This is a genomic window from Acinetobacter sp. YH12120 (genome assembly GCF_013418795.1).
GTDB lineage: Bacteria > Pseudomonadota > Gammaproteobacteria > Pseudomonadales > Moraxellaceae > Acinetobacter > Acinetobacter towneri.
Map to the genome: position 1 here is coordinate 346,029 of NZ_VPBI01000001.1, position 107,562 is coordinate 453,590.

The window sequence follows — 107,562 nt, forward strand, 5'->3', positions numbered from 1 at the left end:
CGTTTGGCGCTTGCAAAACCAAACTGTATTGTGATGCATCCTGGTCCAATGAACCGTGGTGTCGAAATTGATTCAAGCATTGCCGATGGGCCTCAATCGGTGATTTTAAATCAAGTAACCAACGGTATTGCGGTACGTATGGCGGTATTGGCCTTGGCGATGCAAGGTCAATTGCAAGAACAAGGTTTGATTGACGCGATTGCGGTATAAGGAAAAAGTCATGGCGATTGTAAAAATTGAAAATGTACGTGTGCTTGACCCAATCCAGCAAATTGACCGCGTACAAACGGTATATCTTGAAAATGGCAAGTTGGTTGCAGAAAGTGCAGATATTAGCGAAAGCATAGATGCCCAAGGTCAATGGCTCATGCCAACTATGGTCGATTTATGCGCACGTTTACGTGAACCTGGTCAGCAACAACATGGCACGCTCAAATCTGAAGGCAAGGCCGCACGTGAAAACGGAATTCTGCACTTATTTACGCCACCCGATTCTAAACCAATCGTGCAAGACAACGGTGCACTCATTCATGGTTTGGTCGAAAAAGCCATGTTGGATGGTGGCATTTATTTAGAAGTGATTGGTGCACAAACTCAAGGTTTAAACGGCAAGCAGCCTGCCAATATGGCGGGACTGAAAAAAGGCGGCTGTAGTGCAGTGTCCAATGCCAATGCACCTTTTGAAGATGATGATGTCGTGATTCGCACACTGGAATATGCTGCAGGTTTGGACATGACCGTGGTGTTCTATGCCGAAGAACCGCAAATTGCTAAAGATGGCTGTGTGCATGAAGGTTTTATTGCATCGCGTCAGGGCTTGCCTATGATTCCAACTTTGGCAGAAACCGTAGCGATTGCCAAATATTTGCTGATGATTGAAGCCACAGGTGTACGTGCGCATTTTGGCTTATTGTCTTGTGGTGCATCAGTTGAATTGATTCAACAAGCTAAAGCCAAAGGTTTACCTGTCACTTGTGATGTTGCGATGCATCAACTGCATTTAACCGATCAAATTATTGATGGTTTTAACTCGTTAGCGCATGTACGTCCGCCACTGCGCTCAGAGCAAGACAAAGCATTACTGCGTCAAGGTGTAAAAGATGGTGTGATTGATGCGATTTGTACTCATCATGAGCCGTTAAATAGCTCTGCAAAAATGGCACCATTTGCAGATACTTTGTCAGGTTTTACTGCATTTGATACTTATATTCCATTTGGGATTCAACTGATTCAGGAAGGTCTGTTCAGTCCATTGGAATGGGTAGAAAAAGTGACACTTGCACCTGCGCGTGTGGCAAAAATGCAAAGTCGTTGGGAACAGGAAGCGGGTTGGGTCTTGGTTGATCCAGAAGTGGAATGGACACTGAACAAAGAAACGATTGTGTCACAAGGCAAAAATACGCCTTTGATTAATCAAGTTGTAAAAGGCAAAGCAGTACGCGTCTTTACTGCTTAATATGCTTTGATTGATATTTGATTTTCAAGTTTAAATAAAAGTCAGCTTCGGCTGGCTTTTTTATTGAATTTTAACAATCCCCAAATAGAAAATCGAAGAAGAGACTCTACATTCCGTTGACTCAAATTTCACAACAAAATCAAAACACCACAATTTATTACATTTGTTTAAATTTTAAGCATATACACTAAAAAACAACTTGAAAACAAAGACAAAAAAGAGGGCATATATATGCAAACAGATTTTATAGACTTGCTCAAACAAAGTGTGTCATCCATTGTATTGGAAGGGGAAACCCAGCATTTGCTTGAAAAAAATCAGGCATTAAATAGTTTTTATCCCATTTTATTGTCTATTTTAAATTCACGACCTGAACTGATTGACAATCTGCTGCGACAACTGAATCCACGTGTGGGCGATGTATTTGGTTCAAATCTATCTTTAAAACAGCAGTTTTTAGATTTGGTCAGCGGCACAGCACCGCAAACCGAAATTGAAAACACCCTGAATCGTTCAATTGCACCAAGTTTAAACTTTTTGGAAAATCAGGCAGGTTCATCTGACCCAGTTGCAATTCAGCATTTACTGCAAAACAATTTAGATTCAATTCAGGCGGCTTTACCGCAGTGGGCAACAGCATTATTGGCTGCTTTGGGGGTAAATAATGCTGCGGGCCAAACCGTACATCAAGCACCTGAAGTCATTGTGACTGAGCCAGTAGAAGAACGCCGTTCGTGGTTATTGCCAATTTTAGCTTTAATTATTTTAATTGGTTTATTGGCATTTTTATTCCGTGCATGTAGTGACCGCAACCAAGCGCCTGCAACCACACAGACCCAAGTGGCAGCAAATCAGGCTGCAATGTTGCAAGTCAGTACAGGCAGTGATGGTAATTTGGTGACCTGTCAAATTTTGCTGAATAATCCAAGCTATATGGAAATTCTGCAGAATGAAGTGAAGCAAATTTTCAATCATCCAACAGGTTGTGGTGCAGAAAATTTTGCCAACTATCATTCGGAATTTATTGATCAGGACGTGATTCCAAGCGTTTTAAAAATGCTGAAAGGTGTACCGAATGTCAATTTAAACTGGGTGGGTAATCAACTGTCTATTCAAGCCGCGAACCCTGCCGATGCAGAGCGTTTAGCCAGTCAAATTCGTCCATTGGCTAAAAACATGACTGTAGTGACTCAGCAACCTGCAGAAACTACAGTAACCGATGTGAATCAGGCTGTAACCAGCAGTATTAGCAATGCCGAGCAGGCTTTGGCTGCAATTAATCCTGACAATATTCAAGCTTTGGATATTGCGACGGCACTCAATATGCAAATCATTAATTTTGATTCTGCATCGACTGAAATTCCAGCAGCCAATAAGTCTATTTTAGATCAGGCTGCGGTATTGATGCAGCGCGCGCCACAAGTGCAATTAACCGTGAAAGGGCATACCGATGCCGTAGGTGATGCCAATGCCAACAAAACTTTGTCACAACAACGTGCGCAAGCAGTGGTCGATTATTTAGTATCACGTGGTGTAAATCCGGGTCAATTGCAAGCCATTGGTTTTGGTTCAGAGCAGCCGATTGCGGCAAATGCAACGCCAGAAGGTCAATTTAAAAACCGCCGTATTGAGTTTGAAGTCTTGAATGTAGATACAGGCACAGTGCGTAGTGTGGAAGATGCAGGCGTGGTAGAGCAAAAGACGCCTCAATCTTAAACAGGTTTATTTTCTTGTAAGATTAAACTTGTATTGAGCCTTCACTTTGCAAAGTGAAGGCTTTTTTTATTGCAGATCAGTGCCGAAGTATCGTGCAAATATCGAAATTGAAAGTAATTTTTGGATGCTCTTTGGTTTGAGGAATAGTTTTATAAATTAGTGATTTGTTGAGTAGATTGAATAAGTTGAGTGGGAAAGTATGAAAGTCAAAACAAACCCTCTCCCTTGTATTAGGTTTTAAAGCAGTGCATCAAAACTTGCAAAGGAGAGGGGGAGTTAACTTGAGATAAATTCATCAAGCTGCGACTTTTTGCAAGGCAACACCTGTGACTTTTTGAATTTCATCAAAACTGACATCGGGTGCAAGTTCAATCAACTTTACGCCTTGTGGAGTAATATCAAGCACGCCTAAGTCGGTAATGATACGATGCACCACTGCTTTACCCGTAAGTGGTAAACTGCACTGCGATACAATTTTAGGTGTACCATCTTTGGCACAATGTTCCATCAACACCACAACTTTTTGTACGCCTGCGACCAAATCCATTGCACCGCCCATGCCTTTAACTTTCTTGCCGGGAATCATCCAATTGGCAAGATCGCCTTGTTCAGAAACTTCCATTGCCCCTAAAATGGCGATATTGACATGCCCGCCACGAATCATGGCAAAGGAATCTGCGCTGGAGAAAAATGCCGCACCTTTACGTGCAGTCACAGTTTGTTTGCCTGCATTGATCAGGTCGGCATCTACAGTGTCGGCAGTCGGAAATTCACCAATGCCAAGTAAGCCATTTTCAGACTGCAACCAAACATTGATATGTTCAGGAATATAATTGGCGACCAGTGTGGGTAAGCCAATGCCTAGATTGACATAAAAACCATCTTCTAATTCTTGTGCAGCGCGCTGCGCCATTTGATTACGCGTCCAAGCCATGTCTTAAGCCTCCGCCTTTAAAGTCATTTGTTCAATCCGTTTTTCTGGGTTTGCATTGAGGACAATGCGGTTCACATAAATACCGGGTAAGTGGATTTCGTCTGGGTCTAAATCGCCAATTTCAACAATCTGTTCAACTTCGGCAATGGTGATTTTGCCTGCCATGGCACAGACAGGATTAAAGTTTTGTGCTGTTTTACGGAAAACAAGATTGCCCGCTTTATCTGCTTTGTAGGCTTTGACCAAAGCGACATCTGCGGTCAAAGATTCTTCTAAAATATAATCTTTGCCATTAAATTCACGGACTTCTTTTCCTTCGGCAATAACAGTGCCTACACCTGTTGGGGTGAAAAATGCAGGAATACCCGCACCGCCTGCGCGTAATTTTTCTGCCAGTGTGCCTTGCGGGGTAAGTTCAACTTCCAGTTCACCGCTTAAAAACTGGCGTTCAAATTCTTTATTTTCGCCGACATAAGATGAAATCATTTTTTTAATTTGTTTGGTTTCAAGCAATAAGCCTAAACCAAAACCATCGACGCCAGCGTTATTAGAAATACAAGTCAGTTGTTTGACGCCTGTATCTTTTAACGCAGCAATCAAGGCTTCAGGAATACCGCATAAACCAAAACCGCCCACCGCCAAGGTATGCCCATCTTGAACCACGCCATTTAATGCAGCTTGTGCGCTGTCATATACTTTATTGGACATTTGTCACCTCTATTTATTCTCTGCACGGCATTCACTTGCCATGTTGTGTTGTTGTCATCCTTATTGCTTATGTTCCAATGCTATTGAGGATGAAATGGGTTTTAAGCACAAACCTTTTGCCAGTAGGCATTGGCATAGTGAGATGGATTATCACGCTGTAAGATATTGCTGATGTTGCGACTGGCTTGCATCAGCGGCTCTAACCGCACACCTGTTTCAAAACCCATCTTGGACAGTAAATAGTACAAGTCTTCGGTAGACACATTGCCCGATGCACCTTTGGCATACGGACAGCCACCCAAACCAGCAATGGATGAATCAAATACACGAATGCCTTGTAAGAGCGATTGATAAATATTGGCAATCGCCATGCCGTAAGTATTGTGAAAATGACCTGCTAAAACTTTGGCATCGACCTCTGCCAAACATGCATCCCAGACTTTTTGCACACGGTCAGGGGTTGCTGTACCAATGGTTTCACCCAAAGACACTTCATAGCAGCCCATGTCCAATAATTGCTGTGTGACTTTTGCGACTTGTTTCGGGTCAATTGCGCCTTCATAAGGACAGTCCACCATACAAGATACATAACCACGCACGCGAATGTTGTGCGCTTTGGCTTGACGCATGACATCGCTAAATTTTTCCAAACTTTCTTCAATTGAACAGTTGATATTTTTTCGGGTAAAGCTTTCAGAAGCGGCGGTAAACACGGCAACTTCTTTGCAACCCACCGCCAAAGCCGACTCAAAACCTTTTGAGTTTGGGGTCAGTAAACTGAATTGAATGTTTGGGTTTTGTGGCAGGCTGGCAAACAGCACATCGCTGTCTGCCATTTGCGGTACCCATTTGGCCGATACGCAAGAACCGACCTCAATGCTGCTTAAACCTGTTTGCATTAAATCCAAAATCAGGTTTTTACGGTCTGCCAAAGTGAGTGGCGTTTTCTCATTTTGCAGACCATCTCGTGGGCCAACCTCTACAATTTTGACAAATTCAGTCATGCAACTTCCTCCGTCAAGGCTTCAAATTCAACCAGTTCATCGCCTGCTTTGACCTGATCGCCCGCTTGGAAGTACGAACTTGCCACAATGCCATCGAAAGGCGCACGAATTGAATATTCAATTTTCATGGCTTCCAGTGTCATCAGTACATCATCTTTTTTCACACGGGCATTGGCTGCCACCAAAACTTGGGTGATTACACCCGGCATTGGTGCAGTCAGATTGTTGGCATTGTCTTGTTGATCATCGCTGTTAAAGTTTGCTTGTACATAGCTAAACACATGACGCTGACCGTTTTGGAACAGGGTGATGCCTTGCGCATGTTGGTTAAATGCTATTTTTTGTTGCTGACCATTGATACAAACCTGTAGACGATGTGCATCCAAAAGCTCGCCTTGAACGCTCAGCGTTTGCCCATTGTAGTGAGCCTCAAAACCAGAAGTGCATGGTTTTAACTGGATTTTGAGTGTTTGGTCATTGCACTGTAATTGCACTGTGTGGGCGCTTTGCTGATTTAAGCGCCAGAAGTGGTCTTTTTGCCAAACCGCGTTGTTTGCCGCTTTGTTGTTTTGAATACGAGAAAGTACATCAATTAACGCAGCTGCAACGACAGTTTCTGTAGCGACTTCAGGTTTTGCGTTAAGTAAAAATGCTTCCTCACGTTGAATAAGCCCTGTATCCAAATTGGCATGTTTAAAGGAATCACACAGCACCAAACGATCCAAGAATGCAATGTTGTTGCCTAAACCATCGACGTGGAACTGACCTAAAGCATGGTGCATTTGCGTTAATGCTGCTTCACGGTTTTTACCCCAAACAATCAGTTTGGCAATCATTGGGTCGTAGTAGGTGCTGATTTCATCACCTTCGACAATCCCGCTATCGACACGTACGGCATCATTTTGCTCTGGATAATGCAGATAGCTGATTTGACCAATGGCAGGAATAAAGCCTTTTTCTGGTTCTTCGGCATACACACGCGCTTCAAGGGCATGACCATGAATTTGCAATTCATGTTGCTGTTTTGGCAATGGCTCACCAAAAGCAACTCGCAATTGCCACTCAACCAAGTCTTGCCCTGTAATCATTTCTGTGACGGGGTGTTCGACCTGCAAGCGGGTATTCATTTCCATGAAATAAGCAGTACCGTCTTGCTCGACAATAAACTCTACCGTACCTGCGCCCACGTAATTTACAGCACGTGCGGCATCAATTGCGGCTTGGCGCATAGTTTCGAGTTTATCTTCTGGCATTTTTGGTGCAGGTGCTTCTTCAAGCACTTTTTGGTGGCGACGTTGTACCGAGCAATCACGTTCAAACAAATGCACGTAGTTGCCGTGAGTATCGCCAAAAACCTGTACTTCAATATGACGTGGTTGAATCACATAGCGTTCAATCAGCACATCTTCATTACCAAAGCTAGAACGTGCTTCACTTTTACATGAAGCGAGTGAGCTGAGAAAGTCTTCACTGCGTTCTACTAAACGCATGCCTTTACCGCCACCGCCTGCACTGGCTTTAATGAGCACAGGATAACCAATGCTGTCGGCTTGTTGCTTTAAAAATGCCGCATCTTGATTGCTGCCGTGGTAGCCCGGAGTTAGTGGCACACCTGCTTTTTCCATCAAGGCTTTAGAGGTTGCTTTTAGACCCATCGCCAAAATGGCTTCAACTGGCGGGCCAATAAAAACAATATTGTTGTCTTTACAGGCAAGTGCGAATTGGTCATTTTCAGATAAGAAACCATAACCCGGGTGAATCGCTTGTGCACCTGTGCTTTTGGCTGCCTGAATAATACGTTCAACTTGCAAATAACTTTGTGCCGCAGGTGATTCACCAATATAAATGGCTTCGTCTGCCAGTTTAACGTGTTGCGATTGCGCATCGGCATCTGAATACACCGCGACAGTCGCAATCCCAAGTTTTTTTGCGGTACGAATTACACGGCAGGCAATTTCACCACGGTTAGCAATTAAAATCTTTTCAAACATCGTGCGATCCTTCTTTTATTCTGCTGTGGTCTTGATCCAAGCCGGGCTTTGTTTATTTAAAAAAGCATTTAAGCCATTTTTCGCCTCAGTTCCTTGGCGAACATGCGCAATATGCTGTGCAGTTTGTTGGAGTAAATCTTCGGTCAAAACTTGATGATTGACCATCTGAATCAGTTGTTTAGAAGCATGTTGTGCTTCTGGGCCACCAAGCAATAAGGCTTGCACAATTTCATCAATTTTGTTGTCTAAGTCTTCGGCTGAAGTGACTTCATGTGCCAAACCAATCTGCTGTGCTTGTTCTGCAGAAATACGTTCTGCGGTTAAAAAGTAACGAGATGCCTGACGTGCGCCAATTGCACGAATGACATAAGGGCTAATGGTAGATGGTGCTAAACCTAAACGTACTTCAGAGGTCGCAAACTTGGCATCGGTGCTGGCAACGCAAATATCACAGGCAGCTGCCAAACCCATACCACCACCAAAGGCAATACCATGCACACGGGCAATAGTCGGTTGTTTTAACGTCGCTAAACTTTGCAGCATTTTTGCCAGTTTTAGGGCATCGGCTTGATTTTCTGCTGTAGAAGCTTGACCTGCCTGTTTCATCCAGTTCAAATCTGCACCTGCAGAAAAGCTTTTGCCGCGTCCTGCCAAAATCACCACTCGAATATCATCACGGCTATTCAGTGCCTGAAAGCAGGCGTGTAATTCTTCAATTACCTCTGTATTGAAAGCGTTATGCAATTCCGCACGATTAATCCAAACCGTAGCCACTTGGTTGTTCTGTTCGAGCTGTAAAAACTGATAATCCATTTTGTCACCTCTTACATGCGGAACACGCCAAATTTGGTCGGTTGGATGGGTGCATTGAGGGCAGCGGCTAAACTTAATGCCAAAACTTCACGCGACTGTGCTGGATCAATCACACCATCATCCCATAAGCGTGCAGACGCATAATATGGATGACCCTGACGTTCGTATTGTTCACGAATTGGCTGTTTGAACTGATCTTCTTCTTCTGCAGACCAGCTACCACCTTTGGCTTCAATCTGATCACGCTTTAAGGTAGACAATACGCTCGATGCTTGTTCGCCACCCATCACTGAAATACGTGAGTTTGGCCATGTCCACATAAAACGTGGTGAATAAGCACGACCACACATCCCGTAGTTACCTGCACCAAAAGAACCGCCAATCACCAAAGTCAGTTTAGGCACATTGGCTGTGGCAACCGCCATCACCAGTTTGGCACCATTTTTGGCAATGCCTTCATTTTCATATTGGCGTCCAACCATGAAGCCTGTGATATTTTGAATAAATAACAGGGGAATGTTGCGTTGGGTGCATAGTTCAATAAAGTGTGCGCCTTTTTGTGCCGACTCGGAAAATAAAATACCGTTGTTGGCAATAATCCCGACAGGCATACCATATAGTTTGGCAAAACCTGTAATTAATGTGGTGCCAAAGCGCGCTTTAAATTCATCAAAACGTGAACCATCGACAATACGGGCAATCACTTCACGTACATCAAACGGTTTACGCGCGTCAGTCGGAACAATGCCATACAGTTCAGAGGCATCGAATAATGGTGCTTCTATATGCTCAGGCTGCGGGTTTGGCTTTTTATTTAAATTGGCAACGATGTTGCGGGCAATTGCCAAGGCATGTTCATCATTTTCTGCCAAATGATCGGCTACACCTGAAAGGCGAGTGTGTACATCGCCACCACCCAAGTCTTCGCTGCTAACCACTTCACCTGTTGCGGCTTTAACCAGCGGTGGGCCGCCCAAGAAAATTGTCCCCTGATTACGCACAATGATGGTTTCATCTGACATGGCAGGGACATACGCACCGCCTGCGGTACAACTTCCCATCACAACGGCAATTTGGGCAATGCCCATGCTCGACATACGCGCTTGGTTATAGAAAATGCGTCCGAAATGATCACGGTCTGGAAAGACTTCATCTTGTAGCGGCAAATATGCACCGCCAGAATCGACCAAATAAATACAAGTCAGGTGATTCTGTTCGGCAATTTCCTGTGCGCGTAAATGCTTTTTCACAGTCAGTGGATAGTACGTTCCACCTTTTACTGTGGCATCGTTGGCAATGATCATGCAGGTCACGCCATTCACTTGACCGACACCCGCCACTACACCCGCAGCAGGGACATCATCCTGATAGACCTGATAAGCGGCCAACTGACCAATTTCAATAAATGCAGTACCCGGATCGATCAGGTGGTCAATCCGTTCACGTGGCAGTAATTTGCCACGGTCTAAATGTTTTTGGCGTGCAGTTTCGCCACCACCCAAAGCAATTTTTTGGACTTTTTCTCTGAGGTCATCGACTAGGCTTTGCATCGCAGCTTGGTTGTTTTTAAACTCGTCGCTGCGAATATTAATTTTGCTCTGTAATTGATTCATGCCAACATCCTTGTCTATTCTTGTGATTTATTTTTAGGCAGTTTCGTTAAACAATTCACGGCCAATCAACATACGGCGAATTTCTGAAGTACCCGCACCAATTTCATAGAGTTTGGCATCACGCCATAAACGTCCTGCAGAGAACTCATTGATATAGCCATTACCGCCCAAGGTTTGAATGGTTTCACCTGCCATCCATGTGGCTTTTTCGGCAGCGTATAAAATGGCACTGGCTGCATCTTTACGTAAACTACGGCTGTGTTCAGCTTTGTCACATTCTGCGCCAACGGCATAGACCAGTGCTTTACATGCCAACCAAGTCGAATACATATCGGCAATTTTGCCTTGCATAAGCTGGAATTCACCCAATGCCTGACCAAACTGTTTACGCTCATGAATATAAGGAATCACGGTATCCATGCAGGCATCCATAATGCCTAGCGGCCCTGCACTTAAAACTGCACGTTCATAGTCCAGTCCACTCATTAGTACTTTTGTACCATTGCCCACACCGCCCAAGACGTTTTCTTTTGGTACTTCAACATTGTCAAAGAACAATGGATAGGTATTTGAGCCGCGCATCCCGAGTTTGTCTAAATGGCTGCCGTGGCTAAAACCTGACATGGTTTTTTCAATTAAGAAAGCAGTCATACCTTTGGCGCCTGCCTGTAAGTCAGTTTTGGCATACACCACCAAAACATCGGCATCACCGCCATTGGTAATCCACATTTTTGAGCCGTTGAGCAAGTAATGATCGCCTTTATCTTCAGCTTTCAGTTTCATGCTAACCACGTCTGAGCCTGCATTTGGTTCAGACATTGCCAAAGCGCCGACGTAATCGCCTGAAATCAGTTTTGGTAAATAGCGTTGCTTCTGTTCTTCTGTCCCATTTCGCTTAATTTGGTTCACACATAGGTTAGAATGAGCACCGTAAGACAAACCAATGGATGCTGATGCACGAGAAATTTCTTGCATGGCAATGATGTGAGCTAAATAGCCTAAGTTAGTGCCGCCGTATTCTTCACTCACGGTTAAGCCAAGTAAGCCCATATCGCCAAATTTTTTCCAAAGCTGGGCAGGGAATTCGTTATCACGATCAACCTGTTGAGCAATGGGTGCAATTTCCTTTGCACAAAAAGCAGCGATTGAATCGCGCAGGGCGATTAAGGTTTCATCTAAGCCGAAGTCTAAGCTTTGTAAAATCATGTGTTCATCCATCCTGTGGTTATATTTGTTGTTCCTAAAACAAGCATTGTTGTTGTGCTTAGGTTCTAACATACATCGAAAATTTAAAAAAGTGAACTAAAATTCACAAAATGATTTACAATTCATTTTATCTGGTTGAGAATAAGATATGAGTTATAAAAGATCATCATTGATGCAGGAACGTATGGAACAAAATCGCATGGCGATTTTAGATTCTGCTCGTGAACTTATTGCTCATGGGGGCTTTAAAGAAGCGTCTATCCAAGCCATTGCAGAACGCGCAGGCGTATCTACAGGTTTGGTGTATCGCTACTTTGAAAATAAAAGTCAGATTTTGATTGAAGTTTTATCGGATGCGATTCGTCGTGAGGTCGAAATTTTGGACCACATTGCGAAGTCAGATTTAAGTGCAAAACAAAAATTGCAAAAATCTGTCACCACTTTTGTGAAGCGTGCGATGAACAGCCCTCAATTGGCGTATTCGTTAATGTTCGAGCCTGTAGACCCAGAAATGGAACATGAGCGTTTTCGCAGTAAACAACTGATCAAACAGAGCATCAAGGAAATTTTGGCTGAAGGAAAAGTCAATGGTGAGTTTGATTTTGAAGATTTGAACACTGCTGCTTTAGGTGTGGTTGGCTCCATGACCTTTGTAGTGATTGAACCTTTAAACCCGTCTCGCAATGTGATGTTTGATCAAAATTATAAAGATTACTTTGTCAAACAAATTGCCGACTTTTGTGTAAATGCAGTGCGAAAACAGCAGGGAGGGTAGTAAAAACAACGCACAAAACAGGCAAAAAGTAATCGTCGTCATAATGGAAAACAGAATTACAAAGAATCAAGGAGATCGATTCAATGACACAAGTACGGTTAAGTTATGCCTATGGCACCAGTAATCAGCCTTTGTTAGGCATGACCATTGGTGAAAAGTTTGATCAGGCTTGCCAGCAATATGCAGATCAGGATGCTTTGGTAAGCGTGCATCAAAATGTGCGTCTGACCTATAAGCAACTACAGCAACAGGTCAATGCCTTTGCCTGTAGTTTGTTAAAACTCGGTTTTAAAAAAGGTGACCGCCTTGCCATTTGGTCTCCGAATTGTGTGGAATGGACGATCACTCAATTCGCAGCCTTTAAGGCAGGGGTGATTTTGGTGAATTTAAACCCAGCCTATAAAAGCAATGAACTGGAATTTGTGCTCAACAAAGTTTCCTGTAAAGGTTTGGTAATTGCATCGCAGTTTAAAAGTACCAACTATCAGGACATCTTAACGAAAATTGCCCCAGAGCTGTGTCAGGCAGACAATAAAGTCCTCAACGCCAAGCGTTTACCGCATTTAAAGCATGTGATTAAAATTGATGATCAAGCACATACAGGAATGCATCGTTTTCAGGATTTATTGACAGCTCCAACCACACACATGCTGAAAAAACTGCAACACATTGCTAGTGAGTTGCAGTTCGATGAAACCATTAATATTCAATTTACCTCAGGCACGACGGGCAATCCGAAAGGCACTATGCTGACCCACAACAACATTTTAAATAATGGTTACTTTGTAGGAGAAGCAATTCATTTAAGTCCACAAGACCGTGTTTGTATTTCCGTGCCGCTGTTTCACTGCTTTGGTATGGTGATGGGCAATTTAGCTTGTATCACACATGGTTCAACCATGGTCTATCCATCGGCAGTGTTTAACCCGCTCGATACCTTAAAAGCCATTCAGCAAGAAAAATGTACAGCTGCTTACGGCGTACCGACCATGTTTATTGCCATTTTAGAGCATGAACAGTTTGATGAATTTGATTTATCTAGCTTGCGTACAGGCATTATGGCAGGCAGTCCGTGTCCGCAAGAAATTATGCAACGCGTCATCGACCGTATGCACATGGCGCAAATCACCATTTGTTATGGCATGACCGAAACAGCGCCTGTGAGCGCACAAAGTTCGACTGAAGATTCGGTGGAACGTCGAGTCAGTACGGTGGGGCGTGTACATCCACATCTGGAAGTAAAAATTGTCGATGAAGAAGGCAAAGTCGTGCCGCGCGGACAGTTAGGAGAATTGTGTGTGCGTGGTTATTCAGTCATGCTGGGTTACTGGGATGAACATGACAAAACCCAAGAAGTCATTGATGTTGCACGTTGGATGCACACAGGCGACATTGCAGAAATGGATGATGAAGGCTTTGTAAAAATCAAAGGTCGCATTAAAGATGTGGTGATTCGTGGCGGTGAAAACCTGTTCCCGAAAGAAATTGAAGATTTCTTATATACTCACGATGCGGTCTGCGATGTGCAAGTAATTGGCGTGCCAGATCATCGTTATGGTGAAGAACTATGTGCCTGTATTATTTTGCATGAACACCATGAATGTACCGAAGAGGCAATTCGCCAATACTGTGCAGAACACATTTCACACAATAAAGTCCCACGTTATGTGCGCTTCTTTAGTGAATTTCCAATGACCGCTTCAGGCAAGGCACAGAAATTTAAATTACGTGAATTTATGCGTGAAGAATTAAATTTAAAGGAAATTGCTTAAGGCATTATTTCAGCTATTTACTGCCGCAAGATCGACCTTTTAATTTTGTCAGCACACACCCTTTATTTCTCACGCAGAGATAAAGGGATACTCTATACAGGAATAATCACACTAAAAATATATCGCATGCTCGGCTTAATAAAAGATGGCACAAGTTTAAGCATGATGCGTGATAATCAAGGATGAAAATAATGACCGTACGCAATGATTGGACTCGAGAAGAAATTCAGCAGTTATATGAACAACCTTTTCTGGATTTAGTCTTTGAAGCACAGCGTGTGCATCGCCAACATTTTGCTGCCAATACCGTACAAGTCAGTACCTTATTGTCTATTAAAACAGGCAAATGCCCTGAGGACTGCAAATATTGCTCGCAATCTGCGCATTATGATTCACAGCTTGAAGCTGAAAAACGTATTGCAGTTGATAAAGTCATTCAGGAAGCCAAAGAAGCTTTAGCATCAGGTTCTTCACGTTTTTGTATGGGCGCTGCTTGGCGTAATCCGCATGAACGCGATATGCCCTATGTTCTGGAAATGGTGCGTGAAGTCAAAGCTCTGGGCTTAGAAACTTGCATGACTTTAGGGATGTTAAACCAATCGCAGGCAGAACGCTTAAAAGATGCAGGCTTAGATTATTACAACCATAACCTAGACACATCGCGTGAGTATTATCCTAATGTGATTAGTACCCGCTGTTTTGATGATCGCTTAAACACTTTGGATATTGTGCGTCAAACAGGTATGAAAGTATGTAGTGGCGGTATTGTCGGTTTAGGTGAAGATACCCAAGACCGTATTGGTTTATTACATGAATTAGCGACTTTACCGTTACATCCTGAATCTGTGCCGATCAATATGTTAGTACCGATTAAAGGCACACCACTGGCTGAAGTAGAAAAACTGGATGTGATTGAGTGGATTCGTACCATTGCAGTTGCACGTATTATCATGCCAAACAGCTATATTCGTTTATCTGCAGGGCGTGAATCGTTATCCGATTCAGATCAGGCGTTGGCATTTATGGCAGGTGCGAACTCGTTATTCTCAGGTGAAAAGCTTTTGACCACACCAAACGCAGGCGAAGGCAAAGACAAACAATTGTTCCAAAAATTAGGCTTAGTGCCTGAACGTGCCAAGCCAACCGTTTCGGAATTGTCGGTAGATGCAATGGCTGTGGCTTAAGCAGATCTTGAAAAAGACTCAGATATTTAATGTCAGTAAATTAAAGAAGAATCATGTGATATGGCAAAAGATTTTCACAGTGCAACTGTGGTTGCAGGCTATGACAGTCATATTCGGAAACTCATTCCCGGATATGAATTGGTACATCAACACATCAATGCAATTTTAAGTAGTCATTTGCCCGAAACAGCACAAGTTTTAGTGGTGGGGTGTGGCACAGGCTATGAGTTGCAGTATTTACTGCAGCAACATCCACAGTGGCAATTTACGGCCATCGACCCATCTTTAAGCATGTTACAGCAGGCAGAAAAAAACATTCAGTCTGTGGCAGGGCATGAGCGAGTACGTTTTATACAGGCAGATACCCACCAATTTGCCCAACAAGCGCAGGTTGAAAATTTGCAGTTTGATGCGGCATTGGCGATTTTGGTGGCGCATTTTGTGCCAGTCGCAGAAAAAACATTATTTTTTCAAGATATTTACCAAACATTAAAACCTACAGCGATTTTATTAAGCTATGATCTGATGCAGCAGACTGAAAATATAGAACTGCGCTGGATGCAGAATTTGGCTTTGGATTGTGGTTTAACTACGACTCAAGCGGAAAAAATGCTTGCACGACTGGCCGATGATTTTCATTTAATTACGGCAGATGCGCAGGCAGCATTGCTTACTCAAGTGGGTTTTCGTCAGTGTAAAACATATTGTCAACTTATGAATTATTATGGTTTTTTTGCAGAGAAATAGTTGATCAATAACATTATTTAGTCAGTAATCTTTGTAGTAAAAGTATCCGCACAAGAAAAGTTAGATCAGGGAAAGAGACAAAATGTCAGCATATTACACTTTACTCAAACGTGAACAACATGCCGATGGTGGCTGTACTGCGCACTATCGTTGCAACATTCATGCACAAGGCGCGTGGAATCCGCATGAACAACACATGGCACCTGCAACGGGTATTTTGTGTGCAGAACTTGAGCAATTTATGCCGCGTGATGATATGCGAATTGGTCGGGTCGGTTTAGATATTTTTGGCTTAATTGCCTTTGGTGAATTTAGTATCACCACCCGTATGATTCGACCGGGTAAAACCATTGAGCTGATTGAAGCGGAAATGTGTGCTGAAGGAAAAACCTGTATTGTGGCGCGTGCATGGAAAATGAAAACCTCAGATACACGCGCAATTGCAGGATTGGAAGATTTACCGATAGAAAACCCTGAATATTTGCCCGATTGGGATGGCATGCGTTGTTGGCCGGGCGGCTATATTCAAAGCATTGAAACCCGTGCGCATTTAGATCGTCGTGCAGGTAAGGGCATCGTTTGGTTAAGAAACCAATTGGATATGGTTGAAAATCAAAACACATCCAGTTTTGTGCGTTTATTGGGGATGGTGGATACCGCCAATGGCGTAGTGCCACGCTTAGACCCGAATGCGGGCTGGGGTTTTCCAAATTTAGATTTGCAAATGCATTTACACCGTTTACCGCAAGGCGAATGGCTAGGCTTGGAAGTAACACAACAATATGGTGAAGATGGAATTGGCTTAACGAGTGCAGTTTTGCATGATACTCAAGGGCCATTTGGACGTAGTGAGCAGATTTTAACTTTGCGTCAATTCTAAATCTATTCGATATCAAACAAAAAACATCAGGACGAATTGCTTCGTCCTTTTTTTATTGGCATGCTGTGTGCAGATTATTTCATCTTATTTTATCTGAAAATATTATGCGAATTAGTTTGATTGGTGCAGGGCGCGTTGCACATCATTTGGCTCATGTTTTAAACGCACAGCATCAAATTGTGCAAATTTATAGCCGTAGTCTGGACAAGGCGCAGCATTTGGCTGCGCAGGTTGGCGCAGAAGCGATTGCTGAAGTAGAAAAACTTCATTCAGATCTAGATTTAGTGATTATTGCAGTGAGTGATCAGGGCATTGCACAGGTGATTCAGGAAGTTCATCGTGATTTAAATCATGTGTTGATTGTGCATACCTCAGGCAGTACTAAATTAGATGTATTGCAACAGCATCATGTACGTTCAGGGGTATTTTATCCCTTGCAAACCTTTAGTTTAGAGCGTGAAATTGATTGGTCAGAAACGCCTTTATTTATAGAAGCTGCATTTGCTGAAGATCAGCAGCTTTTAATGACTTTGGCAAATAGCCTAAGCAAAAGGGTTTATGCCTATACTTCAGCACAGCGTTTGAGTTTGCATTTGGCTGCGGTATTTGCCTGTAATTTTAGTAATTATTGTTATGACATGGCTAAGCAAGTGGTCGATGCTCAGCAAGTAGATTTTAGTTTGCTGTATCCTCTTATTTTGGAAACTGCGCATAAAGCAACCCAAAATGATCCGCGTCAAATGCAAACAGGGCCTGCCATGCGGGGCGATCACAATATTTTAAAAATGCATCAGGACTTATTGGCAGTAGGGCAGCAACATGAACTTGCCAAAGTTTATGCGATGATGAGCCAACAGATTTTAAAGCGGCATCAATCTTAGCCATTTGATGAGATAAAACGAGTTCACATAAAAAATGCTTCCCAGTGGAAGCATTCTTTTCTAGCAGAAATTAGTTAATTTTCTTGAAGATAAAATCATTAATCTTATGACCTGCTTCAATTCCGCGACGTTCAAACTTAGTTTGTGGACGCCATTCAGGACGAGGGTAGCTATTGCCTTTGCCCGCCAAGTTTTCTAAACGTGGACGGTTGTCTAATACATCTAGCATCCATTCTGCATATGGTTCCCAGTCGGTTGCTGCATGGAACGTACCGCCTAACACTAATTTTTGCTCTACCAACTCCATGCGTTCATGAGCAACAAAACGGCGTTTGAAGTGACGTTTTTTCTGCCATGGGTCTGGGAAATATAACTGTACCGTATCAATGCTATTGTCTGGCATTTCACGTAGCACTTGAATTGCATCGGCATCTAAGACACGTAAGTTGCTTAAACCTGCTGTACCTGCTTCATAAACGCACTGTGCAATCCCTGGAATATGGACTTCAATCCCGACAAAGTTACGTTCAGGGTTAGCTTGCGCCATAAGTACCAAAGAACGACCCATCCCGAAACCAATTTCTACAGTGAGCGGGCGTTCAGGGTGTTCAAAATGCTGACGTAAATCACCAACAGGATATTCCAAAATTAAGTCGCCGTATTGTTCCAGGGCGCTACGTTGTGACGTATTCAATGGTGAAGAACGGCGCATGAACGTTACAATTTCACGATGCTCGTTGAGGTTGTCCAGCTCGACAACGTGCTGGTCTAATTGATCGTTCGACATAATTTTGGCAAATCTAATAAATTCGAATGCGGTATTTTAAGTCCTGAGCCATTGAAGTCAAATTTTTTCGCTGTTTTTCGCAGCGCCGTGCAAGATTGCGATACATCTGCATCTTTTGAGCATAAAAAATGCTGAATCATTAAGATTCAGCATTGGGTCTTTTATGGTGTTCTAATATTTGGCAGCAATTACGAATTGGGACTGTATTGATCAATTAAGGTGTGACTAGCCTCATTTAATCCAATAATATGCACTTGAATTTGTTGCGCTTTAAATTTGTTCACCACGCTATTCAGTATATTTACAGAGGTAATATCCCAAATATGCGCATGCGTTAAGTCGATGGTGACATTGCTAATGTCTTCTGAAAAATCAAAAAACTGATAAAACTTTTCAGAACTGCTAAAGAAAATTTGTCCAGAAATCACATATTGGCGGGTATGTTCGCCCAATAAAAATGAGCTGACTTTAACTTCACTTTCCAATTTATTCACCAAAAATAAAGCAGAAAGCAGTACGCCAACAAAGACACCTAAAGCAAGGTTATGGGTAGCTAACACCACAATGACCACGGTTAACATGACTATATTGCTTTGTTTCGGATGCTTTTTAAAATTACGGATGGAATCCCAGTTAAAAGTCGTGAATGACACCATAATCATAATCGCAACCAAGGCTGCTATAGGAATATATGCCAACCAATCTTTGAGAAAAACCACCAAGCACAGCAAAAATACGCCTGCTGTAAGTGTAGATAGCCGTGTACGCGCCCCAGAACTGACGTTGATAATAGATTGCCCAATCATGGCACAGCCTGCCATACCGCCCATAAAGCCACTCACAATATTGGCATAACCCTGACCACGACATTCCTGATGCCGATCTGCTTCTGTGCCTGTGGCTTCATTGACAATCGTAGTGGTCATCATGGTTTCGAGTAAACCGACTGTGGCTAAGGTCATGGCATAAGGAAAAATAATAAATAAAGTTTCAAAATTCAGTGGAATGTCAGGCACTAGAAAAAAAGGCAGCGTGTCGGGAAATTGTCCCAAATCGCTTACGGTACGCATATCTGCACCAAGTAATAAAGCAACCACACTCAGCACAATAATGCAGACCAAAGGCGAGGGAATGCTTTTACCAATTTTAGGAATGTATGGAAACAGATAGACTACCGCTAAACCTAATCCTACAAATAAATAGCCTAAGCCATCCATTTTCGATAATTCAGGCAGTTGCGCCACAAAAATTAAAATCGCCAAGGCATTTACAAAGCCATAAACTACCGATTGCGAAACAAAACGCATCAGTTTGGCAACTTTAAAATAGCCTGCTATAACCTGAATCAGCCCTGTGAGTACTGTTGCAGCCAATAAATATTGCAAACCATGTTCTTTGACGAGGGTAATCATCAGTAATGCCATAGCGCCTGTCGCGGCAGAAATCATGGCAGTACGCCCACCAAAAAAAGCAATCGTGACCGCAATACAGAACGATGCATATAAGCCGACTTGCGGATCGACGCCTGCTATAGCCGAAAAGGCAATTGATTCAGGAATTAATGCCAAACCCACCACTAAACCTGCCAAAACATCAGTGCGGATATTGGAAAACCATTCTTCTTTTTTCAGGCTAATCACAATCTCAATTTCATGAAACTTTAAAGGGCTGTATGTTAAAACATCTAGAGATAAAAAAGCAGGCAAAACAGACTTGAAAAAGCCTGTCTTTTGCAGGATAGTCAAAGCGTAAGGGCTTTTTAAGACATTTACGCTTTTTTGCAATTTATAGGTTCAATCACTTGCAAGTTTGTGACAAGCGATTTACAACAGAGATAGTTATATAACAAGGATCAAATATGAAGCTTTATTATTCACCTGGCGCATGCTCTTTGGCAGCACATATTATTTTAAATGAAGTGAATGTCGATTTTGATATTGAGCGTGTAGATTTAAAAACCCATAAAACAGAAAAGGGTGCCGATTATTATGAAATTAACCCTAAAGGTTATGTACCTGCTTTAGAAATTAACCCAGGTTTAATTTTGACGGAAAACGTAGCGCTATTGCCATTTTTAGCGCAGCAAGACCCTAAACAGGATTTAATTCCGCCATCTGGTTTAGGTCGTGCTAAAGTATTGGAATGGTTGGGTTATTTAAACTCTGAATTACATGACGCTTACTCAGTATTTTTTGGCGCGCCTTTAGATGCAGAAGCCAAAGAAAAAGCCTATGCAGAAATTGATCGCTTGTTGACTTATATTGATCAAGCGATTGCATCATCAGACCATGAATATTTGGTGGATGATAACTTTGGTCCAGCCGATGCGTATTTGTTTGTTATCACTAATTGGTCAAACTATATTGAGCATGATTTAACTCCGTATAGCCATGTGGTTGAAATCCGTAATAAAGTTGCTGCGCGTCAGTCGGTACAAATTGCTATGCGTGATGAAGGCTTGATTCCTTAATCGGCTTTTACTTGCCAGAATCAGATAATAAAAAAGACGTTGAGTTAACACTTAACGTCTTTTTATTTGAGTTGTCGGACTTGGAAAAGATCCTAATGATTATTTAAAGAAATAACCCGTTTCAGGTGAGCTGGCATTCGCCATACGCTTACGTGGCATACGTCCTGCCAAATAAGCTTCACGTCCTGCTTCTACTGCTTTACGCATCGCAGATGCCATTAGCACTGGGTTTTGTGCTGCTGCAATTGCAGTATTCATCAGCACACCATCGCAACCTAATTCCATTGCAATCGCAGCATCACTGGCAGTACCCACACCTGCATCTACCAATACAGGTACTTTGGCATTTTCTTTAATAATCGAAATGGTATGCGGGTTAAGAATACCTAAGCCTGAACCAATTAAACTACCTAATGGCATAATTGCCACGCAGCCCATACTTTCCAATTCTTGCGCCACAATCGGGTCATCGGAAGTGTAGACCATGATCTCAAAACCATCGTCAATTAGCGTGCGCGCAGCTTTTAAAGTTTCGGTGATATTTGGGTAGAGGGTTTTTTCATCGCCCAAAACTTCTAGTTTGACGAGGTTGTGACCATCTAGCAATTCACGCGCCAACATGCAGGTGCGCACGGCACTGTTGGCATCAAAACAGCCTGCTGTATTTGGCAAAATGGTGTATTTTTCTGGTGGAATTACGGAAAGTAAGTTTGGCTGATCTGGATGTTGCCCAATGTTTACACGACGAATGGCAACCGTAACAATTTCTGCGCCACTGGCTTGAATCGCCAAATCTGTTTCGGTTAAATCTTTGTATTTGCCCGTACCCACCAATAAACGTGAATTAAAGGTACGTGAACCGATTTTAAAGGTATCTTGCATGGGTGCTCCGAGTTTAGCCGCCACCAACGGCATGAATAATTTCAATGCGGTCTTGATCGCAAATAGGGGTTTCGGCAAGTTTGCTTTTGGCAATAATTTTTTCGTTTTGCTCCACAGCAAAACGTTTGCCTTCTAAATCTAATGCCTGAATCAGTTGTAACAGGGTCGTGTGAGTGGTCTGTTGTGCTTCGCCATTCAGATAAATTTGCATGACCGAGAATCCATCTTCAAAATTACAAAATATAATTGAGCTTTATTTGGCATATTTCATGGCTTGCCACGCTAAGCTTAGCCAGCCTGCAATCATGAGTGCTCCACCAATTGGGGTAATCATGCCCAAGCCACGGGCTAAATCCAATGCCATGATATACAGTGAACCGCAGAAAAATAAAATACCCAGTTGAATCAGAATAAAACTGGCTTTAATAGGAAGTTGTGGAATTACTTTGGCCAATATGCCCAATGCTAAAAGTCCAAGGGCATGATAGAAAAAATAATCTGTTGCAGTTTGCCACCAAAGCAATTGCGCTTCAGTTGCACGGGCCTTTAAGCCATGTGCACCAAATGCACCGAGCATGACTGCTATAGCTAAATTCAGGGCAGAAATTGCAATCCACATACGCAAATTGACCTATTTAATTTTGCGCTTAACCTTAGCACATTTTTAGGGGCGGGAAAATCTGAGATTTGCCTGCCTGTATGTAGCTGTACCAATTAAAGACAATAAAAAAGGGCAGTTTGCCCAATTTTATTTTTCGATGTGTCTGCATCAATTTGGAGAATGTCAGTTTAGTTTGATGACATCGCCACTTTAATTTTTTCCATGGCATTTTTTTCGAGCTGACGAATACGTTCTGCCGAAACATTATATTCTGCTGCCAATTCATGCAGGGTCGATTTATCATCATCTAACCAGCGACGCTGCAAAATATTACGTGAACGATCATCCAACTGCTCCATAGCTTCATGTAGGGCAGAAGTGCTTTGTTCTTCGTAGTCTTCGTTTTCGACTAAACGTGCAGGGTCGTAACGGTTATCTTCCAAATACAATGCAGGTGCAACATAAGTTGAACCTTCATCGTCATCATCGCCTTGTGCTTCAAAAGCCGCATCATAAGCGGTTAAACGACCTTCCATTTCCAAGACTTGTTCTGCAGTCACATTTAAGTCATTGGCAATAGATTGTGCTTCTTCGAGCGTCAGTTTTTTGCTAGATTTTTTGAGGCTACGCAAATTAAAGAACAATTTACGCTGCGCCTTGGTGGTGGCAATTTTAACAATACGCCAGTTACGAATCACATATTCGTGAATTTCAGCTTTAATCCAGTGCACGGCAAATGACACCAAACGCACGCCCATATTCGGGTCAAAGCGTTTCACGGCTTTCATTAAGCCCAAGTTGCCTTCCTGAATTAAATCGCCCTGCGGTAAACCATAGCCCGCATAACTTCGTGCAATATGCACCACAAAACGTAAATGCGACATGACCAACATTTTGGCCGCGTCTAAATCTTGATCGTAATAATAACGCTCGGCTAACTCTTTTTCTTGTTCAGCCGTTAAAATAGGAATTTGGTTAACAGTACTAATATAAGCCCCGAGGTTTACCCCTGGTGCAGATAATGACAGGGGCATCAACTGATTGCTGCTGTCACTCATGAGATCTCCTTATAGGATTAGGTAGGTAAAATAACCGATGTCTTTATCTTAATGCCAATATTCTACTTAAATAAGTAAAATTGGTGTAGATATGTAAATCTTTATAGCAATAAGCGGCGAATATTAAGTCATTAAAACAAATGAACAATCAAACAGATACGCTTATTACGATGCTTTTGGCTTGGCAACATCAATCACATAATGAAACTCTGTTGCCGAAATCTGACTTGCTTCACAGCTATATTGATGTAACTGACAATAACGCGCCACATCTTGCTGGCTGTGCGGATCAGATGACTTCAATAAAAACCGTGCAGAATCTGAATGTTTAAGGGCACGTTTCAGCATCAATAAAGGCATAGGACAAGGTTGTCCCATGGCATCAATCACTATGATAGGTTGTTCAGCATCACACAGCATTGAAGTAAAAATTCGCCTTAAAAAACAGAATGATCATACTAGCAAATTCGCTCACAAATCCCAAATAAATTTCATCTGAAGCATCGGGGCTATTCATTGCGCGGCTTACTGCGCATAAGGGCAAGAGAATTGGCTTATTTTGCGAGATATTTGCAATAAAATTTATAGATCAAAATTGTGCTAAGTCACTTAACAGAAATAAAAATTTTCTATTTGTTCAACTCGTTTCAAACTGAACAAGATAAATCAAAAAAAATCTATTAATTGTCATAAAGCCGTGTTAAGCTCGATGCGTATTTAGGATTTTAGATAGACAATCGTTGTTTGTCGCCCTATTACAAATGGATGTAACCGGGATTTTGTTAATAGTTATACAGAATGATTACAAGCTTAGAAATAAAAATATTTTTAAACTTTGTTTGCTCTGCTGTTTGCAACACCGGGTGGTCCTTCTTTTTAATCAATGAGGATTAACTTATGACAGCTCGTGAACAAGGCGTAGTTAAATGGTTCAACGACACTAAAGGCTTTGGCTTTATCCAACGCAATGGCGGCGACGATGTATTCGTTCACTTCCGTGCGATCCAAGGTGACGGCCACCGTTCACTTCGTGACGGCCAACGTGTTGAATTCAGCGTAGTAAAAGGCCAAAAAGGCTTCCAAGCTGAAGAAGTACAGCCATTAGACTAATCACTCGATTATTCTAAAAAAACGCTCCAATCCTGATTGGGGCGTTTTTTATTTGTATTTCTGTTTATAATAGGTCAGTTTTTTGTCTGTATAAGTTCGAGCACATATTTATGTCATCTGGTTTTGAAACCTTAAATTTACATCCGCAATTGAAACAGGCTATTGATGCTTTGGGTTTCAAGGAAATGACGCCAATTCAGCAAAAGGTTTTAAAATTTACTTTGGCTGGACATGATGCCATTGGTCGTGCGCAAACAGGTACAGGAAAAACTGCTGCCTTTTTAATTAGTGTGATCAACGATTTATTGAATAACCCAATTCAAGGACAGCGTTATCGTGGTGAACCACGTGCATTGGTTTTAGCGCCTACGCGTGAATTGGCTTTGCAAATCGAAAGTGATGCAAAAGACTTAACCAAATTTACCGACTTAAATGTGGTGACTTTGTTGGGTGGTGTAGATTTTGATAAGCAAAAGTCACAACTCAATAAAAACTTTGTCGATATTATTGTTGCGACACCAGGGCGCTTGATTGATTTTGTAGAACAAAAAGAAGTTTGGCTAGATCAGATTGAGTTTTTAGTGATTGATGAAGCAGACCGCTTGCTGGATATGGGCTTTATTCCATCGGTAAAACGTATTGTGCGTTATTCACCGCGTAAGGAACAGCGTCAGACGTTAATGTTCTCGGCAACTTTTAGTTATGATGTGTTGAACTTGGCTCAACAGTGGTTATTTGAACCTGTTACAGTCGAAATTGAACCTGAAAAGAAAACCAATGCCGATGTTGAGCAACGGGTATATATGGTTGCCAAAACCGATAAATACAAATTGCTTGAAGAAATTTTACGTGATGAGCCGATTGAAAAAGTCATGATTTTTGCCAATCGGCGTGATCAGGTGCGTAAGCTTTATGATCATTTAAAGCGTGATGGCTATAAAGTGGTGATGTTGTCAGGTGAAATTGCCCAAGACAAACGCTTAAAAATGCTGGATCAGTTTAAAAATGGCAAACATAACATCATGATTGCAACAGACGTTGCAGGGCGTGGTATTCATGTCGATGGTGTTTCGCATGTGGTGAATTTCACTTTGCCTGAACAGTCAGATGATTATGTGCACCGTATTGGTCGTACAGGTCGTGCAGGTACACGTGGTGTGAGTATTAGCTTCTTGTCGGAAGATGATGCGTTCTATTTACCAGAAATTGAAAAAGCCATTGGTCAAAAATTGCCATTAACACGTTTAGATGGTTATTGCTAATTACTCATTTAAGCTATTTTTTAGTTTAAATCCTGCTGTTCTTAGTTTAAAAGTCGCTCTCAGTGGAGCGACTTTTTTGTATTTGCTTCTTATGTCGTGCTGTAATAATTTACTTTGCCTGACATCTAAAGGTCAGCACAGTTTGATAATCATCATCACGGGCAATATCAGTATTACGTCCCGCAATTGTACCTAAAACAGTTGCTGCCGCCTGAATCATTTGTCCCGTTTGCTCATCGACTACACCTTTGAGTGCGCCGTTATAAGATGTTTTTTCATCAACCAAGACTGGAGCGGCACGAGTACCACAGGTTTTATTGGCAGCTGTAATTGCATTATTTTTGGCAATAATATTACTTTTACCTAAACCTGTGACTTCATATAGGTTGTTTTCTTTTTGAATGGCAAGAGAATTATTTGGCGTGGTGGCACATGCGGTTAAAAGTGCAAAAACGGCAAGGCTAGAAAAGGCGACTATTTTTTTCATATCTACCTCGGGGCTAAAACGCTGTAGCGCGTATTGTTTGTTGATGATATTTCAATTCAAATGTGTAGAGATTGAAAATAACAATTTGATCTAGTTGAACATAATCTGGATGGTTTTAGATGTAGACACTGTATAGGCTGTGTTGATAATTCGTCATTCATTTATACACATCAAACCCAATCCATAATGTATTTTCATGCTCTTAAACTATAGATGAATGCGTCAAAGCATCATTGTTTAGATGTGCTGAGCAGGTTCATCTTAAAAGTGCAGACATATAGACCCTAATCAGAATCTTGCAAATAAGCATACGGAAATAGCGCAATTTTTTGAGTTTATGCTAATCTTAACCGAGCTTTTTGAAATAGTTATATAAGTCAATGACGGATACAGCGGTAGAAATCGTTCATCAAAATATTCATCAACGTCAGTCTACGGGGCAGTTAGTTGAACCTGCACCAAATACTGAGCAGCTAGAAATGGCTTTTCAGGCAGCTTTAACCGCACCAGATCATCATCGTTTAAAACCTACGCGCTTTGTGGTGATTACTGCCGAGCAACGTGCAGCATTTGGTGAGTTACTTTCTCAAGCCTTGGCAGACATGGGCGAAACCGATGCGGTTCAGTTGGAGCGAGTGAAACAGCATCCATTTCGTGCGCCACTTTTAGTGTTGGCGTTAACGCAATTTCAGGATCATCCAAAAGTGCCACGTTTTGAGCAGACTTTAAGTACAGGCGCTGCGGTACAGAACTTTTTACTGTCTTTGCAGGCGCAGGGCTTTGCCAGTATGTGGCGTAGTGGGGCAGTCGTTGAGTCGAACTTGCTGAAACAAGCTTTAAACTTAAATGCAGATGATTTAATTTCAGGCATTATTTATGTGGGAACAGCGGCTAAAGCCATTCCTGCACGCGCTGAGTTGAATACGCAAGCTTATGTTCGTTATTGGAACGCATAAGTCTTTATTTTTTAGGATATAACAATAATGTCAGAATTAAATTTTACCGATTTGGTTGAACCTGTTGCAGTAGATCGAAAAACTGCGTTACGTATTACAGTATTGGGTGGTGGCAGTTTTGGCACAGCAATGGCCAATACAGCAGTACGTAATGGCTGCGACACGATGATTTGGATTCGTGATGAAGCGACTGCCAAAGAAATTAATGAAACGCATATTAATCGACGTTATTTGCCAGATTTTCAGTTGGAGCAGGGTTTAAGAGCCGTTTCAGATTTGGAAACTGCAGTTCGTGACCGTGACATTATTTTAGTGGCTATTCCAAGTCATTCTTTCCGTGATGTGTTGCGCCAAATTAAACCTTTTATTAGCGCACAAGCAGTGGTGTCTTTAACCAAGGGTATTGAAGCCAAAACCTTTAGTTTTATGAGCGATATTATCCGTGAAGAATTGCCAGAAGTGCCGTATGGTGTATTGTCTGGCCCAAACCTTGCTAAAGAAATTGTGGCGGGGCAGCCTGCAGGTACGGTCATTGCCAGTCATTCTGAATTGGTGCGTTATGCAGTGCAGCAAGCTTTACACAGTGCATTATTCCGTGTTTTTGCCAGCGATGATGTGAATGGTGTGGAATTAGGCGGTGCGCTAAAAAATATTTATGCTGTGGCAATGGGCATGGCAGCCGCTTATAACGTGGGTGAAAATACTAAGAGTATGATTTTAACCCGCGCTTTGGCAGAAATGAGTCGTTTTGCGGTTAAGCTTGGTGCAAATCCATTGACCTTCTTAGGGTTGTCTGGTGTCGGTGACTTATTTGCAACGTGTAGCAGTCCATTGAGTCGTAACTATCAAGTGGGTTATGCATTGGGCAAAGGCAAAACTTTGGAACAAGCCACAGAAGAATTGGGGCAAACAGCCGAAGGGATTAATACCATCGTGCAAGTGCGGGCGCGCTCGAATGAATTAGATGTGTATATGCCAATCACTTGTGCGCTTTATGAAGTGATTTTTGAAGGTGCGCCGCCTATGAATATTGCACTGTCTTTAATGAAAAATGGACATCGCAGTGATGTGGAATTTGTCTTGCCGCATCATCAAGTTTAGTTTTACATCCATAAAACTGCGCCACAGTAGGTAAAAACTTGCGTGGAATATGACAGTTTAGTGAACTGAATTGTCATATTCTCAGGTTATACTGAGCGCATAATTTGAGTTAAATTGACACAACTTAATGTGTATCATCCTATAAGGAAATTCTATGCAACTGACTCTTGTTCGTCATGGTGAAGCCGCTCCTGCGATTATGGGCAATGATCATCAGCGTCCATTGACTGAGCGTGGTCATATACAAGCACAAGAAACGGCAGATTATTTAAAAAATATCATTCAGCCCGATGTGTTTGTAGTCAGTCCTTTACTGCGTGCACAAGAAACTTTGGCACATTTGCAGCAATATTTTAAAGATGTGCCTGTGGTGGTCTGCAATACCATTAAACCTGAAGATGATGCAAAAGTTGCTGTGGAATGGTTGTCACAATTGCCGTATGAGTCAATTGCAGTGGTGTGTCACATGAATGTAGTGGCGCACATGGCAGAGATTTTGACTTCAGAATCATTCCATCCCTATCATTTGGCAGAAGCACGGATTTATGAGCAGGCAGTAATTGCTGCGGGGCTTTCAACCCAAATCAAAAGTTTTATTCCAAACGCATAAAATAAATGTATAAAGTTAAATATAATTCAACGGTAGAACGATAATAATGCTGTATTTATGGATGCCAGAAGCCAATGGGGTTTGGCAATGGTCAAATGGGGAACACTGGACACAGGCAGATAATCTTGATGCCTTGATTCAGGCATTGCAATCTTTTCAAGGAAAAGATGCTGTGGTGTTTTTCCCAAGCCGTGATGTGCAAATCATGCAACAAACTTTGCCTAAAGCTCAATATAAACAATTGGGTACCGATGGCGTGAAGTATTTATTAGAAGAATATACCGTATTGCCAATTGATGCGATGCAGGTGGTTCATCATTTTCAGCCACCTGAGCAAATAACCGTGCTGGGAGTTGCCAAGCATAGTATTGAAACCTATTTGCATGTATTAAGTTTGTTGCCAGTTAAAATCAGTGCATTGTTACCTGATTTTTTAATTTTGCCGCAACCTGAACCAGGGCAAACGGTGATTGGAAATATTTGCGGACGCTTGTTGGTACGTGAAAGTGAATTTTTAGGTTATTCAGTTGATGATCTGGCACTTTATCTAGATTATCAAACTGCAGAACGAAACTATAAAATCACCAACTTTAGTGCAGAACAAATGCAAAGTATTGAAGCATTTGCAACACAAGAACAATTAGAAAGCTTTCATTATGTAGTACCTGCATTAGTGAAAGCCAAACAGCATCCATTCAATATGCTGCCAAAATCCAAGCAAGACACGGGTGTTTCAGGTTATTGGAAAGCCTGTGCAGCAGTATTTCTTGGGATTTTAATTGTACAGTTTAGCTATGATGCACTGCGTTGGAGCAAACTTAAAAAAGTAGCAGATCAAACAGCGGTTCAAGCCATAGAACAATATCAATATTGGTTTGGTGCAAATAGTCGTATTACCGAACAAAATATTCAAAGCCAGTTTGAAAGTCAGGTACGCATGAGTAAAAATGCAGATACTCAAGCGCTGCAATTGCTCAGTCGTGTTGGCCCTGTGTTGATGCAAAATCAAATTGTGGCCAATCGTGTGAGTTTTGATGCCAATATGTTGAACATGGAATTGAATGCCAACTCGGCAGCGACCTTACAAGCGCTCACTCAGCAATTGAATCAGCAGGGTTTTAAGGTCGAGCTGGGTAATATTCAGCCGAGCGCGTCAGGTGCAGTAGGATTGGTGAAAATACAATAATGAAAGCCATGGAAAAAATGTCAACTTGGTTCGATCAACGTATTGAACTGATACAAGATTATCTAGATCGTTTAAATACACGTGAACGTGTTTTGGTGGTATTTACCACAATCTTTGTGATCGTTGCTGCTGTGGGTTCTGCGTTGTGGTATATGCATGCCGCAGCCGAAAAACAGCAAAAACGGGTAAATGACCTTAAAGATTTGGTGGTGGTGATGCAAAGTCATGCAGTCACCATGAAACCTGCCAATGATGCACAACTCAGTGCAGCCGATAAAATTCAGCGTGTGGCTCAGCAACAGGGTTTATCGGTTGCTTCGCAGCAAAGTGGTGACAAGATGCTACTGGTGGCGAGTCATGCCAATTATGCTGTGTTGGCAAATTTTTTAACCCAATTGGCGCAAATGGGTTTAAGTATCGAAAAAATGGAATTAATTTCTGAAGCAGGGCAGATTAAATTAACAGCGACAGTCCAGTAAAGGTTAAAAATAAAGTCCGAAACTCGGAAAATAAACCCATGTCAAGCATAGCGTTTTGACTGGGCTAAGCCTATAATATGGCGACTTAGAAAGCAGTAGACTTTTGCAGATATGTTGTATTCTCTAGCCCGCCCGTTGTTATTTTCTTTAGCACCAGAGCGTGCACATGAGCTGACACTATCACTATTGAAATCGAGCCATAAAATGGGCTTGATGCGTCAAAAGACTGTAGCGAAACCTGTGACTTGTATGGGAATTGAATTCCCTAATCCAGTAGGTTTGGCAGCAGGTCTAGACAAAAATGGTGCATATATTGATGCCTTGGCTGGTTTAGGCTTTGGGTTTATTGAAATTGGCACCATTACGCCACGTCCTCAAGCGGGCAATCCGCATCCACGTTTATTCCGTATTCCACAGGCCAAAGCCATTATTAACCGTATGGGTTTTAATAATGATGGGGTCGATCAGCTGATTGAAAACGTCAAAGCGGCAAAATTTAAAGGTATTTTAGGGATTAATATTGGTAAAAATGCCGATACGCCTGTTGAAAATGCGGTAGATGATTATCTGATTTGTCTAGAAAAAGTCTATAACTATGCCTCTTATATTACTGTAAATATTTCATCACCCAATACCAAAAATTTGCGCAGTTTGCAAAGTGGTGATGCGCTGACTGAATTATTGCAAACCCTCAAACAGCGTCAGTTGGAGTTGGCAGAAGAACATCAACATTATGTGCCGTTGGTCTTAAAAGTTGCTCCAGATTTAGACCCTGAAGATATTCAGTTTATTGCCAAGCAATTATTGCAATTCAAAATTGATGGCCTGATTGTGACCAATACCACTTTGTCGCGTGAAGGCGTAGAAAACTTGCTGCATGGCGATGAAGCTGGTGGTTTATCGGGCGCGCCTGTGTTTGAAAAAAGTACTGCATGTTTGGCAGCATTTTCAGCAGCACTGAAAGGTGAAATTCCTTTAATTGGTGTCGGTGGCATTTTGTCGGGCGAACAAGCGGTTGCCAAAAAAAATGCAGGTGCAAGCTTGGTTCAGGTGTATAGTGGTTTAATCTATGCAGGTCCTGAGTTGGTTCAAGATTGTGTGAACGCCTTATAACTTATGAATACCATTGATATCGTTATTCTGATTCTCTTGCTTATTGGAGGGTTGAACGGTTTGCGACAAGGATTTATTAAAGCCTTTGCGAACTTGGTAGGATGGATTTTTGCCCTAATTGTTGCGGCAAAATATGCAGTTGTCCTAGCACCTTCGATGACAGCACTCAGTAGCGATCCTGTGGTACAAAAAATTGCAGCCTTTGCATTTATTGTCTTGGTAATTGTGGTACTGACCTGGATTGTAACCGCTGTTCTAAATGGTGTTTTAAAGAGCTTGAAGCTTGGCCCATTAAATCGTTTGGCAGGCGGTGCATTTGGTACCTTGAAAGGCTTACTCATTGTCCTTATTACCATTCAAGGCATTGGTCCTTGGGTCGAAAGCTCGCCTTATTGGAAACAGTCTAAATTTGTACAAACTTTATTGCCGTATGCACCGTGGGCAACAGAACTGTCCAAAGACGCTGCCAATGAGGCTTTACAGCACATCAAGTCGAAAGATGCTGCGCCATCTTCCGACATCGCATCTGACGCAAAAGAAAACCGCTCTGGCGCAGATGGCTCAACGAATAATCCTTTTTATTAATCCCTAGCTGGTCTGCGAGGTTGCTATGTGTGGAGTTGTTGGTATAGCTGGTAAATCACCTGTTAACCAAATGTTGTTTGATGCATTAACGATGTTACAACATCGTGGACAGGATGCAGCTGGGATCGTAACTTGCCACAATGGACGTTTGTTCTTGCGTAAAGATAACGGTATGGTGCGTGATGTATTCCATACGCGTCACATGCGTGCGTTGCAAGGTAATTATGGTATTGGGCACGTGCGTTATCCAACTGCAGGTTCATCTAGCAGTGCCGAAGCGCAGCCATTTTATGTGAACTCGCCGTACGGGATTACTTTGGCACACAATGGTAATTTGACCAATGCCGAAGAAATTCACGAAGATCTGTTTAAAACAGATTTACGTCACATGAACACCGATTCTGACTCAGAAGTGTTATTGAACGTATTTGCACATGAATTGCAAAAACGTGGCAAATTAAACCCAACTTCAGAAGATATTTTTCATGTGATCAGCCGTGTGCATGAGCGTTGTAAGGGTGCTTATGGCGTTGTTGCTATGATTACAGGTCAAGGCTTGGTTGGCTTCCGTGATCCAAATGGTATCCGTCCATTGATTTACGGTTCACGTGAAACTGAACAGGGCATGGAATATATTATTGCATCAGAATCTGTGGCAATTACTGCACTTGGCTTTAAAGTTGAACGTGATATTGCGCCGGGTGAAGCGATCTTTATTAATGACGCAGGTGAATTGTTTACCCAGCAATGTGCAGCTAAACCTGAATATCGCCCATGTATTTTTGAATATGTATATTTTGCTCGTCCAGATGCGACCATTGATGGTATTTCAGTGTACAAAGCGCGTTTGAAAATGGGCGAAAAACTGGCGCATAAAATTACCCAAGAGTGGGGCGAGCAGCACGATATTGATGTCGTTATTCCAATTCCAGATACATCGCGTACTTCAGCTTTAGAATTGGCAAATACTTTAGGGGTTAAATTCCGTGAAGGTTTTATGAAAAACCGCTATATCGGACGTACCTTTATTATGCCAGGTCAGCAATTGCGTAAAAAATCAGTACGCCAAAAACTGAACCCTGTAGAGCTTGAGTTTAAAGGCAAAAATGTACTGTTGGTGGATGACTCGATTGTCCGTGGTACGACCTGTAACGAAATTATTCAAATGGCACGTGATGCTGGGGCGAAAAAAGTATTCTTTGCTTCTGCAGCGCCAATGGTGAAATATCCAAACGTGTATGGTATTGATATGCCAGCCAAAGATGAATTAATCGCGTCTAACCGTAATGTCGAAGAAATTCGTGAAATTATTGGTGCAGACCGTTTAATTTTCCAAGATTTAGAAGATTTAAAACAAGCCGTTCGTACCCATAAAGTACCGCATTTAACTGAATTCGATTGTTCAGTATTTGATGGCGTGTATGTAGCTGGCGGAATTGACGAAGCTTATCTGAATGATCTTGAGCAAAAGCGCAACGACTTGGCTAAAAAAGGCAAAGATGGTTATATTGATGTCAATATTGATGCCGCGTCAGTAGACTTAACTGGTGTAAAAGAGAGTTAATTTTTTTTCTGATCAGCTCAGTGAGAAAAGCGGGAAATTCCCGCTTTTTTCATTTATGATGGTGGCTCAAATACAATGTAATTCAGGATGTTTACATTGAGGTCTGTGAGTAGTTACTTGATTAAAAACAAAAATATGATTTGGTCTGCAATTTTATGTTTGGTTGCAGTCGCTTTGACCCTGTTTATCTTAAACACGGTTTTGGGTCTGTTGGTCTATTATGTCGATTCAAGCCAATCCATCTATTGGCACAGTCTAAGCCCATACTGGATTACGGTCTTGGTGCTGATTATGACAGTATCCGTCATTTTGGAATTTTACGTTTTTCGCTCAGGTGGTCATTCTTTGGCAAAACAATTGGGTGCGCGTCGTTTAACCCAGTTCGAAAGTACCCCAGAAGAAAGTACCGCACTTAAACTGACCGAACAATTGGCCGATACCTTTCAAATCCCAGCGCCTACTGTATATGTATTGCCCGATGAAATTGGGGTAAATGCCCTCACTGCAGGCTTTAGTCATAAAGATATTGTGATTATTTTGACTTGGGGTGCTTTGCAAAACTTGGATGAGCAAGAGCTTTATGGACTACTCAGCCATGAGTTTAACCATATTTTAAGTGGTGAAACCATTGATAATACCAAGCTTAAAATCCTCTACAGTAGCCTAACCACGTTTAGTAAGTGGGGCAGTAGCATCGCCAAACTTGGCTTTGGACAACATCGTGATGCACCGCCACATAAGTTAGCGACTTTTTTTGTTGCTGTAGGTGGTGGTATCTGGTTGTTTGGTAGCTTGGGCGTGTTGATTACCCGCTTAATTAAATATATTAGTCTAAGCGGACGTACCTTTAAAAATGATTTAAAAACCAAACGTTTGATTCAAAATAATGCCAATATTCAAACTTTGCTGCGAATTTATGTGCATCATGCAGGGTCGCAAATTCATAGTGAATATTCAGAATCTATTTCCCACATGTGCTTTGCTAACTCGCTCAGTCCGCAAAGCTGGATGAATATTCATCCAAGTATTGAAGCCCGTATTTTTGAGCTTGATCCAACCTTGGTGCAAGACTTACAACTCGAAAATTTGAAGCGTTTACGCAATCAGCCTTTGTTTAGCCTATTTCGCTCGTTAGAAGAAATGAATGCTGAATATTATGCGCCGTGGAGCTCGCCGCAACCTTTGCCTTTGCTGCGCTTGTCGCCGATTAGCTTTGCAATTAATGATGCAATTAAGCCACTCAAGCCTGAAATTCGCAATAACATGCCGCGTCCAGAGCTAATTCAGCGTGCCTTACAAACGGCAACGGGTTCGCGTGAGGTGATTGTCGCTATTTTGATGATTCGCCAATATCGTGAATTTATTCCTGCTGAAGCAGAAGTGAGTCGTGCAATTGTAGATGCTTTATTACATTTGGATGGGCGAGTACATATCTCGATTTTCCATGAAGCGTGTAAAAATATTGGTGGTATGCCGCTGAGTATCGCACGGCAGTTTCTAACCAAATTGGCAAAAATCATTCAGGAAGATGGCGAGATTGGTTTGTTGGATGCCTTGCTGCTTGAACGTATTAAGTTTGAATTGAACTTGCTGCCTTTACATACACCTGCAGCGTTACACGAAGTTAAACCGCAAATTGTACGTTTAATCGATGCTTTATTGCATGTGCAGCAAATTAATAGTGTTAATCAGTTAGATGTACGTGAACGTATTTTAGAACGTGTTTTAACTGCAGATGAATTGATTGATTATGAAGAAATTTCAGATGAACCGATTGATTTATCAGAAATTTTAAATGATATGGCAGGTTTGCTGCTGCGTGATCGACTGATGGTGTTAGGCATTGCTGAAATTTGTTTGTGGAATGACCGTATTATCACCCAAGATGAATTGGATGTTTTGGAGTTGCTCTATTGGCGTTTAGGTTTTAAAACCGAAGAAATTGTCGAGCAAATGCAAAAACAAAACAGTTTGATGATTGTGTGACACTGATTGACTAGGTGTGTTTAAAGCAGATTTTGAAAAAATACGAATAGGTCAGATTGGGTGAAAGAAAGCACAGCATTGTGCAGCCTTTCTAGGTAGAATAGGTGCTATCTTGCATGTTGTTCTGTGATAAATACGTGCAGCGAAAAATTAGATGGGTGATGATAAACATGATGGGGCATCAGCGTGACATTTTAGCCAGTTTGGGAATCGATATTTGGGTTTCCAGAATGGCTGTGTCTCAAACTTTGCCACAATCATCGGTTTGGCGCGACCAAGCTGCACCTGAAATACACAGCGAAATTATTGTTCCTGCTGCAGTACCTCAACAATTAAAACAACAACAGCCGATTATTCACGAAAAGCCTAAGCAAGAACCATCTCCGCAACATACGACAGTTGAAGCGGCCGCGCCAGAAGTTGTTCCTGAAGCGCGTGTCATGCTGCAAATTGAAGCATTTAGTATTGAAGCTTTGCAGTTGCCACATTGTGTCATTTTGGTAGAAAGCACTACCTTGAGTCAGGAACAGCAACAATTGTGGCGTAATATTCAACATGCGCTACAGGCCGAATATCACGTATTGCAATGGCCTTTTGCTTTAGAAGTATTACAAGACGGCATCGGGGTAGAAAATTATGTGCAAGGTTTTGTTGATGTCTTGAGCACAGATAAAAACATGCTGATTTTAGGTCAATTACCACATTTTAAATCTGAACAATGTTTGCATTTAGCCAGCTTGCAAGAGATGTTAGATCAACCGCTGTTGAAAAAAAGTCTGTGGGATGCGATACAAATCACATCGTTACAGCCTAAAGCCTAAGTCAATTCAGATATTTAAAACTCTACATATACAAGCAATTGTAGACACGAAACAGGGATAATCATGCGTAAAAAAGTGGTAGTGTTTAGTCAAATTGATGCAGAAATTTTAAGTAAGCTAGAGCAAGATTATCAGGTGGTGCAGGTCAGCCCGAAGTTGGGTGACGTGAATCAACAGTTGCTTGAGCATGTGCAAGATGCGGATGGCATGATTGGTGCAGGGCGCTTGCTTAATCAAAGCAACTTGCATACTGCGACTAAACTCAAAGTGATTTCGAGTGTAAGTGTCGGTTACGACAACTATGATGTAGATTATTTAACTCAACAAAAGATTAGTCTTTGCCATACACCGCATGTCTTGACTGAAACCACAGCAGATTTAGCCTTTACTTTATTGATGAGTGCAGCACGACAAGTGCCATATTTAGATCGGTGGACTAAACAAGGGCAATGGAAACGTACCGTGGGTGCAGCACAGTTTGGACAGGATATTTATGGTAAAACCATTGGTATTGTAGGTTTGGGGCATATTGGTGCGGCTATCGCACGGCGTGCATTTCATGGTTTTAATATGAATGTGGTGTACCACAATCGTCGTGAAAAAATGGAAGTGGCGAAGGCATTTAATGCAGAATATTTAAGTCTGGATGAATTGCTGCAACAGTCTGATTTTGTTGTACTGGCAGTCGATTTAAATGCAGACTCTAAAGCCTTAATTGGTCAGCGTGAACTTGATTTAATGCCGTCTCATGCAATTTTGGTCAATATTTCGCGTGGTTCAGTCATTGATGAGCAAGCACTTATTCAGACCTTACAAGCAGGCAAAATTTTTGCCGCAGCTTTGGATGTCTATGACAAAGAACCACTGCAAGAATCACCATTATTTGAGTTAGATAATGTCGTGACTTTGCCGCACATTGGTTCAGCAACTGCAGCAACTCGTCGACAAATGGCAAACTTAGCCTATAAAAATTTAGTTGATGCGCTGGAAGGACGTCGCCCGCAATATGTTGTTAATCCTGCTTGTTATACGTCTTAAAGTTAAAGATGATTTGGTAAAAATTGATAACACATCATTGCAAATGCGTTCATTTTTCAATGTTATAGTGAATCATTATGCAAAATATGTATTTGAGATCATCCATTGAAACATCTATTACTGATCTGCGGTTTGAGTTTTGCCAGTATTGCGACAACCCAAAGTGCCAATCTAACCACCACACCACAATTTAATGTGCCTGAAATAGGCAGTGGTGTGGGATTAATTGATCAGCAAAAAGAACGCAGTATTGGTGAAAAAGTCTATCGGGAAGTGCAGCGTAAAATGCCTGTCACGCAAAACCCGTGGTTGGAAGATCAATTAATCAATACGTTTTCGCATCTACTCAGCCAAACTCAATTGGGGCAACCCATTGGGCTACTCATTATCAATGATCCACAAATTAATGCTTTTGCTGTGCCGGGTGGTTTATTTGCGTTAAACACAGGTCTTATTAATTCTGCCCGTAATATGGATGAAGTTGCGGGCGTGATGGCGCATGAAATTGCGCATGTGTCGCAACGTCATTACAGTCGCTCTCAAGAGGCATTTAAAGGACAGAGTTTGTTGGCACTCGCTGGGGTTGTGGTTGGGGCATTGGTTGCCTCACAAGCCGATGGTGATGCAGGCGCAGCGGTGATGATGGGTTCTCAAGCCGCTTTAATGGATCAGCAATTGACTTATAGCCGTAATCAGGAACGTGAAGCAGACCGTATTGGCATGCAATATATGTATAGCGCAGGCTATAACCCACAAAGCATGGCAGACTTTTTTGAGGTGATGCACCGTACTACGAGTCGAGTGAGCTTCTTACCTGACTTTTGGTTTACCCATCCCTTAACCACAGAGCGGATGAGTGAGGCGCGTTTACGTGCCAATCAATTGCCACCAGTGCCAACCTCGCTGCGTGATGAAGACTTTGAGATTTTAAAGTTATATAGTTTGGTGGTTTCGCAGCAGGCGACAGAACAGCAGCTTAAAGCATTTGCAACCCGTAACCATTTTGCGGCGAATTTGGCTTTGGCTTATTTTTATAGCCAGCAAGGCGATTTTGTTTTGGCGCAACAAAGTATAGATCAGGCCAAAAGTCACAATCGTTTACATAATTTATTGACACTTATTCAAACTGACATTTATTTAGGGCAAAATAAAATTGATTTAGCGCTCAAAACAATTGGTTCACCTGCGCGAATTATGCCTGAAAATCGTGCGCTGAATTATAAATGGGCCGAGGTTTTGATTCGTCAAAATCAAACTACGCAAGCAGAAAGTATTTTGAAGGATTTCTTGCAAAAAAATCCACGTGATTTATCGGCATGGAATTTAATGCAGCAAGCGGCAAATGTAGACCGAAGCTCTGCATTACGCACGGTAAATGTGTTACGGTATCGTGCAGAAGTACAGTATTGGTCAGGTTGGGAAGAAGAGGCAATTAAATCATTACTGCACGCGCAGCGTTTAGCCAAAGACAATCAGGCGATGTCGGCAAATATAAAAAACCGTGTGACTGAAATGCAAAGAGAACGACAGTTAAAAATATAAGTCGGGCGTACATACGGTGGCATAACAATAAAGAAAGGGAGTTTAAGAATGATTGAGGGACAATGTTTATGTGGTGCGGTGTATTACCGTTACCATGCCGAAATTGAAAAAACAATATTATGTTTTTGCCAGCATTGCCGTCGTGCGCAAGGCGGTATTATGGGATGGAATAGTCCAGTGGCACGCGAACATTTTGAAGTGGTGCGTGGCTTAAAATATCTAAAAGAATATTTTCATAGTCCCAATAAAGCACGGGTATTTTGTCAGGAGTGTGGCAGCCCGATTTATTCTTATCGGCTAGATTTACCCGATATTATTCGCTTACGCTTAGGGACAGTGACTCAAGGCAAAGTTCCCGAACCATGTGAGCAAGCATTTGCGCAATACAAACCCAACTTTTTGGCAATTGAGTCGTGTGAATAGTTATTCACCGAATATACAATGCTAAAATAGAACTTGAGTTGAAACGACCCTGACTTGAAAATGAAAAAATATATTTATTTATGCCTTACTTTGGGGATGACCTTGCAAAATGTCTATGCTGCGAGTGCAGAGCAGTATGTGTTGGCTGTTGAAGAAATTAATGCGCAATATAAACAAGATACCCGACAGTTTTTACGAGGCTTAAACCCACAACAGCAGGGTTTTAATCCGCAGCAACAGCAGCAGTTTTGCGGCATTGTTAGTCGTTATGTTGATCGTTTATATCAGGCAGCAGATGAAAACCGTGCCTATTTGGATCGTCGTTATCAGAATATTAATAAACAGGACGTGATTCAGCAGGTCAGCACATCTAAAGAAATGCAATTACTGAAAAAATATCAAGTGAACTGCGATTTAAAGTAAAAAGTTAAAGCAGAAGTGTCTAAGGGTGAATAGATAATCTATCTCATCCTAGGTTTAGCATTTTACTTAATAGCATTAGATAGAAAGATTAAAGCGGGCTTAATCTGACATTTAAATCAGTGTTCGGAGAAGCACAAATTTGGGGTGAGCTAATTAGCTTAATTTGGCTTTAATTTTGGCAGATACTTGAGCAGGATCGGCGCGCCCGGCTATGAGCGGACGCAGAGAGTTCATCACCTTACCCATATCTTTCATGCTAGTAGCTTGTTGCGCTTCAATGGTTTGCGCAATCATGGAATCAAGTTCTTCCTCAGTCATAGCTTCTGGTAGAAACTGAGATAACACCTCAATTTCGGCTTGTTCCTTACTAGCTAAATCTTCTCGGCCAGCGCCTTCAAAGGCTTTAACCGATTCTTTACGTTGTTTAATTTGCTTTTCAATGACCGCAAGAACCTGAGCATCGTCAAGCTCTTTGCGCTCATCGACTTCGATTTGCTTAATTGCCGCCTGTAGACTACGAATTACCGTTAACTTATGCATTTCTTTGGCGCGCATTGTCGCTTTCAAAACGTCAGTAATTTGGTTTTTCAAAGTCGTCATCATTTAATCCAGACAGGCAATCACAAATTAATTAGTAAAGGCGAGTAGTACGTACTGATTCACGCGCCAATTTCTTTTGGTAGCGTTTAACAGCAGCAGCTTTTTTGCGCTTACGTTCTTGAGTTGGTTTTTCGTAGAATTCACGCTTACGTACGTCAGCTAAAACACCTGCTTTTTCGCAAGAACGTTTGAAACGACGGATAGCTACGTCTACTGGTTCGCCTTCTTTCAATTTAACTTGTGGCATGAAGAATCCTCATTAAGTTATGGATAAGATCTGGGCGAAATTGCCCACGATCACAAGTGAAGGTCAGTATTTTACTCATTTACATCTCATATCACAAGTCTATAATAGGTTTCGCAATAGAATTGATACAGGTTATAGGCAATTTAATGATCGTTTTAGGCTTAGAAACATCTTGTGATGAAACAGGACTTGCACTGTATGACAGCGAGTTAGGTTTGCGCGGGCAAGTACTGTATAGCCAAATTAAATTGCATGCAGAGTATGGTGGTGTGGTACCCGAACTGGCTTCACGTGACCATGTGCGCAAACTTATTCCTTTAATCAATCAATTGCTTGAGCAGAGCCAAGTCAAAAAATCTGAAATTGATGCAGTGGCTTATACCCGTGGGCCGGGGCTAATGGGCGCACTCATGACAGGCGCATTATTTGGACGAACTTTAGCTTTTGCCTTAAATAAACCTGCAATTGGGGTGCATCACATGGAAGGGCACATGCTTGCACCATTATTGTCTGCGACACCGCCAGAATTTCCGTTTGTCGCTTTATTGGTTTCGGGTGGACATACACAGCTCATGGCAGCTTATGGCATTGGCCAATATGAATTGTTAGGCGAGTCGATTGATGATGCTGCAGGCGAGGCTTTTGACAAAGTTGCCAAAATGATGGGTTTACCGTATCCGGGTGGGCCAAATATCGCCAAACTAGCTGAACAAGGCGATGCCAAAGCTTTTGAATTTCCACGTCCAATGTTGCACCAAGGCTTAGAATTTTCATTTAGCGGTTTAAAAACTGCGGTTTCAGTACAAATGAAAAAGTTAGGTGATGAAAACCGTGATGCCGATATTGCGGCAAGTTTCCAAGAAGCGATTGTTGATACTTTGGTGAAAAAATCGGTAAAAGCTTTAAAACAAACAGGTTTAAAACGCTTGGTGATCGCGGGTGGGGTGAGTGCAAATACTCGGTTACGTGAGCGTTTAGAAGCAGATTTAGCTAAAATTCGTGCAACGGTTTATTATGCAGAACCTGCATTGTGCACCGACAATGGTGCAATGATTGCTTTTGCGGGCTATCAGCGTTTAAAAGCAGGGCAGCAAGATGGTTTATCGGTTACGACTACACCACGTTGGCCGATGACGGAGCTTACCAATCCAACTGCGGGTTAAGTTGTTCGTAGCATAAAATCAATCAGAGGCAATAATCTGCCTCTGACTTTATATGCTAAATTTTTACATTAATATTAGAAACGAATACTTAAGACTTAGCGAACTGCGTCCATTAAACCTTTGGTAAGATCTTTCATCATGCCTTGCATCACAGCATTCCCTGCATTTGTACAGTTTTCTAATTTTTTACCTTCTAGTGATTTACCTTGATTGGCCATTTCTTCGCACTTCTGCAAAACTTTTTTAGCTTCATCTAAGTTCTCGGCATAATACTCTTGCGTTTTCACTTGTGTACATGCTGTAAGCGTTGTAATTAAACTTACTGTAATTAACAAATTTTTAAATTTAAACATTATTTTTTAACCGTTGTTTGTTTTAAAGAGATTGCATCTTAAGCGAATAATGGGTTCATAAAATAATACAATGGACTAAAGTTGATCTTATTAAGTAAAATTAAATAATTGCAATATAAATATTTTTAATTTTTTTGAAGTTTTATAGTCATATTCTATCCCAAACTTTATTTCACGTATTGGTTTCAAATAGAACTGCTTTATTTTTTTTGTGCACTCATCCTACAATTTATAGAAATCCATAAAGTAGCTGACAGCAGTATTTAAATCTGTGAATCCTGTCCAATTGTTGTGTTTTCAACTTTAAACTATGATTTTTGGTAGATATTTAATATAAAACTAATTGAGATAAACATGCGATTTAAAAATACATTTTGCATTATTTGTGTGATGGGGATGATGGTATTGACCGCTTGCGAGGGCGCTGAGTCAATACAGCAAAATATAAATAGTACAGAAAATCAGCCGAGTTCAGTGACAGCCCAACAGGTCGAAGTACCGACTCGTTTGACTACTGTAGCAACTCATCCTTCGGCTATCACACCTGAAGCGACAGTACCGCAAGAAGTATATGTAGGAGAGCCGACTGTGGCAGAAATGCAGGCGCATGGCGAAGAATTTTATAAAGACACATTGGCACGGATTGCTGCAGAACAAGGTCAGTAGTCGCTCAGTCATTTAGCGCGTTTAAATAGAGTGGGTTGCTGACTATCTTCTATATGCAAACAACCCATTAAAATATTTAAAGTGCTTTAAGTTGCTGCGAGCCAATCCAGTGTTTAGAAAATTGATAGGCAGCACGCCCTGAACGCTGTCCACGTGCCTGACACCATCTTAATGCTTCTGCACGTACTTCGGCAGTCATTGGCATTTCGGCTTTGTGTAAATAATGCTCCACAATTTCTAAATATAGATTTTGATCCATTGGATAAAACGACAGCCATAGACCAAAGCGATCAGACAGTGAAATTTTCTCTTCAATTGCTTCTTGAGGATGCAACTCAGTATATTGCGGTACATCTACACGAGTGACAGGTGTATTTTCATGCATAAATTCAGGTAATAGATGACGTCTGTTACTGGTTGCATAAATAATAAAATTACTGGAACCTGATTGTAATGAACCATCTAAAACACTTTTTAAACTACGATAATTTTCATCTTCTGCGTTAAAAGCTAGATCATCACAGTAGACAATAAATTTTTCAGGACGATGCTGAATGATTTTTTGAATTTCTGGCAATTCAGACAAATCATCGCGTTCAATTTCAATTAAACGTAATCCTTGATTGGCATACTCGGTCAATAGGGCACGTACAATAGATGATTTTCCCGTACCGCGTGAGCCTGTAAGTAACACATCATTGGCAGGTAAGCCATTTAAAAACTGCAAGGTGTTTTGAATGACTTTTTCTTTTTGCTTTTCGATGCCTTTTAAATCATCTAAATCAATTTTTCTTGGTTGTTGAATCGCTATCAATTGTCGATCTTGCCATTTGAATGCGATGGCGGAAAAGTCGGTTTCTTGTTTTAAAGCAGGTAAACTTTGCTGTAGTTGTTGGAGTACATGAGAAAGTGATAATAAGATGTTGTCGGGTAAATCTAGGTTTGCCATGATAATTCAGCTTAAAAAATGCAGATCAGATTGCTACACTTTAAGACTAGCGCAATTGACCTAGATTTGACAATCAAAGTGTGAATCGAGTCATTGACGCGTATTACAATTTTTTAGATATTGTTGTGTATAGTAGGCATAGGCAAGCGTAGTGCTGCGAATAAACCAACGGATTGAGGAATGCTATGTTATTTAAAGATTTCACCGAAGATGTTAATCCGCATCAAGCCTATCGCATAAAAAAACTCAAGCGCCAAATTCAAAATGCCGAATCGTATGAAGAATGGAAAAGTATTGCCATTCGTATAGATGAAGAAACTGGTGCGCAAGAATGGAAATATGACAACAGTTCGCCATATTTTGATGCGGAAATTATCTCGCATCGTTTAAATTTATTACGCCGTTATCGCACCACCGAACGCAGTCACGATTTAATTTATATTTTGCGTGAAGGTTTAACTTTTGACATCGCCAATATTGCCCATCCGATGTTGTTTACTGCAACCTATGTGGGTACTAAAAAAATTATTGAAGATTATGTGGATGAAGTCAGTAAAAGTTTGGCTTTTGTCGCTTCAGATGAATGTCAGGCTTTAACCAAAGTAGAAAAAATAGAGTTTTTTCAGCAATGCCAAACTGCATACGGACAACCTGCCTTGATGTTCTCTGGTGGGGCAACGCTAGGTTTGTTTCATACAGGTGTTTGTAAGGCCTTACTTGAACAGGATTTAATGCCTAAAGTGCTGTCGGGTTCGAGCGCGGGTGCAATAATGACTGCAATGCTAGGCATCGCAAAACCTGAAGAAGTACAGCATATTTTGGGTGGTGAGTCATTTTTCCACGAAGCATTTCAGTTTAGACAAATGCGCGAAATTCTTAAAGGCAATGGTGGAATTGCCGATGTGCATTATTTAAAAAAATTCCTGATCAAAAACTTGGGCGATACCACGTTTGAAGAAGCTTTTCAAAAATCAGGTTTGCATATTAATGTGGCGGTTGCGCCTTATGATGCATCGCAAGACTCACGCATTATGAACAGCTTCACTGCGCCAGATTTGTTGGTTTGGAGTGCGGTGTTGGCCTCGTGTGCTGTGCCAATTTTATTTCCACCAGTACGTTTAACCAACAAGCGTTATGATGGCGAACACACTCCATATATGGGTAAAACCCGTTGGGTGGATGGCAGTGTGCGTAGCGATTTCCCACAGGAAAAAATGGCACGTTTGTATAATATTAACTACACCATCGCCAGTCAGGTCAATCCGCATGTAGTGCCTTTTATGCAGGATGATATTAAGCGTTATCGTAAAGATATGCTGAGTTGGCCAGAACGGATTATTCGTCGTCAGGGCAAAGTCATTAGTCGTGGGGTAATGGATTTTGTACGTGAGCGCGCAGGAGCTGTACCGCCAGTGCGTCGTTTGCTAGATCATGGCTATGGCATTGTCGATCAACGCTATTATGGTGATGTGAATATTGTAGGAAGCTATAACCTGCGTCATTACAGCTATATGTTGCAAAACCCGAAACCACATTTATTTAAAATTTTACAGCGTGAAGGCGAGCGTGCGACTTGGCCGAAAATTTCATCAATTGAAACGCATGCACGTGTCGGTAAAACTTTGCAACATTGCTTAGAGTTATTAAATGTACCACAAGAGGTATCCACCGAAGTCGCAGCAGAAATGCGCACTGGCGCAAGTGTTGTTTAATGTTTTAAATTTGGATGTTCAACAGTTAGATACTGCGCAGTTCGAGCTGCGCAGTAAAGCGCAAAGTTTGCAATATGGTCGGCATATCTATCGTTTTGAACATCAAGGGCAGTTTTATTGGCTGAAAGCCCAACAACAAGGTGTTCATGCGACAGTAGAGCAGGGTTTTGCACAAGAATGGAACTTTTATAAACAGTACGCGCAATCATCATATTTATCTTTTTTATTGCCATGTGAATTGATGGATGCTGCACCCATTCATATTCAGTCGCAGGGTAATTCACATGACATTTCATCGCATTATTCACAGGTCTATTCACGTGCTTTAATTTTACCTGAAGCGCAAGCTGTTTTTGTGATGGGTAATTTACCTGAATATACAGAAGCGATTAAACACATATTTTTGCGTGTCTTTGAAGCAGTGGAAGCATTACATCAATTAGGTTGGATTCATGCTGACTTAAAAGCTGAACATATTGTGCAGTTGGATGGGCAAATCAAACTGTTAGATTTTGAGCAAGTACAGCAAATTGCAGATATTCAATGTCAGGGGATGACTGCAACGCCACGTTATATGGCACCAGAATTATTTCACGGACAGCTCAAAACTGCACAAAGTGATATTTATGCTTTAGGCATTATTTTTTATGAATGGTTAACGCAACAACGCTTGCAGGCAAATAGTTACCACGATTGGGCGTATTTACATTGTCAAAGATTGCATATCCAACTTTCTACGCATCTACAAGCATTTTTACCACTGCTGAATCACATGTTGGCAAAGTCCTATTCGCAGCGTGCAACGAGTATTGCAGAGTTGAAATTATGGCTTAGTGGCTGAATATGCTTAAGAAAAAATCAAAAAATAGTTTTTTGTTTTTTATTTAAACAGTCATTGTGCTTTTTTATAAAAAAGGCTTGTCATCAGGAAGTGATCTCTATAATATACACAGCCATCGGGGACGTGGCGAAATTGGTAGACGCACTGGATTTAGGTTCCAGCGCCGCGAGGTGTGAGAGTTCGAGTCTCTCCGTCCCCACCACTTAAATATCAAGTCAGCTTGATTTTAAGTTACAGAGGATTGGTGTAATGGTAGCATGACGGTCTCCAAAACCGTTCGTCAAGGTTCGAATCCTTGATCCTCTGCCAAATTAAAATCCAACAACTCAGTTGGTACCCGATGTTGGGGACGTGGCGAAATTGGTAGACGCACTGGATTTAGGTTCCAGCGCCGCGAGGTGTGAGAGTTCGAGTCTCTCCGTCCCCACCATACATTAAAGAGCAAGGCAATGACCTTGCTTTTTTATTGCCTGTTATTTTAGCTTTAAATCATTGCATCTCTTTGACAAGGCTTAGATGTATTTTAAGATTTAAAGTTCAGTATAAAAAAAAGCCCATAAACAGGTTATGGGCAAGATCATCTTTAAGTGTTGATGAAATACGATTTGAATTTTTATTTTTGCATCCTATCAAGTTCAACCGTTATCGCATACTTATCTATATTGTATAAGTACTTATGCTTTTAAATGGTCTTCAAATTCCTCGCCTAATTTCATTGCTAAAGCATTACCAGAAAGCTCGCAAGTGACCAAACCATATTCTTTTTGAAAGCTAAATGTGAAACCGTGACCATCCGCCAAATTTTTGACTGAATAACCTAATTTTTCTAACCAAATACGAAACGCAATTAAATTTTTTGCTTTAACAACTTTTTTCACGAGAGAACTCCTATCCATTTATTTAATTATTAATAGGGATATTTCTTGAATTTTTAAAGGGCAGAAATGTATTTCTTTGACATTTTTTTCACTGATTTTTAGAAATCTAAAGTCCTTTTAAGCAATTAGAATATTTTAAAAGAATTATTTATTTGTAAATTATTGATATTTATTATTTTAACTGAGGTGGCGTAATTAATTTTAAGGTCTTAGATATATTGCCAAAAGATGACTTAGAAATATTTTGTTAATGATTTTTAGTTTTAGGCTGTATTTATTTTCAGCATGAACATATGGGGATTATCCATTTTTTATGCCAAGCTTTAATTTAATGCAATGGAGATCAGTATGGAGCATGTCGGTACCAAATAGACATTAGCTTATACTATGGTTGAGTTTGAAGGTTTGGAAAATAGACATGACTGCACAAACAATCCAACAGCAGGTTGAGCACATAGTGAAGCAGATGCAAAATCAAGGGCTAGAGCCTGTTGCCGTGATGCTTGGGCATGAAGATTGGTTGCTATTTTCTTCACAATCCAATGTGGCTTATACGCCTTTTGGCAGTGCACGCCGTTATCAGCCCGCATTGTCCAATTTGCTTTTGGTGCGGGTCGATGAAATGAATGCTGTGCGTGTGGTGACACAAACTCAATTAGATGAGTTTGCTGCTAGTAATCAAATTTTATAAGCCGAGAAAATATGAAATATCATGCACTTTCTTATCCAAATTTCAATTTAAAAGTTGTCTTTGAGTTCACGTAATTTCTGAAATTCTTCGACACTTTCGGCCCTTAAAAATGGATTAGTTTCCAGTTCTAGTTCGATGCTGCTTGGCAAAGTGGGTTGATTAAGCATGCGTAAACTTTCAATTTGTTGATAACGCTCTTGAATGGCAACATTGTCGGGTTCTACATGCAGTGCAAATTGTGCATTCGCCAATGTATATTCATGGGTGCAATATACTCGGGTACGCGGAGGCAGCGCTGCCAAGCGGTTTAAAGATTGATACATTTGCAAATATGTACCTTCAAAAACACGCCCACAGCCCATCGCAAATAAAGTGTCGCCACAGAACAATACATCCAACGCATCTATAAAATACACAATATGCCCCAAGGTATGTCCCGGAACGGCAATAACATCGACCTGTAAATCATGAAAATTGATATGGTCTTGGTTTTGTAAAGGATGCGTGATAAACGGAATTTTGCTCAATTCTTCACGTGGCCCATAAACAGGTAAATTACGTTCTGCAATGAGTTCAGGCACACCGCCAATATGGTCTTGATGCCAATGCGTCAACCAAATTTGCGCGATCTCTAAACCATGATTTTGGCAAAAACCTTCAACAGGTTTGGCATCAGTTGGGTCAACCACCACCACTTGTTTGCTGGCACAATGTTCAAGCAACCAAATATAGTTTTGTGATGGTTTCTGCGCATCAATAAGATGAACTTGGTAGTGCATGCTCAGTTCCTGAAACTTAATCGCTTGTGGCTATTACAGCATGCTTTTGCGGGCGTGTAAAAGTGTATCCCCAAGTGTCTGAGTATCGCTTTGCTATGTGACCACTTGATGATGAACAAGAGATGTAAAGATAAAATAGAAATAAAAATCAAATCCATAAAAAATGCCGTGTTTAACACGGCATTTTACAACAGAGATTCGGTGAAGTCTTAGCGGATTTTTGCCAAGAAACGACCTAAACGTGTCATTGCTTCACGTAATTCATTTTCTGCTGGCAAGAACACCACACGGAAATGATCAGGCGTTGGCCAGTTAAAACCTGTACCTTGAACCAACAAAACTTTTTCTGCTTTGAGTAAATCGAGCATTAACTTTTCGTCATCTTCAATTGGATAGACGTTTGGATCAAGTTTCGGGAAGCAATACATTGCACCCTCAGGTTTGACACAAGACACGCCAGGAATGTCGTTCAGCATTTCCCATGCAATGTTACGTTGTTCGTATAAACGACCACCCGGACGAATCAAGTCATTGATAGACTGATAACCACCCAATGCTGTTTGAATCGCGTACTGCGCCTGATGGTTGGCACACAAGCGCATAGACGCCAACATGTCTAAACCTTCAATGTAGTCTGCAGCGCGTGATTTATCGCCTGTAATCGCCATCCAGCCTGAACGGAAGCCCGCAATGCGATACGATTTAGACAAGCCATTAAATGAGATACAGAGTTGATCACCCGCTAAAGCTGCAACCGCAACATGCTCAATGCCGTCATAAATAATTTTGTCGTAAATCTCATCGGCAAATAAAATTAAGTCATATTTTTTTGCCAATGCTACAATTTGTTCCAACACATGACGTGGATAAACCGCACCCGTTGGGTTATTCGGGTTAATAATGACAATACCGCGCGTATTTGGCGTGATTTTGCTTTCCATATCGGCAATGTCTGGATACCAAAAGTTTTCTTCATCACATTTGTAGTGAATAGCAGTACCGCCCGATAAATTCACTGCCGCAGTCCAAAGCGGGTAGTCAGGCATTGGTACCAGCATTTCATCGCCATCGTCCAACAAGCCTTGCATCGCCATAACAATCAGTTCAGACACGCCGTTGCCTATATACACATCATTGACATGCATATCGAAAATGCCTTTTTGCTGATAGTACTGACAAATCGCTTTACGCGCAGGGAAAATCCCTTTGGAGTCGGTATAACCAATCGCATTAGGCAAATTCAATGCGACATCATTAATAATTTCCTGTGGCGCTTCAAAACCGAATGGGGCAGGGTTGCCAATATTCAGTTTAATAATTTTATGACCGGCCTCTTCCATTTCATTGGCCGCTCGTAACACAGGTCCGCGAATGTCGTAGCATACATGCTCAAGTTTTGATGATTTTTTTATTTCGCGCGGAGTCGTGTTACCTAGTACGGACATAGTTCCATCCAATGATTAGAAGATAAATAAATTATAGATTACTGAAATATCACAATCTATGCTGAAATTTAGCTAGATATTTTGCAAGGTCTAGCGTAAAAATGGAAGTACTGAAGCATGACACTGAATGTCAAAGATTTAAAGGAGTTAGTGATGGGAAAACTCAATAAAACAGACCGAGAATGGCAAAGAGAGTTATCACCAGAGGAATTTCGGATTACACGTCAAAAAGGCACGGAGCCTGCTTTTACGGGGAGATATTGGAATACTAAACAAGAGGGGATTTATACCTGTCGTTGTTGCGGTACAGCGCTATTCTCATCTGAAACAAAATATGACAGCGGTAGCGGTTGGCCAAGTTTCTATCGTCCAATCCAGCCTGGGGTGATTGAAGAACATCAGGATGGTTCGCACGGCATGCAGCGTACTGAGATTGTTTGTCATCATTGTGACGCACATTTAGGGCATGTTTTTGATGATGGTCCACAGCCAACAGGATTGCGCTATTGTGTCAATTCGGCTTCTTTAGAACTCAAAACACAAGAAAAAAATGATGAGGGAAATTATCCATGACCAACATTTATCAGTTTGAAGCTGAGTTGTTAGATGGACAAAATAAAGCCTTTAGCGATTATGAAGGGAAGGTTTTGTTGATTGTAAATACAGCCAGCAAGTGTGGTTTTACGCCTCAATTTGCGGGTTTGGAAAAGTTATACCAACAATATAAAGACCAAGGTCTGGAAGTTTTGGGCTTTCCGTGCAATCAGTTTGGTGGGCAAGATCCAGGCTCCAATGAGCAAATTGGGAGCTTCTGCCAAAAAAACTATGGTGTCAGTTTTCCAATGTTTAGCAAAATTGATGTGAAAGGTCCTGAAGCACATGCGATTTTCCGTTACCTGACCAATAACAGTAAAGGTATTTTGGGCAACGGAATTAAATGGAATTTCACCAAGTTTTTAATTGGCAAAGATGGCAAGGTGTTGAACCGTTTTGCTCCGACCACAAAACCTGAAGATTTGCAGGCGGAAATTGAAAAGGCTTTACGATAAAGGCTTGCGCTTGTGCAAGTAAGATAATTAAGGCGATCAGATGATCGCCTTAAATTTAATTGAAATCATTAACTTATAAAATCGCTTTAAGACGTTGAATTACTTGTTCACATTGCGCCAAATCTGCAACCAAAGCTAAGCGAACATGGTTTTCACCCGGGTTACCTTGTGCGGTTTCACGAGATAAATACCGACCTGGCAGCACTTTAATATGGGCTTTTTCCATCAATATTTTGGCAAAATTTTCATCATGGTCGACTTTGAGCCAGTAATAAAAACCTGCATCTGGTTTTTTTAATGGCAGTAAATGCCCAAGTTCCGTTTGGAATAATTCAAACTTGGCGCGATATTGTTGACGATTATCTTCAACGTGCTGTTCATCATCCCAAGCTGCAATAGATGCCAATTGATGTTGTACAGGCATTGCCGCACCATGATAGGTACGATATTGCAAATAAGGTTTTAATAAGTTGGCATCGCCCGCAACAAAGCCTGAACGCATGCCGGGTAAGTTTGAGCGTTTAGACAAAGAATGGAATACGATGCAGTTTTTGTAGTCATCGCGTCCAAGTTCGGCACAGACTTCCAGTAAACCTGTAGGCGCTTGGTCAAACCATAATTCTGAATAACATTCATCAGATGCAATGACAAAATTATATTGATCTGACAGGGCAATCAGCTTTTTAAATTGTTCTTTTGAAAGGACAGCACCCGTTGGATTTCCCGGTGTACAGACAAATAATAAAGCAGTTTTTTCCCAGACTTTTGCAGGTACAGCATCAAAATCACCCAAGTAATTATTGTCTTCGGTGCAATTGATGAAATAGGGTTGAGCACCTGCCAATAAAGTTGCCCCTTCATAAATTTGATAAAACGGATTGGGCATCACTACATAAGGCGCATCTTCACGTCGAATCAAGGCTTGTACAAAGGAAAAAATCGCTTCACGTGTACCTGAAACGGGGAGAACTTGAGTGTCTGGGTTAACTTGTTTTAAATGAAAGCGTTGTGTCAGCCAATGGGCAATGCTGTGACGTAATTCAGGCAGACCTTTGCTGTTCGGATAAGTCGATAAATGCTGAAAATTATCAATAATGGCTTGTTTGACAAATTTAGGTGCAGGATGTTTAGGTTCACCAATAGACAGTGGAATTAACGGCAAATTTGCAGGTTGTACGTCCTGAAATAGTTTGTTTAGCTTTTCAAAAGGGTAAGGATGTAATAAGGACAAACTTGAGTTCATGGATGTTCCGTAAATTGAAGTTAATGTTGACCACAGACCTGATTAGAGGCCTCATCTAAAGCAGCTTTGAGCTGGATTGCAAAGGTATCTGCTTCAGACTTTGTCATTGGGTTGCCATCTTTTTTGGTGACGAAGAAAATATCTTCGGCACGTTCGCCCAGGGTGGCAATTTTGGCGGAGTGAATATCTAAGCCTTGCATCATAAACAAGCCGCCAATTTTGGCGAGTAACCCGGGATGATCTAGTGTGGCAATTTCGACCATGTTTTGATTCAGCGCTGCATTGAAAGTCACTTCTACTGTATTTTCAATGTCAAAATGACGTAATTGACGCGGAATGCGGCGTTGCATCAGACCCGGATATTTATCTGACTGGCTCAAGGCATTCACTAAAGCCTCAATCACCATTTCTTCACGTTCAGGGTCTGTTAAGAGTGTGCCAAAACGGTCTAAGACCACGTAAGTATCCAAACTAAAGGCTTTGGTCGCAGTAATAATTCGTGCATCCTGAACGTCAAGGTTCATGCGGTCTAAAATAGCGACAGTTGTGGCAAATAGGTTGGGTTGGTCTTGCGTGTAAATAAAGATTTGTACTGCGTCTTGTGCTGATTTTCGGTGCGCGCGCATGAGCACTAATGGTGCAGGATTATCGCCATGCTCCAAAATCGCGCGGGTATGCCATGCAATTTCATCGGCAGATTCTTTAATAAAGTATTCATCGCCCAGTTCTTGCCAGACTTTTTCAACAGCACTGAGTTCAAAATCTTTAACCAGTAACTCGCTTGCCGCAAATTTGGTGTCTTCAATCAGCATTTGATAATCGACGGGACGCCCAAGTCCTGAGCGAATGACATCACGCGCTTGCGTATAAAGTTGGCGCATTAAGGATGCACGCCATGAGTTCCAGAGTGTTGGATTAGTCGCATTAATATCAGCAACCGTTAAGGTATAGAGATAATCTAAATGCTCCATATCTCCCATTTTTTCGGCAAATTCCTTGACCACATCGGGGTCAGAAATATCTTTTTTCTGTGCTGTGACTGACATCAACAAGTGATTTTTGACTAACCATGCCACAAGGTTACATTCACGTTCAGTAAATCCGTGTTTACGGCAAAACTCGATAGCATCTATCGCACCAAGTTCACTGTGATCACCACGACGACCTTTAGCAATATCATGGAAAATCGCAGCCAAATAAATAATGTCACGACGGGCTAAACGTTGAAATACCGAGCTGACCACAGGAAAATCTTTCACAAATTCAGGTTCTTTGAAGCGGCTTAAATTGCGCAGCAATAGTAGAGTGTGGGCATCGACTGTATAAATATGGAATAAGTCATATTGCATTAAGCCTGTAATTTGTCCAAAAGCCGGGATGTAATTGCCCAAAACGCCTAAGCGTTTCATGGTCACCAAGGTATTATACAAGCGGTGCGGTGAGCGCAAAATTGCCATAAACAGCGCTTGATGCGTTGTATCATCACGGAAACTTTGGTCAATACGCTTGGCTGCAAGTGTCAGCAGGCGCAGTGTTCGTGCGCGAATTCCTTCAATTTCAGGACGATTGGCCAATAAATAGAAAATTTCTAAAATTGCGCTTGGTTTTTCTGAGAAAATTTTGTGGTGCTGCACGGCAAGTTTGCCATCGACCAGTTTGAAATTTTCATTAATTTCTTCAATGTTACGTTCATAATTAGGCAAACGCGGGGTAATGACCGACTCATTAAAATAGGCCAGCAACATTTCATTTAAAGTGGAAACTTGCTGTGCAGAGCGATAATAACGCTTCATAAATTGTTCAATCGGGTAATTTTGCGGTTTACCTTCTTCTCGAACATAGCCAAAAGTTGCTGCAATATCTCGTTGATAATCAAACAATAAACGGTTTTCATCACGTTTGGTTAAACGATGGAGATGATGACGGATTTCCCATAAAAAGCTTTCGGCTTCTTCAAGTACACCCAATTCAAATTCTGAAATAAAACCTAAATGCACCAAGTCGTAAATACGATTGACGCGAAAATGGCGTTTGGCAATCCAGCCAATTTGGTTGATGTCACGAATACCGCCCGGAGCATTTTTAATATCAGGTTCTAAATTACTTTCGGTGTCATTGTGCTGCGCGTAACGCTTGCTTTGCTCCTCCATTTTGGCATCAAAAAAGGTTTTATCTGTCCAAGTTTGCGAAACAATACGACGCGGCCATTTGGCAAGCTGCTGATTTCCTGTAATTAAACGCGCTTCAATCAAGGCAGTTGCAACAGTTAAATCACTGGTTGCCTGAATCACACAGTCTTGAATAGTCCGCACGCTGGTGGCAGGTTTAAAGTTGCCAACATCCCATAAAGACGAAATAAAGGTCGAAATAAGTTGTTCTTGTTCTGATGTGATTGCATCTTCCGACAACACCATAATATCGACATCGGAATAGGGCAGCATTTCTTTACGCCCATAGCCGCCCACTGCAAATAGGCTCAAATCGGTTTTGTCTAATTCAGCATGTTGCCATAAGAAAGTGAGCGCTTCATCAATCAGGTTAGAACGCGCCAAAATCACTTCACGAATGGATTGTCCATTTTCAAAACATTGTTGTAGCTGATTTTCGACATCGGTGCGCCATTGGTTAATGGCCTGAATGTCATGGTTGCTTTTTACATAATTCAGCAAGGGTAATGTAATGATCATGGACAATTCCGTTATGCAATGACGAGCTTAATTTTGATTTTCGTTTAAATGAACACGAACAGTGTCCGCAGTCTGCTGAGCTAGCTCACGCGCTTGCTCTGTGGTTTCTGCTCGCGCAGTGGCAACGCCCATACGACGACGTTCAAAACCTTCAGGTTTGCCAAATAAACGTAAATCTGTATCGGGATGTGCTAATGCAAGATTCAGGCCAGAAAATGAAAGATTTGTTGCATCGACACCTGCATAAATCACTGCACTGGCTGCAACGCTATGGCGTGTGGTATTGACAGGTAAGCCTAAAATCGCGCGGGCATGTAATTCGAATTCACTTTGGAATTGTGAAGCCAATGTCACCAAACCTGTGTCGTGTGGACGTGGAGAGACTTCACTGAACCAGACTTTATCGCCTTTCACAAACAGCTCTACACCAAAAATACCGCAACCACCTAAGGCAGTAGTCACTTTGTGTGCAATTCGTTTGGCTTCAGTCAAGGCAGCATCACTCATGGCTTGAGGTTGCCAGCTTTCTACATAGTCGCCTGCATCTTGACGGTGACCAATTGGGTCGCAATATGAAGTTTCAATCGCACCAGTTTCTGGATTTTTAGCACGTACGGTTAATAAGGTAATTTCAAAATCGAAGTCAATTTGTGATTCAACAATCACAGTGCCTTGATTGACGCGTCCGCCAGTCTGGGCATATTCCCAAGCTGCATCAACTTCATCAAAGCAGGTGACACGCGATTGTCCCTTGCCTGAAGATGACATCACAGGCTTCACAAAGTTTGGATAACCAATGTCATCACATGCAGCGCGGAAAGATTCGAGAGAATTGGCAAAGCGATAAGCGGATGTCGGCAAACCTAATTCTTCTGCAGCCAAACGACGAATGCCTTCACGGTTCATGGTCAAATTTACCGCTTTGGCAGATGGAATCACTGTTGCAATATTTTGCGCTTCAATTTCAAGTAAAACTGATGTCGCAATGGCCTCAATTTCAGGCACAATTAAATTGGGTTGAATTTTTTCAATCAGTTGTTTTAATTCTGTGGCATCTGCCATGTTTAAAGTATAAGCATAATGTGCGACTTGCATGGCTGGCGCATGGTCGTAGCGATCGGCGGCATGTACTTCTACGCCTAAGCGTTGCAGTGAAATTACCACCTCTTTACCGAGTTCCCCTGAACCCAATAGCAAAACTTTAAAAGCAGAAGATTGAAGGGGAGTACCAATGGTCACGCTCATGTGAATCGTCCTTGCTAAAGTGGGCTTTTAGCATAGCAGAACTGTTCCATGAGTTAAGCCCTGTTTGCAACAAAATCATGATTTTGTCATCTACTTATATTGCATTCAGTGCTTTAAAGCAGTTAAGGCTGAATCCTGAAATAGATCATTTGGACGATTCAACCTCTAAATTTCAGCAACATTAGAACGAAAATGGCACATAAGTATAAATTAAACCATAGGTGATGGCTGCGGTAAGCGTTGCAGGTACGATTTTCTTAAACTTAAAATACAAACCTGTCAGCACTAAAAAGCCAATCAACATCGCAAAACTTTTATTGGGTGTTTCAAGCAAAGGTGGCAAGGTTGCAACCACGAGCATAGAGCTAATTGCGGCTATACCAATGCTGCCCAAAGCGATTTTAAGCCATAAAGCACCACGTTGCTGTGAGCCTTGTTGAAACTTTTGAATCACAAAAAATGGCCCAAAACGTGAGGCGAAGTTTGCGATACCGACCATAATACCGACCAAAATAATTTCTAAACTCATGATTTTGCTCCTGTATGTTCAGGGTCGGGTTGTTTTAAAACATAGTGTTTAAATAATCCCGCCAAAATACCTGAAGAAATCCCAATAAAAATTGCAGCAGATAAGTCAATAAAATAACAAGCTACGGCAGATACTAGAATGGTGATTCCCACGACAAAGGTGTGTTTCTTTTCAAATGCTGCCAATAAGAAGCTAAGAAATAAAGCGGGCAATAAAAAGTCGAGCGCCGCTTGCAAAAACTGTGGCATTTTAGTGACTTGATCGGCAAATAATCCGCCTAACAAAGAGCCTAATGCCCAAGACAACCAACTAAATAAACTCAGTCCAAGCATCCATGATTCAGACCATTCCTGACGGCGCTGTGACAGTTTAATCATGCCTGAGGCAAAAACTTCATCGGTCAGACCCCATGACCAAATTGCAGTTTTTTTGAGGTTTAAACGATCTTGAATCAGGTTTTGTAAGGCTGGGCCGTAAAGTAAATGTCGAATATCCAAGGCGATTACCGTTAATGCGGTCATCCAGATTGAAGTTCCACTGCCCAATAAGGCAACGACTAAAAATTGACTCGCCCCTGCATACATCGAGCAAGATAAAAATAAGGCTTCCCATGCGCTAAAGCCGAATTGAGTTGCAGAAACACCAAAAGCAAAAGAAACAGGCAGATAGGTGAAAATAATCGCCTGACTATCTTTTGCACCTTGCCAAAAACTTGCTGCGGGCGCAGTTTGAATATTGTGTACGGACACGACACACCTTGTGGGAGAAAGTTGAACGATGGGTCAAATGAAGATTGTGTATTATACTTGAATTCATTAGCATGATGCCGAATTGTTTGTATGGGCGAACCGATATGTTGAAATTGAAAACACCTGTAATCCTGCTTGCTTCAATGTTATGCAGTAGCCTGTTATTGCAAGCGTGTAGCAATGACAACAACCCGCAAAAAACAGTAGAAATTAAGCCTGCGCCAAAACTCACCAATGATGCGACTGTGTATGCGCAAGCCGCGTGGGAATTAATGAATGAAGTTGAGCCGTACGTGTATCGTAAACAGCGTAACTTAATTGAAGATAAAGTCCGCAAACCTGCCCGTAAATTAAGTACCGACTGGCGTATTAATGTCAAAATGACCGACTCTGTAACGGAAGGGAAATATGCGCTGTGTCGTAAGGCTTTGACCAGTTTGGAAATTTGGGCACGTGCGACGATTGACAGTTCAAGCAGTCTTGCACAAAAACAAGCTGATTATGAACGGGATAAAAAACAATGTGCTGATGCTTTGGCGCATCCTGAATTGGGCAATACTGACCCGAAACAAAAGGGCAATGTGGTGCAGTCTTAATTGAGGTTGTTCTGCATTAATGTGATGCGGAATCGCCCATAAAAAAACCTCGATGTAAGCATCGAGGTTTTTTTATTGAATCAATGCTCGGCTGTAAGCATTGTTCTAAAACTAAACATAAAAACAATTAAACATTAAAACGGAAGTGTAAAACATCACCGTCTTGTACGATATAAGTTTTACCTTCCAAGCGCCATTTACCTGCTTCTTTTGCACCTGCTTCGCCGTTGTATTGTACGAAATCCTCATAAGCAATACATTCTGCGCGGATAAAGCCTTTTTCAAAGTCAGTGTGAATTACGCCTGCTGCTTGTGGTGCAGTTGCACCTACTTTCACTGTCCACGCGCGGACTTCTTGTACGCCTGCAGTAAAGTAAGTTTGCAGACCTAACAGCGCATAACCTGCACGAATCACTACGTTCAGCCCTGGTTCTTCCATACCAAGAGCTTCTAGGAATTCTGCACGGTCTTCATCTTCAAGTAATGAAATTTCGGCTTCAATTTGGTTGCATAAAGGCACCACAATCGCATTTTCTTCTGCAGCAAGTTTTTTGACTGCATCTAAGTGCGGGTTGTTTTCAAAGCCATCTTCTGCCACGTTCGCAATATACATGGTTGGTTTTAAGGTTAATAAACCAAAACCACGAACCAATTTGCGTTCATCGTCATCTAAATTGGCTGCACGTGCAGGCTTGCCATCATCCAGTAAAGGTTGGATTTTTTCTAAAACGGCTTTGGTCGCTACGGCTTCTTTATCGCCACCTTTGGCAGATTTTGCTAAGCGTGTAATGGCTTTGCTCACCGTTTCTAAATCGGCCAACGCAAGTTCGGTATTGATGGTTGCAATGTCATCTAATGGGTCAATTTTACCATTTACGTGAATGACGTTTTCATCTTCAAAGCAACGAACTACATGCGCAATCGCATCAGTTTCACGAATGTTGGCAAGGAATTGGTTACCTAAACCTTCACCTTTAGATGCACCTGCAACCAAACCTGCAATATCCACAAATTCCATCGTGGTGGGTAATACACGTTGCGGATTTACGATTTCCGCCAATTTGTCCAAACGTGAATCTGGCACAGGTACAATGCCTGTATTTGGCTCAATGGTACAGAACGGGAAGTTTTCCGCTGCAATTGCAGCTTTGGTTAAAGCATTAAAAAGCGTAGATTTACCAACGTTTGGCAGGCCCACAATACCACAATTAAAACCCATGAATAACTCACAACGTGTTATTTAAAAATTAGGCACGATTTTACATGAAAGGGCAGATAAAGTCAGGTCATCGGACAGATGTTTCTCCAATCTAGCGTGCTTGATGCTGTACGTTGAATTTCTTTTCGGAATTGATTTTGAATTGCTGACTGTTTCGCCTGAATTTTGAATAAAAAGTACATTGTAATTATAAGAGGCTATGACTAAAGTATGACAAGCACAGTATTGATACTGCTTTGGATATCAAAATTTTAAATATGGAGATTTTATGCGCATCTTATACCAGTTTCCTTTGTCTCATTTTTGTGAGAAAGCTCGCTGGTTATTGGATCATAAAGAGTTAGATTATGATGCGCAAAACTTAATTCCAGGCGTGCATCGCGCTTTTGCCCAATTAAAAACAGGGCAAAATAAATTACCTATTTTACGTGATCAAGACCGCTGGATAGCAGATTCGACTCAAATTGCTTTATATCTAGATGATATTTACCCCGAACATGCCTTGTTACGCAGTGATGCCGAACAATATAAACATGCGTTGGCCATAAATACTTTGGCTGATGAATTGGGGCAGCATGTGCGTCGATGGGGGTTGGCGCATGCATTATCTGAAAGTGAAGAACCTTTGGAAATTTTAATTGGCGAAAAAGGCTATTTGCGTCAATTTTCTAAATATTCCAAGCCAATTATTAAAGCCTTGGTGTCTAAGGGCTATCAGCTCGATCAAGATAAAGTTGCAGAATCCAAACAGCGGATGGATGAATTAATTGTCATTTTAAATCAGCATTTGATTGATAATTACGGGCGTTATTTTGTGGGTGAGCGTTTAGGTTTGGCCGATATTTCAGTGTGTTCGATGCTTGCACCTATTTTGGAAATTTCTGGAACGCCGTGGGAAAAAGAACATGATGAAGTGATTTCTGAAGAATTTAAAGATTATAAAAAATATTTGCTGGATTTACCTTTAGGGCAATATGTTTCTCGTATTTATCAAACTGAGCGTAATGCACGTGTAGATTGGCGCGGTATTTAAATGTTATCGCCTCAGATAAAATACGCGCAATCTGCGCGTATTTTTTTGGATACTGATGTATAAAATCTAGAACTAAGAGTTAGAACAAAGAATTTAAGTTATTCAAATCAAAATTCTGTACCAAGTTTGGCAGGGTAGCTAAATCAAATTGTGTATCAGATGTTCCACCAGTTAAACCACCAAGCGCATCGCCTAAAGCAGGAACTAAGCTATCAATATTGATCTCTGAACTGGTTGTGGAGGATGCACCTTGCAGTAAGTCGCTGATGTTAAAATCTGAACCAGAAATTAAGTTGTCAAAACCATCACTCAAGCCATCTAAGCTGAAACCACCAGTTGTATCTCCAGTCAGATTATTTAATAAACCACCTAGATCAAAGTCACTTGCAAGCTGACCTTCAGGATTAAGCAACGCAAGAATTGGTTCTAGAGCAGCGATATCTAGACCACCTAAATCACCACCGATGTTACCGCCAATTAAGCCGCTTGCCAGTTGCGCAATTTGTGCAATATCAAGATCGCCATTGCCTTGCATTAAACCGCCTACTAATTCAGCAATGACCGCGATATCCATACCGCCTAAACCGCCACCGATATTGCTGCCAATCAAGCCGCTTGCCAGTTGAGCAATTTGCGCAATATCAAGATCGCCATTGCCTTGGATTAAACCGCCTACAAGTTCAGCAATCACTGCGATATCTAGACCGCCTAAACCTCCACCGATGTTGCCACCAATCAAGCCACTAACCAGTTGAGCAATTTGAGCAATATCAAGATCGCCATTGCCTTGGATTAAACCACCCACCAGTTCAGCGATAGCACCAAAATCCATACCGCCTAAACTGCCAGTATTGCCGCCAATTAAACCACCAACCAGTTGTGTGATTGCGGCCATATCGAGGTCACTATTACCCAAAATCAAACCGCTGACCAATTGAGTAATTTGAGCAATATCAAGATTACCCGTATTACCACCGATTAACCCACTCACTAATTGGGTGAGTTTCGTAATATCTAAATCACCTGCATTGCTGCCAATCATGCCACTGAGTAAATTGGTGATGGAAGCAATATCGAAGCTACCGCCATTGGATTGTGTCAGTTTGCTAATTAAACTGGTGATATCTAAGTTGGTATTCGAGCTTGAAAATTGGCTGATTAGATTGGTTAGGCTAGAACTATCTAAGCTGCTGCCAGAGAGTAAACTTTTTAATAAAGAATCTAGGGTAGGTGTGGTCGAGGTCGAACTAGTCAGGCTGCCAAGCAAACCAGAAAAGGTATTGCTTAAAGAGCCACCACTTAAGAGTCCATCGAATAAAGAGCTGGTCTGAGTTTCAACGGTAAATACAGAGCTAATTTTATTTTCAGCAAGCTTAGAGATTTAAAAGCCATGACGACTCCTTGTATTTTTATTGGTTTTGTTGTGCTGCATTGTGCTTATTGTCGAGCGCATCTGTTTTAATACATTTCTATACACTTGTAAAAAATAGACGGTCGGGATTGTGAAAATGTATGAGTAGATTCGTTGTTTTGTTGAGTTTTTTAAATTTAAAAATTTGAAAATCAATAAATTAGAAAGCTGTTCCGTTTGTCTGTTAAGTTGTTCAAAACGATAAGCGGTGATCTGTTGAATCATAAACATTTTGCTTTAATAATGGAAAATAATTTTCGATAAAGATGCTTAGTCTGCAAAATAATTTAAGTATAATGGCAGCATGAGTTTAAATTTTATCAGATTAGATTGAGTGCTTGAAAATGGAATTAGATCGCTACGATAAGCATATTTTAGAAATTTTAAGCAATGAAGATGTCAATTTGAATGAACTTTCCGAGCGGGTTAATCTGTCGGTAAGTTCGGTGCATCGCCGTATTAAAAGTCTGATCGATCATAAAATTATTTCAGGTTTAAAGCGTGAAATTAATTATCAAAAACTGGGCTTTAGTTTGCATGTGTTGTTGCAGGTGTCTTTGAGCAAACACGATACCGATATTTTTGCCAAATTTTTGGATGAATTGGAAAGCATTCCTGAAGTGATACGTGCATTTTTGGTGACAGGACAGACTGCAGATTTTATTGTAGAGGTTGTGGCACGAGATATGGAAAATTACAGCGAAATTTTATTAAAACGGATTGGTAAAATTGAGCATGTGGCAGGTTTGCATTCTAGCTTTGTGATTAAAGAATATGATGTTTTAAACTGTCATGGTTTATTAAATAAAGTTTAATTTATTAGAATCTTAGAATTATTTTGACTGGATCTATAAAAAAACGCACGAGAACGTGCGTTTTTAGGAATTGCAGTTAGACCGATTATGCGTCTAATTGTGCTAAAACTTCATCAGAGAATTCAACGTTGGTATATACGTTTTGAACATCATCTAAATCTTCAAGCATATCAATCATTTTCATAATTTTTTTCGCTTGATCGATGTCTGTAATTTCTGCTTTGGTCGATGGACTCATAACCACTTCAGCATTGTCAGATTTCAAACCTGCTGCTGTTAGCGCATCTTGAACTATACCAAAAGCTTCTGGCGTAGTAATAACCAAAATGCCATCTTCAGACACTTCAATATCTTCTGCGCCAGCTTCTAAAGCCACTTCCATCACTTGATCTTCTAAAGATGAATCTTCAAATGAAATTTCACCACGTTTGGTGAATAGGAATGCTACAGAACCATTGGTGCCTAAGTTACCGTCAGTTTTAGAGAAACAGTGACGTACATCTGGCACGGTGCGGTTTAAGTTGTCTGTCATGGTTTCTACAATAACCGCAACACCACCTACACCATAACCTTCATAGGTTACTTCTTTAAGATCGTCGTTATCTTCACCGCCTGCACCACGCTGGATGGCACGGTTAATGACGTCACGTGTCATGTTAACTGAAAGTGCTTTTTCCACAACAGCACGTAAACGAGGGTTACTTGCCGCATCTGGACCGCCGAGCTTTGCAGCAGTTGTTAATTCACGAATAAATTTGGTAAACAACTTACCACGACTAGCATCTTGTTTGGCTTTACGATGCTTAATGTTGGCCCACTTGGAATGACCCGCCATGCGAACTATGCTCCTTACAGATTGGCAGTATGCCTATCAAAATTGCGCCCATTCTAACATAAGCCCTTTTTTTAGATAAAGGGCAGAGTTTTAGGTTTTTTAAGTGTTGCTTTGAGTTGTTTTTGGCTCAGGAATGACAATATCTAAGCCCACTTGTTCTTTATATAATTGTTGGATAAGTGCCATATCGTGATCTAAATCTGTCGGATAGATTTTGCCAAAAATCCCACCTTGTTTGGTTTGTGAGTTGGCATACATTAAAACGATAGGCACATTGGCTGCTTTGGCAATATGCCAAAAACCTGTACGAATTGGCTTGCGGGCTTCACCTGTTTTTGCGCGAGTTGCTTCGGGTGCGATGACCAAATTGAAATGTTCATTTTGATCAAAAAGTTCGACCATTTGCGACACAATATCTTTGTTAGATTTACGGTCTACTGGAATACCGCCGACTTTTTCTAAAATAGGTTTAAGTGGCCCTTTAAAAAGCTCTTTTTTGATTAAAGTATGGATTTTAATATCATAAATTTGGAACAGAGCAAGCGAGAGGATTGCATCCATCATTGAGGTGTGTTCAAAACCGACGATCACTTGTTTGTTTTCGAGGACGTTGGGTTCTACCTGATATTGCCATCCTGCAAGTTTGAATGCGGATTCGCCTATAAATTTTTTCAACATAGATGTAACAGCTGATGAATCTGGAAATGCATAATTTCTGCTTGTTTTATATAAGAGTCAACAGAAAATTGTTTGAAATATAGCAATCTCAAGTGATGCAGTTGATATAGCGTTATATCTTTTATTGGTTTTAACTCTAAATACTTTGTTTTTAATATTAAAAATATATGAATTGAGAGAAATTAAGTCTTAAATTGAGCAAAAATGCACTATTCAAATGATTTGTAAATCATTAGACTTTGGTCGTAATTAGCTATGATTCTATTCATCATTTCACTATTCCACGCATCATGGAAGGATACTAAAGTGGCTTATTTGACGACTTTTCTTGTGGCATTGACTGTGTTGTTATTGGTCTTGGTATGGTCAATGTTTGAGTTGTTTTTAGAAGTGCGTAAAGAGAAGCGTTTAAAGTTGCATCGGGCAATGTTTCGGAAAGTGAAGGTGTAGTTTTTATATTTCAATAATAATCAAATTCGTCTGCTGACTATCTATACAGCAATTTCTGAAAATGGCTTGTGTTTTTAAAAAATCTTCGCTAGTATTCTTTGCGCTTGAACTTGTTGAAATATAACAAATTCAATTATAGGGCCTATAGCTCAGTCGGTTAGAGCAGCGGACTCATAATCCGTTGGTCGACAGTTCAAGTCTGTCTGGGCCCACCATATAAAACAACCACTTACGTGTACTAATCGTAAGTGGTTTTTTTGTTTTTAGATTCTGGTAAGCAAATGGTAAGCAGCTTAAATCAACATTATTCTGTAAGCATTCGCTAAACCCCATAGCTATTTTTTAATTTGAGTTGGGTTTCCATCGGTGTGGAAGTAATTCTTCAATCTGGGTCACTTTATGTATCGGCAACCTTTTCGGCACATCACTTAATTGGGCATGCGGATCCAGTCCATTCAGCTTTGCTGACTGAATCAGGTGTATGATATTAGCTGCTCGCTGACAACTGCTCATCGAGCCAGCAAATAACTAGTTATTACGTCCCAAGGCCCTGGAACACATCTGATTTTAGATCCCTTATGAAGCAATGCTTCTTATGTTGATTGGTAAGTTACCATCAACCAGATAGCGGCCAGAGTGCTTGCCAGTTTTTTAGGCTGTAGTTGATCCTCAGAGCGGTTAGGGAATCCGATAGCAGCGTCAGATGGTGTTAGTTGAGCCATTAATATAGTCTTGATTTGAGGTATTCATTAAAGCGTTCAACTTTGCCTTTGGTCTGTACATAGTAGGGCTTACATAGCGGGGGCAAAAACCATATTTTTTTTAACACAGTTGAGCTGTTAGAGTTCAAGTTTGGTGACTGATTATATTGTTGCAAGATATTCCCTTAAGATTCTGACCGTTTCTAGATATTCAAACTCTAAAACTTCTTGGTAGAACACAACGGCAGGAATCCATTCAGGATAAACAGCATTTATGCGTTCGAGCAAATAAAGTTTATATAAGTCAAGAATACATATTCTAGGTTATAAGCCGATACTGTAGTGTGAACTTGAGCTGTAAATATTTACGCATTGTATTTTTAGATACTACAAGTTTTTGATTTATTAAATTAAAATAATAAACCTTGTTTATACGGTGTGTGGACTGTTACTTCTTGCACTAAAAATAAAATTTTTGAGTATTTTAAAATGACGTTATATTAACTATTGGGTTACTTTTAATACTGCTATAGGGATATTTTACACTGCTGATAAAATATAAAAATTAAACCCAATTGATATATTAACTTAACCTGTTATTGTGTTATTGTAATGAAGTAGGTCAACTGTATGATAAATTTTTAATTGTAATCTTATTCTTTAGTATATTGTGATTTTAAATAATGATGTTTAAGGAGTATAGTTAAATAATATATTTCAAAAAAATAATAAATATAATAGATATCTTGCGTTAGTCAAAATTTAATCAGTGGTAAGCTTTGATTTTTAAATAAATATCAAAGTCTAAAATAGTCAAAATAATACTTTCGCAAGAGGTCTAATTATTATGTTTAATGGTTTTTAATGAGGTTCTATTTGAACAGTAAAATTATAATTTTTATATTTTTTAATTAAGTAATAGAAAGTATATAAAGAATTTTGGTTTGTTAGACCGATTCTTCCGAACTGAGTGCTGTTGAAGATAATGAGATTGACAGTCCCTTGGAAGGTACTCATTTTACTTTTGTGGTTCCATATTTTCATCAAAAATATCTCATATAAATCAATGCCATGGTTTTTATTCTGGGTTTTTTTAAATCTTCTTTAGTATTATGAAATCATAAAAAAGTTTCAGATGTATATGAATTACTTAAAAAGTTTAGTTTTATATAAATATATTAATTCAGATACCTTAATCAACATGAAACATAAAGTTAAACAAATTACCGAAGATAGATTATTGCTATCTACTAGTGAAGCTGCTCGTTTATTAGGGTATGCAGAACAAACACTGCGTAAATGGGCATTGTACGAAAATGGGCCTATTAATCCTATTAGGCATGGACGTAGTCTTCGTTGGAGTAAGGCGGAAGTCTACAAATTTGCTTGTGTCAAAGAAGAAGCCTAGAAAAATCGAGACAGTTTTTCTTGTTATTAAGGCTTATTGCATTTGATATAAAAAAGACACGCAATAACAAGAAAAGCTAGCTCATCCAGAAAAAATTTATAATCGATTTTTTAAAAATATCATTAGCTTAAATTTGATTGAGATTTAGGTCCTAAGATTTCTCATGCTCAAAAAAAGCCTTTATGAAATTTTTAGAATGATGAATTTGGAGCTAATAATGTCCAAAAAACAAGCTAAACCAAAGAAGAGTTTTAAGCTATCGGACCGGCAACAAGCCAAATTAACTGAAAGTTCGCTAAGAAAATTCTCCGACATAATCGACCAGACAATAAAGCTTACTAATGTTGAGGTAGGTGATCAAAAAAATGCAAAAGATCGACTGAAAAAGTCAATGATTACTCGCGTTAAGAAAGACTATTTGAGTCTTACACAACATACGTATCTTTTATCTATTGAAGCTAAAAGTAATGAAGATTGGTTTAAGAATCAAGCTAACTATATTTTTTGGTTAGAGCTATTTACTTATCTTCAAAGTCACAAAATAAAATGTGAATATAGAATTAACTTCTATAAGGAACTTTTTGATTATTTAACTAAATTAGAAGATGAAAATTTATTTTATTTAATTAATAAGGAAATCTTGAAGAGGAATAAATATCATGTTCCTAGTAAAATTTATAAAACAGATTTTATAAATTATTTTAAATTACCTAGAAATATTTTTGAAAAATCGAAAGTTGATATTGTGGAGTGCTGAAATGAATAATAAATTAGATTTAGAAGTTTTTAAATCAAGGTGTGCTTGTTTAACTGAAATTTTATCTTCATATAGAGAAGGTTTGCTTCTATTAGAATCATGTGATTTAAAAGATTTTCATAATACTTATATGACTGATGAATTTATGAGGGAATTAAAAGTTTTATGTGAAGGTATATATTCATATTTAAACATAAATAAATCTAAAACCCAGTATAAAAGTATTTTAGGGTCATCAAGTATCTGCATTTTATATAAAAATGTTGAAGATTTGGATGTTGTAAATAAAGAAAAACAGATTTCGATTAACCAAAATATTTTAAAAATTTTTAATGTTGTAAATTTTTTAATTGGGTTGATGTCCAATATGGAGAACTCTCAAGCTAAAATTGAAAGGCTAAACTATAATTTCTATCTAATTTTAAAAATGATGGAAAAAAGTTTTAAAGGTTTTCTTTCTGAAGTTTTACCTATAATTTCTCAATATTTTAATCATCTTATTGAGTTCGATCATACGGCTAAGACCATTAAAGAATTCAATACTTATGCAAAAGCCCAAAATGTACATGTCACAGAATTCTGTAAGCGCCTTGATGCTAATGTTTCAGAAAATATAATCAAATCTCTAACAAGGTATTTAGACGAGTACAGAATCGCAGTTGAGGATATCTGTTATCGCCACAACGTAAGAATTAAAAGGACGGATGAGATTGAAAATATAGAGGATTTGGACGTTGATCCGCAGACATATCATAATCCACCTTTGGTCACCGAGAGTCAGTCTGATTACTCAGATGACAAAGATAACATTGATGATGAAGTCGATGAAGATAAGACTTCTAAGCAGTATGATTATAATCTAAATGAAGATACGCGTAGACTAGCACCATTTGTCTCAAATCAAAGATTGAATCGTCATATAGATAGAACTCAGCAACCAACGGTGAGTAATATTTACTATTTGGACATACCCTTATTAAAAATTGTAAACCAGGTTTTACTTGACCAACTTCATGAAAACAAAGATATCATGGAATCTGCAAAAGCAGCTTGTTGCTTGATGTCAATCTTTACCGGGCAGAGTGCCGTTATATTTCAAGATATCGACCAGTTGCTAAAAACTAAGCAATTAAAACGTAGCCCCAATCGTGCCTATTATTTGTGGATCGTTGATGCAAATGTAAATAAAAATTTGAAAGGTCAAATTGCTAAAAAAGACAATAAATATAACGAGCATACAACTTGGGCATTTCAAATTCCTGCTATGTGGATTGATAGAATTAGAAAGGCTAACCTTTCCAATCTAACGAATACAGATTTCGAAAAGTCTTTATCAGAATGGTTTTATCATCGTCGTATAGGCCCGATATCAGTTACTTCAATTGCTTTACAACTTTCCTTTCATTTGAACCGTATATGTAAAGATGATCTTACGAAAAATTTCTTAATCGGTAGACAGGTTTCACATCAACCTGATCTAGCGTATGGGGGATTTTCTTATAAACAGTTAAATGAGGTATATGAGCAGTATATATATCTATGGTTTCAAAATAAAAACGAGGTAAATGTTTTAGATCGTCCGCAATTTATTCAAGTAGAAGAGCAAGCCCGCGTAGGAAGTCAGCGTGTATGGTCATTTGATAATGCGAAAAAATTCTTAAATACATTAAACTTGAAAGTTGTCCAAGTTTTAAAAGAAGAACAAGACATTGCTGAAAAATTTAATGCTTTCAGTGTTTGGATTTGGTTTTGTTGTTTATTGTCTTCAGGTGCACGTCCTGCTATAGGTGCATCTAGTATCAGAGAAAATTTTGATTTTATTACTAATATTGCATATATCCATGATAAGAGCAGTAGATCTCGTCCACATGGTCGTTATTCACCTCTGATCGAATTCGTTGTTAATGAGTTACAGCATTATGATGAATTTATCAAAAACATTAATGCCTTAGAGCTAGCTAATACAGCAGATCATATCTATTACCTTTCTTATTGGAAGAAAGGTTCAGAATTCATGAGCTTCACATTGGAGCCACTTACACAAAAGCATATAGCATCTTATTTATCAGAAAACTTTCCTGAAATGGATGAGTTATATCCCAATTGGACGCGCCATTTTGTAAGGAATTTTCTGGAATTGCCTGATGCGATTTTTAAGAGTTGGTATGCGCACGATCAACAAAATGAGATCGGATTTTCAAAATATTCATCTTTACAGCCCTACACCTACATGATTGAAATTCAAGATGCAGTAAATCAGCTGTTTAAAAGACTGGGATTAAAATCAGTGGTGAGCCAATCATGAAAGATGAAGAGTTACAAAAAATTCGAACTAAGCTAGAGTCTTCGACGAATCTTTTATTTGAAAAAATCTCAGAATTTCTTATCCATGAGATCACGGAATCTTGTGAAAAAAAGAAACTTGATGATCTTATTCAAAACGAAATGTATTCGAATCGAGCTAAAGTAGAGAAATACTTTCGCAATAGGAAAATCTCAAAAAAAGATTTGGAAGAATTAAGGGGATTTTGGTCTGAATTATGTGTGAAAAAAAAGCAAGAAATAGAGTCACAATTACCGTGGTTAAAGGATCAATATGAAATTAAGCTTATTCAAAGAGCATATTCAGCTCCAAATATTAAAGATATTGAATCAACGCAAATGAAGTTGCTTAGAGGGCAAAGGTTACATGAGTTTAAGCTCAAGTTGCATTTCTTTTGGGAGACTGAATTACCGAAAAGGCTTAAAACTGATGTTTTTAATGCTGATTTTACGGATGAGCAAAAGGAATTACTTCTTCGACAATTTTTAATGGCACTAATTATTGATTGTGGGTGTAGTCATAAAAAAGACTTAATGGCGATTTTAAGATCACTCAGAGCATATTTTTCAAATGATCAGTTAAAACCATCAGAATTGTCGAGTGGACTTGTATCCCTATATTGTCAAGGTTCATCAAAAACGGGTTATTTATATAATTATCCAGTAGAAAATGAGAAATATGCGAATTTAGTATATCTCGATAATTCATTCCAAATTAAACAAATTTATCTTACATCAATTAGTTTGTTAATGATGGTGAGACTCATCAATATAATTGAGTTTGAAACTCAAAGTGAAAGGCGTCAGGGAGAAAAAAGGCTCGTTCAGCTTATAGAGTCTATCGATGCTCAAAATGATGAAGGCTTTGATCAATATATTGATTTGGCTATATTGGATGTCGATAAAAATAGTGTTTTACGTGATTATTTTGCAAAGGAAAAATATCAATTATTTGAGCATGTCGATTACGTGCAGTATTTTAGTCAAAAGAATACGCTTGATGGTTTCACAACAGCATTATCTAAGGGGGCGTTAGACAGCGCTGCACTATCATTGTCAACCTTAAAAATGCTTGAGACACTTGATGCATTTAAAGACAATAAATCTTTAAAAAAGAAATTGATTACTTCCGAAAATGCATTTGATGATCCGAACGGGAGTTTTCGAAAGCCTAAGTCTGAAAATATACAAAAACTGAGCACAGAATATCATTGTGCCGCAGAAATTAAAAAAGGATTGATAGGGCAATTTCAAGGTAGAAAAAAACCCGAGACCATTAAACAATTGTCAGAAGATATTCAGTCACTTAAAGAAAGTTATAGTAATCAGACATATAAAATAGCTAAAGATATTGCGCTAGTGAGTGTTCAGATTGCGTTGATGACATGGTATCGGGATTACCTCGTGAGCGGTCAATCTTCAAATGTTTCTAGAGCAAAAGACGGAATTGCGCTGAGTTCCTTGGATACTTATAAATCCTCATTCGCTGAAGACCTTTTTATGTATGTTGTTACTCATGACCTTGATCTTCTGAAGATGGATGAAGAGCAATTTGAGGGAGCATATGAGTATATTTTAAGTGAAAAATTTATTGTTGATAAGCAACGACAAAATAAAGCATCTAAAAATAATGTTAGGGAGGTGAAATATAATAGCTATGGTAAAGCTGTAAAAAATTTAAAAAAATTTCATAAAAGTTTAATGCATAATTTTGATGCTCCTCGAGTAAATTATTTAGACCAGTTAAAATCTGATGATCTTCAGATGTGTAGATCATCATATATAACCCCAGTGATGTGGGCGCATTTTAATAATTTGATTGGTCGCCAAGTTGAACTGAGTAAAGAACAAAAAAGTATATTCAAAATAATTTGTATGCTTGCTTACCGCACAGGTTTAAGGATTGGTGAGATTCTTGGATTACGGTTAAGAGATTTAGTCATGATTGAGCTAGATCCTAAAACAATTGGCAATGAGGAATATTATTATTTAACAGCAAGCAATCCTCAATTTATCAAAATCTTAATTCATAATAATTATCATCGTCAGGTTAAAACGACGAATGCAAAACGAGGAATTTGTCTTGATGAGTTGCTGACTGAATGTGAATTGAATGAATTTATTGGCCTAATCAAAAAGCATCTTAATGTAAAAGTTGGTCAAAAATGGTTAGGGGGAGAAGACTGTTTTATCTTCCAAGATGAATTTGGTCAAATTTTTTCATCTCGTTTTATTAGTGCTAAGACAAAGGAAATTTTTGATACTTTATTCAATAACGAACCACACGATTATTCCTTTCATAGCTTTAGGCATACTGCGACAAACAATTTAGCTTTAATTTTGAAAGGCAGTGAAACATTAATTAAAAGTTGGATCGGCTATTCACCCGATCATATTGCCAAAATTAAAAATTATTTATTGGGTAATACGGACAGTATTGCTGGACGTCAGGATGTTTGGAAGATTTTGGCACATTTTATTGGCCATTCATCTATTGAGATGACAGCCAACTATTACCTGCATTTTGGTTCAATGTTAGTCGGGGATGCATTATGTCCAGATGAAAGTAAAATATCAGCAAATATTGTAAGAGCTTTACTCTCTTGTAGAGTATTCAAGAAACAATTGAATACGTCTCAAATGAAAGAAAAGCTTGAATTAAAAGAAATCTTAGAGAAGATAGCTCCCAATTCAAAGATTATTCAAGACGCAATATTTCCTGATCGGTGGCATACTCAGATATTAAAATGTGAAGATGTAGAGCAAACTGATAATGTAACCGAAAGGCTCAAACTGAAATCAGAATTGAATGATATTATAGATGTAATTTCAGGAAAAAATGAAAATCTGAAGTTGAAAGAAATTGGGAGAGACTTGGCCTCAAACCTGTATAAAAATAGACACCATCAACAAAAAAACGATATTTCTAAAAGTAATCCTTTAGACATGCTGTTAAAGCATATCAATAGAAATAAGTCTGGAAATGTATTTAGCGAAGCTGATTTTGAAATTTTCACAGCTGTGCTGGATAGTAACTTTACGTTAGATTATTTTGAGCGCCGTATTCGTCTTATAGATGCTCGTATGGAGGTGTATATCCAAAGCGAAGTAGAGTATCAGGAGTTTGATAAATTTTGTCGTGAGTTAAAATTTATATACAAGCAGTTTAAAGAAAAAATTAAAATATCAAAACTGTCATGGAAGGAAATTAAAGCTGAACTTGAAGCGGCTAAAAGTAAGAAAGGGGTAAGCATAGTAATTAGTAATTACAACTATAAATATAATACCTGCCAAAAAATCTTTAGTGATTTATTTTTAGCAGTCATCTATCGCCGTTGGAGTTTAGCCCAGATTAATGATTAATTACTGCGTTAAATAATTTAACAAGTTTAAGAATGTGATTTCAAAAAATGGAGACGGACTACATGAAGGATACCCATATAGATGTAGATCATTGTATTCAAGAAGCTTTACAAGGAAATATCGTTTATTTATACGATAATTTATATTTAGTAAGTGCTGAAACAGCCTTACAGCAAGTCCTTATACCTGAGCATGTTTGCTGTACAGCACCATATTGGGTCATTGGATATAAGTTGCCTAAACCGATTCAAAACCAACAGGAATTAGAGTCATTATTTACATGGCATAACTTTTTTACAGAATTTGCTAGCAATGCTGATGAATTTAAAGAGTTTAACCCTAGGGGCGAGTAATGAAACTTTATAGTGTCAGCCCTTATAGTTTTTAAATTCATCTTCATGAGTACATGATAACTTCAGTATTGACTGAATATTAAAGGATTATTTGTGAGTCGAAGTGTAAAGAGGCAACTCAGTTTCTTTTTAATCGTACTTTGCGGAGTAATTGCCTATAATTATGTGGCTACTCGTCAAATAGAACATACGGTGGTGAATTCTAGCGTTCAAGAGCGTGAGCGAGCATTTATACAAAAACGCGCTGAATACATAAAAAGTCACGGCGAGACAAGTATAGCTGAGCAAGAAATTAATAAAGAATTGGCACTCAGAAGAGGGTATTCTTTAATTAATAGTTCGTCTTCATATCAGCGTGTTGAAGAGCAAGATCTTGAAAAGTTTGTAAAGTGAGATAGATATTATAGTAGATCGGATTGTTTCTAAAGATAATGCAAAAAAAGCCTATGAATCCTCAGTAAAAAATCAAAAAAGATGAAATAATAAAGGAGGATTATATCCAGGCTATACTAAACGGAGTTGATCAACTTCCTACGAAAATCGTCAGAACTGATTAAGATAAGATGGAGTTTCTAGAGGATTGATTTTTAAGACATTACTTAAGTTTTTATTTTATCTCTGTGATTTTAATGAGGTATTGCGGGATAGTTAGATCATTACTCAATTTTAATTTATGTCATAATTTATTAATCTTAATTTCAGATAAAAATCAAGGAGACAATGAATGTCGAGAAAAGTAATAATGACTACAAATGAAAGACGTCTTCAAGTATTAAATCAAATGCGTGCTAGCTACCGTGGTGTGCAGCTTTTAAAGCAAGATAGAACTAGATTTATACAGCATAGTACTACGGCTCAATCTAGCTTATTTTCCACAAGCGATAGTAGGTATCATGCATGTGATGAACTATCAATGGAAACGGATGAGAGTGATGTGTTGAAAGAAACTGCTGAAGCTATGTACGCATCTACAGGTGATACAATTTGGTTAAGCTTTTAAATATAAAATTCAAGCGCTTTATATCGTTTCAATGAGCAGAGTTCAAAATTGCTTGAGTAAGTCGTCAATTGATATTTCCTCTTCCACATAGAAAACACCATTTGGGTCTGCTTTCATTTTTTTAATAGAATTACCTTGGATTTTATGGATGTCTAGTAGATCTTTAAGTATTTGATCTGCAATTTTATTTTTCCAATCATTTTCTGGATCTAAAGGAATCAACATGAGTTTCGCCTGGTTCATGGTGTAAAAGCTAAATCAACAGTACTATAGGATGTATGATATTAGAATTGGTTTAAATTACTTCAATACGGGTATGACTACTTAAACTTCGATGATCAAATTTTCTCTAAACCCATTTTTACCTTGTTCTGGCGGATAACCCAATGGATTGATCACTAATCTACATCCATCGACTACAGTATCCACTGATGTATGCGTATGTCCTGCAATCCATAACTTAAAGCCTTTTATATCTAAATCATTAATAAAATAGGGATTGAGTGCAGATGCAACAGGATGCGCACCCCAATATGGATCAAGACAAGCTAAATGAGGCGGGAAGTGAGTAATGACAATCACATTATCTTGATCCTTAAATTTCATAATATTTTCATGATATTTTTTAAATAATTCTATGTAGTCATTAGCAGTTATCGTTCGATGATCACTGCCAATCATGATTTGATCAAAATCATAAATCGATTGTTCAGCATCTTTTTGGGACTGTAAAAGTACCTCAGGAGATGTAAGTGGTGAATTGGAGCGAAAGTTCGTAAACAGCGTGCCACCTACAAATATTTTATCTTGAATTTTGATATGGTTGTCATCAAGTAGTGCATTTTTTGGGTAGTTTTCTTTCAAGAAATTCACGACTGAACTGTAGTTAGAGCTGTAGTAATCATGATTACCTAAAACAAAGATAAATTTTTTATTGAGAGATTTACATTTTTCGGCAAACTCAATTGCACCACTTAAGCGATTAGAAAAATCGCCAGCGTGAATAATGACATCAGCTTGCTCTGATATTGAATATTTAGAATTGTGAGTATCCGATAAAATTTGCAGTTTCAATCTACTTCCTTTATTAAATCACGCTGCTTAAATATATAGAGTAGAGGTGGTCCCACATGTTTGAACAACTAAAAGCTTATTTATAAGTGATACTCTGCTCTAGTTAAGCTACCTTATTTTGTTGTGGTAGCTGGTCATAGTAAAACTCATCTGGAGTCATTTTGTCCAGACTCGAATGAGGTCGTTTCAAATTATAAAATTCAAAATATGCGTTTAATTGCTTCTTCGCATCCAAAACATTGCTGTAGGCTTTGAGATACACCTCTTCATATTTAACGCTCCGCCATAATCGTTCAACCATCACATTATCAACCCATCGACCTTTACCATCCATACTGATTTGTATGCCATTTGATTTCAATACATCAATAAATGCATCACTGGTAAACTGACTGCCTTGGTCTGTATTAAATATTTCAGGTCGACCATATTTTTCAATAGCTTCATTTAATGTTTCTATGCAAAATGTAACCTCCATACTAATCGATACTCTATGCGCAAGTACCTTGCGGCTATGCCAATCAATCACAGCACATAAATAAACAAAGCCTTTTGCCATAGGGATATACGTTATATCCGTAGACCACACTTGATTACTCCGTTGAATAGCCAATCCTTTGAGCAGATATGGATATTTGCGGTGAGCTTGATTAGCCTGGCTTAAATTTGGTTTGCAATATAACGCATTAATGCCCATTTTCTTCATTAAAGTACGTGTATGACGTCGTCCTATATGATGTCCTTGACGATTCAACAAATCACGCATCATCCGGCTACCTGCAAAAGGGTATTGCATATGTAACTCATCCATACACCGCATCAGCTTCAGATCTGATGCACTCACAGGTTTTGGGCGATAGTAATAACAACCACGGGAGACTTTCAGCAGCTGAGCTTGCTTAGATACTGAAATCTGAAGTGAGTCATCGATTAACTTTTGTGGTTGAAGCGGCCCAGTTTCTTCAACACACCTTCTAAAAAATCAATTTCTAATGCCTGCTCACCGATTTTTGCATGTAGTTTTTTTAGATCGATGGGTGGTTCTGTTGGAGCTTTTGATTGATCGAAAGCTTGCGAGGAAGCTGAAATCAGTTGATTTTTCCAGTCGATAATTTGGTTTTGATGAACATCAAATTCAGCACTCAATTCAGCAAGTGTTTTTTCTGCTTTAATCGCAGCAAGTGCTACCTTAGCTTTAAAATCATTTGAATGATTTCTTCTTGGTCTACGTGCCATAAAATACTCCATATATCGATGTTTATAACATCATTTGGGGAGCAAAATATCACTTATAGGTGTTGTTCAAATTTACGGAGCCATCTCTAGTTTCATTGCGATCAGTTTACATCAACTAAATATTAGAAATTATAAGATACTCATCTGTATCTTTAAGCCTATAAAAATATAGGTAATTATTTTTGAATCAATTGATTAAATATTAATCATAAAATTTGACCAATTGAATTTATGCACATAAGATAAAGATGTTACAGCAAAATCTGTGACCAGGCGTGGAAACCTGAATTTACTACAGAAGCAGTAAACCGCTTTGGCGGTTTTTTGCGTTAAATATGTTTAGTCTATCGTAATGGTAGGCCAAGCAGGGCAGTCTATGACTGGCCGTCTTCTGTAGTACGGTATTTCCACCCCTGTTTGGCTTGCCTCCATCTCGTGGAAAAGTTGGAAGCTTGTTTGTAATTAATTACTACAGGAACTAGACATGAACACTTTCTATAATATCCCTTATTTTCTCAAAGCTATTTCTTCTGTTCTTAAAGAATAAAATTTTCGAAATAAATTTTCGTCATGTTTAATTAATTCTACTTTTATAAATTTCGTAATCTTACGAGATATAGAGAAGTATTGCCTAGAGAAAATAAAATGGCCCGTACTAAGCTTTTAACCAATATTATTCAAAGAAAAATGATGGTGCCTGACGAAATGTCGCACTCAAATCTGCACCATAACTTTGAAATATCACTTTATGACTTCGCCAACCATGAGATCCTAGAAAAACTATATAAAGCAGACAATCAACGCTCCACAGAGTGTTGGAGCCCTGCTGAAATTCAGGAGTTTATTCTAAACTGTTTGAATGATCGTAATGTCAATTTATGCGTTCGCTATTGGAAAGATGCTGCTGGTAATATTTATATCATCGATGGTGGGCACAGGATTTCAATTATCTATGCTTGGATCAAAAGATACTTTATTGATGAGCAAGTAATAGGAGCCCCAAAATTCACGGCACCACAAAAACGAGATATTCGTCAGATTCGTAATCGATTAGGTGGATTAGCTGATTTTCAAGAGTTATGTAGCGATTCTGAGTTTCAGCAAAAATTAAAATCAACCAAAATTAATTTTATTGAAGTGATTGGGACACCTGAGGAAGCTCGAAAAGCCTTTTGTTCAATCAATTCGGATACGAAACGATTAGATCCAGATGAAGAATATCATTTACAAAATAGGGGAAGTGATGCTTTTTATGTGATTTATGCGTGTTGTTATATAAACGATAATAAATCCAACTTGGCTGAACTGAATTACGAGCGGATAAATGAAGTGATCACTTTGGGTGAGCAAATTCATGATCATCTTTTTAAGATAATACTTTTAGAGCCAGATTTAACACACGGTAAAAAAATCGGCTTGGTCAATGAACTCCTGAATATCATGTTTGGTGATACTAGCCAGAATACTGTGAATATAGACCAAGGTCAGCGTGTAGAAAATTTAATGCTAAAACTTAGAGTTGTGCTGTGTCGTATCGCAACACCACCAATTAGTATTCGGATTCCAAGTTTGGGCTTACACCCAAAACTATATTTTTATAAAGATAATCGTTTTCAAGTGACATCCTTTTTGGCCTGGTTCTCTATCATCTGTGAAATTGAACAAGATTGTTTTGAAATACAGAATAAAAAGATAGATTTTATTGGATTTACTCGAGCACGCCGTGGTGTTGAAAGTTTAATTGAAAAAATTCCTGTGGCCATCAAAGAAACTGTCGGTAAGTTTGGTAGCGGCATCAGATCACATGAGCGATTGAAGAACGTGTATCAAGCATTCATCTGTATTGGACTCAATATGGATTTAGATTTTGAAGATGAAGTTTGTTTGAACACCGTCATTCTTTCGATGAGTCAATCATTTGATTATATTAATTTTAATGATTTTTACCTTGACCGTTTTGGTGGAGATTATGATGAGAGCATTGTGGATGATGTTGTGAGCTTTGTGAAATCAGTAAGACTAACAAAGAAGAAAAAACCTCTAAATTTTTCAATCGCGACCAAAAGAAATCTTTATCAACGTGAGGAAAGGAAAACTTGGAGCTATTGCGAAGTATGTGATAGCGCTCTATACCTTGAGTCGACTGAAGTAGATCATCGAGAATCGAAAGCAGAAGGTGGTTACGGTGTTTTAGAAAATGGAGCAATTATTCACCCGATATGTAATCGTTTTAAGTCAGATCGTGCTTTGGAAGAAGTAAGAGCAGATTTATTTGACTAAAAAGATAAGGGAGCAAATGCTCCCTTATCTTTTTGTTTTTTAGTAGACTGGGGTCAGTGTTTAGCCTAAGCAACCAATATGAAAACAATAGACTATTACAACCAATACGCAGATCAATTTTTACAAGCCACGTTGTATGTGGATATGGAAAGTCTATACCAACCATTTTTAGCTGAGGTGCCAGATTCAGCACGGATCCTGGATTTAGGCTGTGGCTCAGGGCGTGATACTTTGGCTTTTAAAAATAAAGGCTATCAAGTTGATGCTATCGACTATTCTGAAGTATTGGTCGAACGAGCGAGCCAACTGACTGGTATCGCTGTTCAGCAGCAAAGTTTTTATGAGCTTGATATGCACGATGTTTATGATGGGGTATGGGCATGTGCCTCTTTACTACATTGTGCTCGTAATAGACTCCCTGATGTTTTAAAACGTATTCATGCTGCATTACGCCGTGGCGGTGTGTGCTATATGTCTTTTAAATATGGAACAGCAGATAGAGTAAAAGGCGGTAGGGCGTTTACTGACTTAAATGAAGAGCAGGCTCAGGAATTGTTAGACCAGTTGAATGGGGTTAGGGTATTAAAACAGTGGATTACAGTAGATCAGCGACCTGATCGACAAGAAAAATGGCTTAATCTTCTTTGGAAAAAACATGCCTGACTTTATTCCTACTGCACAAGAACAACTTAAATTTGTAAAAAATATTCAGCTGATTTTACAGTCGGGTAGTTTTAGTAGCACCTATAAATTTGCATTGCTGATTAGCCTAAGCCGATTAGCTATTGAAAAAGGTGAAGATTCAGGTGAAAGTCTATCACTCGAATATATGGATATCGCTGAGAAGTTTATCGAGCTGTATTGGAAGCAAGCAGTACCCTACACCTTTAATGATGAAGGGCAGCTGATTTTAAATCAAAACAATGGTAAACAAGCTGCCATTCTGAATCGCATTATACAGCTTCGGCAAAGCTACTCTTCTTTGGGGTTATTAAGACGAGATTCATTGGTGTGGTTGAAGCTAGTTAAAGATGTCGCTCGCACTGTAAAAGACATGCCAGTCCGCTACTTGCAAAACATCAACGGTCAAAATTTTGAGTTTTTATATCAGCTTAATCAGTGCGGAAAGCAACTCATTCTTTTGCCTCAAGTGATGTATTGCTTACGTCAATTCAGCGAGATCATTGAAGAACTGTGCCAAAAACGCTGGATTGATTACATTCGTAAGAACAGTAGCAATGCACCCATCTTGAATCAATTGCCGAATCTTGAACAATTCATGTTTGAGCCAAGTCGAAACCAGTTGAATGCGGTAGCAAACGTATTGGTCGAGCTACAAGACTGTAAATGCTTCTACTGTAATAAGGAAATGAAAAAGAATAACTACGCCGTAGATCACTTCATTCCTTGGTCTATGTATCCGTCAGATACTGGGCACAATTTTGTATTGGCAGATTCCAGCTGTAATTCTAAAAAAAGTAATCTACTCGCATCTGATGAGTTTTTGCATAAATGGCAAGAGCGAAATGAAGAGCAGAATTTGATTATTGTGGATCGGATATCAGTGCTCGGTTTTTTGACGGATAAAGAGCGGTCGCATAAGGTGGCTGAGTGGGCTTATGCACAGGGGAAAGAAAATAATTATTTGATGTGGACGGGTTAAATTTATAAGGAAGTGAAATGGCACGTTATCAATATGCAAAAAATGAACATGGTGAAATTGTCAAAGCAGTTGATTTAGTCGGACAAGAAGAAAAATCTGAATACATTTGCTTGGGCTGTGACAATCCTTTAATTGCTAAGGTGAATGGCAAAATCAAGAAACCTCATTTTGCCCATAAGACTGTACTAGAGTGCAATGGTGAAACTTACTTACACCGTTTGGGTAAACGTGCTTTTTTTGAAACATATCAAAAATGTTTAGCTGAAAATGAACCATTTTACATTACTTTTCATGTGCCTAAGAAATGCCAAAAATTTAAAAGAACCATTCGAAAACATTGTGATCTTGGTTATACAGAGAAATGCTTTGATCTCACAAATTATTTTTCACAAATACAAGTTGAGAAGAGGCATGACCAGTTTATTCCAGACCTATTGTTAACCCGTCAAAATAATGCCGAAGATTGTATTTATATTGAAATTGCTGTGACTCATTTTTTGAGTGAGAAAAAAGAAAGCTCAGGCAAACGAATTATTGAAATACCATTAGATTGCGAAGAGGATGTTGAAAAAATTTATCAGGCAGACTTAAAGCAAAGTGATGCTCTTTTTATTGGGTTCAATCAGGAAAGTGCTCCAATCGTAGATGCTGATTGCAAGTGTATGCATAAGCGGTATTTCTTATTTCTAGTTTGGGATTCAGGCAAGGCTTGGTTGGGTTTAGAATATCTGGCAGATATCAAAGCCAAGTTAGCGAAGTATCAGGATAAAATTGAATATAGCAATATCATTGAAACTGATTTGGACTTTGAGAACTCAAATGTGCTGATGGGTTATGCACACGGGGATATGTTTATTTCGCAGTTGAAGCTTGCGGTTGAAAAGAAAGTACCTGTGAAAAGTTGTTTCTTGTGTAAATATAGTGGGGATAATTATAACTATACAGAAGGTTTACCTATCTATTGCAAAGCAAAAAAGAAAGCATGTAATTCAAATCAGGCTGCGGAATGTGATTGGTATCGTTTGGCTTGATATAAAAATAGGTAAAGTGATATTTGTTTAATTTTTATCCTGAATTGTTGGGTTTCCGGCAAAATCAAAAAAATACTTCTTCCATAATGAATCTATCAGCTCGAAGTGAAGCTGAATTTACATGAATGCAGGAGAAACATAATGAGTAAAGCTGGCTGGCCAAGTACAACAGGGAATCCTTCAGGCGGTGGTCGTGATAATAATCCACCACGGAAGTAAGGAGTTTTTTAGATGAGTCTTCATATCCAGATTTCAGGATTAAATGGTCAAGGACTGTATAGCCCGAACTCAATTAATGAAATGGAAACGCTAATAGGAGGCAAAGTTGTTCTTTTGAAAGAACCAAAGCCTCAGTTAGGGCTTGGTGGAATAGTGAATGTTTTTAGAACAGCAAAACTGCTTAATATACATTTAGATATAGGTGATAAAGATGACACGTGGGGATTCTTAATAATTCCAGATGAAACGCTACGTGTAAACGGACTTAAGTCATTTGAGCGAGAAGCTTTATGGCAGATTAGAAGGTCGTATACGGATTATCCGTTATGGTCTAAAGAGGATTATGACGATACAGTAAAATTTTTTACTGAGTTGACAAATGAGGCGGGGTGGCCAAGTAAAACAGGCAACCCCTCTGGCTCAGGTCGCTACAATAATGTCTAAGTGACTTTAGCTACATCATTAAACTGGGTAGGCCACTGAAAAGTGGCCTTTTTACCATTGGGCACATAGAACATTTTCCATAAATCCATAAACTCACGAGTAGCGCTGAGTCCCTGTAAAACCTCAGGAGAATTTGTTTTCTGTGCTTCGTAGACTAGGAATTGGAAGTAGTAGATGAGCCACAGTGCGTTCATATCGTTGAAGGCTACGAAATCCTCATCGTTGATGGTTCTTGAAAGTAGAAAACGAGCATTAGATTCAGTGATTTCTGCATACAGTTCATCAAATATCAGTTCAATTTGATTAAATGGTGTCGTAAAAAACTGGTCGATATCGGTTAAATAGCAAAACCGATCTTCAGCTCTCATTTTTTTTAGTAATTGGCGCATTGTTTTAATTCGTGGGTGATCTTCATCGTCGTAGTTATTGCTGTCATTATCAAGTAATTCCGTATTTAGATATTTATCAAATGAGCTGATTGAAGGAAGCTTTTCTAATGGTTTTTTATTTGCATGTGAAGCTAGTAAGTAGATGATCACGTCTGAAAAGCTACTGGATGGGCCATAGGGTTTATTTTTTTTAAAGCGAAATTTAAACAACTGATTGAAGCACAATGGCTGCATTTTACTATCTGAGGTCAGGATTGTATCAAGATGAATTAAGAGCTGGATAACGAGACAGGAGGGCTGTTTCATTTGCTCAAGGGATAGATGTACTTGGTTATGTCCTGTGACAACAATGCTCTGAATAAATTGATGCAACTCAGCAATACTTTGCTCTGAAAAACCAGTCAGTTCAGCTTGGTCGAATAGCGCAACATGCTTATTCCAATTTTGATACATCTCATTTTGCAAAGGGTAGAGCGATAGGCATTTCAAAATATACGCAAATGTGATCTGGATATTTTCACCCTGATCAACCACTTGACTGGAGTTGCTATCTAAAATATCTAACTCAAGAGCTTCACAAAGCATGCCCTTTAATGCAATAGGTGAAAGTTCTTCTTCAATTTGAGCTGCTTTTTGTACCGCTCGTTCCAAATTTTTTTCGAGCGTTCGATCAAACTTTTTTAGTATTGAAAAATTAAATTGCGTTAAATCCATGAAATACCTTTGAATTAAGTGGTGATCTCAGCGACAAGCTTTGGCGTATTATCCTGAAGTTATCCATATATACACTGCCACAAGACTTTAAAATAGTGTTAAATACGGGCATTAAAATTTAATACTTTATTTGGGTTCTTATGGATCATTCAGTACATAACAAATTGGTTTCATTTATCTGGTCGATTGCTGATGACTGTCTTCGAGATGTCTATGTACGTGGTAAATATCGTGATGTAATTTTGCCGATGGTGGTATTACGCCGTCTGGACACTTTATTAGAGCCGACTAAAGATGCAGTACTCGAAGAAGTTCGCTACCAACAAGTCGAAATGGAACTCACCGAGTTCGATGATGAGCCACTGAAAGAAGCATCAGGCTATGTGTTCTATAACACCTCTAAATGGACATTACGCTCACTATATACCGCCGCATCAAATAACTCTCAAATATTATTGGCAAACTTTGAAGAATATTTAGAAGGTTTTAGCGACAACGTTAAAGAAATCATTCAATGCTTTAACCTGTACGCTCAAATCCGCCACATGTCACATAAAAATGTGCTGTTAGATGTGGTCGAGAAATTCCTATCGCCGTACATTAACTTAACCCCTGAAGATGTAGTTGATCCAGACGGCTACCGCTTGCCTGCATTGACCAACTTAGGCATGGGCTATGTCTTTGAAGAGTTAATTCGTAAATTTAACGAAGAAAATAACGAAGAGGCTGGTGAGCACTTTACCCCGCGTGAAGTGATTGAGCTAATGACGCATTTTGTCTTTGACCCAATTCAGGAAAAATTACCTTTAACCATTACGGTATACGACCCTGCATGCGGTTCAGGTGGGATGTTGACCGAAGCGCAGAACTTTATTGAAGAGCGTTATAGCGTTGAAAATGGCAACCGTGATGTGCTTTTGTACGGTAAAGAGATTAATGACGAGACGTATGCGATCTGTAAGTCAGACATGATGATTAAGGGCAATAACCCTGAAAATATCCGTGTCGGTTCAACATTGACCACAGATGAGTTTGTCGGCACTAAGTTTGACTTTATGCTGTCAAACCCGCCGTATGGGAAGAGCTGGGCATCTGAGCAAAAGCACATTAAAGATGGTTCAGATGTGATTGATCCACGTTTCATCGTGAAATTAAAAAACTATTGGGGCAATGAAGAAAGCTGTGATGCTACACCACGTTCAAGCGATGGTCAGCTTCTGTTCCTGATGGAAATGGTCAATAAGATGAAATCGCCTGAGCATAACGGCATTGGTGGTCGTATTGCTTCTGTTCATAACGGTTCAAGCTTATTTACCGGTGATGCAGGTGGTGGTGAAAGTAATATTCGTCGTTATATCATTGAAAATGACTTACTGAATGCGATTGTGCAGTTACCAAATAACTTGTTCTATAACACAGGTATTACCACCTATATTTGGTTGTTGTCGAATAACAAACCACAACAGCGTAAAGGCAAAGTACAACTGATTGATGCAAGTTTGATGTTCCGCAAGTTGCGTAAGAATTTAGGCAATAAAAACTGTGAGTTTGCCCCTGAGCACATTGCGGAAATTATGCAGACTTACCTTGCAGGTCAAGATGTACAGCGTCAGCTTGATGCGCAAAATGATCCTATTGGTATTGCAAGCAAGGTGTTTGATAACCAAGACTTTGGTTATTACAAGGTCAATATTGAGCGCCCAGACCGCCGTAGCGCACAGTTTAGTACTGAGCGTTTGCAAGGCTTACGTTTTGATAAGTCGTTGTCTGAGCCAATGGAATATATGTATCGCACTTATGGCGATGACATTTATAGCGAAGCGAAGCTTGATGCAGTGAAAAAAGAGGTCTTGGCATGGTGTGAAGCGCAAGAGATTAGCCTTAATAATAAAGCCCAAGCCAAGCTGTTTGATGTGAAGCATTGGAACACTTTAAAAACAGCGTTGGATAATGCCTTAAGCATCATGCAACAGGTAGGCACAGATGAGTTTTCAGACTTTAATCTGTTTAAGAGAAAAGTCGATGAAGCGATTAAAGCCTTAAAAATTAAGCTGTCGAATTCTGAAAAGAACAACATTTTCAATGCAGTAAGTTGGTATGACGAAAACGCAGAAAAAGTGGTGAAAAAAGTCGTTAAGCTGAATGACGCTGAGCTGGCTGATTTAGTTGCACACTTGGGCTGTACAGAAGCTGATTTGGCGGACTTTGGCTATTATGCAGCAGCGAAAAAAGGCGAATTCACCACCTATGAAAGCAATAGCGATTTGCGTGATAGTGAATCTGTACCATTAAAACAGCAGATTCATCAGTATTTCTTAGATGAAGTGAAACCGCATGTGGCTGAAGCGTGGATTAATTTGGATTCTGTGAAGATTGGTTATGAGATTAGCTTTAATAAGTATTTCTACCAGCATAAGCCTTTACGTTCTTTAGAAGAGGTGGCTCAGGAGATTTTAAGTCTTGAAAAGCAAGCCGATGGGTTGATTGCACAGATTTTGGGTCTTTAAGGGGAAGCATGATGTTTGAAAAATATGATGCTTATAAAGATTCGGGTTTAGAATCTTTTCCAGAAATACCAAAAAACTGGCAGTTAAAAAAACTAAAATTTTTACTCGACGAAGTAAATATAAGGTCAGAAACAGGTGATGAAACCTTATTGTCTTTAAGTAAATATAAAGGTGTTATTCCAAAAGACTCTTTAGATGAAAGAGCAGGTAGTGCATCGACATTAGTTGGTTATAAAAAGGTTTTTAAACATAATCTTGTAATCAATAAGATGCAGGCTGTGAACGGTTTACTCGCAGTCTCTGAGTTAGAGGGAATTACAAGTCCAGATTATTCAGTTTATTCTGCTAAAGATAACTCAGTAAATATTCATTATATTGCTTTTCTACTCAATCAGCCTGAATATTTGGCTGAAATGAAGAAAAGAGTTACAGGTGTAATGGAGGGCTTTATCCGACTTTATACTGATGATTTGTACGATATAAAAGCAATATTACCAAGTATTAAAGAGCAAAATTGTATTGTCGATTTTTTACAAAAAAAGTTGGTTGAAATAGACCAAGCCATTGCTATTAAAGAACAACAAATTGCTTTACTCAATGAACGTAAGCAAATCGTCATTCAAAAAGCAGTGACTCAAGGTTTAGAGCCAAATGTACCGATGAAAAATTCGGGTGTGGAATGGATTGGTCAAATTCCTGAGCATTGGGAATTGAAAAAGATTAAGCATGTAACTTCAAAAATTGGTAGTGGAGTAACCCCATCAGGCGGAGGAGCTACTTATTTAGATGAAGGTATCCCTTTACTTCGTAGTCAGAATATCCATTTTGACCGCATAGACTTAAATGATGTAGCAAGAATTTCTGAAAAAGTTCATCATAGTATGTCGAATAGTAAAGTTCGTAAAAATGATGTTTTATTAAATATTACAGGCGGTTCGATTGGTAGATGTTATTTTGTTGAAACGTCAGAGGAAATGAACGTTAATCAACATGTTTGTATTTTGCGACCAAAGAAAAATATTACTTCAATTTTTTTAAATGCTGTTCTTGCATCTGAAGTTGGTCAAGGACAAATTTGGTATTTCCAGCAAGGTGGCGGACGTGAGGGATTAAATTTCCAAGCTCTTAAAAACTTTGATATAGCTCTTCCTCCGATTGAAGAGCAGATTCTTATTTCTAAAAAAGTTGAGGAAATTTATCAGCAATTTGGAAATATGAATGCCCATATTCAAATGCAAATCGAAAAGCTAAAAGAATATAAAACTACACTCATTAATGATGCTGTGACAGGCAAAATTAAAGTGGCATAAAAATTTAAACCTAGCGAACTTTGGTTGGCTAGGTTTTTTTAATATTTCGGGGGGAATATGAGCTTATATACAGTAGACACAGCCAATAAAAAACTCAAACCACTAGAGGGTACAAAACTCAGCGAACAACAGCTGACAGAGCGTTATGACTTACAAGAATGGTTGGTGAGCCATCCTGAAGCATTGGGTGAAGAACTGCTGATTATCCAAAAAGAATTTGATGGCTTTGATGGCACAGGTGAACGCCTAGACCTGTTGGCCTTAGACACCAAAGGACAATTGGTACTGATTGAAAACAAACGTGATGACAGCGGACGTGATGCCGTATGGCAGGCACTTAAATATGCGTCTTATGTAGCGCCGTTTACTGCAAAAGATATAATTAACGTTTATGCGAATTACCTGAGTAAGTATCGACCCATTGATCCTGATCTAGATGCTGATGCTTATGAGCCTGAACATGTTCATCATACAGCACGTGTATTGATTGAAAAATTCTTAGGTGAAAACGCTGATATAGATTGGATGAGTAAGCTGAATCCCAAAGCCACGCAGCGCATCATTCTCGTTGCAGGTGAATTTAGAAAAGAAGTCACCAATACTGCGCTTTGGTTAATTGAGCGCGAGATTGATGTTAAATGTGTAAAGGTTTCGCCATATATATTGAATAGTCAGTTATTGGTCGATATACAGCAAATTATCCCTGTTCCTGAAGCATCAGAATATATGGTGCGTTTAAGCCGTAAAGATGCAGAAATCAAAATCATTAAAGAAAGAGAAAATTCACTTGGTCAAGTGAGATTAGCGTATTGGACACAGTTGCTAGAGGATTTTCAAAATAGAGATTTTGATCTTTTTAGGAATGTAAGTCCAGCTGGAACAGGTTGGCGGAAAGCAGGGGCAAGTATTGCTGAATGCAATTACAGGTTAATCTTTGCTCAAAATGAACTCCGTGTAGAAATTGAGTTTGCAACAAGTAATACTGAACACAATAAAAAGCTCTTTGATTTCTTTTATGAGCGAAAAGCAGAAATTGAGCAAAATTGCAGTCTACAGTTGACGTGGCTCAGATCTGATAATCAAAAACTATCAAAGATTGTTATTGCTAACGCCGTAGAGGGATACAACAAAGTACTTTGGCCTGACTATATCCAGTGGCATTTTGAACACGTGCAAAAGTTTGAGCAGGTGTTTAAGCCGTATATGAAAGATGCGTATCAAGTGATTAAGTAAGATAGTAAAGATTAAGAATTGGGGTATAGGGTGAATACAGCAAATTTATTGGCACAGATTAGTCAGCTTTTAGAAGACAAGCCAGACTTATCTGAAATAGCAGATGATAGATTAGGGCAACTTATTTCTTATTTAGAACAAAAAGAAAATTCATTGGAATTGAAAACCATTAATGAATTACAGAAGGCTAATTTTTTTGTTGATAGTTACCAACGAGGTTATAAATGGAAAAAACAACAAGTTTGGGAACTGCTAGATGATATTGATGAGTTTGAACCAAAACTGGACAGTGATTTTTATTGCTTGCAACCTGTAGTCGTGAAAAGAAAGACAGAGGGAACACAATATTATTGGGAGCTCATTGACGGTCAGCAACGGATGACCACAATTTTTATTATTTTGACTTACTTAACCAATGAGCAATATTTCTCTCTTCGTTATGAAACTAGAGAATCTAGTACAGAGCATTTAAATAACTTAACTAGACTCACTGAAAATAATTTACCGACGATTGATGCTTATTACTTCTATACGGCTTATCAAGCTGTAAAAAAATGGTTTGAGAAAAAGGGAACAGAGTTTAACCAACAGCATTGGAAAAATAAGCTTTTGAATCATACAAAAGTCATTTGGTACGCTGTACGTGTGGATCGAAATCAAGATTCTAAAAAGCAATCCATTGAAATTTTTAGTCGATTAAACCAAGGCAAGATTCCACTCACCGATGCAGAACTGATCAAAGCTTTATTTTTACAAAAAATTGCGCAAGCTTATGGGCATAATCATCTTGCAGTTCAGAAGCAAACTGAAATGGCGAACCAATGGGATGCTATTGAGCAAGCGCTACAAAATGATGAATTTTGGGCATTTTTGAGTCCAACGCAACAGACCAATAAACACACGCGTATTGAACTGGTTTTTGATCTAATTGCAGATAAGTCGACTGATAAAAAAGCTTTAAAACTGAAAGAAGATCACCAAACTTTTATACATTACGCAAATAAGTTTAAATCCGCCCAAGATGTGAAAGATTTAATCGAAACAGAGTGGCTAAAGGTTTTAACAGGATTTCAGTATTTAAATGAGTGGTATGAAAATGATCGTTTATATCATCTGATCGGCTATTTGATTGGGCAAAAATATAAAACCATTCAGGACATTTGGATTATAGCTCAAGGTTGTAAAAGAGATGAATTTGAAGCGAAGCTAAAAAACTTTATTCAACTTGAATTAAGCAATCTGTTCAAGAAAGACAAAAATGCAAAAGAATTAGATTTTGAGCATGTCTTCTATGATGCAGATGACACCTCATGCCGACCTAAAATTAAATCTATACTCGTATTATTTAATATTTTTAGATATGAGCGACACAACACACGTTTTTCTTTTAAACGTTATAACCAAGTAAAGTGGGATATTGAACATATCCATGCCCAGCAAAGTGAGGAGTTGTCTAGCAAGGATGATCAAATCAAGGTTTGGGTATCTGAGCAAAAGGCATTGTTAGGCATTTCTATAATCAATATAATGAAATTTTAGAAGAACTGATAGGCAGTTTCTCTGAAAATATTCAAACACTTGATAATTTATGTCTTTTACCAGAAAGTGATAATCGATCTATAGGAAATGATCCGTTTTTTATTAAAAGAAAGAAGGTTTTACAAGCAGAAAAAGAGCTGTATGAATTAGGTAAAACCAACACAGTAAACTTTATTCCTTTGGCATCACAACAGGTCTTTTCTAAATATTTTAGTGACGATGTAAACCACATGCTGAAGTGGGATACAGCGGACAGGAAAAACTATAAACAAGCATTGTTAGACTGCTTTAAACAATATGGTATTGAATTTCACGATGAAAATGAGGGGTGATCAAAATGGCTAAATTGACATTGTGGAAGGCATTGGAACAATATCATATTGTTATTCCTACAATTCAGCGTGATTACGCACAGGGTCGAAAAAATGATCCAAAGATTGCACAAATTCGTAAAACATTTTTGCAAGCATTAGTGCAAAGTTTGACTGAAAATCAAGAGCTTGAACTTGATTTTGTCTATGGGTCTTTAAATCACAAAACACTTGAATTATTAGATGGGCAACAACGCTTAACGACTTTGTTCCTGTTGCATTGCTATTTAGTCCATAAAAACAAGTTAAATATAAAAGAAATTGATGTAGTCAAAGAAAGATTACAAAAGTTTAGCTATCAAACGCGAACAAGTTCTAAGCTATTTATTTCTCAGTTGGTTGCCAAATTAGTCGAGATGGAATGGAGTGGTAAACCTTCCATGACAATTGAAAATGAAGCTTGGTTTTTAGCAGTATGGCGTAAAGATCCAACCATTATTTCAATCTTAACGATGTTAGATGAATTAGATTCATTACTAGCATCAAAGACGGCGGATGAGCTTAACAAATTATGGGTGAACTTGAGTAATCAATCGGTTCTGAATTTTTATCTGTTGCCAATGGATGAATTTTCATTAACCGATGAGCTATATATCAAAATGAATGCCAGAGGTGTTCAATTAACAGAATTTGAAAACTTTAAAGCATGGCTTCAGGGTTTTCTTGAACATAAAATTGATACAAGCAAAGCAAATGCTTTTTTTCAGAGCATTGACACAACGTGGACCGATTTAATTTGGACTATGAGTAAACATTGGGGTAAATCTTTTGATGCGAGTTTTATCCATTTCTTTAAAATTTGTTTGCTATGCGAGCATCAAAAATATTTATCGAAGAATAAAAGTGTTGATAGCACTAACGAAGATGACATCGAAAGTTTAGTGAGTCGTTTGAGGCTGAATTTATTTATTTCGCAAACTGAATATATGGATCTATTCTCAAATGAAGTGAGCAATACGATTGATCACATAACAGCGCTGTTAGATTTTGCTGTTGTAAAGCAAAAAAGCCAAAACAATATTTTTGAAATCTTAAGTAAAGATAAGCCTTCCTATGAAGAGCAAGCAAATTTCGCAACCGCTTATTATTTTACTAAGTATATTCAAAACATTGATCAATTTGAGGATTGGAACAGAATCAGTGGATGGTTGGTAAAGAATGCTAAAGGTTATTATAACTCTGAAAAATTGATGCTCTCAGTACTCGACGCGCTAGAACAATTAGCAATTCATATCGGTCATGACAGTGTTCTCGATAAAATAAGTACTTTGCACCAACATCAAAATATTATAGAGCTTTGTAGTAAGACTGCTTTTGAGAAGTCACATATTGAACATGAAATTGAGAAAGCCAAACTCATAATTCAAAATCCAGCTTGGAAAGAATTATTAAAGAAATATGAAGAGCATAACTATTTCTATGGTCGCGTTGATTTTATACTAGATTATGCAAAGGCAGATGATGGCAGCATTTGCATGGATAAGTTTACTTATTATGCTGAAATTGCGGCACATTTATTTACAGATGAATTTATAAAAGACAAGGAGTATCGATTACACCGGTGTTTTTTAAGTCTAGGAAACTATTTTGTAAAATACAGAATAAATTTAAACTTTTGTTCAGACTCATATAGCTCTTATCGTGATAGGGCTGAAAATTGGCGGGCTGTATTTGATAAAAATAGAGTGTCTGAAGAAAATAAACAACCACAACTTAAAATATTATTTGATTTGTTAGATGATGATGTAAGTTTTTCGAAACTTGAAAGTATTAGAAATCAAAAGTTAGCTCAAGTCTATGATTGGAGAAGATATTTTATTCTTGATGATAGAGTATTTAGCTATTGCTCATATGCTCTGATTAGAAAGGAAAGCAATGATCTTATTTATCTTTTAAAAACATCAGGGCTTAAAGGGAAACACGCTGAACTAAAAAGTTATGTTTTATATTTCACCTTGCAGTCACCCGAATACAGTTTAGAAAAAACAGATCTTGTTTATGTATCTGTTTCCAACAGAGAGACAATGCCAAGTTTAATGGTTAAAAATAAGCTTCGAATCACGTTTAAGAACGGTGAATTTATTAATGAAATCATTGAGCAAAATTTAGAAGCTAGTGAAATTTCTAGATTAGCTACAAATGAAGAAATGCAAGAGTTTAAAAATATCATCAAAGCACAACAGCAAGTACTAGATGAAATTAAACATCAAGAAATAACAGAGGTTGCCTAATGGTCAGTTTAACCAACGAACGTGCTTTAGAAATGGCAATTGAAAAAGCACTGACTGGAACATGCCTTGAGAATATCAAATCAGGTTTAACCGACATTGCTCAACCTCATCATGGCTTTGTATCAGGTTCACCTGCAAACTTTGACATGCTGTATGCGCTAGATACCCAATATTTCTGGCAGTTCTTAGAACAAACACAAGCTGATGAACTGGCAAAGATTCAAAAATTTAACCCACACGATTGGCAACGAAAAATCTACGAACGCTTTGATCGAATGATCCGAAAGCATGGGGTGGTTCATCTACTTAAAAAAGGTCTCGCCGTAGATCAAGCGCATTTTCAGTTGATGTACCCAGCGCCGTTGGCAAGTAGTTCTCAGAAGATTAAAGAACGATTCAAGCAGAACATTTTCAGTGTGACTCGCCAATTACGTTACTCAAAAGCCAATCCATTACAAGAAATTGATATGGTGGTATTCGTAAATGGTATTCCGATTATTACTTTTGAATTAAAGAATGAATGGACAGGGCAAAATGCTCGTCATCATGGTCAAAAGCAATATAAACAAGATCGTGATATCACACAGCCATTATTGAGCTTTGCACGTTGTATCGTGCATATGGCTGTCGATACTGATGAAGTCTATATGACCACGAAGCTTGCTGGGGCGAATACCTTCTTTTTACCCTTCAACAAGGGACATAATGCAGGTGCTGGAAATCCGCCAAACGAAGAGGGGCATAAAACGGCATATCTTTGGAAAGAGCTACTTTCTAAAGAGAGTTTGGCAAATATCATTCAGCATTTTGTTCGACTAGATGGTGATGAGAAAACCTTATTAGATAAAAGGAATCTCTATTTCCCTCGTTATCATCAGCTCAGCGTGGTACGCCGTCTCATTCATGATGTTTCAACCAAAGGGGTGGGGCAAACTTACCTCATTCAGCATTCGGCAGGTTCAGGTAAGTCAAATTCGATTACATGGGCGGCATTCCAATTAATTGAAGCTTATCCATTAGAAAAAGACATTGCAGGGAGCCGCGGGCTAGAACACCCATTATTTGATTCAGTGATTGTGGTGACGGATCGCCGTATTCTGGATAAACAACTTAAAGAGAACATTAAGGAGTTCTCTGAAGTTAAGAATATTATGGCACATGCCCATAAGTCATCAGAGCTGAAATCTGCTTTAGAAAATAGCAAAAAGATCATTATTACCACGATTCAAAAATTCCCATTCATTATTGATGGTATTGCGGATTTAAGTGATAAACGTTTTGCCGTGATCATTGATGAGGCGCATAGCTCTCAATCTGGTGTTGCACATGACAAAATGAATGAAGTCATGGGCAAAGCCAATGAAGACAGTGATGGTGTAGATGCACAAGATAAAATCTTAAGTGCGATGTTGGCACGTAAGATGAAAGGCAATGCCTCCTATTTTGCTTTTACTGCAACGCCAAAAAACACGACTTTAGAAAAGTTTGGTGAAAAGCAATCGGATGGCTCGTTTAAACCTTTTGATCTGTATTCGATGAAACAGGCGATTGAAGAAGGGTTTATTCTAGATGTATTGTCCAATTATACGACTTATAAGAGCTTCTATGAAATTGAGAAATCAATTCTAGAGAACCCATTATTCGATACTAAAAAAGCACAGAAAACCTTACGCAGCTATGTAGAGAAAACCCAGCAGACGATTGATATCAAAGCTGAAGTTATGTTGGATCATTTCATTCAGCATGTGGTAAATACTAAGAAATTAAAAGGTAAAGCTAAAGGGATGATTGTGACTCAAAATATTGAGTCTGCCATCCGTTATTACAAAGCGATTGACCGACTACTTGAGCAAGCAGGGTATCCATTTAAAGCCATTATTGCTTTCTCTGGTGAGAAGAAAGTAGATGGTATTGAATATTCAGAAGCAATTCTCAATGGGTTCTCTGACAACGATACCAAAGATATGTTTGATCGTGGTTATGTGGGGGAGAAGAAGCCTGTAGGCGTGAATGAAGATCAGTATCGATTGCTTATTGTTGCGAACAAATACCTGACTGGTTTTGATCAGCCTAAGCTATGTACGATGTACGTTGATAAAAAGTTGGCCGATGTACTATGCGTACAAGCGCTGTCTCGCTTAAATCGTTCTGCACCTAAATTAGGTAAGAGAACTGAAGATCTCTTTGTGCTCGATTTCTTCAATGAAATAGAAGATATCAAACAATCATTTGATCGTTTTTACACTTCGACCACATTGTCACAAGCGACTGATATTAATGTACTCAACGAACTAAAAGATGAGTTGGATACTGTTGGAGTATATGAATCTACTGAAGTGGAAGATTTTGCTACGAAGTATTTCGATTCAGTCGATGCAGAAAAATTAAGCCCGATGATTGATATCGCCGTGGCACGTTTTGATGCTGAATTAGAACTCACTCCTGAAGATAAAGCTGATTTCAAGATCAAGGCAAAGCAATTCGTGAAGATTTATGGACAGATGGCTTCAATTTTGCCATATGAAGTTCCAGCTTGGGAAAAGTTGTATTGGTTCTTAAAGTTCTTGATTCCGAAACTCAAAATTGAAGATCCAGAAGCAGATGCTTTGGATGAGTTGTTAAATTCAGTTGATTTAAACTCCTATGGTTTACAGCGTAAAAAACTAAATGAGCAAATTGAGTTGGATGCTGAAGAGACAGTTCTAGATCCTACAAATTCGAATCCTCGTGGTGCTCATGGCGGTGAAACTGAAGAAGATCCATTAGATGAAATTATTAAAACATTTAATGAACGCTGGTTTGGAGGTTGGGCTGCAACGCCTGAAGAGCAAAAAGTAAAATTTGTGAATATCTTAAAACAGATAAAAGAACATGCTGATTTCGAAAGTAAGTACTTAAATAATCCCGATCCACATACCAAAGATTTAGCTTTTGATAAAATCATGAATGAAGTGATGTTACGTCAAAGAAAGATCGATATGGATATGTATAAGCATTATTCAAAAGATACTGCATTTAGAATGTCATGGAAATATAGCCTGCAACAGGGTGTTATGAGGTAATTCTTAAAATATGAGTTAAATAATGAAAATTAACCTATCTAAGCGACACTTTATGACGCCTTTAGGTTTGTATAGGTCATTGAATCGATTATATTATTTAATTTGAAGCAGGGAATAATAATGGGGGCATTATGGAGTTGTTAGCATCTGATATATTAGGGGAGCAATTGAGTGCTAGACATATTCTTAAGCGAATTTTTGAGTCGCGTAAACTTACTGAGCCAACAAGTCATCCCCTGTATAGCTATCATATTACCCTAGAAGAATATCAAGACCTAAAGCGTACGCTGAGATATAGCCAACAAGATCAAAAAAGCCATAAACCTGGTCGTGAATGGTGTGCAGTTTTTACACTATTTGTTTCGGAATGGTTTCGTCGAGAATATAAGAGTGGTTGGAGTTGGGGGCCTGTATATGATGAACTGGGCTTTCAACCTTTGGATGATATTCGCTATGTGGTTCAGCAAGGCTTAGAGGGTTTTTGGAAGCGTCCGATCCTTAAATTTGAAGGTTCAAATCATACCAACTATCTGGGTTCTGCATTTAAAGAAGGGGGATTCCCTTCAAATCTTTTAATGGAAAAAGGCAATCATTATCAGACTGTATTTAAACGTATTGTGGCGCAGTTTAGTCACTATAGACATTATAACCCTGAAATAAATGACCAACTGATTCAAGCTTATACTCGTTATCTGCCACAGGCATTCAAGGAGCATGAAACGCGAGTGCTTATTTCAGATATGGCAGAACATCTTGTTCATTTGGTTGAAACGCATCAATTAGACAATACAGATAATCCAGCAGCTTATTTATCTAACAATTTCCCGAAGTGGAGGGAAGCATTTCCTCTACCATTAGAAAGTAGTGTGGCGGAGCAGTTTTTAAATCAGTTACTCGTTACTTCTAGTACTGAATTGAAGCAAATGAAGACAAAACAGGATGCTTTATCCTGTGCGAGTTTTTTTAACCGCAATTCTAATCAAATCTTAACTGAAGTTTTCCTACCAAATTCCTTAGAAATTACTTTGGAGGACGTTAAAGGGATTCCTCCTCGAGTAGAAATTGTATTGTATGAAGCACATGAACCCTTAGCAAAACTTGGCACAGCAACGTTTATGGCAAGGCCTGAGGCTAAGAAGCCAGTGAATATACGTATAGGTGCACAAACGCGCATTATTACTAGAAAGCATTATCAACATGGATTGATTCTGGCACTACAAAATAAAGATCAGATTCTTTATCAAAAAGAATTACCTCAAACTTGTTTAGAAATCGGTAGTGTTCCTGTTGCATTTGCGCAGGATGAGGGTGAGCTTTGTCCATTTATTGGGCAGGCTTCATTTAAGACAGCAGAATCAGAAATTATTTTACTATTACCGCCATCATATCGATTTACTTCTCAGGAGTGTGTCACTGGGCACTTGTCGAATGCTTTTGGCCAGCATGTTTACAAGGTAAAAGGTGATATTGAAGTTATTGGTGATAATCAAGAACAATATCAGATTCAATGCTCTAAATATTTTGACAAATCAGAACTTGTAGATCTTGTTGGTAAGAAGTTTTCTTGGCCTACAGTACCTGCATTGGCTTTTTTAGGAAGACCTAAGGCACGTTATATAGAAACTGGTTTGCAGTCAAAAAATGATAGTTTAGCTATTTATGCAGAACAAAAGCTTTTAGCTCATCATGTGGGTTCTGCAGCATATGGCGTAAAGACTTTAACCATTAAAAATTCATCTCAAAATGTGGTGTTACGTCGCAAGGTTGTAATTTTTCCTGAAGACCTGCAAATTGAATTACTGGCGGGTGATACGCCTAATGAAGCAAATATTCGTCTTCTAACAAAAAGTAATATCATTTGCTTAGGAATCACTACTGATCATCAAGCAGTGAGTTTTAAGTCGCGTAAACTGAATGATGATATATATGGGCAATATGGTTATGAATATCATCTAAAATGCAATGAGCATCCACCTGAAAATATCAAACTGAATTTGATGCTGAATTTGGGAGATCAAGTAGATTTATTACTACCATTTCCATCACATGGTGCAACGCTCTACAACGGAAATCATCAGCCGATTAAACAAAAAGTATTAACTGTAGATGATTTACTTGGTTCAAGATTATGTTTATATGCGCCAGAGAATAAGCCAACCAATTTTCGGATGACAATCAGACTGAAGAGCATTCATATTCGAGATGTAGATGCGCCTTACTACAAATGGCAATTTTTGGTGAGTGGAAAACCACATCAAGAATCACTTATTCATTATCGAGCTGAAATAGAAGAATTATTAGCATTAACAAAAGACTTAGATGCACGGATTATTCTCGAAGTCACTGGTGGGAAACAATCTTTAAATTATGAGATTAAACATTATCAAACCGAGTTTGAAATAGATGAACAAGGTCATTATTTTTTAAATGGTTTGAATCTTTCAGGTTCACAAGTGGTTGATCCAGTCATCATGGTTTTAAACCAACCTGAACAGGCTGTTTTACCACTCGAACCAGTTACAACTGAAGGTGTTGAAACAGGTAAGTATAAATTGCCAAGATTGAGCAATGTGGGTCCTTGTTTAATTATTCCTAGAGATGAACAATCGATTAAATTTAGACCGAAATTCATATCGCAGCAGATAAAAGAAGATTCATTGTCTTTTGAAACTGCGGATACCTTACATACTGCCGTACGTGATTATCATCCAACATTTAACCCAAATAGTATTGCAGATTACTTAGAACTTATGGCGAGTGATTTGCAAAACTCTGGATGGCTGTATCTTTACCACTTATATTCGAAGTACAACCATTTACCGTTGGTCACATTTCAAGTGTGGAAGGATTTGGTAAGAAATCCATCATGTTTGGCACTGGCGATATGGTTACTTGATTTTGAACATGATATTTATCAACGCTTCGAACGAGAATTCGATTTAGTATGGGAATTAATCCCTGCTAAAGCTTGGAAAAATGCAATCTCTAAAACTTTTGAACTTTATGTGAGTCAAGGTATCCCAGAGGCCATTGTTAAAAAAACGCTGAAAGCGAGATATGCAAAGTTATCTCAAGACATTTCAACGCTAAATCAAAGTTTAGAAGCTTATTATTTTGATGAGCCGGTTCTAAATGGATTAACGCAGAATCAGTTGAATAATATTGTTAACGGTCATTATCTTCAGAATTTATTGAGATACCAGCCTGAAGGTGAATTGTGGCCAATGTGGTTCCAGCAACAACTCACAGCGTGGTTTGAAAAAGATAATCTAAATCTTCCATTAAAACCTATGGTCAGTTTGCCACAGCATGCATCAGTTATTCTTTTGCCAATTTATCTTGCGCTAAAAAATGTAGGTCTAACCAGTTTTGTGCTTGAAGATAAATCAAATAGTTTAACTCATCATAAGATTCGTCAGATCCGTGATTTTGACCAGTCTTGGTTTAACTCAATTTTTGAAATAACAACATCTTATTTATTAAATTTAAAGGCTCACTAATATGCAACCTTATTATTCCGATTTATTAGAACAAGCATGTCAGCGTACAAAAGAATCAACGTTAAGCGTATTAGGGATCAACGATCCTGAGTTAAGAGAACACCTTGCTGAACAAATGTCTCAGCTTCCGGGAAGCAAATTTTCATTTTTAGCTCCACCTGTTTTTGAGCATACTTTTGCTTGGAAACAAGCACCTGTGACGATGACAGAATTAAGTGGAAAATTATTAGCGAAGTCAGTTGTAAGTGCTTTGGATTCGCAGAGTAATGGTCGCTATCGCTTTGGGGCAGAATTTAAGCCTTTTGAACATCAACTAAAAAGTTGGAAAAACTTATTAGCGGATAAAAAATCAATTGTTGTCACATCTGGTACAGGTTCAGGTAAAACAGAATGTTTTATGGTACCAATTCTGAATGATTTATTTGAATTAAGCGAAAATATCAATGCGCCGTTGGAAGGTGTGCACGCTCTATTCTTATATCCGCTTAATGCGTTGATTAATTCTCAAGAAGAGCGGTTAAGTGCTTGGACTCAACATTTTGGCGGAAAACTTAGATATTGTTTGTATAACGGGAATACCCCTGAATCAGAGAGTTCAAATAGAACATTACAAAAGGACCGTCCTTATCAAGTTTTATCACGAGAATTGATGAGAAAAAGTCCTGCTCCAATCTTGGTGACCAACGGGACGATGTTGGAATATATTATGGTGCGTCAAATTGATGCACCGATTATTGAAAAATCTAGAGCAAAGAAAAGCCTGCGTTGGATTGTTTTAGATGAAGCTCATAGCTATATTGGATCACAGGCAGCAGAGCTTGCCTTGCAGTTACGACGTGTTTTAGAGGCCTTTGGTGTTGAGGCCAAAGATGTAAGATTTGTCGCAACTTCTGCAACCATTGCTGACAGTAATGCAGAACAACAATTAAAGACCTATTTATCTCAGTTGGCTGGTATTGAGGAAAGTCAAATCGAAGTGATAGGTGGCCAGCGTGCAGTCCCACAATTAAAACTTGAAACGAATCACAATAAACTCAGTTTAAAAGAATTATCTGAAATTGAGAGTGATTTAGAAGTTAGTGCTAAACGTTTTGAAGCATTAGAATCGAATCAAACAGCACGAGCAATTCGGGAAATCATTGTTCAACAAGGTAGAGAAAGTTATAAGCCATTAACATCTTTGGAAATTAAAGAAAAATTAAATGCCGACTATGCTATTTCAGTGGATCAAGTCGAAATTATTGCTTGGATTGACTTACTAACAAATACAAAAGCACAAGAAAAAGAAGAGGCTTTCCTAAAAGTACGAGCTCACTTCTTACAAAGAATTACGCATGGCTTGTGGAGTTGTATTAATCCTCATTGTAATCAAAAAGAGGGTACAGCATTAAAAAAATGGCCATACGGTAATGTATATGCGACGTGTGAACAAAAGTGTAAATGTGAATCACCAGTCTTGGAGCTGACATTTTGTAAAGAATGTAATTCACCACATTTATTAGGGCAACTCGTTGACGCTAATGATGGTATTCGTCAGCTTAAACAAGTTGGGGAAGTCAAAATTGATGAGTTTTCGCTGCTAACTGAAGAAGATGAAATTGAAGAAGCCGACATTAATAATAGCTCGAACAAGTTAATAGATTACAATCAATCAATATTGCTAAGTGTAAATGATAACGGGGAGATGCTGAATCTAGATCGTGGAGGCTTTGAAAAATATCCAGGGGAAGAGGAATTCAATCTTTTTGCGACATCAAATAAATGCCACTACTGTGAGCTAGAGACGCAAGAAGGTTATTTGCCTGTAAATAGAAGCATTCTTGGTGCACCTTTTTATGTTACTAAAGCAATCCCGACTATTTTAGAATTTTGTCCTGATATTACGATTAAAGAGTTAGAAGAAAATGGTGTTACGAACATTTCACCTCAAAGCTTACCTTCATTTGGACGTCGTTTAATTACATTTACGGATAGTCGCCAAGGCACCGCAAGAATGTCCGTACAGATGCAACAGGAGGCACAGCGTTCACGATTAAGGGGTGCTGTGGTGGAAATGTTAAAAAAAATACCTGATCTATCGGGTGGGGAGATGTCTCGAGAGGAAATTGAGGAGCAAATTGAACAAATAAAACATGATCCAAAGATGAAGATGTTTCTGACATTGCTTCAACAGGAACTATTGAAATTAGACACCTCAGACGAAAGTTCGATTTCATGGAAAGAGATGATCGAGAAGCTTACAGCTTTATCCGATTTTAACTTTTCAATACTGAACGCAATGAAGTATTACTCTCCGGAAGTTTTTGGAGATCAAACTGAAGGGTCACATAGATTGATCTCAATGTTATTGTTGAGTGAATTTAGCAGACGTCCACGTAATCGAAATAGTACTGAAACGTTGGGATTAGTAAAAGTTGGTTATAGTGGTTTAGAAAAAGTTAGCAGTGTTCCTTTATATTGGGAATCTAAAGGCCTTAACTTACAAGACTGGAAGGACTTTTTAAAAGTCGTTCTAGATTTCTATGTGCGAGAGTATTACTACATTCATATAGATAGAAGTATTTCAAATTGGATGGGGAGGAAAATTGTTACAAAACGACTATTTGGACCTGATTCAAAATTAACAGAAGATAAAATTAGTAAACAATGGCCTTTAGCTTCTAAGCGAAAGAATAATCGTTTAGTGAAACTATTAGCATTAGGTGGGCAATTAGATTTAAATGCTCCAATTGATATAGATATCGCCGATGAATGGCTAAAATGCGCTTGGAAAGTTTTGACTCAAGATATAGCTATTTTAGAAAGTGATAATGGTCAATTTTTTATTAGACCACAAAAGTTCAAATTTTCATTGAATGAACACGTATTTATTTGTCCCGTCACTCATAGATTAATTGATACTACCTTCAAAGGTATTACGCCATATCTACCGACGGGTATTCCAAAGAGTAAAGAGGCTTTCATTTGTCAAAAGACAAAAATGCCGAATTTGAAGGTGTTTAGTTCCAATAAAGATCATCATGACAACATTCAATACATCCGTGAATTAATTGCTAATGATGAGACAATTAAGGAGCTACGCTCTTTAAATTTGTGGAATGATCTTTGTGATCGAATTATTGAAGGTGGCATGTATTATCGAGTTGCAGAACATTCGGCACAGCAAGCAAATGAGCGATTACAAGACTACGAAAAGCGATTTAAATCAGGCGAAGTGAATGTAATGAACTGTTCAACTACTATGGAAATGGGGGTTGATATTGGCGGTATTTCAGCAGTGGTGATGAATAACGTACCACCACATCCTGCAAACTATCTGCAACGTGCGGGTCGTGCGGGTCGTAGTAAAGAATCTAGAGCACTTTCTTACACAATCTGTAAGTCAAATCCACATGATCAACAAGTATTTCATAACCCTAAATGGGCTTTTGAGACCAGTATTCCGGCACCTTATGTCGCTTTAAACTCTAAGAGATTGATCCAAAGGCATGTCAATTCCATGTATCTCTCTTTCTTTTTAAAAAATGAGATTGGAAATACAGATGCTGAGAAAACTAAATTAAATTTGAAGTGGTTTTATTTAGCAAATGGTGACGAAGATATTTCTGTTTGCAATCGATTTATTAATTGGTTAAAAGCCAATATTTATACATATTCTTATGCGCTAGAAAAATTAATCAAAGGTACCGATTTATCTTTTGATTCCGTTGAAAGTATTTTAGGGAACACTATCCAAAAAATCACTGAAATGCGTGATCAATGGTTAAGAGAATACCTGCGACTAGAAACACAGATGAGTGAGGCAGTGAAAGGTAGTGCTTACGCTTATAGATTAAGTATTGAAATGCGTAGACTCAGTGATGAATATTTATTAAGAGAACTTGCTGCTAAATGCTTTCTACCAGGGTATGGCTTCCCAACTGATATTGCATCATTTGAAACGACCAATGTCATTGACTACATACGTCAAAAGCAAGATAGAGATGCTGAAAAGCAACGAAAGTCTAGAGAAGATAATGTGTCTTTATTACGTGATATGCCAAGTCGAAATTTAGCTGTCGCTATTCGAGAATATGCGCCGGGTTCAGAAATTGTATTGGATGGAAGGGTTTTTAAATCCAAAGGGATATCATTAGCTTGGCATAATATTCATAGTTCTGATGCAAAAGAAGCACAGAAATTTGATTTGGCATGGCGCTGTGTACATTGCGGTCAAAATGGATTTAATACAGATAGTGCAGTCGATATTAATAATGTTTACTGTGATAATCCAAGTTGCGGTGAAAAAATTCGCATAAATGAGCAACGTAAAGTTCTGCAGCCAACTGGTTTCGTTCATGATTTTTATGAAGAACCTAGTAACGATGTAACAACACAAACTTTCATACCTGTCCAAACCCCTTGGATCGCTGGAAAGGGGGCAAGATTAAGCTTGCCGAATAGTGCCTTAGGATTTATGGTTGCCGATACATCGGGGCATGTATTTAATTATAGTTCAGGTTTATATGGGCATGGTTATGCTGTGTGCCTTGAATGTGGTCGAGCAGAATCCCAAAAGGAAAAGGAAAAATTTCCATTGTCTCTTTCACCAGAGCAGAAACATTATCCATTAAAACCATCTAAACATGATCGAGAAAATGGGCAAAGAAAGTTCTGTGAAGGCAGTGAGCGTTTAATCAAAGATTTACATCTAGGTAGCTATATGACTACAGATATCTTTGAATTGGTGTTACATCACCCTGAACGTAATGAATATCTTACAGATAGTAAAGAAAATGAAAGTATAGCATTTACTTTGGCTGTGGCTTTCAGAAAAGCATTAGCGAAAAAGTTAGGTATATCAGCTAATGAATTGGGATATGGTAAGCGTCCAATATTATTAGATGGTAATCATCAGATTACAGCTATTCAGGTGTATGACGTCATTAGTGGTGGAGCAGGATTTGCGAGTTCAGCTCCTCGTCACATTGAGTCGTTATTATCTAGTATGGTCGATGAGCTTGAATGTCCGAAATATTGTGAGTCTGTATGTGCTCATTGTCTTTTGGATTCACAGTCACGACATCATTACAGTTTGTTAAATCGTCATGATGCTAAAAAGTGGTTAGGTGCAAACTATAAAAACTTTATTTCTACTGAAGAATTGTCATTCTTCTCTGGTGCACAATATTGGCCATATAGCTTGAAAGAATGCATTGAACACCATGTATCATTAGGTGCTAAGAAACTAATTTTGAATTGGGGTGGAGAATCTGATAGTTGGGAGTTGTTATCTCCTAGTGTTAAAAAAACAATTGCTAGATGGGCAGAGGATACAAGTTTAGAAATCGATATTTCTCTACCACAAACTATCATAGATTCTAAAGCATATTTGGCTGAGCTGAAATTTTTACAAACACACTTTAATGTACAATTTGTCGAAGGTGACAATATTCATCAATCTATTGTGGCACAACTATATTTGACAGATCGTATTGTTACAGTTGTTAGTCCTGATATGAATAGTCGTATACCAAATGAAGAGTGGTTGAATACAAATGCCATAGTTGGAGTTAGTGAAACTTATAAGTTACTGAGTGAGAAAGTCATAACATTACCAACTTTAGTGGAAAAAAATCAAAGCTCGATTGTGGGATTAGATCTTCTTGATCAATTGAATGTTGATTTATGTAGCTTTGGTCGTAAGTTCTGGAATTTGGTTGCTGAAAGTACTAGTGGGTTCGGAGAAATTTGCCGGAATGAAACTATAAAAAGTATTGAGTATTCAGATCGTTATATCAAGTCAGCTAGCAATATGTTGTTAATTGTTAGTTGGTTAAAGGGGCTTGAGGATCAAGTTGGAAATATTGGTCAGTTGAAGATTAAGACAGTTATTTCTGATGATGAGACAAAAGATTTACCAACGATCCTTCATCATGATTACCATAGTGTGAAACAATTTGAGAAGGTTTTTGAAAAACTATTAACTGATAATTTAGATATATCCCAAAAAGAAATAGATTTAATGACCTATGATAATGGTAAGGCTCTGTATCACAAGCGAAATTTAACTATAACTTTTGAGTCGGGGACTATATTTGATATTCAGCTCGATCAGGGGCTTGGCTATTGGAGATTATTTGAGAGTCATAAATTGTCACAACGAAATGTCTATTTTAATGCCCAAAAGGACTTCATAAGTGTTGCGAATGGACTTACAGATTTACAGAAGTTTTTAGTTGTTAAAAATGGTGAGCAGAATCCAACGAACATTTATGTCAAAAAGAGAGAGGGTGATTTAGTTGTAGCTGTTTCAATATAATAATGTGTGAAAAGTTTACGATTAAAAATACAAGTGATGTTTTATTACTTTAGATTGGCTATTTAAATTGAATAGCATTTCCATAGATGTGAAATAAATAATTTCAATTAACTGTGTCGTATATACAGAAAATGAGAGGGAAAATGAGACCAATTGGCTTAGACCGTAAATCTAAAGATTACTTAGATACTTTAAACATCGACCCTCATTATTTTGAAGAGCGTTTCATACCTATCGAAAAATTAATAAAAGCGAATCTTGCATTTAAGACGAAACTTGAAAACTTTAAACAATTTATTGATTGTTTAAGCGCAGATCGATGCTTTGCCTTATGGATTGGGGAAACAGAAGATTTAATCATACAATCTGAAGCGTGTTTGCAAAAATTTGCACATGATGAAATCATAGAACAACAATTTGTGGAAGAACATGTTGCTTTGGCAGATCGAATATTCGAGTTAGCCAAAGCACGGGTTTATGAAGGACATTGGGAATATGGCGTATCTCTGGAGGTCGATCAACAGTTTGATGATCTAACGGAGTTATGTCGTCGCATTTGGACAAAAGAAAGTAAGGCATGGATAACATTGGCAAAGGTATGGAAAAGTTGTAACCCAATAGGGATGTGATTTACAGGCTCTAATTAGCGATCAAAAAATTAGCCATTCCATTATCCTGATGACTGCCACTGCTTAATTATGTGTAATTAATTTACCCTTTAATTAGCTTATAGATCATCGTTCACAAATAACGATGATCTATAAGCAGAAAATAAGGCTTAAAAGTAAGCGTCCGCTGAATCCCATGCCTATTTTTTAATTTTGGTCGGATTTCCAGCGGTGTGGCAGTAATTCTTCTATTTGGGTGGTAATCCCCCCTAAAAATAATAGGATCTAAAAGTAGAATTTTCTCTTAAGATACGAGCAGGAGATTCTGCATGAAAACATCTAAATTTACTGACAGTCAGATCATGTCCATCTTGAAACAGGCAGAATCTGGCACACCTGTAGCGACCCTTTGCCGTGAACACGGCATGAGTAATGCTACCTTTTATAAATGGCGTGCCAAATATGGTGGTATGGATACATCATTAATGGCTCGACTGAAAGAGCTAGAAGCCGAAAATACCAGACTTAAAAAGATGTATGCGGAAGAGCGATTAAAGGTCGAAATCATCCAGGAAGCGATGGCAATGAGTAGCACTGCTACGCAAGGGTAAAGCCATCTTGCCGGCGTAAGATGGCACAACAGGCAGTTGCCCAGCATGCCATTAGTATTCGTTTGGCTTGTAAAGCATTTGGCATTAGTGAAACCTGCTACCGCTATCAAGCCAAACTCAGCGATGACAATGCACTCATTGCTGAACAGCTCATTGAACTCACTGAGGAAAATTCCGATTGGGGGCTTTGGTTTGTGCTTCTCGTATTTACGGCATGTTGAGAGTTGCTGCTGGAATCACAAGCGGGTTTACCGCATTTACTGTGAGTTGGCACTGAATCTGCGTATTAAACCGAGAAGAAGACTAAA

The 107,562-nt window shown here is 39.0% G+C and carries 93 protein-coding genes, 4 tRNA genes and 2 pseudogenes (1 of these 99 cut by a window edge); 63 read left to right on the top strand and 36 right to left on the bottom strand.

Translation table 11 applies throughout. The annotated features are described in order from the left end of the window. From FTU58_RS01670 to FTU58_RS01680, 3 genes are all read left to right on the top strand, one after another. Positions 1-210 carry the 3' portion of an aspartate carbamoyltransferase catalytic subunit gene (locus tag FTU58_RS01670; protein ID WP_004971550.1) on the top strand. It extends 807 nt beyond the left edge of the window, so 210 of the gene's 1,017 nt are visible here — the last part of the coding sequence; its start codon lies beyond the left edge, outside the window; it ends in the stop codon at positions 208-210. A gap of 10 nt (positions 211-220) precedes the next feature. Then, positions 221-1,456 carry a dihydroorotase gene (locus FTU58_RS01675; RefSeq protein ID WP_004971548.1) on the top strand — a complete coding sequence of 412 codons (1,236 nt, stop codon included), beginning with the start codon at positions 221-223 and terminating at the stop codon, positions 1,454-1,456. Positions 1,457-1,687: 231 nt separating this feature from the next. Next, positions 1,688-3,172, top strand: a complete 1,485-nt coding sequence (locus tag FTU58_RS01680) for an OmpA family protein (protein ID WP_180061954.1) — start codon at positions 1,688-1,690, stop codon at positions 3,170-3,172. Between the two features lie 295 nt (positions 3,173-3,467). Here the strand turns inward: FTU58_RS01680 and FTU58_RS01685 are convergent, their stop codons facing one another. The 7 genes from FTU58_RS01685 to FTU58_RS01715 all read right to left on the bottom strand — a co-directional run bounded on the left by FTU58_RS01685 (position 3,468) and on the right by FTU58_RS01715 (position 11,441). After that, positions 3,468-4,106 (bottom strand): CoA transferase subunit B, encoded by a 639-nt coding sequence (locus FTU58_RS01685; RefSeq protein ID WP_178318495.1) that lies wholly within the window; start codon positions 4,104-4,106, stop codon positions 3,468-3,470. Between the two features lie 3 nt (positions 4,107-4,109). Continuing rightward, positions 4,110-4,814, bottom strand: a complete 705-nt coding sequence (locus FTU58_RS01690) for a CoA transferase subunit A (RefSeq protein ID WP_179989329.1) — start codon at positions 4,812-4,814, stop codon at positions 4,110-4,112. A gap of 101 nt (positions 4,815-4,915) precedes the next feature. Beyond that, positions 4,916-5,818: a hydroxymethylglutaryl-CoA lyase gene (locus tag FTU58_RS01695; RefSeq protein WP_096901054.1), complete on the bottom strand. Its 903-nt coding sequence runs from the start codon at positions 5,816-5,818 to the stop codon at positions 4,916-4,918. After that, positions 5,815-7,809, bottom strand: coding sequence for an acetyl/propionyl/methylcrotonyl-CoA carboxylase subunit alpha (locus FTU58_RS01700; RefSeq protein ID WP_167845930.1), 1,995 nt, complete (start codon positions 7,807-7,809; stop codon positions 5,815-5,817). Before FTU58_RS01700 ends, FTU58_RS01695 begins: the two co-directional genes overlap by 4 nt. 15 nt (positions 7,810-7,824) lie before the next feature. After that, positions 7,825-8,622, bottom strand: a complete 798-nt coding sequence (locus FTU58_RS01705) for an enoyl-CoA hydratase/isomerase family protein (RefSeq protein ID WP_180061955.1) — start codon at positions 8,620-8,622, stop codon at positions 7,825-7,827. A gap of 11 nt (positions 8,623-8,633) precedes the next feature. After that, complete coding sequence (locus tag FTU58_RS01710; protein ID WP_131261348.1) at positions 8,634-10,235, bottom strand: carboxyl transferase domain-containing protein; 1,602 nt, start codon at positions 10,233-10,235, stop codon at positions 8,634-8,636. Positions 10,236-10,268: 33 nt separating this feature from the next. Then, on the bottom strand, positions 10,269-11,441 hold the full coding sequence (locus FTU58_RS01715; protein WP_004971528.1) for an isovaleryl-CoA dehydrogenase: 1,173 nt from the start codon (positions 11,439-11,441) through the stop codon (positions 10,269-10,271). A gap of 148 nt (positions 11,442-11,589) precedes the next feature. Between FTU58_RS01715 and FTU58_RS01720 the strand changes: the two genes are divergently transcribed. From FTU58_RS01720 to FTU58_RS01745, 6 genes are all read left to right on the top strand, one after another. Beyond that, positions 11,590-12,216, top strand: coding sequence for a TetR/AcrR family transcriptional regulator (locus tag FTU58_RS01720; protein WP_004971526.1), 627 nt, complete (start codon positions 11,590-11,592; stop codon positions 12,214-12,216). 83 nt (positions 12,217-12,299) lie between these two features. Further along, positions 12,300-13,988 carry an AMP-binding protein gene (locus tag FTU58_RS01725; protein ID WP_096901051.1) on the top strand — a complete coding sequence of 563 codons (1,689 nt, stop codon included), beginning with the start codon at positions 12,300-12,302 and terminating at the stop codon, positions 13,986-13,988. A gap of 191 nt (positions 13,989-14,179) precedes the next feature. After that, entirely contained in the window at positions 14,180-15,172 is a 993-nt protein-coding gene (bioB, locus tag FTU58_RS01730) for a biotin synthase BioB (protein ID WP_131261347.1), read from the top strand. Between the two features lie 60 nt (positions 15,173-15,232). Further along, on the top strand, positions 15,233-15,919 hold the full coding sequence (locus FTU58_RS01735; RefSeq protein WP_131261346.1) for a class I SAM-dependent methyltransferase: 687 nt from the start codon (positions 15,233-15,235) through the stop codon (positions 15,917-15,919). 82 nt (positions 15,920-16,001) lie between these two features. Next, complete coding sequence (locus FTU58_RS01740; RefSeq protein ID WP_004971519.1) at positions 16,002-16,799, top strand: thioesterase family protein; 798 nt, start codon at positions 16,002-16,004, stop codon at positions 16,797-16,799. 104 nt (positions 16,800-16,903) lie between these two features. Continuing rightward, positions 16,904-17,680, top strand: coding sequence for a Rossmann-like and DUF2520 domain-containing protein (locus tag FTU58_RS01745; RefSeq protein ID WP_179996942.1), 777 nt, complete (start codon positions 16,904-16,906; stop codon positions 17,678-17,680). A 70-nt stretch (positions 17,681-17,750) separates the two neighbouring features. Here FTU58_RS01745 and trmB read toward each other — a convergent pair whose 3' ends face one another. Next, a complete protein-coding gene (trmB, locus tag FTU58_RS01750) occupies positions 17,751-18,467 on the bottom strand; it encodes a tRNA (guanosine(46)-N7)-methyltransferase TrmB (RefSeq protein ID WP_004971514.1) in 717 nt (238 codons plus the stop codon). Positions 18,468-18,655: 188 nt separating this feature from the next. Next, positions 18,656-20,107 carry a SulP family inorganic anion transporter gene (locus tag FTU58_RS01755; protein ID WP_180061956.1) on the bottom strand — a complete coding sequence of 484 codons (1,452 nt, stop codon included), beginning with the start codon at positions 20,105-20,107 and terminating at the stop codon, positions 18,656-18,658. Positions 20,108-20,325: 218 nt separating this feature from the next. Here FTU58_RS01755 and FTU58_RS01760 point away from each other — a divergent pair, with 218 nt between their 5' ends. Next, positions 20,326-20,937, top strand: a complete 612-nt coding sequence (locus FTU58_RS01760) for a glutathione binding-like protein (protein ID WP_131261343.1) — start codon at positions 20,326-20,328, stop codon at positions 20,935-20,937. A 99-nt stretch (positions 20,938-21,036) separates the two neighbouring features. Here FTU58_RS01760 and FTU58_RS01765 read toward each other — a convergent pair whose 3' ends face one another. The 5 genes from FTU58_RS01765 to FTU58_RS01785 all read right to left on the bottom strand — a co-directional run bounded on the left by FTU58_RS01765 (position 21,037) and on the right by FTU58_RS01785 (position 23,898). After that, positions 21,037-21,819: a thiazole synthase gene (locus FTU58_RS01765; protein WP_004971502.1), complete on the bottom strand. Its 783-nt coding sequence runs from the start codon at positions 21,817-21,819 to the stop codon at positions 21,037-21,039. Positions 21,820-21,832: 13 nt separating this feature from the next. Further along, on the bottom strand, positions 21,833-22,030 hold the full coding sequence (gene thiS / locus FTU58_RS01770) for a sulfur carrier protein ThiS (RefSeq protein ID WP_004971499.1): 198 nt from the start codon (positions 22,028-22,030) through the stop codon (positions 21,833-21,835). Positions 22,031-22,072: 42 nt separating this feature from the next. Continuing rightward, the gene (locus FTU58_RS01775) at positions 22,073-22,438 is read right to left on the bottom strand and encodes a DUF423 domain-containing protein (protein ID WP_131261341.1); all 366 of its coding nucleotides are present in this window, start codon (positions 22,436-22,438) and stop codon (positions 22,073-22,075) included. Positions 22,439-22,608: 170 nt separating this feature from the next. Continuing rightward, complete coding sequence (gene rpoH, locus FTU58_RS01780; RefSeq protein ID WP_004971496.1) at positions 22,609-23,478, bottom strand: RNA polymerase sigma factor RpoH; 870 nt, start codon at positions 23,476-23,478, stop codon at positions 22,609-22,611. A gap of 165 nt (positions 23,479-23,643) precedes the next feature. Further along, the gene (locus FTU58_RS01785) at positions 23,644-23,898 is read right to left on the bottom strand and encodes a sulfurtransferase TusA family protein (protein ID WP_154320852.1); all 255 of its coding nucleotides are present in this window, start codon (positions 23,896-23,898) and stop codon (positions 23,644-23,646) included. Between the two features lie 477 nt (positions 23,899-24,375). Between FTU58_RS01785 and FTU58_RS01790 the strand changes: the two genes are divergently transcribed. Further along, complete coding sequence (locus FTU58_RS01790) at positions 24,376-24,588, top strand: cold-shock protein (RefSeq protein ID WP_004648643.1); 213 nt, start codon at positions 24,376-24,378, stop codon at positions 24,586-24,588. 110 nt (positions 24,589-24,698) lie between these two features. Then, positions 24,699-25,850: an ATP-dependent RNA helicase RhlB gene (gene rhlB / locus FTU58_RS01795; protein ID WP_004971493.1), complete on the top strand. Its 1,152-nt coding sequence runs from the start codon at positions 24,699-24,701 to the stop codon at positions 25,848-25,850. Positions 25,851-25,959: 109 nt separating this feature from the next. On the opposite strand, the gene FTU58_RS01800 is transcribed toward rhlB, so the two are convergent. Further along, positions 25,960-26,337, bottom strand: a complete 378-nt coding sequence (locus tag FTU58_RS01800) for a hypothetical protein (protein WP_004971490.1) — start codon at positions 26,335-26,337, stop codon at positions 25,960-25,962. Between the two features lie 380 nt (positions 26,338-26,717). Here FTU58_RS01800 and FTU58_RS01805 point away from each other — a divergent pair, with 380 nt between their 5' ends. From FTU58_RS01805 to FTU58_RS01870, 14 genes are all read left to right on the top strand, one after another. After that, positions 26,718-27,293: a nitroreductase gene (locus FTU58_RS01805; protein ID WP_131261340.1), complete on the top strand. Its 576-nt coding sequence runs from the start codon at positions 26,718-26,720 to the stop codon at positions 27,291-27,293. Between the two features lie 27 nt (positions 27,294-27,320). After that, positions 27,321-28,394, top strand: coding sequence for an NAD(P)H-dependent glycerol-3-phosphate dehydrogenase (locus tag FTU58_RS01810; RefSeq protein ID WP_178318507.1), 1,074 nt, complete (start codon positions 27,321-27,323; stop codon positions 28,392-28,394). A gap of 154 nt (positions 28,395-28,548) precedes the next feature. Next, on the top strand, positions 28,549-29,004 hold the full coding sequence (locus FTU58_RS01815; protein ID WP_004971483.1) for a histidine phosphatase family protein: 456 nt from the start codon (positions 28,549-28,551) through the stop codon (positions 29,002-29,004). A gap of 46 nt (positions 29,005-29,050) precedes the next feature. After that, positions 29,051-30,190 (top strand): type II secretion system protein GspL, encoded by a 1,140-nt coding sequence (gene gspL / locus FTU58_RS01820; RefSeq protein WP_131261339.1) that lies wholly within the window; start codon positions 29,051-29,053, stop codon positions 30,188-30,190. Continuing rightward, positions 30,190-30,669, top strand: a complete 480-nt coding sequence (gene gspM / locus FTU58_RS01825; RefSeq protein ID WP_096902527.1) for a type II secretion system protein GspM — start codon at positions 30,190-30,192, stop codon at positions 30,667-30,669. Before gspL ends, gspM begins: the two co-directional genes overlap by 1 nt. A 111-nt stretch (positions 30,670-30,780) precedes the next feature. After that, positions 30,781-31,782 (top strand): quinone-dependent dihydroorotate dehydrogenase, encoded by a 1,002-nt coding sequence (locus tag FTU58_RS01830; protein WP_180061957.1) that lies wholly within the window; start codon positions 30,781-30,783, stop codon positions 31,780-31,782. Positions 31,783-31,785: 3 nt separating this feature from the next. Then, the gene (locus FTU58_RS01835; RefSeq protein WP_004971476.1) at positions 31,786-32,367 is read left to right on the top strand and encodes a CvpA family protein; all 582 of its coding nucleotides are present in this window, start codon (positions 31,786-31,788) and stop codon (positions 32,365-32,367) included. Between the two features lie 25 nt (positions 32,368-32,392). After that, positions 32,393-33,931 carry an amidophosphoribosyltransferase gene (gene purF / locus FTU58_RS01840; RefSeq protein ID WP_096902526.1) on the top strand — a complete coding sequence of 513 codons (1,539 nt, stop codon included), beginning with the start codon at positions 32,393-32,395 and terminating at the stop codon, positions 33,929-33,931. Positions 33,932-34,027: 96 nt separating this feature from the next. Further along, positions 34,028-35,917 (top strand): M48 family metalloprotease, encoded by a 1,890-nt coding sequence (locus tag FTU58_RS01845; protein WP_004971472.1) that lies wholly within the window; start codon positions 34,028-34,030, stop codon positions 35,915-35,917. Positions 35,918-36,147: 230 nt separating this feature from the next. Beyond that, positions 36,148-36,738: a hypothetical protein gene (locus FTU58_RS01850; protein ID WP_225530187.1), complete on the top strand. Its 591-nt coding sequence runs from the start codon at positions 36,148-36,150 to the stop codon at positions 36,736-36,738. A 63-nt stretch (positions 36,739-36,801) separates the two neighbouring features. Further along, positions 36,802-37,776 (top strand): D-glycerate dehydrogenase, encoded by a 975-nt coding sequence (locus FTU58_RS01855; protein WP_104851813.1) that lies wholly within the window; start codon positions 36,802-36,804, stop codon positions 37,774-37,776. 105 nt (positions 37,777-37,881) lie between these two features. Next, the gene (locus FTU58_RS01860; RefSeq protein WP_180061958.1) at positions 37,882-39,318 is read left to right on the top strand and encodes a M48 family metalloprotease; all 1,437 of its coding nucleotides are present in this window, start codon (positions 37,882-37,884) and stop codon (positions 39,316-39,318) included. Positions 39,319-39,366: 48 nt separating this feature from the next. Next, positions 39,367-39,741 carry a GFA family protein gene (locus FTU58_RS01865; RefSeq protein WP_096902524.1) on the top strand — a complete coding sequence of 125 codons (375 nt, stop codon included), beginning with the start codon at positions 39,367-39,369 and terminating at the stop codon, positions 39,739-39,741. 60 nt (positions 39,742-39,801) lie between these two features. Further along, positions 39,802-40,164, top strand: a complete 363-nt coding sequence (locus FTU58_RS01870) for a hypothetical protein (RefSeq protein ID WP_004971462.1) — start codon at positions 39,802-39,804, stop codon at positions 40,162-40,164. 153 nt (positions 40,165-40,317) lie between these two features. Here the strand turns inward: FTU58_RS01870 and FTU58_RS01875 are convergent, their stop codons facing one another. Continuing rightward, positions 40,318-40,764 carry a GatB/YqeY domain-containing protein gene (locus FTU58_RS01875; protein ID WP_154321276.1) on the bottom strand — a complete coding sequence of 149 codons (447 nt, stop codon included), beginning with the start codon at positions 40,762-40,764 and terminating at the stop codon, positions 40,318-40,320. Positions 40,765-40,795: 31 nt separating this feature from the next. Next, entirely contained in the window at positions 40,796-41,011 is a 216-nt protein-coding gene (rpsU, locus tag FTU58_RS01880; protein ID WP_001136722.1) for a 30S ribosomal protein S21, read from the bottom strand. Between the two features lie 146 nt (positions 41,012-41,157). Between rpsU and tsaD the strand changes: the two genes are divergently transcribed. Next, positions 41,158-42,174: a tRNA (adenosine(37)-N6)-threonylcarbamoyltransferase complex transferase subunit TsaD gene (gene tsaD, locus FTU58_RS01885; protein WP_004971458.1), complete on the top strand. Its 1,017-nt coding sequence runs from the start codon at positions 41,158-41,160 to the stop codon at positions 42,172-42,174. Between the two features lie 95 nt (positions 42,175-42,269). Here the strand turns inward: tsaD and FTU58_RS01890 are convergent, their stop codons facing one another. Beyond that, positions 42,270-42,527: an EexN family lipoprotein gene (locus tag FTU58_RS01890; protein WP_004971457.1), complete on the bottom strand. Its 258-nt coding sequence runs from the start codon at positions 42,525-42,527 to the stop codon at positions 42,270-42,272. A 354-nt stretch (positions 42,528-42,881) separates the two neighbouring features. Between FTU58_RS01890 and FTU58_RS01895 the strand changes: the two genes are divergently transcribed. Beyond that, positions 42,882-43,193 (top strand): hypothetical protein, encoded by a 312-nt coding sequence (locus FTU58_RS01895; protein ID WP_104851815.1) that lies wholly within the window; start codon positions 42,882-42,884, stop codon positions 43,191-43,193. 76 nt (positions 43,194-43,269) lie between these two features. Here FTU58_RS01895 and FTU58_RS01900 read toward each other — a convergent pair whose 3' ends face one another. Further along, positions 43,270-44,142, bottom strand: coding sequence for an ATP-binding protein (locus FTU58_RS01900; RefSeq protein ID WP_096902520.1), 873 nt, complete (start codon positions 44,140-44,142; stop codon positions 43,270-43,272). A gap of 185 nt (positions 44,143-44,327) precedes the next feature. Between FTU58_RS01900 and FTU58_RS01905 the strand changes: the two genes are divergently transcribed. The 5 genes from FTU58_RS01905 (at position 44,328) to FTU58_RS01925 (ending at position 47,125) form a co-directional block, all read left to right on the top strand. Further along, positions 44,328-45,854, top strand: a complete 1,527-nt coding sequence (locus tag FTU58_RS01905; protein ID WP_154320847.1) for a DUF3336 domain-containing protein — start codon at positions 44,328-44,330, stop codon at positions 45,852-45,854. Beyond that, on the top strand, positions 45,790-46,695 hold the full coding sequence (locus tag FTU58_RS01910; protein WP_218948211.1) for a protein kinase: 906 nt from the start codon (positions 45,790-45,792) through the stop codon (positions 46,693-46,695). The genes FTU58_RS01905 and FTU58_RS01910 overlap by 65 nt, the downstream gene beginning before the upstream one ends. 117 nt (positions 46,696-46,812) lie before the next feature. After that, a tRNA-Leu gene (locus FTU58_RS01915) sits at positions 46,813-46,897 on the top strand. Positions 46,898-46,930: 33 nt separating this feature from the next. Next, a tRNA-Trp gene (locus FTU58_RS01920) sits at positions 46,931-47,004 on the top strand. Positions 47,005-47,040: 36 nt separating this feature from the next. Continuing rightward, a tRNA-Leu gene (locus FTU58_RS01925) sits at positions 47,041-47,125 on the top strand. 244 nt (positions 47,126-47,369) lie between these two features. Here the strand turns inward: FTU58_RS01925 and FTU58_RS01930 are convergent. After that, on the bottom strand, positions 47,370-47,573 hold the full coding sequence (locus FTU58_RS01930; RefSeq protein ID WP_004971452.1) for a hypothetical protein: 204 nt from the start codon (positions 47,571-47,573) through the stop codon (positions 47,370-47,372). Between the two features lie 418 nt (positions 47,574-47,991). Here FTU58_RS01930 and FTU58_RS01935 point away from each other — a divergent pair, with 418 nt between their 5' ends. Next, complete coding sequence (locus tag FTU58_RS01935; protein WP_179989743.1) at positions 47,992-48,264, top strand: hypothetical protein; 273 nt, start codon at positions 47,992-47,994, stop codon at positions 48,262-48,264. 47 nt (positions 48,265-48,311) lie between these two features. Here the strand turns inward: FTU58_RS01935 and gloB are convergent, their stop codons facing one another. After that, a complete protein-coding gene (gene gloB, locus FTU58_RS01940; RefSeq protein WP_179990106.1) occupies positions 48,312-49,043 on the bottom strand; it encodes a hydroxyacylglutathione hydrolase in 732 nt (243 codons plus the stop codon). A gap of 209 nt (positions 49,044-49,252) precedes the next feature. Next, positions 49,253-50,488, bottom strand: coding sequence for a pyridoxal phosphate-dependent aminotransferase (locus tag FTU58_RS01945; RefSeq protein WP_004971448.1), 1,236 nt, complete (start codon positions 50,486-50,488; stop codon positions 49,253-49,255). Positions 50,489-50,641: 153 nt separating this feature from the next. Between FTU58_RS01945 and msrB the strand changes: the two genes are divergently transcribed. Both msrB and FTU58_RS01955 read left to right on the top strand, forming a co-directional pair. Then, entirely contained in the window at positions 50,642-51,061 is a 420-nt protein-coding gene (gene msrB / locus FTU58_RS01950) for a peptide-methionine (R)-S-oxide reductase MsrB (RefSeq protein WP_096902313.1), read from the top strand. Further along, entirely contained in the window at positions 51,058-51,537 is a 480-nt protein-coding gene (locus FTU58_RS01955; protein WP_096902294.1) for a glutathione peroxidase, read from the top strand. Before msrB ends, FTU58_RS01955 begins: the two co-directional genes overlap by 4 nt. A 73-nt stretch (positions 51,538-51,610) precedes the next feature. On the opposite strand, the gene dapC is transcribed toward FTU58_RS01955, so the two are convergent. The 5 genes from dapC to FTU58_RS01980 all read right to left on the bottom strand — a co-directional run bounded on the left by dapC (position 51,611) and on the right by FTU58_RS01980 (position 57,975). Further along, the gene (gene dapC, locus FTU58_RS01960; RefSeq protein WP_004971444.1) at positions 51,611-52,780 is read right to left on the bottom strand and encodes a succinyldiaminopimelate transaminase; all 1,170 of its coding nucleotides are present in this window, start codon (positions 52,778-52,780) and stop codon (positions 51,611-51,613) included. A gap of 20 nt (positions 52,781-52,800) precedes the next feature. Further along, positions 52,801-55,467, bottom strand: coding sequence for a [protein-PII] uridylyltransferase (glnD, locus tag FTU58_RS01965; RefSeq protein WP_180061959.1), 2,667 nt, complete (start codon positions 55,465-55,467; stop codon positions 52,801-52,803). Positions 55,468-55,494: 27 nt separating this feature from the next. Continuing rightward, positions 55,495-56,712: a formate-dependent phosphoribosylglycinamide formyltransferase gene (gene purT, locus FTU58_RS01970; protein WP_179988445.1), complete on the bottom strand. Its 1,218-nt coding sequence runs from the start codon at positions 56,710-56,712 to the stop codon at positions 55,495-55,497. Positions 56,713-56,893: 181 nt separating this feature from the next. Beyond that, a complete protein-coding gene (gene ygaH, locus FTU58_RS01975; RefSeq protein ID WP_004971441.1) occupies positions 56,894-57,241 on the bottom strand; it encodes an L-valine transporter subunit YgaH in 348 nt (115 codons plus the stop codon). Further along, positions 57,238-57,975: an AzlC family ABC transporter permease gene (locus FTU58_RS01980; RefSeq protein WP_171062558.1), complete on the bottom strand. Its 738-nt coding sequence runs from the start codon at positions 57,973-57,975 to the stop codon at positions 57,238-57,240. The genes ygaH and FTU58_RS01980 overlap by 4 nt, the downstream gene beginning before the upstream one ends. Before the next feature lie 119 nt (positions 57,976-58,094). Here FTU58_RS01980 and FTU58_RS01985 point away from each other — a divergent pair, with 119 nt between their 5' ends. Further along, on the top strand, positions 58,095-58,586 hold the full coding sequence (locus tag FTU58_RS01985) for a hypothetical protein (RefSeq protein WP_026438320.1): 492 nt from the start codon (positions 58,095-58,097) through the stop codon (positions 58,584-58,586). Between the two features lie 127 nt (positions 58,587-58,713). On the opposite strand, the gene ychF is transcribed toward FTU58_RS01985, so the two are convergent. Beyond that, positions 58,714-59,805 carry a redox-regulated ATPase YchF gene (gene ychF, locus FTU58_RS01990; RefSeq protein WP_004971435.1) on the bottom strand — a complete coding sequence of 364 codons (1,092 nt, stop codon included), beginning with the start codon at positions 59,803-59,805 and terminating at the stop codon, positions 58,714-58,716. A 268-nt stretch (positions 59,806-60,073) separates the two neighbouring features. On the opposite strand from ychF, the gene FTU58_RS01995 reads away from it, so the two are divergent. Further along, entirely contained in the window at positions 60,074-60,838 is a 765-nt protein-coding gene (locus FTU58_RS01995; RefSeq protein WP_096902290.1) for a glutathione S-transferase family protein, read from the top strand. Between the two features lie 79 nt (positions 60,839-60,917). On the opposite strand, the gene FTU58_RS02000 is transcribed toward FTU58_RS01995, so the two are convergent. Continuing rightward, positions 60,918-62,105, bottom strand: a complete 1,188-nt coding sequence (locus FTU58_RS02000) for a hypothetical protein (RefSeq protein ID WP_257222316.1) — start codon at positions 62,103-62,105, stop codon at positions 60,918-60,920. A 488-nt stretch (positions 62,106-62,593) separates the two neighbouring features. Between FTU58_RS02000 and FTU58_RS02005 the strand changes: the two genes are divergently transcribed. Beyond that, positions 62,594-63,064: an Lrp/AsnC family transcriptional regulator gene (locus FTU58_RS02005; RefSeq protein WP_004971430.1), complete on the top strand. Its 471-nt coding sequence runs from the start codon at positions 62,594-62,596 to the stop codon at positions 63,062-63,064. 85 nt (positions 63,065-63,149) lie between these two features. Here the strand turns inward: FTU58_RS02005 and FTU58_RS02010 are convergent, their stop codons facing one another. Continuing rightward, entirely contained in the window at positions 63,150-63,899 is a 750-nt protein-coding gene (locus FTU58_RS02010; RefSeq protein WP_070155957.1) for a YebC/PmpR family DNA-binding transcriptional regulator, read from the bottom strand. A 99-nt stretch (positions 63,900-63,998) separates the two neighbouring features. After that, the gene (locus tag FTU58_RS02015) at positions 63,999-64,577 is read right to left on the bottom strand and encodes a 1-acyl-sn-glycerol-3-phosphate acyltransferase (RefSeq protein ID WP_104851825.1); all 579 of its coding nucleotides are present in this window, start codon (positions 64,575-64,577) and stop codon (positions 63,999-64,001) included. Positions 64,578-64,883: 306 nt separating this feature from the next. Between FTU58_RS02015 and FTU58_RS02020 the strand changes: the two genes are divergently transcribed. Together FTU58_RS02020 and FTU58_RS02025 are read left to right on the top strand one after the other, a co-directional pair. Then, positions 64,884-65,027 (top strand): hypothetical protein, encoded by a 144-nt coding sequence (locus FTU58_RS02020; protein ID WP_154320842.1) that lies wholly within the window; start codon positions 64,884-64,886, stop codon positions 65,025-65,027. Between the two features lie 138 nt (positions 65,028-65,165). After that, positions 65,166-65,242, top strand: a tRNA-Ile gene (locus FTU58_RS02025). A 127-nt stretch (positions 65,243-65,369) separates the two neighbouring features. Here the strand turns inward: FTU58_RS02025 and FTU58_RS02030 are convergent. Then, positions 65,370-65,736, bottom strand: a pseudogene (locus tag FTU58_RS02030) (transposase domain-containing protein); the annotation flags it as partial. 1,193 nt (positions 65,737-66,929) lie between these two features. Here FTU58_RS02030 and FTU58_RS02035 point away from each other — a divergent pair. From FTU58_RS02035 to FTU58_RS02065, 7 genes are all read left to right on the top strand, one after another. Then, positions 66,930-67,136 (top strand): helix-turn-helix domain-containing protein, encoded by a 207-nt coding sequence (locus tag FTU58_RS02035; RefSeq protein ID WP_005399592.1) that lies wholly within the window; start codon positions 66,930-66,932, stop codon positions 67,134-67,136. A 217-nt stretch (positions 67,137-67,353) separates the two neighbouring features. After that, a complete protein-coding gene (locus tag FTU58_RS02040) occupies positions 67,354-67,893 on the top strand; it encodes a hypothetical protein (protein WP_136144442.1) in 540 nt (179 codons plus the stop codon). A 1-nt stretch (position 67,894) separates the two neighbouring features. Then, on the top strand, positions 67,895-70,198 hold the full coding sequence (locus FTU58_RS02045; protein WP_180061960.1) for a hypothetical protein: 2,304 nt from the start codon (positions 67,895-67,897) through the stop codon (positions 70,196-70,198). Continuing rightward, the gene (locus FTU58_RS02050; RefSeq protein WP_179988449.1) at positions 70,195-73,578 is read left to right on the top strand and encodes an integrase; all 3,384 of its coding nucleotides are present in this window, start codon (positions 70,195-70,197) and stop codon (positions 73,576-73,578) included. Before FTU58_RS02045 ends, FTU58_RS02050 begins: the two co-directional genes overlap by 4 nt. Before the next feature lie 62 nt (positions 73,579-73,640). Continuing rightward, positions 73,641-73,931, top strand: a complete 291-nt coding sequence (locus FTU58_RS02055; protein ID WP_005236317.1) for a hypothetical protein — start codon at positions 73,641-73,643, stop codon at positions 73,929-73,931. A gap of 93 nt (positions 73,932-74,024) precedes the next feature. After that, positions 74,025-74,324 carry a hypothetical protein gene (locus FTU58_RS02060; RefSeq protein ID WP_179989159.1) on the top strand — a complete coding sequence of 100 codons (300 nt, stop codon included), beginning with the start codon at positions 74,025-74,027 and terminating at the stop codon, positions 74,322-74,324. A gap of 331 nt (positions 74,325-74,655) precedes the next feature. Beyond that, complete coding sequence (locus tag FTU58_RS02065; RefSeq protein ID WP_024435959.1) at positions 74,656-74,931, top strand: hypothetical protein; 276 nt, start codon at positions 74,656-74,658, stop codon at positions 74,929-74,931. Between the two features lie 42 nt (positions 74,932-74,973). Here the strand turns inward: FTU58_RS02065 and FTU58_RS02070 are convergent, their stop codons facing one another. The 3 genes from FTU58_RS02070 to FTU58_RS02080 form a co-directional block, all read right to left on the bottom strand. Next, positions 74,974-75,156, bottom strand: a complete 183-nt coding sequence (locus tag FTU58_RS02070) for a hypothetical protein (RefSeq protein ID WP_180061961.1) — start codon at positions 75,154-75,156, stop codon at positions 74,974-74,976. A gap of 99 nt (positions 75,157-75,255) precedes the next feature. Continuing rightward, positions 75,256-76,005, bottom strand: coding sequence for a metallophosphoesterase (locus FTU58_RS02075; RefSeq protein WP_180061962.1), 750 nt, complete (start codon positions 76,003-76,005; stop codon positions 75,256-75,258). A 103-nt stretch (positions 76,006-76,108) separates the two neighbouring features. Continuing rightward, positions 76,109-77,241, bottom strand: a protein-coding gene (locus FTU58_RS02080; protein ID WP_223235881.1) for an IS3 family transposase whose coding sequence is annotated in 2 segments (ribosomal slippage) — positions 76,109-76,989 and positions 76,989-77,241 — 1,134 coding nt in all. Because the reading frame shifts where the segments join, the coding sequence is not laid out codon by codon here. Positions 77,242-77,886: 645 nt separating this feature from the next. On the opposite strand from FTU58_RS02080, the gene FTU58_RS02085 reads away from it, so the two are divergent. The 5 genes from FTU58_RS02085 to FTU58_RS02105 all read left to right on the top strand — a co-directional run bounded on the left by FTU58_RS02085 (position 77,887) and on the right by FTU58_RS02105 (position 82,878). Then, positions 77,887-79,521 (top strand): HNH endonuclease, encoded by a 1,635-nt coding sequence (locus FTU58_RS02085; RefSeq protein WP_180061963.1) that lies wholly within the window; start codon positions 77,887-77,889, stop codon positions 79,519-79,521. A gap of 78 nt (positions 79,522-79,599) precedes the next feature. Continuing rightward, a complete protein-coding gene (locus FTU58_RS02090) occupies positions 79,600-80,184 on the top strand; it encodes a class I SAM-dependent methyltransferase (RefSeq protein WP_180061964.1) in 585 nt (194 codons plus the stop codon). Then, positions 80,177-81,184 carry an HNH endonuclease domain-containing protein gene (locus FTU58_RS02095; RefSeq protein ID WP_180061965.1) on the top strand — a complete coding sequence of 336 codons (1,008 nt, stop codon included), beginning with the start codon at positions 80,177-80,179 and terminating at the stop codon, positions 81,182-81,184. Before FTU58_RS02090 ends, FTU58_RS02095 begins: the two co-directional genes overlap by 8 nt. Before the next feature lie 17 nt (positions 81,185-81,201). Next, positions 81,202-82,215 (top strand): competence protein CoiA family protein, encoded by a 1,014-nt coding sequence (locus tag FTU58_RS02100; RefSeq protein WP_180061966.1) that lies wholly within the window; start codon positions 81,202-81,204, stop codon positions 82,213-82,215. A 231-nt stretch (positions 82,216-82,446) separates the two neighbouring features. Continuing rightward, positions 82,447-82,878 (top strand): hypothetical protein, encoded by a 432-nt coding sequence (locus tag FTU58_RS02105; RefSeq protein ID WP_111860741.1) that lies wholly within the window; start codon positions 82,447-82,449, stop codon positions 82,876-82,878. On the opposite strand, the gene FTU58_RS02110 is transcribed toward FTU58_RS02105, so the two are convergent. Beyond that, complete coding sequence (locus FTU58_RS02110; protein ID WP_180061967.1) at positions 82,875-83,981, bottom strand: hypothetical protein; 1,107 nt, start codon at positions 83,979-83,981, stop codon at positions 82,875-82,877. The genes FTU58_RS02105 and FTU58_RS02110 overlap by 4 nt on opposite strands. A 140-nt stretch (positions 83,982-84,121) precedes the next feature. Between FTU58_RS02110 and FTU58_RS02115 the strand changes: the two genes are divergently transcribed. The 10 genes and pseudogenes from FTU58_RS02115 to FTU58_RS02160 form a co-directional block, all read left to right on the top strand. Continuing rightward, positions 84,122-86,488, top strand: a complete 2,367-nt coding sequence (locus tag FTU58_RS02115; protein WP_180061968.1) for a class I SAM-dependent DNA methyltransferase — start codon at positions 84,122-84,124, stop codon at positions 86,486-86,488. An 11-nt stretch (positions 86,489-86,499) separates the two neighbouring features. Then, a complete protein-coding gene (locus tag FTU58_RS02120) occupies positions 86,500-87,798 on the top strand; it encodes a restriction endonuclease subunit S (protein ID WP_180061975.1) in 1,299 nt (432 codons plus the stop codon). Between the two features lie 57 nt (positions 87,799-87,855). Further along, the gene (locus FTU58_RS02125) at positions 87,856-89,031 is read left to right on the top strand and encodes a DUF4268 domain-containing protein (RefSeq protein ID WP_180061969.1); all 1,176 of its coding nucleotides are present in this window, start codon (positions 87,856-87,858) and stop codon (positions 89,029-89,031) included. A 30-nt stretch (positions 89,032-89,061) separates the two neighbouring features. Beyond that, the gene (locus tag FTU58_RS02130) at positions 89,062-90,570 is read left to right on the top strand and encodes a DUF262 domain-containing protein (RefSeq protein WP_373885997.1); all 1,509 of its coding nucleotides are present in this window, start codon (positions 89,062-89,064) and stop codon (positions 90,568-90,570) included. A gap of 337 nt (positions 90,571-90,907) precedes the next feature. After that, positions 90,908-93,172 (top strand): DUF262 domain-containing protein, encoded by a 2,265-nt coding sequence (locus FTU58_RS02135; protein WP_180061970.1) that lies wholly within the window; start codon positions 90,908-90,910, stop codon positions 93,170-93,172. Then, positions 93,172-96,234 (top strand): type I restriction endonuclease subunit R, encoded by a 3,063-nt coding sequence (locus FTU58_RS02140; RefSeq protein ID WP_180061971.1) that lies wholly within the window; start codon positions 93,172-93,174, stop codon positions 96,232-96,234. The genes FTU58_RS02135 and FTU58_RS02140 overlap by 1 nt, the downstream gene beginning before the upstream one ends. Before the next feature lie 131 nt (positions 96,235-96,365). Continuing rightward, positions 96,366-99,734: an STY4851/ECs_5259 family protein gene (locus tag FTU58_RS02145; protein ID WP_180061972.1), complete on the top strand. Its 3,369-nt coding sequence runs from the start codon at positions 96,366-96,368 to the stop codon at positions 99,732-99,734. Between the two features lies 1 nt (position 99,735). Beyond that, the gene (locus FTU58_RS02150; RefSeq protein WP_180061973.1) at positions 99,736-106,035 is read left to right on the top strand and encodes a DEAD/DEAH box helicase; all 6,300 of its coding nucleotides are present in this window, start codon (positions 99,736-99,738) and stop codon (positions 106,033-106,035) included. Between the two features lie 143 nt (positions 106,036-106,178). Continuing rightward, a complete protein-coding gene (locus tag FTU58_RS02155) occupies positions 106,179-106,664 on the top strand; it encodes a hypothetical protein (RefSeq protein ID WP_168418592.1) in 486 nt (161 codons plus the stop codon). 308 nt (positions 106,665-106,972) lie between these two features. Next, a pseudogene (locus FTU58_RS02160) lies at positions 106,973-107,562 on the top strand (transposase); the annotation flags it as partial.

What these genes read in the sequence shown, in the direction of transcription:
- FTU58_RS01675 (WP_004971548.1), top strand. Translation starts at nt 221, where the DNA reads ATGGCGATTGTAAAAATTGAAAATGTACGTGTGCTTGACCCAATCCAG.
- FTU58_RS01680 (WP_180061954.1), top strand. Translation starts at nt 1,688, where the DNA reads ATGCAAACAGATTTTATAGACTTGCTCAAACAAAGTGTGTCATCCATT.
- FTU58_RS01685 (WP_178318495.1), bottom strand. Translation starts at nt 4,106, where the DNA reads ATGGCTTGGACGCGTAATCAAATGGCGCAGCGCGCTGCACAAGAATTA.
- FTU58_RS01690 (WP_179989329.1), bottom strand. Translation starts at nt 4,814, where the DNA reads ATGTCCAATAAAGTATATGACAGCGCACAAGCTGCATTAAATGGCGTG.
- FTU58_RS01695 (WP_096901054.1), bottom strand. Translation starts at nt 5,818, where the DNA reads ATGACTGAATTTGTCAAAATTGTAGAGGTTGGCCCACGAGATGGTCTG.
- FTU58_RS01700 (WP_167845930.1), bottom strand. Translation starts at nt 7,809, where the DNA reads ATGTTTGAAAAGATTTTAATTGCTAACCGTGGTGAAATTGCCTGCCGT.
- FTU58_RS01705 (WP_180061955.1), bottom strand. Translation starts at nt 8,622, where the DNA reads ATGGATTATCAGTTTTTACAGCTCGAACAGAACAACCAAGTGGCTACG.
- FTU58_RS01710 (WP_131261348.1), bottom strand. Translation starts at nt 10,235, where the DNA reads ATGAATCAATTACAGAGCAAAATTAATATTCGCAGCGACGAGTTTAAA.
- FTU58_RS01715 (WP_004971528.1), bottom strand. Translation starts at nt 11,441, where the DNA reads ATGATTTTACAAAGCTTAGACTTCGGCTTAGATGAAACCTTAATCGCC.
- FTU58_RS01720 (WP_004971526.1), top strand. Translation starts at nt 11,590, where the DNA reads ATGAGTTATAAAAGATCATCATTGATGCAGGAACGTATGGAACAAAAT.
- FTU58_RS01725 (WP_096901051.1), top strand. Translation starts at nt 12,300, where the DNA reads ATGACACAAGTACGGTTAAGTTATGCCTATGGCACCAGTAATCAGCCT.
- bioB (WP_131261347.1), top strand. Translation starts at nt 14,180, where the DNA reads ATGACCGTACGCAATGATTGGACTCGAGAAGAAATTCAGCAGTTATAT.
- FTU58_RS01735 (WP_131261346.1), top strand. Translation starts at nt 15,233, where the DNA reads ATGGCAAAAGATTTTCACAGTGCAACTGTGGTTGCAGGCTATGACAGT.
- FTU58_RS01740 (WP_004971519.1), top strand. Translation starts at nt 16,002, where the DNA reads ATGTCAGCATATTACACTTTACTCAAACGTGAACAACATGCCGATGGT.
- FTU58_RS01745 (WP_179996942.1), top strand. Translation starts at nt 16,904, where the DNA reads ATGCGAATTAGTTTGATTGGTGCAGGGCGCGTTGCACATCATTTGGCT.
- trmB (WP_004971514.1), bottom strand. Translation starts at nt 18,467, where the DNA reads ATGTCGAACGATCAATTAGACCAGCACGTTGTCGAGCTGGACAACCTC.
- FTU58_RS01760 (WP_131261343.1), top strand. Translation starts at nt 20,326, where the DNA reads ATGAAGCTTTATTATTCACCTGGCGCATGCTCTTTGGCAGCACATATT.
- FTU58_RS01765 (WP_004971502.1), bottom strand. Translation starts at nt 21,819, where the DNA reads ATGCAAGATACCTTTAAAATCGGTTCACGTACCTTTAATTCACGTTTA.
- thiS (WP_004971499.1), bottom strand. Translation starts at nt 22,030, where the DNA reads ATGCAAATTTATCTGAATGGCGAAGCACAACAGACCACTCACACGACC.
- FTU58_RS01775 (WP_131261341.1), bottom strand. Translation starts at nt 22,438, where the DNA reads ATGTGGATTGCAATTTCTGCCCTGAATTTAGCTATAGCAGTCATGCTC.
- rpoH (WP_004971496.1), bottom strand. Translation starts at nt 23,478, where the DNA reads ATGAGTGACAGCAGCAATCAGTTGATGCCCCTGTCATTATCTGCACCA.
- FTU58_RS01785 (WP_154320852.1), bottom strand. Translation starts at nt 23,898, where the DNA reads ATGCTGTGTGATGCTGAACAACCTATCATAGTGATTGATGCCATGGGA.
- FTU58_RS01790 (WP_004648643.1), top strand. Translation starts at nt 24,376, where the DNA reads ATGACAGCTCGTGAACAAGGCGTAGTTAAATGGTTCAACGACACTAAA.
- rhlB (WP_004971493.1), top strand. Translation starts at nt 24,699, where the DNA reads ATGTCATCTGGTTTTGAAACCTTAAATTTACATCCGCAATTGAAACAG.
- FTU58_RS01800 (WP_004971490.1), bottom strand. Translation starts at nt 26,337, where the DNA reads ATGAAAAAAATAGTCGCCTTTTCTAGCCTTGCCGTTTTTGCACTTTTA.
- FTU58_RS01805 (WP_131261340.1), top strand. Translation starts at nt 26,718, where the DNA reads ATGACGGATACAGCGGTAGAAATCGTTCATCAAAATATTCATCAACGT.
- FTU58_RS01810 (WP_178318507.1), top strand. Translation starts at nt 27,321, where the DNA reads ATGTCAGAATTAAATTTTACCGATTTGGTTGAACCTGTTGCAGTAGAT.
- FTU58_RS01815 (WP_004971483.1), top strand. Translation starts at nt 28,549, where the DNA reads ATGCAACTGACTCTTGTTCGTCATGGTGAAGCCGCTCCTGCGATTATG.
- gspL (WP_131261339.1), top strand. Translation starts at nt 29,051, where the DNA reads ATGCTGTATTTATGGATGCCAGAAGCCAATGGGGTTTGGCAATGGTCA.
- gspM (WP_096902527.1), top strand. Translation starts at nt 30,190, where the DNA reads ATGAAAGCCATGGAAAAAATGTCAACTTGGTTCGATCAACGTATTGAA.
- FTU58_RS01830 (WP_180061957.1), top strand. Translation starts at nt 30,781, where the DNA reads ATGTTGTATTCTCTAGCCCGCCCGTTGTTATTTTCTTTAGCACCAGAG.
- FTU58_RS01835 (WP_004971476.1), top strand. Translation starts at nt 31,786, where the DNA reads ATGAATACCATTGATATCGTTATTCTGATTCTCTTGCTTATTGGAGGG.
- purF (WP_096902526.1), top strand. Translation starts at nt 32,393, where the DNA reads ATGTGTGGAGTTGTTGGTATAGCTGGTAAATCACCTGTTAACCAAATG.
- FTU58_RS01850 (WP_225530187.1), top strand. Translation starts at nt 36,148, where the DNA reads ATGGCTGTGTCTCAAACTTTGCCACAATCATCGGTTTGGCGCGACCAA.
- FTU58_RS01855 (WP_104851813.1), top strand. Translation starts at nt 36,802, where the DNA reads ATGCGTAAAAAAGTGGTAGTGTTTAGTCAAATTGATGCAGAAATTTTA.
- FTU58_RS01865 (WP_096902524.1), top strand. Translation starts at nt 39,367, where the DNA reads ATGATTGAGGGACAATGTTTATGTGGTGCGGTGTATTACCGTTACCAT.
- FTU58_RS01870 (WP_004971462.1), top strand. Translation starts at nt 39,802, where the DNA reads ATGAAAAAATATATTTATTTATGCCTTACTTTGGGGATGACCTTGCAA.
- FTU58_RS01875 (WP_154321276.1), bottom strand. Translation starts at nt 40,764, where the DNA reads ATGACGACTTTGAAAAACCAAATTACTGACGTTTTGAAAGCGACAATG.
- rpsU (WP_001136722.1), bottom strand. Translation starts at nt 41,011, where the DNA reads ATGCCACAAGTTAAATTGAAAGAAGGCGAACCAGTAGACGTAGCTATC.
- tsaD (WP_004971458.1), top strand. Translation starts at nt 41,158, where the DNA reads ATGATCGTTTTAGGCTTAGAAACATCTTGTGATGAAACAGGACTTGCA.
- FTU58_RS01890 (WP_004971457.1), bottom strand. Translation starts at nt 42,527, where the DNA reads ATGTTTAAATTTAAAAATTTGTTAATTACAGTAAGTTTAATTACAACG.
- FTU58_RS01895 (WP_104851815.1), top strand. Translation starts at nt 42,882, where the DNA reads ATGCGATTTAAAAATACATTTTGCATTATTTGTGTGATGGGGATGATG.
- FTU58_RS01900 (WP_096902520.1), bottom strand. Translation starts at nt 44,142, where the DNA reads ATGGCAAACCTAGATTTACCCGACAACATCTTATTATCACTTTCTCAT.
- FTU58_RS01905 (WP_154320847.1), top strand. Translation starts at nt 44,328, where the DNA reads ATGTTATTTAAAGATTTCACCGAAGATGTTAATCCGCATCAAGCCTAT.
- FTU58_RS01910 (WP_218948211.1), top strand. Translation starts at nt 45,790, where the DNA reads ATGTACCACAAGAGGTATCCACCGAAGTCGCAGCAGAAATGCGCACTG.
- FTU58_RS01935 (WP_179989743.1), top strand. Translation starts at nt 47,992, where the DNA reads ATGACTGCACAAACAATCCAACAGCAGGTTGAGCACATAGTGAAGCAG.
- gloB (WP_179990106.1), bottom strand. Translation starts at nt 49,043, where the DNA reads ATGCACTACCAAGTTCATCTTATTGATGCGCAGAAACCATCACAAAAC.
- FTU58_RS01945 (WP_004971448.1), bottom strand. Translation starts at nt 50,488, where the DNA reads ATGTCCGTACTAGGTAACACGACTCCGCGCGAAATAAAAAAATCATCA.
- msrB (WP_096902313.1), top strand. Translation starts at nt 50,642, where the DNA reads ATGGGAAAACTCAATAAAACAGACCGAGAATGGCAAAGAGAGTTATCA.
- FTU58_RS01955 (WP_096902294.1), top strand. Translation starts at nt 51,058, where the DNA reads ATGACCAACATTTATCAGTTTGAAGCTGAGTTGTTAGATGGACAAAAT.
- dapC (WP_004971444.1), bottom strand. Translation starts at nt 52,780, where the DNA reads ATGAACTCAAGTTTGTCCTTATTACATCCTTACCCTTTTGAAAAGCTA.
- glnD (WP_180061959.1), bottom strand. Translation starts at nt 55,467, where the DNA reads ATGATCATTACATTACCCTTGCTGAATTATGTAAAAAGCAACCATGAC.
- purT (WP_179988445.1), bottom strand. Translation starts at nt 56,712, where the DNA reads ATGAGCGTGACCATTGGTACTCCCCTTCAATCTTCTGCTTTTAAAGTT.
- ygaH (WP_004971441.1), bottom strand. Translation starts at nt 57,241, where the DNA reads ATGAGTTTAGAAATTATTTTGGTCGGTATTATGGTCGGTATCGCAAAC.
- FTU58_RS01985 (WP_026438320.1), top strand. Translation starts at nt 58,095, where the DNA reads ATGTTGAAATTGAAAACACCTGTAATCCTGCTTGCTTCAATGTTATGC.
- ychF (WP_004971435.1), bottom strand. Translation starts at nt 59,805, where the DNA reads ATGGGTTTTAATTGTGGTATTGTGGGCCTGCCAAACGTTGGTAAATCT.
- FTU58_RS01995 (WP_096902290.1), top strand. Translation starts at nt 60,074, where the DNA reads ATGCGCATCTTATACCAGTTTCCTTTGTCTCATTTTTGTGAGAAAGCT.
- FTU58_RS02005 (WP_004971430.1), top strand. Translation starts at nt 62,594, where the DNA reads ATGGAATTAGATCGCTACGATAAGCATATTTTAGAAATTTTAAGCAAT.
- FTU58_RS02010 (WP_070155957.1), bottom strand. Translation starts at nt 63,899, where the DNA reads ATGGCGGGTCATTCCAAGTGGGCCAACATTAAGCATCGTAAAGCCAAA.
- FTU58_RS02015 (WP_104851825.1), bottom strand. Translation starts at nt 64,577, where the DNA reads ATGTTGAAAAAATTTATAGGCGAATCCGCATTCAAACTTGCAGGATGG.
- FTU58_RS02035 (WP_005399592.1), top strand. Translation starts at nt 66,930, where the DNA reads ATGAAACATAAAGTTAAACAAATTACCGAAGATAGATTATTGCTATCT.
- FTU58_RS02040 (WP_136144442.1), top strand. Translation starts at nt 67,354, where the DNA reads ATGTCCAAAAAACAAGCTAAACCAAAGAAGAGTTTTAAGCTATCGGAC.
- FTU58_RS02045 (WP_180061960.1), top strand. Translation starts at nt 67,895, where the DNA reads ATGAATAATAAATTAGATTTAGAAGTTTTTAAATCAAGGTGTGCTTGT.
- FTU58_RS02050 (WP_179988449.1), top strand. Translation starts at nt 70,195, where the DNA reads ATGAAAGATGAAGAGTTACAAAAAATTCGAACTAAGCTAGAGTCTTCG.
- FTU58_RS02055 (WP_005236317.1), top strand. Translation starts at nt 73,641, where the DNA reads ATGAAGGATACCCATATAGATGTAGATCATTGTATTCAAGAAGCTTTA.
- FTU58_RS02065 (WP_024435959.1), top strand. Translation starts at nt 74,656, where the DNA reads ATGTCGAGAAAAGTAATAATGACTACAAATGAAAGACGTCTTCAAGTA.
- FTU58_RS02070 (WP_180061961.1), bottom strand. Translation starts at nt 75,156, where the DNA reads ATGTTGATTCCTTTAGATCCAGAAAATGATTGGAAAAATAAAATTGCA.
- FTU58_RS02085 (WP_180061963.1), top strand. Translation starts at nt 77,887, where the DNA reads ATGGCCCGTACTAAGCTTTTAACCAATATTATTCAAAGAAAAATGATG.
- FTU58_RS02090 (WP_180061964.1), top strand. Translation starts at nt 79,600, where the DNA reads ATGAAAACAATAGACTATTACAACCAATACGCAGATCAATTTTTACAA.
- FTU58_RS02095 (WP_180061965.1), top strand. Translation starts at nt 80,177, where the DNA reads ATGCCTGACTTTATTCCTACTGCACAAGAACAACTTAAATTTGTAAAA.
- FTU58_RS02100 (WP_180061966.1), top strand. Translation starts at nt 81,202, where the DNA reads ATGGCACGTTATCAATATGCAAAAAATGAACATGGTGAAATTGTCAAA.
- FTU58_RS02105 (WP_111860741.1), top strand. Translation starts at nt 82,447, where the DNA reads ATGAGTCTTCATATCCAGATTTCAGGATTAAATGGTCAAGGACTGTAT.
- FTU58_RS02110 (WP_180061967.1), bottom strand. Translation starts at nt 83,981, where the DNA reads ATGGATTTAACGCAATTTAATTTTTCAATACTAAAAAAGTTTGATCGA.
- FTU58_RS02115 (WP_180061968.1), top strand. Translation starts at nt 84,122, where the DNA reads ATGGATCATTCAGTACATAACAAATTGGTTTCATTTATCTGGTCGATT.
- FTU58_RS02120 (WP_180061975.1), top strand. Translation starts at nt 86,500, where the DNA reads ATGTTTGAAAAATATGATGCTTATAAAGATTCGGGTTTAGAATCTTTT.
- FTU58_RS02125 (WP_180061969.1), top strand. Translation starts at nt 87,856, where the DNA reads ATGAGCTTATATACAGTAGACACAGCCAATAAAAAACTCAAACCACTA.
- FTU58_RS02135 (WP_180061970.1), top strand. Translation starts at nt 90,908, where the DNA reads ATGGCTAAATTGACATTGTGGAAGGCATTGGAACAATATCATATTGTT.
- FTU58_RS02140 (WP_180061971.1), top strand. Translation starts at nt 93,172, where the DNA reads ATGGTCAGTTTAACCAACGAACGTGCTTTAGAAATGGCAATTGAAAAA.
- FTU58_RS02145 (WP_180061972.1), top strand. Translation starts at nt 96,366, where the DNA reads ATGGAGTTGTTAGCATCTGATATATTAGGGGAGCAATTGAGTGCTAGA.
- FTU58_RS02150 (WP_180061973.1), top strand. Translation starts at nt 99,736, where the DNA reads ATGCAACCTTATTATTCCGATTTATTAGAACAAGCATGTCAGCGTACA.
- FTU58_RS02155 (WP_168418592.1), top strand. Translation starts at nt 106,179, where the DNA reads ATGAGACCAATTGGCTTAGACCGTAAATCTAAAGATTACTTAGATACT.